This window comes from Legionella sp. MW5194 (assembly GCF_016864235.1).
Classification (GTDB): Bacteria; Pseudomonadota; Gammaproteobacteria; order Legionellales; family Legionellaceae; genus Legionella_C.
In genome coordinates, this window is record NZ_CP045732.1 from 807,402 (window position 1) to 921,207 (window position 113,806).

Genomic DNA, 113,806 nt, shown 5'->3' on the forward strand with positions numbered 1-113,806 from the left:
TGTCATTCGTGAAATGCAGGTCTGTTTACCTTGCTCGTTGTAAATGGCAATCTGCCAAACTTGCGTCGTACGCCCCAGATGCACTGGTGAGGCGACAGCCGTGACCAGCCCTTCTTTGACGGAGCGAAGGTGGTTGGCGTTGATTTCCAGTCCTACACAATAAAAGCGCTTGATATCAATCACGGCATTGGCTGCAGTACTGGCTACGGTCTCTGCCAACACCACATTGGCGCCGCCATGGAGAATGCCGATGGGTTGCCGCGTACGATCATCAACGGGCATGGAGGCGGTCAGGTAATCCTCGCCAATTTCAATAAACTGAATGCCCAGTAACTCAGACAGGGTGTTGCTTCCGCGGCGATTCAAATCGTCAATACCAAACTCGCTGTACCAGATGGCCATTTTCATCTCCACTTCTTTGTAAAATAAGCATAAACTCTAATACTACGCAAACCAGTAAGAAATTCCTATGACTAATCCATCGTGTATGCGCTGTTTTGTTGCAGGCAAAGTGCAGGGAGTATGGTATCGGGCTTCCGCCAAAGAGGAGGCATTCAGACTGGGCATTACCGGTTGGGCACGTAATCTCAAGGATGGGCGTGTAGAAATTTTTGCCTGTGGGGAGGTGGATAAACTCAATCTGTTTTATGCGTGGATAAAAAAAGGTCCGCGTTTAGCCCGTGTGGAAGAGCATAGTCGAGAAGATCTTCCCTGGCAGGATTATCAAGGATTTGATTCGTTTTAAGGTGATTGCTCATGAAACAATTTACACGTACTTTTCTGTTGGCTTTGGTCTGGTTTTCCCTGTTGGTGGTTCCTTATGCCATTACCTTCTATGTTTGTTACAGCGGTCTTTGTGGTGGGCCAGGCGTTGCGTCACATTATGTCTCCATCGTCGGCTACTACATTTGGCTTTACCCTTTGATTGTTTTCGCCAGCCTGTTTTATGCCCGTAGACTGAATAAGGCATCACGTCCCGACCAATCAATGATGGCGCTGCTGATTCCGTTTGTCTGCTTACTGCCGCTCCTGTATGTGATTTATCATACGGGCAGCCAATTTGCTAACTACAACAAGTTGCAGGCCAATATGTATAATATTCAACCTGATGATTTTGTTTGTGCCCCGGAACAATTTGTCAGGCACCCCAAAAGCAATCCTTACCTGGATGACATTTTTTATTTTTTTGAAGGCAAACGCGGTAATTACGGGGTGTCATGGAGCATTTATTCCTATCCCACACGCGACGCACTGGCTGCGGCATTAAAAGAAAAAGGGATTGATTTGGCACAGTGCAAAAATCCCAAAGGGCAGGGGGTATAAGCCCCCTTAGACTCTATGTGCTTTTTAGCGAGTGTGGAAAAATCACTCGAAATCCCGGCTCAAGAATTTGTCCGAGGGGATTTTGGGATATCTCACTGTCAAACACACGTTGGCGCAGCCAAAGTAATTGCTGAAAACTGGCAGCAGCGCCCGATTCGGTTCGCAACAACTGCCGCACCGATTGGCGATATTGACCAATAATTGTTTGCCATTCCTTGCTGTTTGTCTTTGTGAGAAAACGAGCGAGTTGCCTGCCTGCGGTCAGGTGTTCAGACCGATTTAAATTCTCAATAAATTCATCCTGCCAACCCGGCTTATTCTCTAACGGTAGACGGGTTAAGAGTTCACAGCGCGTTTGGGAAAACACAGGATGCTGATAGTCAATCATCAGGACCGCCTGAACGAAGTGCTTATCAATGATTTTATTCCGAAGCAGCTGGCGAATCGCCTGCTGATCATTATAGCCTTTAACCGGTGTAAGCCAGGGATGATCGGCATCCTGCAAGGACGTTTCGGGAAAGCGCATATTCCATTGATTCAATAAAGAGGCATACACAGGAGTGGCTAATGATGACTTCATCTGACCGAGCAGTGGATTGAGCCAGAATGCTGAAGGGATAGAAACCCGGGAATTTTTAACACTGGATTCCAGATTAATTTCAGTGGTGCAGAAGAGGGGGCGAAGCTGTTCCTGTAAACTTAAGCGATTGATAAACGATCGCATTTTAACGGATTGACGAAGTTTCTCCATGCCTTGTTTGACATCATTTGCCAACAAAGGGGCTGCACTGACTTGAGACAGTAGCAAGGCGGTTTCCTCATCAAGCCGATTGGGTGCGAAGTCCAAAGGCCGTGCGCTTGTCCACCAATCATTGTGGGGCGCTTTCATTTCCTTAAGAATTGGGCCGCCTGAATTGTGACAGGCCGAGCAACGCATACGCTGGCCGAAATGGGCTTCATCCGGGGGATTGTGGCGATATAAAAAGCGGTTGTCGCGATAAGCATCTTTCGAATTTTCCCCGATAAAACCAGCGGGTTTGACTGCCATCAATCCCCCGTAATTCATAAAAATTATACAGCGCTTTGTCGTTATCCCAGGCAATCACTTCAATCACTAATTTGCCCGCTTCCGCCTGTTGATCAAGATGAATGAGGCCTTCTTTCTGATCAGTGAAATAGCCAATAAAGAAATCACCGTGTGCGACTGACTTACCGTCCCGCATCGCACCGTAAATGGAGGTAAAGAAGCTGAAGCTTCCTTGTGAAGGATTGTTGCGGCCCCGGTTGGCAACCAGACTTATTTGCTGATTTAAGCCATTGTCACGCAACAGGGCAGTGAAGGCGGTAATCGTTTCAGGGCAAGAGACGCTGGATGAAACCAGTGCAAATAAAGGATCCTGCTGGATGGGCAGGGTACCCTTCTTGAAGTAAATCGGGCAGTGGGCGTGGCTAAGGGAGGCAATACACAGCAAGGGGAGTAAGTATTTTTTCATCTTTTTCAACGCCAGATAATAATGGACGTAATGTATTGATTATTCAGTGGTTAGTAAAGGGGAGCATTTTTTATTTTGGTCTTAAAAAAACGCATCCCAGGCTGTCTTGTTTCTACTGGAAGGGCCCATTTGAGCTATAATTACATGAGAGTAGTCGCTTTGCTGTACGATGATGGTTAAAGGACTGATTGAACAAGGGGCTATTTCTTTTTCTGTAAAAATTCAAGCTATAAATTACGCAGAAAACCATCGCATCCTTGACGACGAGGTGCCGCATGCTGTCCACCTTTTTTTAACCCGCCTTACTCGATTTGAACCCCTGACCAGCGAGGAATTGAATGGTTTTTTTGCTGAACTGGCGGCCATTGAAAAACCTGATTCGGCCATGCACGATCTCGTTATTGGGCTGGTTAAAGCCATGGCCGTGAATTATTACCTGTCCATTGAACCCGCCATGATGGCGTTGATTCAGCGAATAGAAATGACAATACAGCAGGGCTTGCCTCTACCGGTTATGAACGAGGATGAATGGCAGCGTTACATCCCTCTGTTAAATTATCTGCTGCTAACCCGGGAGCCTCGTCTGCAACTGGTTAACACCACCCCGACCATGGATTTTCCCGGACAAACGCCCTACGCTAATCAGATCATTCAGTATGATCTGGTTTTTGCCTTCAATGCATTGGCGTTATGCCATGTTTTTTCAAGCCATGTCTCCTACCTGGATTGGGATTTAACGAAGCCGATTCTGCCGCCAGGGTTTAAAAAAACCACCAAAAGCATGACCAATGCCAGCGAGTACTTTCCCTATAAAAAAATGTTCAAAATGCACGAAGGCCGCGTGGGCGATACCTTCTTTTATGCAACCAATGGCAAGAAGATCCTCTGTACCCGGCTTCAATGCCGACGCCATTTCAAACCCGATCAAGGAAACAATCTGTCGTCTCACTCGTAATTGGACAAAGCATCTTGCAAACGTAAATGATAATCATTATCATTTAATTTTATTCTTATCCATGCCATGAAAAAACCTGCCTTGGGTGGCTTGTTTATCCTCTCCAGTTCAGTTGCCGCCTTGCCTCATCCTTTTGAAAATGAGCGATTCTCCTACCAGGGGCATGTGTTTTTTAACGTCAGTGATTCCGCGATGGCAGGAGAACGTTATTTACTCAATCAACAATTATCCAATGTAAAGCTTGAGTCCGATTGGGCTTTCCGGGAAAAAAGCCAGATCAAAGGCTTGTTGATTTACAACACCTTGCCCACACCAGTCACGCCAGAATTGTATTTTGAGCAACTTTACCTGGGTTTGCACGAGCCTGCCATGGCTTGGTTTTACGTCGATGCCGGCAGAAAATGGCTTCCTTTCGGCAATTATAAAAATGATCTGATTTATAAACCCTTGACGAAGGCCATGGGCCAGACGAATGAAGATACGTTAGTCATGGCTTTTGATAACCGCGTCTATGGCAGCGTGTCCCTGTTTTCTCCTCATTCACGGGTGCGTTCTTCAACACTTGATTATTATTACAATCTCAATACGGGTTGGCACAATGAGTATTACGATGTGGGTTTCAGTTATCTCTATTCATTCGCTGAGAGCCAACTGTTTCAATACAATAAGGGATTTGGAGGGTACCTGTTTTCCACTATCAATAGCCATGTGCCGGGAGGAGCGGCTTATGTGAACTGGCATTATCGTGGCTATTCAACCTACCTGACTTTCGTTTCGGCTTTGCGGCGCTTTGATAGCAATGAACTGGCCTACCAGAACCAAGGGGCTGCACCCAAGGCCTTGAGCGTGCAAAGTGGGTATGCGTTCCAGGTAAGGACTGTTCCAGTCAAAGCCAGTGTTTTTTATGATCAATCCTTTCAGGCGCTGGCTCTGCAATTGCCCGAAAAACGAGCTGGCGTTGGTCTGGCTTTGTTTCCAAAGCCTTACCTCACCCTGCAGTTGCAATATTTTAAAGACCTCAATTACAAACAGTCAGTCATGGCTTCAGGCCTTGAACGGCAGGTCAAAGGTTACCGTGGCAATCGCGATACCTTTGCCTTACAGGCTATTGTGAATTTTTAAATGAGGGGCGCAGGGATCCCCCGCCTGCGCGGGGGAGATGAAGCGGATGCCAGATGAACCGGATAGCGACCTTATACGCGGCATTGAGTGGTCATGACACCCACTTGTGCAAAGGCCGTTTTAAAGGTTTTCAAATCCAGTTTCAAATCGTTAGCGGCATACAAAACACCGCAAGCCCCGTTTTTGAAATCGGTTGTTGGTGTCCAGTAACGGGTGTTGGCAACGACCATGGCATGGTAGGCTTTTTTGATGCCAATTTTCTGGGATAACAGATAAAATGCTTTGTTAAACACGCCGCTGGCCGTGTGAACAATGAAACTTTGCTGATCCTGCGGATCCGAGATGCGTGATTTGGCAAAAGCCACCAGTTCAGGATAACTGATTGCGCAATAGCTGCCACTGCTGCGGGCGATCGTCTTATCAAGACAATCTGCCGAACTGCCATCTGAAGAGGGATAATCCATAAAACGCAGCGCTTTGCCAAACGAATCCTTCACGATGGTCTCACCAATACCCCAGGTCACTGCCGTGGGATTTAAATTGGTCTTGCTGAAGAGCAAGGGATTTTTTTCTAACAGGTAAGCGCGGGTCGCCTGACCGCCCATATCCGATAAGGATTCATTGAGCGCTCCGGGTTGATCATGGTATTCAAGGCCTGCGTGTTGCTCGGTAAAGCCATGCGTAACCTCATGTCCTGCGACATCAAGCGAAACCAGGGGATAAAAATCGGTGCCATCGCCAAATGACATGGTCTGACCATCCCAGAAGGCATTGTCATACCCGTCACCGAAATGAACGCGCATCACGAGAGGTATCGCCTTGCCTTTGGTGTTTTGCAACGCATTGACTCCGTACCAGTCTTTGTACATGTCAATGATGGTGTGACCGAAATAATAAGCGTCATCCGTTGGCGAATAGGCGCCGTTCACGGTTTCTTCGATGTTGGCATTGCAGGGATATTGATGGGGGGTCATGATTTTGTCGTCCCAATCCCACTTGGAATTTAAATTAACCAGTCGCACTTTCGAATCATCCATGATGCATGTGTCGCCGCGCTGAGTCACTTCCAATGCCGGCAGGCCGTCTTTACCGTACCAGTACTCATGAACTTTCTCATTTCCTCCAGGGCCGCTATCACCGTAGGTTTTGACATCGTTCCATTGACTCAAAACCGCGCCGGATTGCGCGTCAATGATGAAGGTTGGCTGCGCTGGTTTGCTGCCCTCGACAGTCTTAAAGGCAACCAGATAGACCAGACGGGGCGTATTGGGTTCTTCCATACGGATTTGTAATTCACTGCGAACAGAGCGGAGTTCACTGGTATGAGTGGTTTGATAGTCTTTTTCCGCGACAGCAATGGCTTGATGGGCACTGAGTGCGGGTTGCGTGTTTAAGTCTAATTCGTTGATCAACTGGCCGTTCACTTCGCCCTCGGCAGTGGCCGCCAGTGCGGCGGTGGTTGATTTGGCAACCATAACCTGGGCGCCAATCACCGGGATTCCTTTGTAGAGCTGTTGAAAACGGGTAATGGTTTTGTTGTTTTCCCGTGTTTGACTGATCTGTTGCAAGGCATTTTCTTGCGGTGCAGTCTTTTTAGCTGCGGCGAGATGGGCTTGAGGCTGGATGAGGGAAAAGGAGTTTAAACTGGAAAGCGGGGCCTGATAAAGGTCTACGGCGTTACTCGCCATTAACACAGGAGAGGCAGTGCCAAGCGACAAAACGGCTATTTTTTTTAACATATCTAAATCCAAATCAATAGTTAACGTGGTCATCATGGCATAAGGATGACCATGATGCAATAATGTTTGTCAGTCTACTCAGTGGAATGATGTTTGCTGCCGGAAGACAAAAGTTTGTTGGTGTAAGCAATGGCTAAAGCGGAGACCAGCAGGGTAAGATGAATGAGAACCTGCCACATGACCTTGTCGTTGGCCATCCTTGAGGGATCGATGAATGTACGCAATAAATGAATGGATGAAATGCCGATTAACGCCAGGGCCAGTTTAATTTTCATAGCCCCTGCATCAAGGTGATCCAGCCATTCCGGCTGATCGGGATGAGCATCCAGATCAAGACGTGAGATGAAGGTTTCATAACCGCCCATGACCACCATAATGAGCAAGTTAGCAATCATGACCACGTCAATCAGGCTTAATACGCCGAGCATGATTTGATTGTCATCCACCCCATTTAAATGGCTGATAAGATGGTAAAGCTCAGCAATAAAACGGTAGACATACGTGGCTAAAATAACAATCAGGCCGAGATACAGGGGGGCCTGAAGCCAGCGGCTCATAAAAATAAAGCGGCCCACGGCTTTTTTCAATGTGTTCATAAGGACAATACCCAGAGTAACTGATAAGGTCGTTATAGTACTGCCTTTAAACGGGGATTGACCAGTTTTTTAGTTAAAAATTAGAGCAGATACCGAATAACTGCTATCTTTTTATAAACAGGCCGTGAAGTGATGATCATGCACCAGATTACCCTGACCTATGATGAATCCATGGTTCGTAAAGCCATTTTCCGCTTTTGGAAAAGAACGGTGGGTCTGGTCTACCCGATTGCACTGGTCATCATGACTCTGGTTTTTTTTATTCTGCTTTATCAGGGCAACCGTTCCTGGTGGATCGGGGCGTTGGGGGCGGTGTTGCTTCTCAGTTTTTTAATGATTTTAACGCTCTACCTGGTGCATTTTCGTAATGCCTGGCATAAATTCAGGGAAATGGGCTCGCCTGTGGCGTCGTTTATTGCGGCAGAAAACAGCGCAACCATTTCTTCCAGCGCCGGCACCAGCACCTTCCCCTGGTCAGCCATTAAGGAAGTGTGGCGCTATGATGACCTGTGGTTGTTCTTTTTTTCAAAGAGTCAATTCATAACCTTTCCAAGCGCGCAGGTGAGCGAAGACGTACAGGCCTACATTCTTCATCACATTCAACAGGCGGGAGGCCGCATTGATTAAGCGCGGGGGAGGTGCCTGGCAATATCCCGGGTCAACCGGGTCAAGTTATTGTTCATGCTGATGACCATGGTGTTGGGGTTTACCATCGGCAGTTTTTCCGTGTAGGCTACCTTGTATTTCTTAAAGGGTTCGTCACCTTTATAAATGACATATTCCGCCTGTAAAATGCTTTGCCCTTGAGCGGTCACTTTGTATTGCGAAATATCGACCTGCAACTGATAGTTGGGTTTGAATTTAATATCCCAGGGCGCCAGTTCAACGAGAGCGCCAGATAAAAAAGTGGACAGATTGGATTTAATGACGCGTTTCACATTGCCCCGGACTTCTTCTGCCCATTGCGAATCTTCCTGTAATTCGCTGAGGTTGGGTGTGTAATAAAGGCTTAACTGCGGTTTATCGAGGTAATCCGGTACGCTGACCCGTTCAATGCCCAGCCTGACATGAATGTATTGATTGCTTTGATTCACCGGTGCTGCAACCGGATTCAGCACATAATAAGATGGGTCTTTACTGCGTGAACAGGCGGTAAGAATCAGACTTGCACTGATCAGTAGTCCGATAGCGCGCTTCATGATTTACCCCGCAGCAGAGATTCAGGGTGACGGGAAAGGTAATCGCTTAAGTTGCGGACAGAATAAGCGGCCTTGGCTACTTCCCTCATGCTTTCATTAAAGTAGACAAAGGTACCTGGCATGCGTTCGGAGATGGCGATGGCTAATTTATCAATACTGGCCGCCATGTCTTTAATGGCGACAATGGTGTCTTTGAATTCTTTGGAGCGAATTAAATTACTGATGTCCCGTAAGGTTTTCCGTGCAGCGCGCAGGGTATCATTGGCGGTCATGTCGTCTTCGTTGGACGTTTCGGTTGGGAACATGGAATAGCCGTGGAAGGTTCGAATCAACGGGGTTGTTCTCTGTTTGTTTTCCGAAGGCACCAATTCGATGCTGGCTGTGCCGGTGAGTATATTGGGTGCGGTGATTGTCGCCACGATGCCGTTATCAATCAGAATTTGAATGGGGTTGTCTTTCTGGACGAAGGACTTTTCGACAAAAAACTCAACATAGACTGGAATGGCCACATTGGATTTTGATTTATTCGCAGTCAATTCGATGCGTTTGACTTCACCGATTTTAACGCCGCGGTACGTGATGGGGGAGGTGACATTCAAGCCATTTAAGGATCCTTTAAAAAACATGGTATAGGTCTCAACTTTACCATGCATGTATTCTTTGTACATAAAAACCAGACTCAGCGCGGCAAGTACGATCGCGCCAAAAATAAATACACCAATTCCTATGTAGATGCGTTCCTGACGTTCCCTGGGCATTCTATTCCTTTTCGGTGGCTATGAGAGATACAATTTTAATATGACGCTTACAATAATTAACCAAAACAACCCGCGTGTAATGATGCGTGACACCGCTTTCCTCGTCGGTAATATTCGATTGGCCACATCATAATAATAATAACCTGCTGTGAAACTGGCAATGGTCGCATAGAGGATAGTCTTACAAAGAGAGTTCAATAAATCAGCCAGAGTAATGACATCGCCTAAACGGATTAAATACTCATTGATATCGGCCTTAAGGTAATAATAGAAAGTTAAATAAATGCTGGTTAAAAATCCTAACGAGACATAGGTGTACAGTAGCAGAGCCGTGACATTGAATCCGGCGACAAGAGGAATGATGTTTTCAAGCAACACTTTTTGCGGATCTTCATGAAGGCTTGGATGATAAAAATCAATGAGGTTCAAACCGCACTGAGTACAAAGAACGAAGCCAATGGTTAACGGCGCGAAATCATGAATGACGGTATTCTGGGCAATCAGCATGCCTTGATGCTGAAGGTTATACGAGGCCAGCATGTAATGAATGCTGACGGCCAGAGAGGTGCCCATCAACATACTGACGAAAAGCAGGGGGATTACCACCCAGGTTCCGGCGCGTAAGGTGGCAATAAAGGATTCGCGCCAGGCAATGGCGTTCCAGTTACACAGCAGGCTATAAAAAAAATGACCAAAAAACACAAAGAAGAAAACAGTGGATTGCAGTAAAGCGCCTGCTTTTTCGCCCGTGCGTTGAAATAGAATCAATGCCATAGAAACCCTTGATTATCCTTAATCCGCCAACTAACACACCCATAGTACACGTGAGTACCTGATTATTCAAAGGAACATGCAAACCCCTTTCCCGGCAAGAGCGGGGACAGAAAAAGTCATCGCGTGGGGTCACAAACGGTTTACTTAGCGATAGGAGTCTATGGTCAACGGGAGCGGCAATTTTTCTGGTTCCGATTCCTCCTCCGCGGGCTTAAAAAAGCCATTGTCCTTGACTGCGGTCAGGGTGAACAGGAATTTACTTCGGGTGGGAGCGCAGTTTACACCGAGTGTTCCCCTGGTCTGTATTTCTTTTGGTGAAACAAGTTCAATGTCGCGGTTATGAAGAGCGTCGCAGACGGTGGTTTTTTTTTCCACAATGGTAGTGAGGCATTTTTTTTGGTATTTACAGTAATCATCAGCCTTTATTGATTGATAATAATGATAGCCTAAATAGAGGCTGATGAAACCTGCCAGGCCAATGCCAATGAGAAAACCCGCTGGTCCAATGGTCAAGCCCGCGACGGCGGCCGCTTCAAACGCGGTTAAAACCGCATTGACTCCGAGAAAATAAGTACCAAACAAGGTCGTGCAGATCAACGCAGTGGTATTTACTGCGTCGCGGATAAGCAGGGCACGGTTTTTGTTGATGTACTCGGGGATGCGTTGTGTCTTCATGGCCAGGCCGTTTCTTTCAAGCAGGAGATCGGCTGTTTTGTTTTTTAGCGCATAGAGGCAGCAATATTTTTTATTTTTAAGTTCGTCTCGATGCAACTCTTTGTAATTGGCATAAATAAACAGCCCACCCATTAAGAGAGAGAGCAAGGCCATAATGCTCGTACTGATCAACAGGGAAATAACCCCCAGGGTGACGACGCCTACCACGCTCCATAACAAGATCAGTGGATAGCTTGAGGCATCGGTCAGTGGGAGGGATATGGCCTGCAACAGTTTATTCTTACGGCGCATTTTCGGGGCGATTCTGTGCCCGTAGGCAATCAGGGCATCGACGGTTTCCTCATCCAGAAACTCGTATAGATCATTTAACCTGTTTGAGTTTAACAGTTGCCGCAACTCGCTGTTATTTAATTGATTTAATTCCGACATGGTTATCAATTAACCATCAAGGTCATGTAAGAGGCGTTGCCATTATTCAGCATTTGACAGGTCATTTCAATAGAATGAGGGCGGGAACCACGCGTGGCACGGTTCCCTTCTGACTTATTGAAGCGCGGGGGTTGCACTGAAAGCGGTTTCTTCGTCTGCCTCCTCTTCCTCTGCACTGACATAACTGCGGCCCATGATTTCGCAGGCGCGTACTTTATCTTTTTCTTGAAGATAAGCCGCAATGGCTTCAACCGGATTTTTATAGCCCTCGTCATCCTGGGAGTCATTCGCCATTAAGGTGTTTATGGATTCCATAGGGCATTCGCTTTCAATTTTCCAATTGTCCACCATGGCCATGTAGAGGCTATTTAGCAGGACTTCGCCCTGCCTGATTTGGCCAAGCAAGGTGACCTCATACTGATTTCTGGGAATAGAGAACAGATGACGCATATACCCTTTCCAGCCAGGAAGCTCGGTCAGCGCTTCTTTGTGGGCTGGATTGGAAAATGCCTGATAGCTTGAGCGGATAAGCGCAATGAGCGCCTGGCGGTAAGATTCATAAGAAGCCGGTAATTCGGCATTAATGAATAACCACTCCAGACGTTGAAGACGTTTACAAAGCGTTCTGATTCGAGGCAAATGTTCCTCAGGCAATGTCACCCGCCGTAAAGTATCTGCCGAGAGGGCTTCGATTTCCTGAGGGGGCAGGGTCCAGCGTAATTTCACTGCGGGATCGGCACCATCACGAAAATGAACGGTTGTTCCATCCGACTTCACATGGGTTTTCAAGGGCCCTTCGCTGTGAAGTGCAAGGGGTTCCATGACACCGCTGTAGCGGGGGACTGCAGGGTGTTTGCCATTTTCCGTCAGTCGGGCAATCTGGCTGGCAGTCAGTACGCCTTCCAGCAAGCGTATTGCCTGAGATTTGCAGGTATGGGACTGGCTTAACGAAGGTCCTGACCAGGTCAGCGAGGGATTAATTTCAAAGGGTTTTAAACGCGGCTCGCGGCCCTCATTGCTGGCGCGGATTTTTTCAGTTTCATAAATTAAGGCGGACCATTGTTCATAGGCATAGACTCGCTTTTTATCGGCGGCCTTTAATTTAAAAAATTGAGCCGTTTCTTCAATGGTGTCTTCCTGCTCCTGGATCATTTTTTTGCATTTTCCCTGCAAGGCATGAAACTGTTCCATCGTCAATTCAAAGGAAACGCCGTGCATGCCGGAACCAAAATCCATAAACCGGGTTTCTTCTGAACGAAGCATGCCGTGATTGCCATTGAGATCGACATCAAACCCCACAAGCAGTTTCAGTTTAGCTGTCCAGGTATTGCGCGTGGTTGTGGGGACGCCGTAAAATCCGTAAGTATTGACCACCTCTATAGGCGCCTGATTGCCTTCCAGCTCATCCCACTGAGACAGAATAAAGGCGCTATGCCATAAAGGATTGCTGGTTTCTGTATCGAAGGCACAGTAAGTCACTAAATATTTCATGCATCATCCTTAATTAGTTGTGGAGCCCGATCGTATACGGAGCTTAATCGATGACTTTAAACCGCAAGTTACCCCCCCATCGATTACAATATCATTGAACCTTATTTTTTGACAATGTTGGTTATTTGATCAGAGTTGGCAGTTAGTTTCCCTATCAGGGGCAAAAGGTAAAGCAGCAAGGGAATTTCAAGGTAGGCATGAAAAAGGGCAGCGATGCCGTAGACTGTTCTGGTGACTGAAAAGGCGTAGAAGAAAAAGGCGCTGAATAATACAAAAACGGCCAGTACCGGTAAATGAACAGGCAAGGTCATGCCCACCTGGTTTGGAAGCACCCGCAGCACAAAGTAATAATGAATCATTTGCAGATAAACGGCTGCTGCAAACCAGGCGATGGTCAGGGTGCTGTAAGACGCATTGAGGATGTAATGGGACAAGAACTGGTGAATCTCCCGATGGGAAAACACAGGCGCATCGACAGTCAGATAAAGGGCTAAGAGAAAAACAGCGCAAGGATTGACAATAAAAAGAACCCAGGCTCGCGATGACGCTTTTTGCACTGACAGAAAGCCCCAGGGCGTCAGGTTATGTAAAAAGGCGAGAATAACCAAAAGCAGGGCTGCATTGAAAATCAGCAGGCTTGTGAACACAGCCAGAACGAGGCTGGTCAGCCAGTTGGTGCTGTAATAAAGGCACAGAAATAAAAGAGAGAATAAACAAAGAAGTTCTAAAAGCGTCATCGCGGGAAGAGGGTGTATCAGATGAAAGGTTTTCACAATAACCAGGAAAGAGAGTATGCTTAGCACGAGAATCATAAAAGATGCCGGTAACTGCGTGGCGATGTGTTTGCGAATATAAACCAGTTCGTAATAGACGTGAGGCGCCCCCAGTAAACTCAGGGAAAGCAAGTAGGAGCTAAAGGGAAAAATGGATGCTGACAGCATAAACATGACCACCACACTGCTCGTGACCATACTGTGTGAGTTGGCGGCTTTCTTACTGATTATCAAACGCTTGGTCCCCCAAAAAGAATTCTGGCTATGGATGGCTTTTATTATAGGATTAAACTGCGTCACCAATCCATTGGCCCAGATCGCCTTTCACCATCTGGAGCAGGCAACGCATGCACCGAACTTAAGCTGGGTTGTTACCGAAGCGGTTGTCATTCTGGTCGAAGCCCTGCTGATTCGCATTGCCATGTTAAAGCCGCTGAAATCGGGCCTCGGTTATTCCCTAATCTTAAACGGCAGTTCAATTATTATCGGAGAACTATTGTGTTGGTTAAAATTATTGCCGGCCTGTGCCTGATAGTGGTTTCTGTCACGGCAGCCTATGCTGATCTCATCGAACCATCCATTAATGTGAATTTCGTGGAAGGGTATTTTGGTGGCTTCGGAAAACTATCGCTGTCGGCGGTTGTTTTCGGTATTGCAGTGATTGTATTGGTTGCCGGCTACATGCGTAAAAAAAGGTAATCACAACCAGCGATGTCACCCCCTCCCCCTCATTCCCCGTTCTGATTTTTTCCAGGCGTTGTGGTGGCGGAAAAGAGCCGGTTTTTTGCCCATTTCACCGTTTGCTGTGGCGTCTCGTCAGCTCAAAAGGTGACAGACTGCCAAGGCGTCCACTGGCTTTCGCAGGTGGCAGCTTCAGCGTTGTCGGTTTGTTGAAATCGAATAAAGGCTTGTCGCCTGGCGGTATCAAAAACCACGCTGTAGTATGTCGCACTGGGATCACGGAGATAGTGAGGATCAGTGCCGCAGTAATGCACCGTCGCACCCGGAACGGTCTGCAGGGTATTGAGTTCTTTTTCCATGATGCCCTTGAGTGTCGCGGCGGAACTGTTCTGTCGCGCCCGGGCCAACTCGGTTAGATGAAGGTAACGCTCAGCTGAAAAACTGGGTGTCTGCTGGCCATGGTCATGACCCAGGTACAGCGGCCAATTCAACAATCGAAACGTGTTAGCGGCCACCAGGAAGTCCCTATTATTGTCCAGTTCCGGTTCAACAGTCTCTGCCTGACTGGGTATGCGTGAACGGATTTTAAACACATCTTCCGGGAATTGATCGAGGGGATAATGTCCCTGGACTTCATTATATGGCGAGGCTTCGAAGGACAGCAGATCATTTTCCTTTGGCCCGGCAATATTCACCAGATAGCCAAAGTCTGGTGCCGTGTGACGAACCCAGTTTGACAGTTGATCAAACTGGGTAGTTTTGAACATTTGAATCAGCATCTGACCAAAATAAGAGCGTCTTTGAAACACCTTGTACTCATTACCAACACTGGCCCCGGCGTTAATGGCCATGAAATAACCCTGGTCATTCATAAATGTGGCGGCGGAAATCAGACCCGGTTGCCCAATGCTCATGACGCGATGCGGGTAACGCGCTTTGTTCGGGTGTTCAAAAAGAATGACCTGAGGGTAGCGGGTGGTCATGGCCAGATAGTCCCTGGGGTAATCAAAATTACGCCCTGCCATGACAGTACCGTCTTTTAAACCCAGAAATGAGCAGGACTCAACAGAGGGACCGTGCTTTAATTCTTTCGCGAAGAGAGTCAGTAGAATGCTCTGATCAAGGAAAATAAAATCATCCATGGTCAGGCCATGGGTTTTGGCAAAATCGCTGTTGGCCTCGCCTTCTATAAATTCATAAAGTTCAGGCGGGTAACGAAGTCTGGCTTGTTTAAGCCACTTTTTTACCAGGCGTTCGAATTTCCGTTTTTTAACCGGATCATCGGGGTAAAGACTCTGAATGGATAAGGCTTTTTGCGCAATCAGTTTGTCTGCCGTTTTTTCGGCATACTGTATGCCCATGTCATAAAACGAACCATGAAGTTCAAGGCGCTGCAAAGTCGTATGGGCATACAGGTTCAGACAGGCGATTAGGCAAAGCCAGGTTGTTAAAATCCTTTTCATTGGTTTCATCCAAAAGACAATGGCGGCATTATAGCGAAACGGCGCAACGCCCGGGAGAGGTATAATCTACTTCTATAATTAAAGAAAAAGCAACAGGGATAGTCTTAATGAAACGGATTGTGATTTGCTGTGACGGAACCTGGAATTTGCCTGATGCCATGTTTAATGGACTGCCATTGAAAACCAACGTTACAAAACTCGCTGAAGCTGTCCTGTATGATTACAAAGGCCTTCAGCAGATGATGTTCTATGACACGGGTATCGGCACGCATGGCAACGCGTTCATCCGAATTTACGATGGCCTGACCGGCTATCGCTTATCGGAAAACATGCTGAAGGCCTATCGTTTTCTGGTGCAGAATTATGACGACGGCGACGAATTGTTTTTATTCGGTTTCAGCCGCGGGGCGTTCACGGTACGGACCTTGGCCGGCATGATCCGCAACTGCGGCATTTTACGGCGTAATCAGATTGATAAAATTGATCAGGGCTTTAAGCTTTACAGTGCCCGTACCTTGGCGTCTCATCCGCGTCTGGTGGAGTCGACCCTGTTTCGCCGCTCCTATGCGGTGAGGGATCGAACGCCGATTAAATTCATCGGGGTCTGGGACACGGTGGGTGCACTGGGCAATCCCTTATTTCTTAATGGTATTTTAGCGCCTCGCTACCGTTTTCACGACTATAAATTAAGCAGCATGGTTGATCATGCCTACCATGCGGTGGCTATTAATGAGCTACGGCGGCATTTTCAGCCGGCATTGTGGGAAAAAGATAAAAACGATACCCGCCAAACCATGGAACAGGTGTGGTTTGTGGGTGTCCATTCGGATGTTGGCGGCGGTTATGGCGCAACCGGTCTATCGGATATTGCGCTGCAATGGATGGCGGACAAGGCAAGGCATGCGGGTCTCGGGCTGTCTGAACTCCCCATCAAGCCTGATTTTATGCAGCCCTGCGCCAACTCGCGTACCGGCCTGTATCGGCTTATCCCGGCTTATTCGCGGCCAATCGACCAGCCGACGGCAGAAGGAAAGGAAACCTGTGAAATGCTGCATCCGTCCGTTTTGCAACGCTACAAGTCTGATCCGAACTATCGGCCGGCCAATTTACTGGACTACCTGCAAAAAAACACGCAATTGTTAAATTAATATTGTTTTATCCCCTTTACAAAAATATCATTGAATTTCATCAGTAAAGAAGGAAGGGATGATGGACAGGGTAAAGGGATTTGCAGGTCCGCTGCTGGCCGGTCTCAGTTTATTTTTATTGTTGCCGCTGACTCATGCTAATCCGTTGGATTATTACGTCCAGCGTGCCCGAACACCGTCATTGCCTTTGGCTGGGAAAAAAATTCATGAAGGCCGTTTCCAGCAATGGATTGATCACCATCAGCATGACCTCGGGACATTTGCACAACGTTATTATGTGGATGAACATTTCGCGGCCGGAAAAGACGCCCCCGTTTTTTTCTACATTTGCGGTGAGGGGGCGTGTGAAAAACGCCATTTACAGGGAGCTATCTGGCATTTTGCTCAACAGTTTCATGCCCGGCTGGTGGCTTTGGAACACCGTTATTACGGCGAAAGCCATCCGTTTGCTACGTTGTCCGCAGCAAACCTGCGGTATTTGTCCACCGATGCCGCGCTGGATGATTTGGCCAATTTCCAGCAACAATTGAGCAAAGAGCGGCACTGGACAGGACGCTGGATCGCGTTTGGCGGTTCCTATCCCGGGTCGCTGGCGGCCTATTATCGTTTAAAATACCCGGAGCTGGCAGCAGGTGCTTTGGCGTCCTCAGCACCGGTGATGGCTAAAAGTGATTTCATTGACTACGATGCCCACGTGACGGAGGTTGCCGGTTCTGATTGCGCAGGCAGAATGCGGGAGGCGGTGCGTGACATTGAAGCGTCCTTCACAGACCCGACGCGTCTGCAGGAAATTAAGCAGCTTTTTAGCGCCGAAGCGATTCACGAGAATGTCGATTTTATCTATGTGGTCGCCGATTTGGGTGCCATGGCGGTGCAATACGGCATGCGCGATTATTTCTGTGAACAGTTGGCCTCGCCTGAAAAAACGGTTTTAGAGAACTACGCGGCATTTGCCCAGGCCATTTTTAACCAGTATGGCATCACCGCCGTGGAACTCAGCGCCCAGGGCGCGATCAGTGAGAACCCTGCTGACTATAATAAAGGATTCGGACTGCGTGCCTGGCTTTATCAATCCTGCACTGAGTATGGTTACTGGCAGAACGCTCACCCCAATCCGGACAAGTCGACTCGATCCAGACTGATTAATGACGAATACCATCAAAGGCTCTGTCAACGGCTGTTTGGTCTGACGCAGCCGGCCAACACGGAGCGGATGAACACCGCCTATTATTTTCCCTTGATCGAAAGCGGCATTGACAACATTCATTTCACCAATGGCGAACAGGATCCCTGGTCCCTGTTGTCTTTAGCCGATCGCAATAACAATACCGGCAATCCCGGGTTGGCTTACAGTATGATTGCTGGCGCGTCGCATTGTGACGATTTGGCCGCGCCAAGTGCGGACGATTCAGATTCGCTGATTCAGACGCGTGAACGGACAGCGTTATTGCTGCAAGACTGGCTGACGTCTTGAATTCAGGACGAACAGGAAGCTTATACGCTATTACGGATGGGCTGAGCGCAGTGGCTCAGGACACTGATTACATGGAGAGAATAAATGGCAAAGGTACTTTGTGTTTTGTATGATGATCCGGTCACCGGCTACCCTGAGCATTATGCCCGTGAGGGTATTCCGCGCATCAGCCATTACCCCGGGGGCCAATCCTTGCCTAATCCTGAGCGAATTGATTTTAAACCAGGGGAATTGCTGGGCAGTGTCTCAGGCGAGTTGGGTTTGCGCGCTTTTCTTGAAAGTCAGGGCCATACTCTGGTGGTGACGTCAGATAAAGACGGCCCCCATTCCCGTTTTGAGCAGGAATTGCCGGAGGCCGACATCGTCATTTCCCAACCGTTCTGGCCGGCTTATCTGACGTCAGAGCGTTTGGCCAAAGCCAGGAAATTGAAGTTAGCAATAACAGCGGGTATTGGGTCCGATCATGTGGATTTGAATGCGGCCATGGCCCATGGCATCACGGTGGCTGAAGTCACCTACTCCAACAGCATCAGCGTGGCGGAACATGTGGTGATGATGATCCTGGCTTTAGTTCGCTACTATATCCCCTCCTACCAGCAGGTGATAGACGGGGGATGGAATATTGCTGACTGTGTGACACGTTCTTATGATCTCGAAGGCATGGCGGTGGGTTCATTAGGTGCCGGCCGTATTGGTCTTGCGGCCATGCGCCGTTTAAAGCCATTTGACGTGATACTGCATTATACCGATTATCACCGGTTGCCTAAGTCGGTGGAACAAGAATTGGGCCTCGTTTATCACCCCAATGTGCAATCCATGCTGCCACACTGTGACGTGGTGACAATCAATGTGCCCCTGCATGCGGAAACAGAGCATCTGTTTGACGATAAACTGCTGGCTCACATGAAAAAAGGAGCGTACCTGATTAACACGGCACGAGGTAAAATTTGTGATCGGGATGCCATTGTTCGCGCCTGCAAATCAGGACAGCTAGCTGGCTATGCGGGTGATGTCTGGTTCCCTCAGCCTGCACCGCATAACCATCCCTGGCGTTTCATGCCTCATCATGGGATGACTCCCCATATTTCCGGGACATCCCTGTCTGCTCAGGCAAGGTATGCGGCAGGCACCCGTGAAATTCTGGAGTGCTGGTTGGCAGGCCGTCCGATCCGTAACGAATACCTGGTGGTGAATCAGGGACGTCTGGCCGGGGTGGGCGCTCATTCCTACACGGCAGGTAACGTGTCTGTGGGTGTGGAATAAAGAGTTTGGCGTTATCCCTGACTCACAAGGTCAGGGAGGCCGCTGCATTAAATGGTTTCCCGCTTGTCGTCACACGACGGAAGTCAGCTATACTATGGAATTGATTAAAAGGTCTTGCTTAAAGCCGATTGTGGCTTTATCGACCCAATGAATTCAGATTGCTTATGGTGTGGGAAAAATTAACCCGGGATTTTTATAATCGCGACACGGTGGAGGTGGCTCAATCCCTGCTGGGCCACTACCTCATTCACCGGGTGGGGGATGAAGAACGTGTTGGCAAAATCGTCGAGGTAGAGGCTTACCTCGGTCAACGGGATTTGGCGGCGCATTCCTCACGTGGCATCACGCCGCGCACGCGTGTGATGTTTGGTCCCCCGGGCTATGCCTATGTTTACCTCATCTATGGCATGTACCATTGCGTCAATGTGGTGACTGAACCTGAAGGGCAGGGCACGGCGGTGCTGCTGCGGGCGCTTGAACCCATTCACAACATTGCCGGCCGTACTCAGGGTCCTGGCCTGCTTTGCCGGGCCATGGGAATCGACAGGCAGTTGAATGCCCATGACTTGTTGAGTGACACTTTCTTTGTCGCTAAAAATCCTGCAGTTGAACCCTTCTCCGTGATTAAGACTCCCCGCATTGGTGTGGATTATGCGAAAGAATGGGCAAAAGAGGAACTGCGTTTTTACATTAAAGACAACCCTTTCGTTTCCCGGCGTAAATAACGCTGACAAACTGCAATACCTTGGTTATGCTAGTGATTTAGTGATTAGTCAGGACAGCCATGGAATCAGGTTATCTGTTGGTATTGGGGTTTTGCACCTGGACGTTGATTTTATTGTTCAGTATTGGTTTATTGCGCGTTAGTCTCACCGTAAGCGGTCAACGCCGCGCCAACGCGTTTTCTCCGTTTGGTGATGATGTGTCGCCTTTTGCCAATCGCTTATGCCGCGCCCATGCCAACTGTTACGAAAACCTTCCTGTGGTTATAGGCGTGGTCTTTGTAGCCGCCTTGACCCAGCAATTGCCTGTTATTAATCCTCTGGTACTCACTTTTTTGACCTTAAGGGTATTGCAGTCCATTGTTCATGTCCTGTCGACCCGGGTTCTGGCGGTGCTGGTGCGTTTTGTATTTTTTGCTGGGCAGGTGCTCATTCTTTTCTACTGGATTATCCGCTTGTTCAGCCAGTCGATAGGCAGTGTTTAATACGGGTTTCCACACATGAAATGCCTGCTTTTCTGAGTTGACGGCGTAGTAAATACGGCTAAAATGGGCCTTCTAATAAGGAGATACCCATGCCGTTAGCCACGCTCGATATCCATTGTCTCGTCAGGGAAAAAACAAAGATTGCCATTGATCAATGCGGTTATGAGCAATTGCGAAACCTTTGTATTGAGGTCAGGCCGTTAGAGTCAGTCATTCAGGCGGTAGCCGGCTTGCTTTCCACTGACTGTGAGAAAGACAAGAAAGAAAGTAAGGAATCGCTCACGCAGGCTTTCTTCAAACAACAGGAGGAAGAAGACAAGAAAGAGGATCTTAACGATAAACGCGAGGCTGAGAACGACAGGCAATTGGCGGAATCCCTCTCCCAAACGCTCAACCGCTTAAACAAACAAATCAGCCAGGAACAAAGCCGTCTTGATGCCCTTGTTTTACGTCATCAGGGACTAAGCAAGCAACTGCTTGAACTGAACCGGCAGATAAGTCAACTGGAAAGCGTTCAGCACAGCCATGGTCATTCGGTGGGTGCGCATCATCATGGCCATGCCGCGACCACCCATCACCACGAACACACGCCGCTTGTTCATCATCATGGTCATGCTGTGGTGAGCCATCACCCTTCCGAGGACTTGCAGGCGTTGATTTCACGACGTAGTCATCTTGAAGGACAATGCCGTAATGCGGAGCTTGACGTTTTCAACGCGAAAACCACTCTCAGTCAATTAAAAGCAGCCTATGATAAAAACAGTACTGAATTCGACACGATTCCTCGACGGGAAAAGCAGAGGCAACAACGCAGTTTTGAGCGGGAAACCCGGACAAAAGCACGCAATGAAGGCACAATGAATCAGTTATCTGAAAAAAAACGCAAGGAACTGGAAAAAGACATTCTCTTCTGCGATAAAAAACTGGAGCAAAAGAAAGAGGACCTTTTAAAAACAGCCAACGCGATCAGTTATCGCTGTTTGATTGATGTCTTGCTTCATGACACAGACTTAAGCCGGCTCGATGGGCAGCAAAAATTTTTACTGCACATTGCCGAGACGATGAGTGCCTACCTGCAGGAAAAGGAAAAAGAAAGGCAGGAGAGGATGAATCTTGAGCAAGCTGAGTCGCTTCATAATAGCCTGTGGCAGGCATTGGCAAATGCCAGAAACCGCGTGCAGAATCTGTTGCAATCCAATCCGCAATTGATGCGGCGAAATGAGCAATTGGCGGCAGAGAATGAGGACTTACGGGCTCAGATTGCACGGCGGGAACCGGTGCGTCGCCGCGCCCTTGTTGCCTCCCTGTTTGCTTTCTTTGCTGCGGTTCTTGGCATTGGCATTCCTTCCGCCTTGCCATTGACGATGTTACCTCTCGCTGCGGGCTTAGGCCCTCTGCTGTTTATACCGGGCGGAGCAGCCGCGCTGGTCTTGGTGGGTTTGCTCGTGACGGTCCTGGTTTATACGTTAATGAATAAGGCAAGCCAGAGGCAACTTGAAGAAAAAGCCAGCGAAATGAGGCAAAACACCCAAACCTGGCAGGATCAGGCAGAGGAAATCAGTGGCCTTAAGGACAAAAAAATTCCTCAACTGGAAGAGGAGGTTAACCGGAGCTATTTAAGCGTGAATCAAATCAAAGGCAAGATAAGTTCTCATGCTGAAACAGCGGCTTTTTATCATAACAAAGCGTCCCAAATACAAGCCACAAACCTGGCGTTTGCTGCCAATTCAGAGCAGTTTTTCTCCCTCCCCGTGCAGGGTCCATACGCCCCTTCAGCACCGCCGGTTGATTCGTTGGGTATGGACTTTAAAAACTGATTTTGGCTATTGCCGGCTGCATGGCAATAGCTGGCGATTAATACCCAAAGGTGGATGTGCTGGAGTAGGTTGGATTCTCGTCCATGTCGCTCACTTCAGGGACAGGATTCTGCGTTTGGTCGGCTTTCCCGTTCTGTATTTCAGGGTCAGCGCTTGACTTGGAAGCCGATTTTTCTTTGGATCCCAGGTATTGGGTGCTGGATCTTACTTTTCCGTCATAGCCTGTTTTTCTCAAGCCCGACATCTGTTCGTTGGCATCTCGTTCCTCTGGCGTTTCAGCGCGGGAGGACATTAAGCCAACGGTCATAAGATCAATGGCGTCAGGGGAAATCAGGTGGATTGCGGCTAAGAATTTCGCCACATACAATAACGGATTGAAACCGCGGGTTTCTGCATCACTGGTGACGGCGGTGCCAGTGGCCATTTCCACGTTATCGTGCTTGGTGCGGGTACTGCCATAATTTTTAAAAAACGCCAGTTTGGCCTCAGGCGAATCATTATAACCCAGCAATACCCCGGTGTCGGCGAACTGCCGGCGCAACGCGGCACGTTGTTCATCAATTTCACCGGCACGATCTGCGGCACTCATGCAACCGCCCATCAAGGCGCCGATGCTTTCTGCCAGCAGCCCTTCATAATTGGCTTTGGCAATTTCTTTTCTGTCGGCTAAATGCTTGATGTAGGAAGGGGCATTAAGCGGAAAGGCGAGAATAGTAAAGACTGTTGAAAGTGTCCATAAGACAAATCGTGTAGTCCAATTGATCACGTGACCAATCACCGGAACGGTGTCGCGAACGTCGCGGGTAAAATTGGAAATCACGCGGCGCATGGAGCCAAACCAGGTTTCATGCACGGTGCATTTTAATTCGACAGCAGCTTGCAGGCTTAGATTAAGGGTTTCACGATCAAGCTCACTGAGGTCGCCGGGAAGAGGGTTGTCCCGCAGGGTCGCGCTCAGTTGTCTGACTGCCGCCTTCACTTTTTCGCCCCGGGGTTTATGAAGGGTAATCAGGGAATGGTCACGTGATTTTAAGAAATCGATGATGGTGCTTAAGTTAGGGTCATTTAATTGCGTGTTGCACTTTTCAAAGAGCTCGACGGCATTGTTAATCAATTGCCGGGCGTCATTCACATCCTTGTTGCGAATACGGGCCCGCGAATGCCACATGTTCACGCAGTTGTTGGTTTCCAAAAGATTCACCTTGACCACCCGGTATTGATCATACCCGTAGGTAGCAAGCAATTTTCCTCGCTGACCGGATGAGCCCTCGTACACCTCAATGCCGTTGTCTGTCTGCTTGAGTAATGATTTGTTCAGGATCACAACCCGATGGGGTTTTTCTCTCTCACAAAGAACCAGGCTTTTCGACAACATGGTACGAACCGCTTCATTGGCTTCCTGTTTCGCATCGATGACGCTGCCGTCAAAACCGCTGACGGCTTTGGTTTGATCCGGGGATAATGTGACTTCATCGCCAATTAAGGTCTGATGAAGAATGGTTAAAGGGATGGGACGATTGCCAGCATCCTGGAATAAACACCCCCAGCTGCTCATGAACGCCGTGATTTCCTGCGCCAGGCGAGCTCTGCTGAAAAGCTGCAGGTGATTGAAATCGGTCAGTTTCTGGCGCTCGATGGGATTTTTTATTTCAAGAGGATCGGTAATGGCCATGCGCACATGATGTCCCATGTGCACCAGGCGATTGGTGTCATCGACAATAAAGTCGGTGCAATCAAAGGCATTGGCCGGATTGGGGGTAAAACGCGTCATGGGCGTGGAAGACAGGGAAGCAAGTTGTTCCTTGTTGGCCTGCAGGAATTTTTGAAACCAGCTGCCAGCCATGTTGTTCTGGTTCAAACCCAGTTTTTCGGCAAAATCGTGAAGCCACGTCCGATTGTTTGTTTGCCATAAATCCAGGCGGCTGTCGCCTCCCGTTAAGCGAAACTCCGAGGGACCAAAGGTCATCGGCTCGGCATAGCGCAACATGGTATGAGACGAACCGGGCGCTTTTCTTTCTATGCTGCAGTGTGCAATACAAAGATCCCGCTTCCAGACAAAGTCTCGCACGAGGCCAATGGCTTTTTCAGCATGGCTGCGTTCCTCAACCACATTGTATTCCACAAGCAGCGAAGCCAGGGCGGCATTAAACCGCTTTAATTCTTTCATCGCAGCGGCAATCTGTTTTTTACCTTTTAAATCAGCCTCATAATTGGCCATGTTATTTTTGAATTGGAAAAGCAGCTTCATCAGATGGGCTATTGCCTCTTGATTGGGATGCTCGGTCAATGATTGCAGGGCGCCTTGGCTGTCTCGAAGCTTAAGCGGAAAAGCATGTTTTAGTATTTCAATCACTGCATTGGCCGAATCAATGCCCCGGGCAAAAACATCAAACACACCACTGTTAAAATTCTTTTGGCGGGAGGGATCGAAAACACGGATGGTTTTTTTGCCAAATGCCGAGTCTTCATCAAACTTGATTTTAACGGATTTAGTATCCAGATGCGCATTACGTGCATGGATGAGATGGCTCTGAAGTGTAGCTAATGCCTCAAGGTGTTTTGCCGTGTCATTGGAGGAGGGGGGCGAGAAGGGGTGGACGCTGGGTGCCATCAAATTTATCCAGCGAAGCTGCGCTATTTGTATTTTGTTTTCAAATTGAATACCGGCTATGGCTTGCTGTAACTCAAGAGCCTGCTGTTCAGTTAATGGCATTGCCTGTGTTCCAAATTCGCTCACACTATGTATATAAAATACCATAGTTTGCTTGGCTTAATATTAACAGATTATTAAGAAAGCGGTGTTCTGCGTCTTGGGCCCCATTGTTCTGCATCAAAAAACCGCTATGATAGGATTTTCACAAGGAGATTCACCTCATGGAAAGCCTGGTTCGACGTTTAATCTGGGTATTGATTTTATTTGCTTTTTTTGGCGAACTGACAGTGCGGGCTTCTTCTCCTCCCATCGCGTATACCGACACAGGGAAAGGGCCGACTCTGGTTTTTATTCATGCATTTCCAACGGACAAACGCTTATGGATTCCGCAACAATCCTTAGCCAGTCAGTTTCGCGTTATTACCCTTGATTTGTGGGGGTTTGGCCAGTCCCAATCCGTCAATGGCGAAGCCGTCAGTATGAGTGACTATGCCGAGGAGGTGGCTTTGCTTCTTCAGCACCTGCGGATTAAAAAAGCCATCCTTGCCGGCGAATCGATGGGTGGGTATGTGGCCTTGGCTTTTTTGAAAAAATACCCGCTCAAGACAGCCGGTTTAATTTTATCGGACACGCAGGCCATTGCAGACACAATACCCATGCAGGAAAAGAGAGAACAGGCTGCTCAGGACATCCTGCAGCATGGAAACAAGGCTTTTATTGAGGGATTTTTGCCTAAGGCATTGTCAGCCCACGCCGCGACGGCGTTGCGAACCTGGCTCCACAATGTTTTGTCGGCGCAGTCCCCCGCGGCCATGGCCTCGGCGTTAAGAGGCATGGCCATGCGAGAGGATGCCACCTCGCTTTTGGCGGTAACGGACTTACCGGTTCTTTTCATAACCGGTGCGGAGGATGCCTTGATTTCACCGGAGCAAAGCCGGGCCATGCAGGCCATCACCAAACAGAGCCGGCTTGTAGTTATTGAAGAAGCTGGTCATTTGGCGAATCTTGAAAAGCCCGAGGAGTGGAATCAGGCGGTGATCGATTTTTTCAACCCCCCCACTGGCGAGGAAGGCAATAAAAGATGAATTCCAGAAGGCTTTGGTGTAACCTAAGCCCGAGAAAACAGGAGAAGGCAGGATGAGGTAGATGACGGCGTATACCGTGTATATGCTTCGCTGTGTAAATGGCAGCCTTTATACGGGCTACACGACTAATCTGGAGCGTCGCTACCAGGCGCATCTGGCAGGAAAATGCAAGTATACCCGCAGTTTTAAACCAGTCGAAATTGCTGCTCATTGGCAGGTCTTTGACAAGTCTGCCGCCTTAAAGCTTGAGCGATTTATTAAGACGCTGTCGCGCCGGGAAAAGGAAGCCTTGTTGACGTTGCCCAGTCTTTGTCCATTCATGACTAATGCCCCGGATAAACGGGAGGTTGAGGAAAGCTGATGAATCAAAAAGTGTTTGTAAACCGCATTTTGAATATGAAGAAAATCAAGTACATTGGTCTGGATATGGACCATACCTTGCTCCGCTACAACACCAAAAAGCTTGAAACGCTGGTTTACACATTGGTTGTGGAAAAATTAATCAGCCACAACAATTATCCTGCCGCTATCCGCACGTTTCAGTTTAATTTCGATGACGCCATTCGGGGTCTGGTGATTGACAGCAAAAATGGCAACCTGCTTAAACTGAGCCGGTATGCGGCCATTCGCCAGAGTTATCATGGCACCCGTCCCATCAGCTATGCGGAGCAGCAGGACATTTACCGCAGTATCTATGTGGATTTAAGCGATGCCAATTACAAAGCGATTGATACGTCCTTCTCGATTGCTTTTGCTGTGTTGTACAGCCAATTGGTTGATTACAAGGATGAATACCCCAGTCAATTGCCCAGTTATCATGACATTGCCATGGACGTGCTGAAATACGTCGACATGGCGCACGCCGACGGCAGCCTTAAAAAAGTGATCAGTGAGAACCTTGACGACTATGTCATCAAGGACAAGGAGGTGGTGGAAGGACTTCAATGGTACATTCGCCATGGGAAGAAGGTTTTTGTACTGACCAATTCCGATTATTTTTACACCAAACTAATGCTCGATTATGCCATTAATCCCTTTCTTGACGAGGGAAAAGACTGGACCAGTTTGTTTGAGTTTGTGATTACGCTGGCGAATAAACCCCGGTTTTTTTATGACAATCTGCGCTTTTTACACATTAATGCGAAAGACGGCAGCATGACCAATTTGAATGGGCCGATTGTCCCAGGCATTTATCAAGGCGGCTGTGCCAATAAATTCACGCATGATCTTAACTTGAAGGGCGATGAAATTCTCTACATCGGTGACCATATCTATGGGGATATTGTCCGTTTGAAAAAGGATTGTAACTGGCGTACGGCGTTGGTAGTCGAAGAATTGGGCGATGAAATTGAGGCTCAGGCGAAAGCCTTGCCGACCACGCTCAAAATCGGTGAAGCCATGAATGTTAAAAAAACGCTGGAGCAGCAGTATGTGGAACTCTGTACCCAACGCATCGATGAGCACTCCAAAGCGTTTGATGAAGACATTAATGAGTTACAGAAAAAATTAAACGCCATCGATGCGGAGCTGGCGAAACTTCTGCAGGAGCAGCATCAGTATTACAATCCGAAATGGGATCGGGTTTTCCGAGCCGGTGCTGAGGAAAGTTATTTTGCCTATCAGGTGGATCGTTTTGCCTGTATTTACATGGCGAAGTTGTCTGATTTGCTGGCGCATTCACCCATCACCTATTTCCGCGCCAATCGCAGACCTCTGGCACATGACATTGATTTTATCGCGGCAACCCCCACGGCCGATAAATACCCCCCGCGTTAGCGCAGAATTACCTGCTGTAATTCCTTAACGTGGACTTATCACCCTCTCCCGCATGGAGAGGGTGGCAAAGAGTAAGACGAAATGATGCCCATGGCTTTTTCGGAAGCTCAAAGCATGCGCTGCAGTCCTCAAAATAATTATTTTTTGATAATCAGTGGTATTTAATTCTTCCTTAATCTGTCTCTGTTATTTTAAATACCTAAAGGGTGTTGAGGGTATTTGTCATGGCGGGTTACACGGATTTAGGTAATGAGGCTACGGAACTGATATTAGGGAAAAAATTCTCTGATACACACGTTGCCGAGGGCAATGACCTGAATCAATCATTCCAGTATTGCATAGAAACAGTAGATAAAGACAACAAGCTTCTCGTTATTTTGACCCCTATTCAACACGATCTAGGCGGTGTACTGGCGGGCTTCCGAAAGCGTATTCCCGAGCTTCAAACCGGACAGCCACGTTTTCATATTCTCGCCGGTGTCGTCGGCAACGGCGTCACGGAACGCCACATTGCCAGCATGTATGTGCCGCCGCATGGGGATATTCATTTTTTTGATCCTAAGGCAAGTGATCGGGAAAAATTTTTCTCGGATAAACTCACTGATCGAAAGTTTAGCTGGCGCCGGCTAATCCCCGCTCTATGGAATGCCTTGTCGCCAAGACCCACATCCTCCTTCACCCTCTCTGATGGGGAAAACGAAAACAGGCCGGCAGTTCATTTTGCCTTGGGCACCCAGTCATTTTTTGACGGGGTTTCCTGCGGTTATCATCATGCGGCGCAACTGCTGGTGTTAAAAGACCTCATCATGCACAAAAAACCTGTGACGGTGGAGGCCTTACTGGACCAACTCCGCAATCCCGTCCATGAAAGCAGTGAGGCGCTGCAGAAAACCCTTTATGAATCAATGGCCACGAACCGCTTTTGGGCGTTCATGAAAAAAGCCTGGCTTGACACATACCTGCCGGATAAAATCGAAGAGGAGCGTCCAGCCCTGCATTTTGGGCATTATTTTATGGGTTGGCCTTCCAAAGAGGGCACTTTGCGCCAAGTAGGGTACTTCCTCACGCTGGGTTTTATTTTTAATCCCTTAATCAACGTGATCAAGTTGCCGGAATTAGTGGCCAATGGCGTATCGGAGTCCTTCAGTTTTCTTAAAAACAGCCTGATAGCCTGGGCTCCAACCCATCCAGCGACGCAATTTTTTCGTAGCGGTCTGTTATTAACCATCATTGCCCTGCAGGGACTGTTTAAAGGCTTGTATTTTGCGATTCGCACAGTGACATCCCCTATCACCAGTTTTAAAGAGGCCTGGCGTGTTCATCCCGCGCTGGGGATTTTAAGCGCTGTTGTTTCATTGAGCGCTTATGCGGCCCTGGTGTATTTTGCCGCGCCTGTTGTGGTGCCGATGCTCATGGCCGCTGCCCCTGCGGCGGCTCCGGTTTTTAATGCACTGGCTTATCCTTTGGTGCAGTTATTCGGTTTGATGGGGGTGTCGCTGGCGACAGGCACGGCGGCTGCAGGGACATTAACGCTGGGTGCTGCCCTTGTTCAGGCGGGTCAATTAGTACTGAATACACTGATTGATGCCGTTGAAACAATCCTCCCCAAAAAAGAAGCAATCGAGAAACCCGTCGAGGATTCACCACTTCCGAAGACCAGCAATGTCAATGACGCGTTAAAGAAAAGAGGAATTACAATTAAAGGAGACCCGCAACAATCAGAAGAAGAAGACGATTTTGAGATTTTAAATCCCTCAAAGCCTGTCGACGGCAATCACGTGTTTCGGTCTGAAAACCCCGTGGATGGGGATGACTTTAGCAATCCGTCCCCGTGCTCCGGCATCGTCTTTTAATCCGCTTGAGATAAGCCGATAAGGATTTTAACCACTGCAGTGTTCTCTGATAGCCCTTGCTTCGGTCAACCAAAGGCTTTAATCGCAGCAATTCATATTCGCGATAATACTGGCTGAGCTTGATCCTTAAGGCGGGAAACTGCTGCCCCAAGGTTCGCAATTGATCATTTAAGGTCGCGGGTGGGGCGACATCAACGCCCAGGGCTTTAAGGTGTTTTTTTAGTCTTGCGTATTCACGCGCCATGGGATCGCGGTAACGGTACTGCTGCCATTGATAAATAAGGCTGCCGATCAATAAAAAAGCGAGGAGAGCTGCGATAGACACCCTGAGTAGAGTTTGTCCATCCCAGTGATTAAGACCAAGCTCCTTTAAAAAGGCACGCTGATTATCGTAATTATAAAAAAGCAGCCACCGCTCCCAGAAAAATTGCAGGGATTCGAGAAACAGCCCAGTCTGCGCAAGCCAGGGGAGCGATCCTTCCTGAGACCATTGCGAGGCGATTGCTTTTCCCTGCTTGTCACGGATGGCCCGATCAATCCGTTCAGGGGCAATGTAGAGTGTCGGATCCAGGCGCCGCCATCCCTTCCCTTCCTGCCAGTATTCAATCCAGGCGTGGGCATCATTCTGCCGTACAGTCAGGTAGTGGGACATGGGATTCCATTGTCCGCCGTGATAACCCACCACCACTCGAGACGGGATCCCCACCGAGCGCAGGATAAAAGCGACCGAGCTGGCGTAATATTCACAATACCCCCGGCGCTGCTCAAACCAGAAATAATCCATCTGATGAAAGCGCCTGGGATTGTTAACCGACAGGCTGTACCAGAACGGTTCATTATGAATGTAATGTTTCAGTTCATTAACGAACGCCTCTGTATCACCCTGTACAGCCTCGAATTGTTGTTTGGCAAAAGCGCGTAATCGCGGGTTGTTGGCGGGCGGTAAATAAGTATTTAATTGCCTGTCTCTGGGAGAAATGGGCAAATAAAAGGGTCTTTTCTCAACGACGGCGTAGGCAAACCGCTGATAGACCTCGCGATCACCCGGCTGCACGAGTCCAACTCCCGGGGCATACAGGAGGTTGGGGTTGGCGGCATAAGGGTAGTCCTGGTAAAAAAGCCATTTTTTCTGATGCGGCTCAAGAAGGATCTGGTAGTCTGCGGTTTGTCCCTGCGGGATTTTTTCAAGGGGAGGAAAATAGGTGCTGTCGCGTTGCAGGGCAGTCCATCGCCAGCCATCGTAGTGACTGAGCACAATGCCACGCCAGTAGAGTGTTGGCAAAAAAGTTGGCTTAAATGTTACCCGCATGACTATCGAATCATCATTGAAAAGCTCATTCATTTTGTCCAGGGTGAGTTCTTCATTAAACCCCAATTGTCCCCGTGACAGGGAGGGCACCTGCCAGAGGGGATTGGTTAATCGTGGAAAAAGATAAAACATCACCAGTGTAATCGGGATCGCTAGCAGCATGTGCCTGACAATCAGTTTGCCGCCTGAGACCCAGGGTGTTTCAGGCGCAACGAGTTTTATCATCAACAACAGATTGGCAAACACAGCAAGGAGAAGGTAAATAAAAATCCATAATTCCTGGTAAACGATGAGGTTTGTCAGGATTAAATAGAAGTTACACAGAATGATGACGCGCAAATCACGCAGGTTTTGCAGTTCCAGACTCTTTAAGGCCACAAAAAGCAGTAAGAAGCCAATAAAAAATTGCCCTGACCACACGGTACCGTATTGCCAGAATAACAAGGCAAGGCATAGCGCAATTAAACCGAGTCTTATTCCGCCTGACGGCAATGGTGCAGGGTAATAGCTTACCAGCAGGCGGTAGCCGATTGCGCTTACGATCATCAGCGACAGCAATACCGGCATGTTCATTCCATGCGGTAAATAGCAGAACATCATCACCAGCAGGGCCAGACGCAGAGTGGGTGTGTACGTGGTTAACTTCATCAGTACGCTGCCAATTGGCGTAAACAGTGTTTTAAATGATTGGCACCCTGAGAATAGGCGGTGCGAATCCCCTTTAATTCAAGTCCATACGCCAACCCCTGTTGCTCAGCCTCAATCAGCCAGTAACTGACATGCTGTAATTTCTGTTCAATGTCCATGGCCGGCAGGTCATCGAGTTTAAACAACCAAAAGCGGCCTTCGGGATTGCTCATCGTTTTAAGATACCAACCCTGACCTCGCGCGGCAATTTTCCAGGCGATGCGATTAACCTGAACCCAGGGATTACTCACTGGCCTCAGGTTTTCCAGATCTTCAATGCCTGCCTGGCTTATTTTATTACTGCCTTCCTCGCTTGAGGCGGCTTGCGGCCAGAAGCCGGGTGACACGGGCTCGGGGTAAACAAAATAGGTTTTGTCAAAAAAAACATAGCCCCAGGTTCGAAAGAGACCAAAGGGAAAAACACTGTGGAATTGGATAGGTGGCAGTGTAAAACAACCGCGTCGTTCGCCTGGCAGATAAAGCGTTAATTCCTTTCCCTCTCCGGGGAGGCAATCGATGGTTTGGTGTGCTTCATGAGGTATGCCGCAGTGCAAACTGAAGCGTTGTCCATGAGCGCTTTTAATAAAGAGCCGCACAACCACGGGTGAGCCTCTGGGTACATCGACAATCTCCGTGCTGGTAATGGTCAAGCCTTTCAGGTTGGCATGGGTGGCCCAGGCACTGATCATGCCGATAATCGCTAAAAAAAACGTAAATAAAAAAATGGCGCTGATTTGGTAATTGATGGCACAAAGAAACAAGGTCAACAACACTGCCCCGTAGGCCCAGCCAAAACCGGAAGGCAGAATGTAGAGGTTAGCATTTTCCAATCGTTGTGGCTCACCCGGGGCATTGCGCCGCTTTGCCCATTGAAACCAATACTGTTTAATGCGATCGGTCATAAGCGTGTTCAAAGCGGAACCTCAACGTGATTAAGTAACATTTCGGCTGGTGAATGCTGAATGTGGGCTTGCTTAATCACCAGGCGGTGATTAACCACTGCCGGCATCACCGCCTGCACATCGTCCAGGCGGACAAAATCGCGTTCCTCGGTTCGGGCATAGGCTTTAGCCGCCCGTACAAGCGCCATGCCTGCTCGCGGACTTAAACCATGATTAAACCAGCCCTGATGGCGGCTGGCGGCCAGAATGGTCTGAATGTAGTCCAACACGGTGTCGGCGACGTGCACTTGAAGGCTTTGTTGTTGCCAGGTCAAAAGCTGTGCAACGGTACTGACTGGCGGCTGCTCAAGAATTTTACCATTTTCCGGTAGTTTCAGCAGTTGCCGTTCTGCTTCCGGGGGAGGGTAGCCAATGCTTAAGCACATCAGGAAACGATCCAGCTGTGATTCCGGTAGAAAGTAGGTGCCGGTTTGATGGGATGGATTTTGGGTGGCAATGACAAAAAAAGGTTCCGGCAGGGGCTGTGTGCCGTTTTCTGTGGTCACCTGGCGTTCTTCCATGGCCTCAAGCAGGGCGCTCTGGGTTCGTGGCGTTGCACGATTCACTTCATCGGCAAGAATGAGTTGTGAAAAAATCGGGCCGGCATGGAAACGAAACTGCTGTGTCGATGCATCAAAAATGGACACACCAATTAAATCACTGGGCAACAGGTCGCTGGTAAACTGAATGCGGCGGTATTGCATGCCGGTAAAATGAGCCAGGGCATGACTGAATGTGGTTTTGCCCATGCCCGGTATGTCTTCAAGAAGCAAATGCCCATTGGCAAGCAGGCAACTTATCCCCAGCCGAATCACTTCTTCTTTCCCGTAAAGGGCTTGGCTAAGTGCTTGTTCTAATTCTTTTATCATAGAGAAAATGATCCTGATTTCGTTACTATTAGTATAGAAAGACTTACTGGGCTTTACAGCCTGAGGTTGCGTAAAAAGTTTCAAAACGCGGTTGGCCTGTGTCTATACTAATAAGAATAAAGGGGTTTATTACCGGCAAGTCGACAGGACGTTATGGAGAGAAGAACAGCATTTAATCCTCTGGCATGCGTGCAGAAGGTCAGTCTATCGTGGCAAGAAATATTCTGAGAGCGCAGGTCAAGTTGCTTTATGATCAAATCCCCGTGGCCTTATTCGGAGAATGCCTGGCGGTTACCTCCATTTGTGTTGCGTTATGGACTGTCTTTGATCAACGGGTGTTGATCGGGTGGCTGCTTTACATGTTCATTGCCTCGGCTGCTTGGCGAGGTTACATTGTCTGGCGTTATCGGCATCATTATGAAGCGCGGAGCCAGAAAGCCTGGCTTACCCTGTTTGTTATTGGAGTATTGATTTCAAGCCTTGGCTGGGGATTTGCAGCCGGTGTCTTCATTCCGGTTGACAGTGTATTTCAACAGAATTTCGTGGTGATCGTGCTGTTAGGCATCACCGCCTCGGCCAGTTCGTATTATTCCCCCATTCGTTCCGTGTACATCGCTTTCCTGTTACCGGCTGTTTTACCCTATGCGTTTTGGCTTTTTGCCCAGGGCGGGGATAATATTCTTCTCGGCTATTGCGTGTTTCTTTATGTTTTTGTCATGCTGGGGTCCTCCCACTACTTGAATTCACTGGTGGTGTCCTCGCTGGAACTGCGTTTAACCAACATTGATTTGGGTTTTAATAACCAGCTTTTGGAAAAAAAGGTGGCGGAGCGCACCAATGCACTGGAAAAATCCTCTGATATCCTGCGTGCCAGCCTTGAATCAAGTGAATTTGGCGTGCTGGTGGTCGATAATCATGGCCATATTGAGTATTTTAACCAGACTTTTCTGGACATGTGGGAAATCCCTCAGGATGTTATCACGGGTTACACTTACCAGGATATCAGCCAGCATATTTTATCCAAACTGGAAAATCCGGACTCCTATGCCCGGAAAATGCAGCATTTTCATGAGCAGTCAGCGCATGAGTGGATCGATGAGCTGACCTGCAAGGACGGTAAATTTTTTGAGCTCTATGTCAAACCTCATGGTGCGGACAGAGGCAAGGCTGGGCATATCTGGCAGTATCGTGACATCAGTGAGCGAAAACAGATGGAGCATCAGCTGGCCTATCAGGCTAATCATGACCTCCTCACCAGTCTCCCGAACCGCACGTTGCTCTATGATCGCATCGAGCAGGGAATCGTTTACGCGCAACGTTTTCAAAATCATTTAACGCTGTTATTCCTTGACGTGGATAATTTTAAAATCATCAATGATTCATTGGGCCATAATGCCGGCGATCAATTGTTGCAGGAGGTCGCTGCCCGTTTAAAGGAGTGTGTACGTAAAAGCGATACGGTATCCCGTTTTGGTGGTGACGAATTTGTTATCCTGTTCATGAACAGCCGCAGGGAAGACATCACTGTGCTTGCTGATCATATTCTTAATAAAGTGACGCAGCCGATTAAACTCAGCGGCCATGACCTTGTTGTCACCACCAGCATCGGCATCAGCACTTACCCTCATCACGGCAAAGATGCCACGACTCTGCTGAAAAACGCGGACATGGCCATGTACTTTGCCAAGCGTCAGGGGAGAAATAATTATCAGCTGTACGATGAAGAAATCAATTACCAATCGCAAAAGAAACTCGAAATTCAAAGCCAGATTCGAAAGGCAATAAAAAACAAAGAATTTTTTATGTTGTATCAACCGATTATCCATATTGAAACGGGTGAAATCTGTGGCGTGGAGGCATTGATGCGCTGGCAACACCCCGATTTGGGTCTCCTGTTACCCAATGACTTTATTCTTGCCGCCGAAGAATGCGGACTCATTGTTCCCTTGGGAGAATGGGGAATCAGGACGGCCTGCCTGCAGAATGCTGCCTGGCAAAAAATGGGGCTGCCGCCAATCCGCATCGCCGTGAACGTGTCCTGCGTGCAGGTCAAGCGCGAGGGATTTATCGATACGCTGGAGGATATTCTTAAACAATCAAGAATGGACCCCGGTTATCTCGAAATCGAATTGACCGAGAGCACACTCATGGACAACACCAAGAAAATCATTTCCCTGTTACTGAAACTGGATTCCATCGGTATTGATTTTGTCATTGATGATTTTGGTACCGGGTATTCCAGCTTGAATTACCTGAAAAAATTCCCGGTAAACAAGCTTAAAATTGATCAGTGCTTTGTCCGTGATTGCACCCATGACAGCAATGATGCGTCCATCGTCGAGGCGATTATTGCCATGGGGCATGGGTTGAAGTTGAAAGTGATTGCCGAAGGGGTCGAAAACAGGGAACAATTGCAACTGCTTAAAGATCTCGGCTGTGATCAGGGGCAGGGCTATTATTTTGCCGAACCCCTGAGTGCCGATGATTTTGCCGACCTGCTTCGCCAGAATACCCTGCGCGCGATTGCCTCGCGCTAGAGGTTAATAGGGCTTACGGTAAGGGACATACACCGGTTCCCAGATGTGAGCGCGAATGCATTTTTCAATGTCAGCCTCGGTTTTATAATCAGCCCATTCACTTTTAACGGCTTCTTTAGCCACCGCCAGAGCCACCCGGTAGGACACTTCCCGCACGTCGTCAAGTGGGGGCAGCAGATTGGCATTTGGGTTTTGCAGGGCTGGCGAGCAGCTGGCTAAGGCTTTGGCGGCGGCCATGAACATTTTATCCGTGACCCGTCTTGCCTGAACGGCAATCAAACCAAGCCCCATGCCCGGGAAAATATAGACATTGTTGGTCTGATCAATACGGAAATCCTGACCGCGACGTTTGATTACGCCAAAAGGACTGCCTGTACCAATGACAGCGCGATCATCAGTCCATTGGATTAAATCCTGAGGAACCGCTTCACTGCGTGAAATCGGGTTGGAGAGTGGCATGATAATCGGACGTTCCACGTGGGCGGCCATTTCCCGAACCAATTCTTCAGTAAAGAGATTGGGCTGGCCGGAAACCCCCAACAGGGCATTGGGATGCAAGTTGCGAATGACGTCCTTTAAGCTGATTTCCGCATTGTTTTCGCATTGCCAGCCTGAAATGGCGGCGCGGGGTTTTAATAGTTGCTGTTGGAAGGGAAGGAGGCCGGTCATGCCCTCGAGCAGCAACCCGTTTCGATCAATCATGTAAATCTGCGACCGCGCCTGCGCTTCCGAAATGCCGTCTTCGATCATGGCATGCACAATCAGTTCGGCAATGCCGCAACCGGCCGATCCGGCGCCGACAATGACAATGCGTTGCTCGCTTAAGCGGATACCGGTCACCTGAACGGCGGCAAACAAGGTGCCTGTGGCGACAGCGGCTGTCCCCTGAATGTCGTCATTGAAGGTGCACAGCTGATCGCGATAGGTATTGAGCAAACGGGTCGCGTTTTGCAGGGCAAAATCCTCCCATTGCAGAAGAATATGGGGAAAACGTTTTTTAAGCGCCTGAACAAAACCATCAACAAAGTCATCGTATTCCTGATCACGAACCCGTTCATGCCGCCAGCCCATGTACAGGGGGTCCTTCAGCAAATCGCTATTATTTGTTCCGGTATCCAGTAACACTGGCAGGGTGGATGCGGGATGAATGCCTGCGCAGGCACAATACAGAGCCAGCTTGCCAATGGGAATGCCCATTCCGCCTGCGCCCTGATCCCCAAGTCCCAGGATGCGTTCGCCATCAGAGACCACGATGGCTTTAACATTATCAAAGCGGGGATTAGCAAGAATCATGTCGATTTTATCGCGGTAGGGGTAGGAAATGAACAAGCCGCGCGGGCGACGATAGATATGACTGAATCGCTGACAGGCGGAGCCCACCACCGGCGTGTAGACAATGGGCATGATTTCAGTGATGTGTTCACAAAGTAAACTATAAAACAGTGTTTCGTTCGAGTCCTGGAGATCGCGCATGTAGATGTATTTTTCCAATTCGCTGCTTTTGCTTTTAAAGGCTTCATAGGAGCGAGCACGCTGCTGGGCGAGGTTGCTTTCCTCAGGAGGCAACAGACCGAATAATTTAAAATCCACCCGTTCCTGGTTGCTGAAACCGGAGCCCTTATTCAGGATGGGGTTGGTAATCAGGGCGAAGTCCGTTGTTTTAACTTCGTAATAAATTTGCCCGTTGTCATCGGTTAATTGTTTATAATCCATCGAATTCTCCCTGAATAATGGCTTACCTTAAGTCTAGAGTTAAATGTTACTTTTTGTTTAATTTTTCAGTGATTTCTTCCACACTGGCCGGTGACCCAAAATACGCGCCCTGACCGTAGCGGCAGCCGACGCTGAGTAATTTATCAACAGTCACTTCGTCGGGAATGCCACAGGCCATGACACTCAATTCAAGAGCCGCGGCCATCTGAATGATGGTATGAACGATGCGCGTTTTCTTTTCATCCTGGACCATTTTTACCACAAAGGAGCGATCAATTTTGACTTCGCGTATGGGGAAATTGGTCAGGTAGACAAAGGAGGTGTAGCCAGTGGAAAAGTCCTTAATGGCAATTTGAATGCCCAGTTGCGTCAGCGGCATCAACGTGTGCAACGCACGGGCCTGATCACTCAGGCATGCTTTTTCGGTCAGGGCCAATTTCAGGTATTTTCCGTCAAGCTGGTGGGCAGTCAGCAAATCCTTAATCGTCGTCACCAGTTCCGGGTCGCCAATGTCCATGATCGACAAATCGACTTCGCCGTAGAGAGTATGGCCCTCTTTGTGCCAGAGAGACAATTGCTTGATTAATGTTTTTAACGAGAAAAAAGTGACTTTTTTGGCATAGCGGGTGTCGTTCATTAACTGGAAGAGCTTTTCTTCATTTAAAATTTCCCAATCAGCCAAATCCAGTTTGACTGAGCCTTCGACGCCGACTAGTTTTCCCGTGGCCAGTTCATAATGAGGCTGGAGCTGGATGACAGCCTGTTCAGCATCCATGATTTGTTCAAATTCATCCAGCATTTCCCGATTGATGGTGGTTCTTTCCTGAATGTCTTTGTGGTAAATCGCATAAGGCTTGCCCTCTTTTTTAGCAAAATAAATGCTGTCCGTGGCATGCATCATCAGCGTTTCAGCCTTGGTGCCATGGGTAGGGTAAAGGGCGGCGCCAATGGTGGTCATGATGTTCATGTTAATGCCTTCAATCATGAAGTTGACGGAGGTGTATTGCTGAATTCGATGCAGCAGTTCATCGATGTCCTGATGGGGGCTTAAACGCGGCAGGAGAATGGCAAATTCATCATTCCTTAACCGGGCGATCACATTCATGCCCATGTAGGCTTCGAGCATAAAAGGTTCAATCAGCAGGCTTTTTAACTTTTCGGCAAACTGTTTAAGAAAGCTGTTGGAATGAAACGTACCAAAACTGTAGCTAATCTCTTTGAAATCACTGATGCTTAAGACAAAAACGGCTGCCCTGCTTTCCTGATTTTCCTGTTCAATTTGAGTGATGGCCTGTTTGATTCTTTCCACAAACAGCTTGTAGTTTGGCAGGTTGGTCAGGCTGTCGTGGGTGCTTTCGTACTTGAGCTTGATTTCAAGATCGTCTTTTTTACTGGTTAATTCGCGGGTTTTATCACGAAGGATGGTTTCAGCCTTGTGCACAAGGCCATAGCAGAAGGATTGCCCCCAGTAAGCAAACATAAAGGGAGTGAGATCAAGGGCCCAAATGGCGGGATTGGTGGTCTGGGCTAAGACAATGCTCTCGAGGGAGATGTTGCCTGTGATTTGATACGCGACAATCAATGTCGCGATTAAAATACTTCCCAGCGAAATCAGCAAGCCAAGCAGCGAATACCGGTTCACATGGCTTTTCAAAACTTCCGAGTTAAGAATGGACATGGTGGAGTCACTCTTCTTTTTCTTGATAACCTTGTTTCGACAGGATTTAAAAAACCTTTAAGTTGGATTTGCCTAAACTTCATGCGTGGGCAAATCCATGGAATTTACAGGTTCACGGAAGGGGTAGTGTCGGAGCGATGTGCTGCGGCATTGAGCATAATAAGATGATGCTCCAGTTTTTTTGTCCATTTTTTCAGGCTTTGACAGGTTTCAATTTTTTTCACCCTGAAAAAGTCAGGTTCAAGTCCCTGGTCCTGCAATTGCTTTTTTAACTCCTCATCAATGCCAGCCAGTAAACAGCGTTTGACGCTGCTTGCGCAATTATTGACAATGAACGAGTACTTTTGATCTTTTTCCTCTGCCATAGCCTGCATGATTTTCTTTTCATCAAGACCAATGGTGACTGAATCTGCGGCAGGTAAATAAAGGGTCATGTCCGGGTGGCGGCCGACAGTAACGTTTGAGTCGGCGGTTACGAATGTGTTTTCGCGCAGCCTGAGGTCAATGTATTGGGCGCGCAGGATTTTTATCTCTTCCTCATCGCGGCCGTTGAGGCGCAGGGTAGCGCCGTCAAGCTGGTCTTTCCACGCCTGCTCTTCCTGCCGACGTTGCAGCAATTGCTCATCAAGACGTTGGTTATCGCGATGGTAATGTTTCTCCTGCTTTTTCTGAGTACGCAGCAGCCCCTCTTCTTTATGAACAAGCCGTTGCTGTTGCTTGGTCAGTTTGTTGATTTCCTTGGTTAATGCCAGAAATTGCGCATTGGATTGGTCATCCCGCTGTTCAAGCCTGGACAGATAACGATGGACGGTTTTTTTCCTGTTTAACTGCGTCTGTGTCTTCTGTTGCGTTTTTCTGTTTTTCTGCAATTCATACTGAAGTTGCTGCATTTTCTGTGTGTGACCAAGATCCAGGGTCTCCTTTTGCTGAAGGAGGTTTTTTTGTTGCGCCTGATTCTCTTCCAGTTTGACCTTGCTGAGTGTGAACGTGGCATGCAGTTCGGCAAATTCGGCCAGTTCCCCCTTTAGTTTCTGCTGTTGCAGACTGATCGCATTGTCTTTTCGGTATTGTAATGATGTATGTTTGATAGTGACGGGTTGAGTCGCGGTTTCTTCAAGGAGCATGTCCTCAGCATGGGTTTTAAATTCCGGTTTAATTCCTTTAACGCGGGGTTTGCTGTCGGTTAGTTTGAAAAACAGGTGTGCCGCTTCTTTTAATAATTTGGGGCGATCTTCAGGCCAGAAGCTTAAGGTAAAGCTATTACAGCGCACCCATTGAGGTTTATGGGAGGCATGGCCCTCTTTTTTTTCATCCACTGGCACAGCAATGGTTTTTAAGGTGGCTTTGCCTTTAAGGGGCTCCAGAGCCGTTTGAGAATAAGCAAAATGGGTTGAGTTCTCAGTGATGTCAAGCAGAAGGTTGACATGCCCGATGTGTTCATTGTTATCCTCGGAAGCCAGTAAAGGCCCAAAATAGCCGTGGGTGACTCGCTTTTTAAATAATTGGGTGGTCGAAAGCCAGATATTGACAGTAATCATAAATACAACTCGTTACAAAACCGCTTTTATTGTAGCAGTTTTAGATTAAGACAATGTTAAATTCTGCCTGTCAGGCCGGCTCTTTTATCCAACGCGGGCTCGCAGAGGATTGATAATGCATGAACCGGTTCAGTAAATCCAGCGGCGACTGACCAACAAGAATCCCTTGATGACAGCGGCTGTTAAAAAACCCTTCAGCGACGGCATGGTCCATGAACTGAAGAAGCAAATCATAATAACCGGCGGTATTCAATAAGCCACAGGGTTTTTGGTGATGGCCGAGCTGTGCTGAAACGACCATTTCAAAAAATTCATCCAGTGAACCGGCGCCGCCGGGCAGCATCAGAAAACCCTCGGCCAGACGGGCGATTAATTGTTTCCTTTCGGCCATGGAATGGACGATATGAAGTTCGGTTAAGCGCTCATGGGCAATGTCGACTTCCACCAGGGATTGGGGAATGACGCCGATGACTTTTCCTCCCTGGTTCAGAAGGCGGTTAGCCAGAATGCCCATGAGACCAACGGTTGCACCCCCATAAACCAGGGTAATGTTTTTATCTGACAGAGCATCCGCCAGGACCTCCGCCTGTTCGGCATACACGGCGGAGTGACCCAGGCTTGCGCCGCAAAAAACAGCCAGCGTCTTCATTGTGCAAAAATTCCTGTTAACCGGGATGGAGCTGGAAGGATACACTGTTTGTCAGAAAGTCAACAGCAGGGCAAAGCAAAGTAAAATAAAACATTTGATTTTATGGGAAAAAATCATTATCGTATCCCTTCGTTTTAGCTTGCAGGCCAGGTCCTCAACGTGTTGAAAACGCCGGATTTTTTTGATTTTTCTCAATTGTCCAGGGATGAAGCGGCTTGCCGGCTTCAGGAGTTCAACCTGCGGCTTACCGTCGATGAAGCCTTAACCATCCAGAATGAATTATTAAAACGTCCTCCGACCTACGCTGAATGCGTTCTCTGGTCCATTCAGGGCTCTGAACATTGTTCCTATAAAAGCAGCAGAAAACACCTTAAACACTTCATGACTGACGCGCCGCATGTGATTCTTGGACCCAAGGAAGATGCGGGTATCGTGGCTGTAGCCGCCGACCATGAAGGGCGGCGTTACGGCATTGCCATGAGCCATGAGTCACACAATCACCCATCGCAACTGGTGCCTTATGAAGGCGCGGCGACCGGGGTGGGTGGCAATGTTCGCGATGTGTGCTGTATGGGGGCCGAAGTGATTGCGGTCGCTGATAGTCTGCGATTTGGCCAACGTCATCGCCCTAAAACCCGTTGGCTGGAACAAGGAGTCGTTCGCGGCATTGCAGGCTATGCCAACCCCCTGGGTATCCCTAATCTGGCAGGCGATGTCGACTACGATGAAGGGTATAATGAAAATTGTCTGGTAACCGTCGTCACCCTGGGCGTTGTCCGCGAAGATCAGGTGATCCATTCCTGCGCACCGCCCAATGCGGACGACTATCATTTTGTTCTGGTCGGTAAACCGACGGACAACAGCGGTTTTGGCGGCGCAGCGTTTGCCTCATCCAATCTGGACAGCGAACGGGAAGAAGAAAACAAGGGCGCAGTTCAGGAACCGAATGCCTTCCTGCAGCGTCACCTGTTGAAAGCCAATGAGGCGTTTTTTACCTGGTTGCGTGAGCAAAACCTGATTAATCGGGTAGGGTTTAAGGATTTGGGCGCCGGCGGCATTGCCTGTGCCAGCGTGGAACTGGCCGAAGCCGGCGGTTATGGCGCTGAAATTGATTTGGAAACAGTGCCCACCAGCATGGCCAACCTCCCGCCTGCGGTTGTCCTGTGTTCCGAAACCCAGGAACGCTTCATGTGGGTCGTGCCCCAAAGCCTTGTCTCCGATTTGCTGAGTCATTACAACGAACGCTTTGCCCTGCCGGAAATTTGTGATGGCGCCAGGGCCACCGTCATCGGCCGTTTGCGTCAGGATGATCGCTACGTGGTGCGTTATCAGGGCAAGAGCCTGGTCGATGCGCGCGCAAAAGACATTACGCAGGGAATTTTATACGATAGACCCTACGTCAGCCGGCTGAGTCATTTCTCGGAGGTGAACCGGCCTCCCAGCCAGCATTTAACCGAGGACCTGCTCCGTTTGCTCGCTCATGAAACCATTGCTTCAAGAGCCCCCATTTATGAAATGTATGATAAACAGGTGCAGGGGCGCACGATTCTGGAGCGTGGCTGCGCCGATGCAGGGGTAATGGCCCCTTTTAACGAAGACAAATACCCGCAAGAAATTCAAAAAACCGCCATTGCCCTGGCGGTAGGACAAAATCCCAGGTTTAATAAAATCAGCGCCTATTGGGGTGCTGTCAATGCCGTCACTGAGGCGGTGCGTAAGGTGGTTGCGACGGGTGCCTGGCCCTGCGCGCTCACGGATTGCCTGTGTTTTGGCAATCCAGAAAAACCGGAGCAGATGGGTGAGCTTGTGGAGGCGGTCAAAGGGATCGCGGATGCGGCGGGCGCCGTGAAAATGCTTGATACGGGAGCGGGTTTGCCCATTATCTCAGGCAACGTATCGCTTTATAACGACTCTTCTGCCGGCGCTATTCCTCCAAGCCCCATGATCAGTTGTTTAGGCCGTATGCCCGATTACACCCGGGCAGTCACCTTCGATTTAAAACAACAAGGCTCGGTACTGTACCTCATCGGCGAGCGGCGCCAACAGGGCGGCGGCAGCGTCTATGATGCCCTCCATTCCTGTGCCGCCACGGATATTCCTCAGCCTAATCTTGCTGTTTTTCAGGCCGAATTACGGGCTGTGTATGACGCGATTCAACGTCAGTTCGTTCTTGCCGCCCATGCCATCACGCGCGGCGGTCTTGCGGTGGCTGTCGCCGAAATGGCGTTTAAAAACAACGTCGGCGTCGATATTACCCCGCCTGCCGCTACCGCATTAGTCCCCTGGTTATTCGCGGAAGAGGGCGGCTTTATCCTGGAAGTACCGCCGCAGCACACCCGTGCAATTGAACAATTATTCAAAGAAAGCGCTGTTCCCTGTGTCGCTATCGGCGAGACAACGGCTTCCGCTACCCTGACAGTGCATTCAGCCATTCATTTACCCCTGGCCCTGGCTCGCGAGGCCTGGGAAAACGGTTTACGTGAAGGAGATTGTTGTGACAAGCATTGATTACAAGGCGGCCGGGGTGGATGTCGAAGCCGGTAACCGGGCTGTGCGAAGCATTAAAGCGGCCGTGGAGAGCACCTTCTCACCGCACGTATTAACCGGAATTGGTCATTTTGCGTCGATGTTTGATTTAAAACCCTTACTGGAGGAATATGAGCATCCAGTCATGGTGCAAAGCATTGACGGTGTCGGCACGAAAATGATGGTGGCGAAACGGATGCAAAAGTTTGATACCATCGGCATGGATTTAGTCAGCGCCACCACCAACGACATCATAGTCCTCGGCGCCAAACCCCTGACTCTGCTGGATTACATTGCCAATGATAAACTCGATGCTGCCATTGTTGAACAAATCGTCAGCGGCATGGTCGTTGCCTGCCGGGAAAATCAGATTTCGCTGGTGGGCGGTGAAACCGCGGAAATGCCCGGTACTTACGTGTCCGGGGAGTTTGACCTGGTTGGTGTGATTACCGGCGTGGTTGACAAGCACAAGGCAATTACTGGAAAAACCATCTGTGAAGGCGACAGCGTGGTGACGTTTCCTTCCAGTGGGCTGCATACCAACGGTTACTCGCTGGCACGCAAACTGTTTTTTGGGGTCTTAGGTCTTGATGTCGACAGTTATCATCACGATTTGGGACGCACCATTGGCGAGGAATTGTTAACGCCTCATCTCAATTACACGCAACCCGTCCATCGCATTTTAGCGCAAGGCCTCACCATCAAAGGCATGGCCCACATTACTGGTGGCGGTTTATTGGAAAATATTCCACGTATCCTGCCGCCGCATTGTGGGGTGGAAATTGAAAAAAAACGCATCCCGCATTTGCCTGTTTTTGATGTCATGAAGCAGTTGAGCCGCCTGGATGATGAGCACATGTTTCGCACTTTTAACATGGGGGCTGGCCTGGTTTTAATTCTTTCGCCTCAGGACTTGAGCGCGGTCAGGGAAGTTCTGCAGAAATCTTATTCCCTGCCTGTCTATGAAATTGGCAAGGTTGTTCGCGGCCCGCAACAGGTGACCTTACTATGATACGGATTGGATTGCTGCTCTTTCCCGGTTCCAATTGCGAGCGTGAAACCGCGATGGCGGTAAAACGGGCAGGCATGCATCCGGTTGACGTGTTATGGAATGTACCACCCGAGACACTGCGAGCATTGGACGGTTTTATTCTGGTGGGTGGTTTTTCTTACGAAGACCGTTCCCGTGCCGGTATTATCGCAGCGCTTCAGCCCATTATGCAGGAAATCAAACAGCAAAGCCGCCTCGGTAAACCCATTCTGGGTATCTGTAACGGGGCGCAGATCCTCGTTGAGGCCGGGCTGGTACCCGGCTTGGCTGATGCCGAGGGGCAAATGGCATTGACTGAAAACCGCCGTATCCGCCAGGGCCACCTGCTCGGTACCGGTTTCTACAACGCGTGGGTCACGCTCTGCCTGAGCGAGGGACATCAAGCCAATGCCTTTACCCGTCATCTGAATGCCAGCGACAGGCTTCACCTTCCCGTTGCGCATGCCCAGGGGCGTTTTGTCATGCCGGATGGCTTATTGCAGCAACTCATTGCCCGCGGATTAAACCTGTTGCAATATTGCGATGCCGAAGGCCGGATTGTGGATCATTTCCCGGTAAACCCTAACGGCTCAGTCAACAACCTTGCTGCAGTCGGCAATGCCGCCGGTAACGTGTTGGCGATAATGCCGCACCCGGAGCGCACGGTGAATGGCGATAAACTGTTTACGTCCATGCGCGAGTACATTGAAACAGGCATTCGCCCTGCCGTCTCAGTCGATTGCCCGGCCCGCACTGCATCGGGATCTTATGAGACTTACCGTCAGGCCGCCCAGGCTCACCAATGCCTGGTGAAGTTAACCATCACAGACAATCAGGCCATGACCGTGCAAAAAACCCTGCAGGCAATGGGTATTCCGGTGCGCGTGCATCGTTATGTGCATTGGGAGTTGATTGGTCCGGACGCCGCGATGATGCAGGCCATAAAACAGGCAGGCGTGTTGTTTTGCGACCGCAAGGAACAGGAAATGCCGACCGACGCCATTCATCAGGCCAGGGCAATGTCCTATTTGGTTCGAGCCAAAGACGATGTCCACGGTCAGGACATGCGGCAAACCTTAATTGGCCAGTATGGTTTTGAGGCCGTGAAAATGGTTCATCACGGCATAGTCTGGCAGTTTGAGAGTGGTGACGCCGATGTCACCACCCTGATTGATAGAATTCTTTCCATCAACATGATAGGGAATCCATACGCTCATGAATGCTATCGCTACGACACCTCGCTATCAGGATGACATTCGCGCCCAGTGGCCGTTTCTTCTCGATAGGACCCATCTGCCCATTAATCACCGCACCCAGGGCAAAGTCCGGGATGCCTATGATTTGGGTGAGCATATTCTACTCGTTACCACCGATCGCCTGACTGCATTTGACCGGCCCCTGGCGTTGATTCCCTGCAAAGGACAGGTGTTGAACCTCACCAGTGCCTGGTGGTTTGAGCAAACAGCCAGTCTGGTTCCCAATCATGTGATTGCTGTGCCGGATCCCAATGTGGTGGTCGCAAAAAAATGCCAGGTTTTTCCCATTGAATTTGTGGTACGAGGCTACATTACCGGAACAACGGACACGTCCTTATGGACCCAGTATCAACAAGGCGTACGCCAGTATTGCGGCATTACCTTCCCTGAAGGCCTGAAAAAAAATCAAGCCCTGGAGCGGCCGGTACTTACCCCGACAACCAAGGAAAAAATTCATGATCGTCCCATTTCACCGGACGAGATCATTGCAGAACACTGGATGACGGAAGAACACTGGGTAAAAGCCAGTGCGCTGGCACTGACGTTGTATCAACGCGGTGTGGAATTGGCGGCCCAGCATGGATTGATTCTAGTGGATACCAAATACGAGTTTGGGGTAGACGACGCAGGCAATGTGCTGGTTGTCGATGAAATCCATACTCCCGATTCCAGCCGTTACTGGCTGGCCTCGTCTTATCAGGAGCGCCTGGCGGCAAGCCTTGAGCCGGAGAACATCGATAAGGAATTTTTAAGGTTGTGGTTTGCCAAACACTGCGATCCCTATCACGACAAGGACTTGCCGCAGGCTCCACAGGCGTTGGTTGAACAGTTATCCGAACGCTATATTCAATTGTATGAAATGATTACCGGAAAACCGTTTGACTTTCCAACCCACCACGAACCGGTCGAGCAGCGCATTTTAAGAAATATTGCCCCTTACTTACGATAGGCGAACGTCATGTGCGGAATAGTAGGGATTTACAGCGTGGAACCCGTTGCCTCCGAGCTATTGGATAGCCTCGTGCATTTGCAGCATCGCGGTCAGGATGCGGCCGGTATTCTGACCAGTGACCAGCGTTTTTATGTCAAACAGGGCCTGGGGCTGGTAAGAGAAATCTTCACAGCGGAGAACGTTCAGTCCCTGCACGGAACCATAGGCATTGCTCACTCCCGCTACCCTACTGCGGGAGGATACAGCGAAGCCGATATTCAACCCCTGTGGATCGGCAGCCCGCGCGGCATTGCCTTGGCCCATAATGGCAACCTGTCCAATTACCAGGAGTTAGCCGATGAAATCCGGCTGAATCAATACCGCCATCTCAATTCCTCACTCGATTCGGAAGTGCTGTTATTAATGCTGGCAGATCAATTGGCCAAGGGGGCTTTTGGTTATGAAAACGATGAAGCCTTTTTCGAATTGCTCTGCGAGGCCGTAGCCCACCTTTTTGATCGGGTGCAAGGCGCCTACTCCATTGTCAGCGTCATCATCGGCAAAGGGCTGGTTGCTTTCCGCGATCCGTACGGCATAAGGCCCCTGGTTATGGGAAGCCGCGACAATCAATCTGGCCATCAGGACATCATGTTTGCTTCCGAAACCACGCCGTTTTATGCGCTGGGGTTTAAGGATGAGGGCGATATCGACGCTGGGGAGGTGGCTTTCGTCAGTTTAAGCGGCAAGGTCTACCGTCGGGTTATTCGCCGCAAAGACTTTCGCCCCTGTGTCTTTGAATACGTCTACTTTGCCCGTCCGGATGCGACGCTGAATCATGTCAGTGTGTATCGGGCGCGTTTGCGCATGGGGCAGAATTTAAGTCGACAATGGCAAAAAAAATACCCCAATATTATTCCCGATGTCGTGATTCCGGTGCCGTTTACCGCCAACACCTCCGCCATGGCGTTTGCGCATGAACTGGGTGTGCGTTATTCCGAAGGGCTTTATAAAAATCCGTTTATTGGTCGCACCTTTATTATGCCTAATCAAAAGGCAAGAAAACAGAGCATTGGTTACAAATTGACACCACAGCGTACTGAAATTGAAAACAAATCGGTGTTGATTGTTGATGACAGCCTTGTGCGTGGAACCACGTCGCGCGAGATTGTCAAAATGGTCAGGGCGCTTGGGGCAAAGAACATTTATTTTGTCTCCACATCGCCCGCCTTGAAAAACCCTTGCTTTAGCGGCATTGATATCCCTTCGCGGGGTGAATTGATCGCGGCCAACATGAGTGAAGCGGAGATAGCCTGTTTTATTGGCGTTGATATCCTGATGTACCAGACTCAGGAGGATTTAATCGAGGCGGTGACTCGCCGTGGCCAGCATCGCATCAAAAAGCCCTGCATGGCGTGTATGGATGGTGATTATTTTTGCTCATCCATCACGACGGCCAAAATGCAGCAATTGGAACAGCAACGGCAACAATTACGTCTTGAACTAAAAGAAGAGGAATTGACCAGGTGAATATTCTTGTTATTGGCTCAGGGGCTCGGGAACAGGCGTTGGTTCATGCCTTGCACCGCTCACCGCAAACCCCCTCGCTGTTCTGTTATGGGCCATCATTCAATCCGGGTATTGGCTGTCTGACAAGCCAGTATGCCTGCGGGGACATCACCCATTGTGAGGCGGTCGTGACCCAGGCACTGGCATGGGGCATTGACTTGGCCCTTATTGGCCCGGAAGCGCCGCTTGAAAAGGGTTTGGCGGATGCCTTGTGGCTGGCGGGTATTGCAGTCATTGGCCCTCGCAAAGCGGCTGCCCGAATTGAGACCAGTAAGCAGTTTGCCCGCCATTTAATGAAAAAACACGCCATCGCGGGGCTACCGGCTTACAGTCAGTTTGATTCCATGCAGGGTATTGAAGACTATTTAAAGCGTCTGGGTGAGGGGCAGTATGTCATTAAAGCCGACGGCCTGATGGGAGGCAAGGGGGTTAAAGTGGCAGGAGAACACCTGCACTCGCTGACTGAAGCCCTGAGTTATTGCCAAAGCCTTCTGGCTGAAGGTCAATCCTTGATTATCGAAGAAAAGTTAATCGGTGAAGAGTTCTCGTTCATGGCCTTTGCGGATGGCAAAACCCTGGTGCCGATGCCACTGGTCCAGGACCACAAGCGGGCTTATGAAGGGGATATAGGGCCCAATACCGGCGGTATGGGCAGTTATTCGGCCGCGGATCATGGCCTGCCTTTCCTGTCAACGGCTGACATTGAAGCGGCCTGGGCTATCAATCAGTCGGTTTATCATGCCTTGCAGCTTGAATTGCCACAGCCCTACATCGGCTTTTGGTATGGCAGTTTTATGGCGACAGCCCGGGGGGTGTCTGTCATTGAGTTTAATGCGCGGCTGGGTGATCCGGAATCCCTGAATGTCCTCTCCCTGCTTGAAAGCGACCTGGTGGACCATTGCATCGCCATGGTGCAGGGCGAACTGAATGCCGCCGACGTGCGTTTCGCCCCGTATGCGACCGTGTGCAAATACACCGTCCCTCAGGGTTATCCAGATGCCCCCCTTAAACAATTTCCAATTGATTGCAGTCTGATTCAGGATCCGTCTCATTTTTATCTGGCGGCGGTTCATCAGCAGGGTGAGCAATTGGTGGCAACAGGGTCAAGAACCGCGGCCTATGTCGGAATTGGTGCGACATTGGCTGAGGCGGAAAAAAAAGCCGAAGCGGAGATTGCCCGTGTTGCGGGTCCCCTGTATCACCGGCGCGACATCGGCACCTCCGAGCGGGTTGAAGCCCGCAGGGCTCACATGAACCGGTTGCGCCAGCCATGATCCGGCTTGGCATTCTGGGCTCCACCCGGGGAACCAATCTATTGGCATTGCAGGAAGCGATAGCCGGCAAAAAACTGGCTGCCCGCATTGAATTGGTCGTTAGTAATAAAGCCGAGGCTTTAATTCTTGAAAAAGCCAGGCATTCGGCTATCCCTGCTTTTTTTGTTGATCCCACCGGCTTAACCCGTCCAGATTATGATCAGCAACTGAACCAGGTGTTTCGCCGTTTTGATGTGGAATTGATTGTTCTTATTGGCTATATGCGCATTTTATCAGCCCCCTTTGTTCAAACCTGGCGGCAGCAGATCATCAATGTTCATCCTTCCTTATTGCCTGCTTTTTCAGGATTAATGGATTTGGATGTTCACCGCGCGGTATTGGGGGCGGGAGAGACACAAAGCGGTTGTACCGTGCATTACGTTACCGAGGACGTGGATGCCGGTCCGATTTTAATTCAAAAAACCTGTCCGGTTTATGCTGACGACACGCCAGACAGGTTGCGAAGCCGTGTGCAGCAGTTGGAAGGGCACGCGTTAGTGGCAGCTATTGCGCGCATTGCAGCCAATGCCTCCCGGAAAACAATTATTAATTAATCAGGAAAGGAATATGTCAAAAATTCTTGTGTCACTGCTTATGGGTTCAAACTCCGATTGGACCATTATGGAAGAGTGCAGTTTAATACTGAAAAAATTTCAGATCCCGCATGAAGCCCGTGCCTTGTCGGCGCATCGCACCCCGGAGGCGCTGAGTGAGTATATGCAGTCCGCCGAAGCGCGAGGGGTTGAGGTGTTTATCGCCGCCGCAGGGGGAGCTGCGCATTTACCCGGTGTGGTGGCATCTAAAACCCTGCTGCCGGTATTGGGGGTACCCATGCCGTCATCAACGTTTGGCAATGGACTGGATGCCTTATTGTCCATCGTGCAAATGCCGGCAGGTATTCCTGTGGGTACATTGGCCGTAGGCAAGCCAGGGGCTGCCAATGCAGCAATCCTGGCTGCCATGATCCTTGCCAATAAATACCCGCAATACCGTCAGGCCGTCAGTGAACATCGCCAGGCGCAGGCTAAGAAAGTATTGGAATGCGCTGAACTGGCAGACTGTCCGGCCTGATGAAAATAGCCCGCCGCTGTGGGCTGGCTGTTATTCATCCACACGGGTTAATGGCGGTAAACCCGGACGATCCGGTCGTGTCGGTTCTGGCCTTGTGAGGATGGGCGGCTTGCGGCGGCGCTCCTGCTGTCCGCCGCTGACCTGTTTTAAATGCTCTTTACTTAACTGGCCCTTTTTGGTCTTGTGTTTGCTCATCATTAACCTCTCTTATTCACTGGAACCTTGACGGTGCCTGATTCTTGCTTCATCCACATACCGGGGTCTTGATCGATCCCGTCTCTCATGGGATCCGCCCGAGACTTGACCTAATTCATCGGGATTGATGGATTTATCGGGCTTGCCTGTGGGTTTTTGCGGTTGACGTTTCATTTCATCCCCTCGCTGGAAAGACTGTTTAAGTATAGAATATTTGTACTGGATTTGATCAATCGATGAGTTGACGCGTGGCCATTTGACGAAAAAGACCGTCTTCAGCCATTAATTGGGAATAAGAACCGCATTGAACCACCTGGCCCTGGTCCATCACCAGAATAAGGTCTGCTTTCTCGATGGTGGTCAGACGATGCGCAATCACCACGCGGGTGATGTTGAGTTGTGCAAGGCTTTGAATAACAATGGCCTGGGTGACGTTATCCAGCGCGCTGGTGGCTTCATCGAAAAACAGCAATCGTGGCTTTTTGGCCAGTGCGCGGGCAATCAATACCCGTTGCCGCTGCCCCCCTGACAATGTGCCGCCGCGTTCGGAAATGACGGTGTGCATACCCATCGGCATTTTTTCGATGTCGGCAGCAAGGCCGGCCATGCCGGCCGCGTCCCAGGCTTCATCGAGACTGAGGAGGGCTGAGCCCGCAATGTTTTCAAACAGGGTGCCCGAAAGGAGCGTGCTGTTTTGCAGGACGACGCCGCATTGTTCGCGCACGCGTTGCACGTTGAACTGCTTGATGTCATGGTCATCGAAAAAAAGATTGCCCTGATCGGGTTTTTCAAATCCCAGGAGAAGGCGAAGCAGGGTCGATTTGCCTGAGCCGGAAGGACCGGTAATTGCCACGTATTGCCCAGGATGAATAGTGAACGACACATTTTTAATCACCGGTTGTTCTTTGGTATAGGAAAAGCGCAGATGGTCGACTTCAATCTTTCCCTTCAGTACTCCAGGATCCCGTTTGCCAGCATGGGTTTCAGGAAGGGCCTCAAGAATGGGGGCTGCCCGTTTCAGCAAAGGGATGCTGTTAATCAGCGTACCGGCGATGTCGGTTAGGCCAAGCATGCCGGCGGTGAATTGTCCAAGGGTGGCATTAAACGCCAGAAACAGTCCGAGACTCAATGTGTCGGTACGGTGCAGAAACTGGGTGAACACCACGACGGACAGGAGGGTTAAAAAGAAGCTGTTGAGACTGGCCAGCAACGCACTGGCATGGTTAGCGCGGTAGGCGGCCTGTTTGATTTGACTGTTTTTAATGGCCCACTGGGAAAAGGCGGTTTTTTCCCGTCCCGAGCTTTGAATTTTACCAATGCCGCCAAGTAACTGCACTACCATGCCTGACAAGTCGCCCTGCAGGGTTTCCTGCTCCTTGTAATGCCGTAATTGCCTGAGACTGATAAGCAGGGTATAGGCACAAACGGCAAGAATAATGAGCATTGCTGTCACGGCGAGGCTTAGGTCATAATAAAATAATAAAATCAGGCTGAACAAAGAAAAAATGCCGCTGAGCAGGGAGTTGACCACTACGCCGGCTAACAGCGTGCGGATGTGGCTGATTGCCATGGCCCGCTGCGTCAGATCCCCGGTGGTGAATTGTTTGAAAAAAGTCACCGGCAGGCGGATTAGACGATCCCAGATGGCCACTTCAAGGTTTAGGTTTAAGCGACTGCTTAATCGCAGAACGGTAATGGTGCGTACCAATTCAAATAGACCAGCGGAAAAGGCGGCAACCAGGAGTGCCAGAATAATTTGCTGCAATTGGCTGATGTCGCCGGCGGGGACGACCTGTTCGAATAGAATCCCGGTAAACCACGGGGTGACCAGACTGAGCAGTGCTGCCAGAGAGCCCACACTCAACAGGCGAATCAGGTCGCGCTGGCCGCCCCGGAAGGCAAAGGGGATCAACTCTTTTATTTTCAACGGCTTTTGCGGCAAGGGACAATACATTTGCCAGGCCTCTCTGGAAAAAACAGCCGCGTCCTTTGGGGTGAGTTTTTTACTGATTCCCTGAACCGGATCAATCAACAACAGGCCCCGGGTCAGGGTAGGCAGGGCCAGGTAATAGGCTTTGTCTTCAGGCTTTTGCAGCAGCAGTGGATGGGTGGCGCCGCGCCACCAGGCGCTGTTTAATTGCACGGGACGAATGGCCATGCCGGTTTTCAGGTTGATTTCCTGAATCTCATCGACGTGAACATGCTCAGGAAGTGCCAGTTGATAGAAGGCGGCTGTTCGTTGTACACAATAGGTCAGGGTATCTTGCCACCCGGTTTGGGCAATAGCCTGCTTGCTTCCAAGCGTGGAAATCATCGACAGATACGCCCGTTTTAATCGGTTGTTTTCTATTTTTTTCCTTTGGCGGGCGCGCTCCTCTTCCTGCTCCCCTACCCATTCACTGGCTTGAACCAGGGCAGGGAAAATCGATTTAAAGAATTCCTTGCCGGCAGCCACCCGTTGCGACGTGCCGCTGTGGGTATCGATGAGTGGGCTTACTTTGTCATCGAAAGGGGTGTTGTTAAGGTAGTTGACAAAATGCTGCTGCCAGGCTTTAAGAGAGGCCTGCTGCTCGTCTTTATTCAGCGAGGTGTCCGTCATAACCTGCAACGCCGTGTCTGTACCGCAGGAAGCAAGGAGCTGCCAGCCGGTTTCAGGTGAGTGCCCCTTAAGCCCAAGAAGCACATCGCCGGGTTGGCAATGGCCGACAAGATACCGTCGATAAGGGCCTTCGCCTGGTACAAGAAACAGATCAACATGGCCTTGCAGCAGCAGGTAGTGTCTGTCGCTTTGCAGGAGATTCCATTCGTGCGGGGGAGCATGGTCTGTCATTATCAAGCCTCGTTCGCCAATAGCTGGCAATAAGCGCCTTTGAGCGCCAGTAATTGGTCATGGGTGCCTCGTTCAACCGCCTGGCCCTGCTCAAGAACAATGATTTCATCGGCATCCCGTATGGTGCTTAACCGGTGCGAAATAATCAGCAGGGTGCATCCCATACGACGTAAGGTGGTATCAATGGCCTTTTCCATCTGCGCATCCAGAGCAGAAGTGGCTTCATCCAGAATTAAAATGCTGGGTCTCTGCAGCATGGCGCGGGCGATTTCAAGGCGCTGGCGCTGGCCGCCGCTGAAATTGGAACCGCCTTCATTGATGAGGCTTTCATAGCCCATCTCCCGTTCACCGGCAATCATGTCATGCATGAAGACGGCTTTGCAGGCATTAAGGATGTCTTCATCGTCAACGGTGGGATCCCACAAGGTTAAGTTATCTTTTAAGGTCGCATGAAACAGGTTAATGTCCTGATCGACACTGGCGATGGAGCGAGCGCGGACGGCATTCGGGATTTGGCGCAATTCCCTGCCATCAATCAGGATGCGTCCTGTCCAGGGATCATAAAAACCCAACAGTAATTTACCAATGGTGGATTTGCCGCTGCCTGAACTGCCAACCAGGGCCAGGCGGCGGCCGGGCTTAATTTCCAGGGAAAAATGACGCAGCAGCGGCTCAGCAAGCGGGCTGTAGCCGAAGGTGACGTTTTCAAAGACCACATGGCCAGTTAATTTGGTTTCGGGAATGCTGTCCTGTTCAGTCACAGGGTCGTAACGCTGGGCCAGGGGATGAGAGGTGATGTCTTCCAGATGAAATAAATCGGCTGCAATATCCTGAAGGGTGCCGGCGAGCATCACCAGCATTTTGACCGGCTGGATAAAGCTGCGGTATAAAATCTGAAAAGCGACGACAGTCCCGATGCTCAGTTGCCCTTCAATGGCTAACCAGGCCCCAAAGCAGAGAATGCCGGCATTGGTCAGCAAATCGAGCGCCATGGGAAGTGCGGCAAAACAATCCCGTGTCCAGCTCAGTTGTTGTTCGGCAGTTAAATAATTGGCATGCATGCCAGCAAATTTTTTAAAAAAATCCTGTTCAGCGCCGGATGCTTTGTAGGTTTCTATCATTTGCAGACCGCTGATGGCGGTGCTCATCAGTTTATTCTGCGCCTTGGTTTGCCGCTGGCTTTCACTGCTTCGCTTCTGTGCAATCAGCAGCAGGGCGATGACATTGATCGCGGTGGCGAGTAACACCAGCAGGGTCAGCGGCACACTGAGCAAAAAGAGGATAACCAGGTAAATCAACGCCAGAAGAAGGCTCACCATGTTGGTGCCGAATTGCTGCGAGACCAATGATGCCACCGAATCGCTGGATTGCAGGCGATTAAGAATGTCGCCAAGGTAGCGTTGATTGAAGAAAGACATGGGCAGGCGAAGTAAATGCCAGAAAAACGACGCGCCATTGACAAGGGCCATTTTCACTTCGAGTCGGCTTAACATGGTTCGCTGGTACCAGGTGAGCAGGGCGCTGAAAAGGCCGGCAATCAGTAAGCCCAGTAAAACGGGTCTTTGCCAGTGATTCAGTTGCTGAATGAGGACATCATCAATAAAAATTTTGTTGAGCCCGGCGATGGCAATGCCTGGGATGGCAAGACTTAAGGTTGCAAGAATAATAAAACCGACGGCTTCTTTGGAGTGACGCAGGCGGGTTATCAGATTGGTGAAAATTTTAGGTTTATGCCCGGCCTTGACGAATTGCGGGCCTGGGGTTAGTTCAAGCAGCACGCCCGTAAATGCCTCATCAAATTCTTCAAGGCTTACCTTTCGTCTTCCATGGGCGGGATCGTTAATGTAAACGTGGTGCCTGCCGATTCCCTCAAGTACTACAAAATGATTGAATTCCCAATGAATAATGGCAGGGAGGCGGCATTCATGAATGTCAGCCGGTTCAAGGCTGTAGGCTTCAACCTCCATGCCATGCCGGACGGCCGCACGGTAAATGTTGTCAGCACGGCTGCCATCCCGGGATACGCCGCAATCCATGCGCAGAACATCCAGCGGAATCCAGCGATCATAGTATGCCAGAACAATGGCCAAGGCGACTGCTCCGCATTCGACGGCTTCCATCTGCAGAATGGTCGGTGTCTTTGGTCTTTTTTTAAACGCCTTTCCCATGTCCATGCCCGTTAATCTATCCCCAGAAATGCTTTAATGGCTGGAATGACCAGTGTAATCGGCGGCTGGGATTTGATAATGATGTCAGCCGTGCACAGGGTGCCATTGGTAATGACCATGTTGGGGCCTTTGGATGTTGTCCATTGATAATGGCTTGGCGTATCGGCTTTCATCAGGCGAACACGCACGTACAATTGCGGTCCGCTTTGACTGAAATCCTCCACCAGTTTCTCATTGGCCAGGACCGCCATCATGCTGCTTTGACTGCTGGGAAAGCCAGCCACGTCCTCCACCACGCCGACAATGCTGCCGTACTCCTGCTTTTTAACGGTACTGGGTACCACCTGGGCTGGCATGCCCCGCAGGACGACTTTACCCAGGCCGGCCGGCACGTAAATGACCGCATCCACGGTTTCGGCATAGGGTTCGATGTCCATGATTTTACTCCCGGGCTGCACAATTTCCCCGGGTTTGCCGATGATATTGATAACCTCGCCATCAACGGGGCTTACAATGATGCTGTGGACTTTTAATTTTTTTATTAAAAAAGCAACATCCTGTTCTGCCTGTCGCAGGCGATTTGTCAATTCAATCAGCCGTTGTTGATTGGCTTCTACACGGCGTTTAAATTCAATGATGTTGTCAGCGATTTTTTTGCTGATCTCGTCGCGCAGCTGCAGCTCCTTAAAATAATTGCTTTTCAGTTCGGCGAGTTCCTGACGTGAAATCACTTTATCCACCAACTTTTCCCGCTCTTCCAGGGCTGTTTTTAGAAATTGCAGATGAAGATTGGCGTTTTCCAAATCTTTTGCCCAGTTTTTCCGCAACGTTTCATTGTTCTGTTGCTCCAGTTTAAAATCCTTGGCAATGAAACGCTGTAAATCATCGACCTGTTTCCGCAGCGACACGACAGTTTGCTGCCTGTTTTCGATGTCCAGCAGCAGGAGCGGCAATTTCAGGGTTGCCAATCGCTGCCCCGTTTTCACCACATCGCCCACCTGGACCTCCACGGTTAATAAACGTCCGGAATCTTCAGCAATGGCATCGTAAATTTTCTGACCGCCGCTGATGAGGATGCCGTTTCCGGAAACCCGCGTATCAATGCTGCCAAACACCGACCATGCGGCAATCATGCCCAGCAGCAAAACCAGCGTGGCGAGAATAAGCCAGTTTAAGGGAGGGACAATACGAAAGAGCGTATCCAGTTTTTCCGGATTGTTTAAGCGGTTTAAACTTTTTTCACGAAACAGTTTATCCATTGCTGTCCTGAATCATGGCCCTCTGTTTCAGTATATCCCGGATAGACAATGATTTCGAATCAAGCACGCCGGACTTTGGCTGATGTGTTAGTTTTTACTGGGCGCGGTGGCTGGGTAGGGATTGGTGCCGGGTTTGAAGTCGATGAGGTTGGCGCCGCCAGATATGTCGCGTAAATTGTGGTGAAGAATTTTTTTATTTTCTTTGCGGATGTGCTTGCCGGGTTTGTGTGATTTTCGAGACATAGTGAACTCCTGCTCATACCAGTTCATCCCAAATTATAGCCCAGAATTGCCGGCTGTCCTTTACAGCCGCGGGTTGCCGCGGTAGACTTGAATAATGAATCACAATTCAAGAGAGGGTTTATGTCACACGGTGGCGCACGGGTGGGAGCAGGGCGGCCGCGGGGGAAGGGGAAGTTTGGCGAGGCGACCAAATCGGTGCGTATTCCGGTGTCTCGGGTTAGCGAGGTCATGCGTTTTCTGAATAAAGGTGAGGCAGCCGTCCGTATCCCACTGTATTCCAGTTCGGTTAAAGCCGGTTTTCCTTCACCTGCCGATGATTTCATCGAGCAATACCTCGATTTGAATGAGCACCTGATTAAGCATCCTGCGGCTACTTTTTTTGTCAGGGCGTCGGGTGAGTCCATGATCAATGCCGGCATTCATTCCGGCGACATGCTGGTGGTTGACCGCAGCGTCGAGGCGGTGCATGGGCACGTGGTGATTGCGGCAGTCAATGGCGAACTGACGGTCAAGCGCTTATCACGCGTGCAGGGCAAAACCCGCCTGCTGGCGGAAAATCCCGAATTTGCGGCCATCGATTTAACCCACGATCAGGATGTTGTCATTTGGGGGGTGGTCACCCATGTCATTCATGCGGTGCTGTGATGTATGCGCTGGTGGACTGTAATAATTTTTACGCGTCCTGCGAGCGGGTCTTTAAACCGCATCTCATTGACAAACCGATAGTCATTCTGTCGAACAATGACGGCTGTGTGATTGCCCGATCCAACGAGGCTAAAGCCTTGGGTATTCCCATGGGAGCGCCGTTTTTTAAAATTCGGGGCTTGTGCCGGCAGCAGGGCGTTCATGTATTTTCATCCAATTTTAGCCTCTATGGCGACATGTCGCGGCGGGTGATGTCGATTATCGAGGAAAGCTGGCAGGACGTGGCGGTTTATTCCATTGATGAAGCCTTCCTGGATTTAAAAACCTTGCCTCTGGAAGACCAGGAGCCTTTCTGCCGAGCCCTGCAGAAAAAGATCCTGCAATACACCGGCATCCCGGTGTCCATTGGCCTTGCTCAAACCAAAACGCTGGCTAAATTGGCCAATTATGTCGCTAAACGCCGCCTGCATGTCCCGTTTTTTAACTGGGTTGGCCAAAACCACTGGCTTTCGCAGATTGAGATCGGTGAGGTCTGGGGCATCGGCAGAAAATGGCATAAGGTCCTGATGCAGCAGGGCATTTATTGGGCCAGTGATTTGGCTGCCTTGCCGCTGCAGACACTGAAAACCCGCTTTAATGTGGTGTTGCAGCGTACAGCCCTTGAGTTGCGTGGCATTCCCTGCATTGGTTTTGAAGAAAGCGAGGAGCGCAAAAGCATTCTATCCTCGCGGTCATTTGGCAGCTTGCAACGTGAACAGGGCATTTTAGCCCAGGCGCTGAGTGCCCATTGTGCCCGTGCCTATGAAAAATTACGCCAGCAGCATTCTGTCGCCGGCTATCTCGGTATTTTTATCCGCACCAATCCTTTTCGGGCTGATTTGCCGCAGTATGCACCGTCCCTGGGTGTGTGTTTACCTCAGCCTACGGATGACTTGCGGGAATTAACGCGATGGGCCAAGTGGTGTTTAAACCGGATTTACCGTTCGGGTTTTCAATACAATAAAGTCGGCGTCTATCTGGGTGATTTGCAACCTCAGACTGTGCGGCAACCGGATCTGTTTGATTCGACGACCCCCTGTCAACAGCAGCAGACCAGACGGTTTCTGGCGGTTTATGATGCGATTAATCAAAAATACGGCGGTCACATGATTCGTCTTGGCGCGCAAGGGCATACCAAACCCTGGGCCATGCGCTCCGCCATGCGCTCTCCCTGCTACACTACACGATGGTCCGATTTGCTTGTTGTCAAATAGCGGTTGACGTCGCTTAAGGCAACGCGTAAAAATCATAGTTCACTTCAAATGCAGGGAAAAGAGATGCTGAAATCCATGGTTACAATGCTGTTAGTCACAATGGTCCAGAGCGCTTATGCAGTGGCTGAACCCGTTAAACTGGATGGCCGCTATGAATGTGGAGGCAAGGAAATCGATACCCATGCCGATTTTAAATGCAACATGTCCATTGAAAAAACCGGGGAAACTTACCGCATCAAATCGCTGTGTGATGATGGCTCCTCTTACCTGGGCACGGGCATTTATTTTCCAAAAAAACAGCAGCTGACTTTCGTCTTTATCAACCCTAAAAACGCGGCGGAAACCGGGGTCGTGGCAGCGGAAGTCAAACAGGATGGCTCCATGGCGTCTACCTGGACTTACCTGAATAAAACCAGCATTGAACAGGGCTATTGCTTACGCGCCAAAACCTATGCGAAGCAATAAACGCTTAAGGGTTATTTGGTATTGACAGTAACGATTGCTCTATTGCATCGAATCCGTCACACTAGGAAAATCATTAATTAATTAGGTTAGGGATGATCATGATTAGCCGGAAAGTTGTTTTTTCATCGCTGTTGGTTTTCACCATGGCGCCGATGGTTACCCCCCATGCAAACGTTGAAGCCAGCGCGCCAAAAACTAACCAGTACTGGTTTCCGAAGGCGCTGGATCTCAGCCCGCTTCGCCAGCATGATGCCCTGGAAAATCCAATGGGCCCTGATTTTGATTATGCCAAAGCGTTTAATACTCTGGACCTCAATGCTGTCAAAAGCGATCTCACCGCGTTGATGACTCAATCTCAGGATTGGTGGCCTGCTGATTTTGGCCATTATGGTCCTCTGTTTATTCGAATGGCCTGGCATAGTGCAGGAACTTATCGTATTTTTGACGGTCGTGGGGGCGGAGACGGTGGAATGCAGCGTTTTGCCCCATTAAACAGCTGGCCGGATAACGTCAACCTTGATAAGGCGCGACGTCTGCTTTGGCCGATTAAGAAAAAATATGGGAATAATATTTCATGGTCTGATTTAATGATTCTGGCAGGCAATGTCGCATTGGAATCAATGGGATTTAAAACGCTGGGCTTTGCCGGGGGGCGTGTCGATGCCTGGGAGCCGGAATTGGTGAATTGGGGCTCTGAAAGTGAATGGTTGGCCAGTCATCGGGAGACAAAAGACAAGGTATTGGATAAACCTTTCGCCGCCACTCAAATGGGACTCATCTACGTTAATCCTGAGGGTCCGCAGGGGAATCCCGATCCTCTGGCTGCTGCCAGAGATATTCGTGAAACCTTTGCCCGCATGGCCATGAACGATGAAGAAACGGTGGCTTTGATTGCCGGTGGACACAGTTTTGGTAAAGCCCATGGTGCGGCTTCCGGAAAGTATTTAGGCCCTTCACCCGAAAATGCAGCCATTGAAGAACAAGGCTTTGGTTGGAAAAACAGTTATGGTATAGGAAAAGGAAAGGACACCATAACCAGTGGTCTTGAGGGTGCCTGGACGGTTTCCCCGGTACAGTTTACCCACAATTACCTGGACAACCTGTTTCGCTTCAACTGGGTACAAACCAGGAGTCCAGCGGGAGCCATTCAATGGATGCCCGAAGATAAAAGTGCCTCATCCTTGGTACCTGATGCTTCGGATGCAGCCAAAAGACATCCGCCGATGATGTTTACAACGGATTTGGCGCTTAAATTTGATCCTGCCTACAGCAAAATTGCCAAGCGTTTCAGGGATAATCCCAAAGAGTTCGAAATGACGTTTGCCAAAGCCTGGTTTAAATTAACCCATCGGGATATGGGGCCGCGTTCCCGCTATTTAGGATCGATGGTGCCTAAAGAAGTGATGATATGGCAGGATCCAATCCCGGCTGTTGATTATCCTCTGGTCGATGCGAAAGACATCGAGACGCTGAAAACGAAAATTATCAACTCGCAATTAACCGGGCCTCAGCTGGTCAGAACAGCCTGGGCATCTGCTTCAGTATTCCGCAAAACAGACAGGCGTGGAGGTGCTAACGGCGCCCGGATTCGCCTCGAGCCGCAGAAAAACTGGCCTGTGAATAATCCCCTGGAGTTGGCTGGTGTGTTGAGTACGCTTGAAAAAATAAGGGATGAATTTAATCAGGGACAAGCCAATGGCAAAAAAATCTCACTGGCTGATCTCATCGTGTTGGGAGGAGGCGTAGCCATTGAGCAGGCGGCAAAAAAAGGGGGGGTTGATATTGTTGTCCCTTTTACTCCCGGTCGTAACGACGCGCTACAGGAGCAGACCGATGTGGACTCGTTCGCGGTCTTAAGACCCACAGCTGATGGCTTTCGAAACTACTTTGAAAAAGAGAATGTGAAATCCCCTCCGGAAATGCTAGTTGAAAAAGCGAGCCTGCTTGATCTCACCGTTCCTGAAATGACTGTACTGATCGGCGGGATGCGTGTGCTGGGCGCCAATGCGGCTAATGGCAATGACGGTGTGTTCACGACGAAACCAGGTACCTTGAGCAATGATTATTTTGTCAACCTGTTGGACATGTCGACTGAATGGAAAAAATCTTCATCAGTGGAAGGCGAGTACGAGGGATACGACAGGTCTACAGGGAAATTAAAATGGAAAGCCACTTCTGTTGACCTCATTTTTGGATCCAATTCCGAATTGAGGGCAGTGGCCGAAGTCTATGGCAGTAATGATGCTCAGGAACAATTTATTCAGGATTTTGTTAAAGCCTGGGTGAAGGTGATGAATCTCGATCGATTCGATCGCGCGAATGATGGTGTCAGCGGCAAACAAACATCCTAGTCATCAAGGCCTGGAAATGGCTGCGGGGAGCGTTTCGGTAATCATTTCCAGGCACGGCAAAGCAGCAGGAAACGCACCTCATCCTCTGTTTTTATGGTATGATGGTCACATAATCAATCATGGGGCGTAAAGACCATGGGTGTAGAGCTTCTGTCGCGAATTCAATTTGGATTTAGCATCGGGTTTCATATTCTGTTTCCTACATTGAACCTGGGGTTGGCGGTATTCCTGATTATCATGGAAGGCCTGTGGCTTAAGACAGGAAACAGCGACTACCTTAAAATTTGTAAGTTATGGACTAAAATTTTTGCCCTCACCTTTGGTATGGGCGTTGTTTCAGGGATTGTGCTCGCCTATCAGATAGGCACCAATTTTGGTCCGTTTATCAGTGAATTTGGCAATGTTCTCGGTGCACTGTTTGCCTACGAGACACTGACTGCTTTTTTCCTCGAGGCTGGTTTTTTAGGCATTATGTTGTTTGGCTGGCAACGGGTTCCACCCTGGCTGCATTTTACCGCGACCATCCTGGTCGCTCTGGGAACAACCGTTTCTGCTTTTTGGATTTTATCGGCCAATTCCTGGATGCAGACGCCCAGCGGCTATCAGCTCATGGATGGCAAATACATCGTTGCCAGCTGGTGGGCTGTTGTGTTTAACCCCTCCTTTATTCCTCGCTTCATTCACATGCTGCTGGCTTCTTACGTGACGACCTCGTTTGTGATTATTGCCGTATCCGCTTATTACCTCTTAAACGATAAAGCCGTTGCGCTTGCGAAAAAATGCCTTTCGTTCGCATTGTGGTCAGCTTTAATCCTCGTCCCCCTGCAAATTGCTGTGGGTGATTTGGTTGGATTAACGATCCACGAGCATCAACCCATTAAAACCGCCGCGATGGAGGGGCTTTGGACGACTCAAAAGGGTGCCCCGCTGGTGGTCTTTGCCTTGCCGTCGCAGGAAAAGCAACAAAATGATTATGCCGTCACCATTCCCAAGTTGGCGAGCTTCATCAATACGCATGATTGGGATGGGCAAATGACCGGTCTTGACACCGTCCCTCGACAGGACCAACCACGGGTTGCCGCCGTGTTTTTTTCCTTCCGCATCATGGTGGGCATTGGCCTGCTCATGCTGTTTACGGCGTTGGTAGGCCTCTATTTGCGTGTAAGGAAAACGCTTTACACCAGTCGATGGTTTCATTATCTGAGTTTAGGTTTAGCCCCTTTGGGTTTTGTAGCCAGCGTTGCGGGTTGGTTAACAGCTGAACTAGGCCGTCAGCCCTGGGTGGTTTATGGGCTATTGCGTACCTCTGAGGCCGTATCGGCAATTGGATTGGAAGAGGTGATCATTTCGTTTGTTTTATTAGTCCTGGCTTATGGCATTGTTTTCGGTTTTTATCTGTATTATCTCCTGAAATTAATAGGCCGCGGCCCCGAGGAGGCTGAACAGGATAAACCCGAACACCATGCCTTCCAGTACATGACTGATTTATCACGGGAGGATAACTAATGTTGCCATTAATCTTTGCCTTCCTGCTTGCTTTTATTGTGATCATGTACGTTATTCTGGACGGATTTGATTTGGGAGTCGGCATTTTATTTCCCTTTACTGCCAATGAAAGCGAGCGGGATCAGATGATGAATTCCATTGCGCCTGTCTGGGACGGCAATGAAACCTGGCTGGTTTTTGGCGGGGCCATTCTTTATGGCGGTTTCCCGCAGGTGTATGGCCTGTTGCTTCCCATTTTGTACATGCCTCTGATGCTGATGCTGATTGCCCTTATCTTTCGTGGGGTCAGTTTCGAGTTTCGTTTTAAAGCAGAGCAGTCAAAGCCGTTATGGAATTGGTTGTTTTCGATCAGTTCTTTGGCTGCGGCCTTTTTTCAAGGGGTGGTGCTCGGTTGCTTTGTCCAGGGCTTTCCCATCAATGAAGCGCAAATGACGATTAATGATGCGGATTGGCTGACTCCCTTCAGTTTGTTAACGGGGGTTGCCTTGGTGAGCGGCTACGGGCTTTTGGGCGCCACGTGGATGATTATCAAAAGCAGCGGTTCCCTGCAAAAAAACATGACCCATTATGCCAAGGGCCTGTTGATTATCGTCAGCCTCTTCTTATTGTTTGTCAGCATCTGGACGCCGCTTCACAACACTGAGATTTTTAATCGCTGGTATAGCTTCCCCAATGTCATTTTATTAAGCCCCTTACCCTTAATAACCCTTGTTGCCATTGTCCTGGCCTGGAAAAATTTAGCCGCAGGCCATGAAAGAAACCCCTTCCTGTACAGTATTGTTATCTTTTTCTGCGCTTACGCCGGCATTGCCTTAAGCGTCTACCCTTACTTAATCCCCCATCAGGTCACCCTCTGGGAAGCCGCAGCCCCCGATTCCACTTTGCGTTTTATTCTGGTTGGAGTCTGTATCATGCTGCCAGTACTTCTGGCTTATACGTTGTATGCCTATCATTTGTTCCGAGGCAAATCTCAGGACAACTACCATTGAGGCGCGGATTGTATTCGGGCATGGTAAACCCAAAGAGAAAGCGGTAAAGCCATGGCCCAAAAACAACCCAGGATGATGTAAAACCAGGGATGAAGAGGCAAGGCCGCGCCGATTTTTACTCCGAGCCAATAAGCAATGGGCACGCCGGTCAGGGCGAGGAAGCCGACTGTTTTGTAATAGGTGAACAGCGTTTCATAGGTCACAATCAGGTAAAAGGCAAAGCTTAACCAAAGGGCGATAATCCAGGGCGCGGCCACGTAAGGCGCCCAAGGATTGGCTTTGTAGACAATGAGGCCTGCCCATAGCCACACGCTGTCGACAACAGCGCCCAACACACCAAAACACAGCGTGAAGAGCAGCGGACGGGCGAGATTAACGCCATTCACTTTCTCCCAGAGTGCTTGTATCAACAGCAAGAATAGCGTAAGGAGCGGACCCGTCCAGGGGGCTTCCCTATGAGCAAAATAAACACAGGCTATCCAGCTCAGGTAATAAAGCGCCCCATGTAAAATGATTCCAATGGCTTTTTTTGTCACGATGATTAGTGCGACCTGGCTATTGTGTTAAGGTTCAATCTCACACATTATCATTAGATTGAAGTTGGCCTCAATCCTGTTTAAGGGGAAGGAAAAAAATGGCTCATTATTTGGTGATTGCAGCAAGCAGCGCGATTGGTCAGGCGGTAACCGAGGCCTTGCTCGCACAGGGAGATACGGTTTTTACTACCGCCCGTGATGAAAGCAAAATAACACCGGACGCCGTTCTTGATGCGTCTGATTTTAGTGCCGTGGAAGCCGTGTTCAGGCGGGCCGGTGACATTCAGGGGGTGGTGAATTGCAGCGGTTCATTGCTGCTTAAAGCGGCTCATGTGACCACTCAGGAGCAATACCAGTCCGTGATGAATGCGTCATTGACCACGGCCTTTGCGACCGTGCGGGCGGCCGGCTTGACCATGAAACAGGGCGGCTCGGTGGTGCTGATTTCCTCTGCTGCGGCCACCGTCGGCTTGGCAAACCATGAAGCCATTGCGGCGGCGAAATCCGCATTGATTGGTCTGGCGCGCTCGGCCGCAGCCACGTATGCCAATGCCAATCTTCGCTTCAATGTTGTGGCTCCCGGCCTGGTTGCCTCGCCTCTAACGGCAGGTTTATTAAACAATGAGCTTGCATTGAACGCTTCAAAAGCCATGCACCCCCTGGGAAGAGTAGGGCATCCGGATGACATTGCCCGAGCCATTCTTTTTTTAATGGATCCACAGAATAACTGGATAACAGGCCAGGTTCTCGGCGTCGACGGCGGATTAAGTGCTGTGCGTGCGAAAATGAAAATGTAAGCCGGAGTCTGCATGTCGACTTTATGTTTTGTTTTAGGGGATCAATTAACGCATTCACTGCACGCCCTGCAAGGCCTTGATAAGCAGCACGATGTTGTTTTTCTCTGTGAAGTGATGGAGGAAGCCACTTACGTCAGGCATCATCCCCAAAAAATCGCGTTTCTGTTTTCAGCCATGCGTCATTTTGCTCACGAATTGAAGGCGGATGGCTACAGAGTACGTTATGTCCAATTGGATGATCCGGCAAATACGGGAACCTTTGACGACGAGTTAAAAAGGGCTGTCGCTGAGGAAAAGGTGACGCGCCTCGTTTTAACCCGTCCAGGTGAATGGCGTGTCTGGCAAAAATTTTCCTCATGGAAAAAAGAATTGCCTCTGCCAGTCCAGGTGTTCAAGGATAACCGCTTTCTATGCTCAATTCAGGACTTTAAATCCTGGGCTCAGGAAAGAAAACAATTACGAATGGAGTATTTTTATCGCGACATGCGAAAAAGGTATCACCTCTTAATGGCGACGGATAATCAGCCTGAAGGCGGGCGATGGAACTATGATGCTGACAATCGCAAGCCTTTAAAACAGCCGCCTGATCTCCCTCAACGGTTAATTCACGTAAACGATGACATAACCCTTTCTGTTTTAAATTTGGTCAAAAATCGCTTTCAAGATCATTTCGGTACACTCAAGGCCTTTAACATGGCGGTTACCCGAGCACAGGCTTTAGACGAAGCGTGTTATTTCATTGACCACTACCTGCCTGCTTTTGGTCCTTATCAGGACGCCATGATGACGGGCGAGGCAACGCTTTATCACTCCAAATTATCGGGCTATCTCAATGCCGGGCTGCTATTGCCTCTTGAACTGTGCCAGTGGGTTGAGAAGGCCTACCTTAATAAAAGAGTGGCTTTAAATACGGCGGAAGGCTATATTCGGCAGGTATTGGGTTGGCGAGAATTTGTGCGTGGGGTTTATTGGTTATGTATGCCGAATTACGCAAAACTCAATTACCTTGAGGCCAAAAGGCCGTTGCCGTCCTTTTACTGGGGAGGACCGACCCGCATGCATTGCCTCAGTGAAGTCGTATCTCACACGCGTGAATACGCTTATTCGCATCATATCCAGCGGCTAATGGTGACTGGCAATTTCGCCTTGCTGGCTGGGCTTAACCCCGAGGACGTCTGCGCCTGGTATCTGGCCGTTTATGCCGATGCGTATGAATGGGTGGAGTTACCTAATACGCTGGGTATGGCTCTGTTTGCTGATGGCGGTATAATGGCCAGTAAACCGTATGCAGCCAGCGGCAAGTACATCCAGCGAATGAGCAATTTTTGTCAATCCTGTGCGTACGATCCCAATGAGACGCTAGGGCAGACCGCCTGTCCGTTCAATTCGCTTTACTGGAACTTCCTCCATACTCATCGTCAAAAATTACAAAAAAACCCACGCCTTCATTATGCTTACCTGAATTGGGAAAAACTGACTAACGAGAAACAGACAGCTATTCTTTCCCAGGCTGAACAGTATCTGAGGCAACTGGCCGATGATGCCTTATAAGAACAGGAGAAGGCCCTCTGTGCAGCAGAGGGCCTTTTCACCGCTACAGCCTGCGGGTGTGTTACGCTTGCTCATAGGCAGCAAGGGCTGCTTCAATGGCGGGGCGCTTGCCTAAGGAATGATACCAGTTGGCGAGATGGGGAAACTGCTTGTCATCGAGGGGTGTTTTGTAAAAGACTTCATAACAATAAATCCAGGGCCAGATCGCCATGTCAGCAATGGTGTAGTCGTGACCGGCGATGAAATCCTGTTGCATGAGCTGCTTATCCATGACCGCGATAAGGCGCAACACTTCATCGCTGTAGCGTTTTTTTGCATAAGGAACCTGCTCAGGAGCATAAACGGTAAAATGTCCATATTGCCCGAACATGGGTCCTACGCTGCCCACCTGAAAATAACACCATTGCAGCACGTTAAATTTGGGCTTTAAGGCCGTGGGTAAAAATTGACCGTGCTTTTCCGCCAGGTATTCAAGGATGGCGACGCTTTCAAACAAATGAAAATCATTGTCGCTGTCATGCAGGGCGGGAATTTTGTTGTTGGGAGAAATCGCTAAAAAGTCGGGCTTGAATTGCTCCCCTTCGCGGATATTCACCGACTTTATTTGATAAGGAACTTGCAATTCCTCAAGCAGAATGGTGGGTTTAAAGCCATTGGGCGTAGCGAATGAATAAAGCGTGTACATGATTGTTCCTTGTCATCCCATGAAGCCTTAAACTATAGCGGACGGATGTCCATGTTGGAAATAGTTTCGTTCTCCTGCCAGACAAGGGGAAAGAGGGGATGGTCAAGCGCTGAGCCTGCGGTCAGCTCGTCATTGAGGCCTGGAAAATCCGGTGAGGTGGCCCAGCTTCGCGGGGCATACACCATGTCATCGCCAAGAAAGCGAAGCGAAAAAACCCGCCTTCGCGTGGCGTCTACGCCACCGGCCGCATGCAGGGTCAGCATATGGAAACACACGACATCGCCAGGCTCAACCGCCCAACCCAGAATGGGAAAATTCTCGCGTGCTGCGTCAATATCAGGCAATTCTGCGAGCGATCCTTCCGGAAACCATTTGGCCTGATTATCCATGAACGTTCGCGGCATCAGCCAGGGCCCGCGATGAGAGCCGGCGACAAATTCCAGAGTCGATGCACGGCTGACCGGGTCCGCAGGAATCCAGAAGCTGATATTCTGATGGCCGCTGACATTATAGTAGGGTTGATCCTGATGCCAGGGCGTCGGTTGACGGGTGCGAGGCTCCTTGACCAGCAGGTGATCATGATAAAGCCTGACCTGACGGCTTTTCATCAACTGAGCAGCGACTTCACCGAGAGGGGAATCAAAAATAACCTGTTGATAAAAAACATTGTGTTGCCAGGTGCAGAAATCTTCAACGAAAAAGCCGGGATCATCCGGACGGCTGGCTACTTTAGCGCGGGGACTTAAGGCAGCTAAATTGAGCTCAATGCCCTGCCGCAATCGGTGAATCTGCTGTGCATTGAGCAATTGCCGCAGGCAAACCGCCCCGTGCTGTGCAAAATCATTCGCCGCCTGCAGAAGCATGCGAGCCCGCTAAACGGAGTGAGGCTGTATCCAGCCCTGGCTGAATGCCACAATAAGGAAGATAAAAAGCGCGAGCGACAGGCCAATGCGCCAGCTTAGGGCTTTGACGGTGCGCGTTGTTTTCCCCTCATCCCGGATTAAGAAAAAAAGGCCGCTGCCCAGAGAAATCAGAATGATGAGCATGGCAAGGATGATAACAACTTTAGTCATGGAACAATCCTTAAAAAACTTTCAATTAAAATACCACAATTTGAACATCGGGGGGTATACTCTCACTCTGATTAACAGCGTGACAAGAGTAACCCGCTTCTATTTAATTATGACTCATTTATTCTCTGGTAATTATCAATTCGCACCCAAATGGGGCATGACCCTGCTGGCGGTGATTGTGGCCGCATCGCTTGCAGGCCTTGGCTATTGGCAAATTGCCCGGGCCCATGAAAAAGAGCACACGCTTGAACTTGAAGCCCAACGTGCCCAAAAACCGGTCGTTGACTGGCAGCCTGATAGCCCGCCTCCTGCTCAGTATCAGCGTATTCGCGTACAGGGCAGGTTTCTCCCCACCGTGTTTTTACTGGATAATCAATTTTATGATCACGCGTTTGGCTACCACGTTTTCAATCCCTTATTGCTTGAAAATGGCCAGCTTGTTTTAGTTGACAGAGGATGGGTTAAAGGCAGCCTTCATCGTAACCAGTTACCCGAAGTGACAACACCGCGACAGCGTTCAGTCATTGCCGGCCGTGTTTATTATCCGTCGACTAAGCAGTGGGTATTGGGTGATGCTATTGAGCAGAAAAAAGACAAATATTATGTTATCGAAAAAATTGATGCAAAGTTAGTCAGCCAAGTTTTGCATAAATCAGTCTATCCGTTTATCATTCGCCTCAATAAAAATGCTGCGAACGGGTACGTTCGTGAATGGCCGGTCGTGACCCTGTCTCCGCAACGTCATTATGGCTATGCGGTACAATGGTTTGCCATGGCCCTCGCGGTATTGGTAATTTATATCGTACTGAATCTTAAGAAAACCCATGAAAAAAACTAAAAATCAGAAACTGGCTTTAATTCTACTCGCGCTGATGTTTGCAGCGCCTGCGCCCATTGCTTACCTGTTTTTTAAACATCCCCAGTGGTTGGGCGCCCAAACCAACAAAGGGGAACTGCTTAAACCTGCCGTGTCGCTCAGTGCCATCAATAACAAGGAAAAGTGGCACCTGCTGCTCTGGCATCCGGGCCATTGTGACTCAGAGTGCAGCCAGCAGATCGAGAAGCTTGCTCGCGTGCGCCTTGCCCTGGGACGACGGCTTTATGAAGTCGAGCAATGGCTGGTTATCAATGACAACGACCCGGCCTTGCCCGCGCCGCTGCTGAATACCCTGCACGAGCAGGATATTCATGTCCTGCGTCTTAATCACGCCCAGCGTCAAGTGATTGAGCGCTTGACTGGCGAAGACCGGGTATTCATCGCGGATCCTAATAATTACCTGATTCTGTCTTATGAGTTAACAGCCAAATCAGAAGACATATTCCACGATTTAAAACAATTACTGACCACTGTTGAAAAAAAGAGTAGTTAGCATGCAGACAAAAACCAGCCGTTATGCCGCCGTCCTGGCGGTTGCCTTAGCCTTGTTTGTGGTCATGCTTGGGGCCTACACGCGTTTGACGGATGCGGGACTGGGTTGTCCCGACTGGCCCGGATGTTATGGGCATCTCGTCCTGCCGAGCGCTAAACCCGCATTGACCGCCGCCCAGCAATCGTATCCCGATAGCCCCATTGAGTCGCGCAAGGCCTGGACAGAGATGGCGCATCGCTACGCGGCGGGGACTCTGGCTTTAGTCATTGTTTTTTTAGGATGCCGCGCGATGGTATTCCGTTTAAAAGAGAAAGCAACACCCTGGGTGTTGCCAGCGATCCTAATCGGGCTGGTTATTTTTCAGGCCGCACTCGGTATGTGGACGGTGACGATGAAACTCTTGCCGGTGGTGGTGATGGCCCACCTCCTTGGCGGGATCGTTATTTTTTCCTGCTTAAGCTGCCTTTGCCTCCAATCCTTTAACACCGCATCCCCCGCACTGCCTCAATGGCGCTTTGCTGCGGGTCTCGGCTTGATTATTGTATTGATTCAAATTGCTCTCGGCGGTTGGGTTAGCTCCAATTATGCCGGTATTGCCTGCATCGGTTTCCCGCAATGCAATGGCCAATGGATCCCTGCGCTGCATTTTACCCAGGGCTTTAATCTGTTTTCCCCGGTTGGGGCAAATTATCAGGGCGGCGTTCTTGATAACGAGGTGCGGGTGACCATTCAAACCATCCATCGCCTCTGGGCATTGGTAACTGCGGTTTATGTGATTGGCCTGAGTGCAATGATGCTGGCCAGGGTTTCTTATAAAACGCTGCGGCTACTGGCCATTGCCGCGCTGGTGCTGGTCGCCGCCCAGTTCACTTTGGGCGTACTGAATGTCCTTTATCTTCTGCCGCTTGGTGTGGCTGTGTTACACAATGGGGTTGCTGCTTTGTTAATGGCAACAGTCTTCATGATGTTTTATCTGACAATGAGGGAACAACGCGATGCAGGCTAAGCATGAACTGGCAACACCGGTAGACTGGCGCGACTACCTTGAACTGTGCAAGCCGCGTGTCGTCGCCTTGATGTTGCTGACAGTCGTGGTTGGCATGTACCTGGCCGCACCCGGGTGGATTCCACTGTCGACGGTGCTGGTGTCTTTGGCAGGCATCGGGCTTTGTGCCGGCAGTGCGGCAGCCATTAATCACCTGGTGGATAAACGCATTGACGCCATTATGGCACGGACTAAAAAAAGACCGGTTGCCCACGGCCGTGTGTCGGTTGCTCAAGCCATTTATTTTGCTGCTGTGTTAGGCATCAGCGGGCTTGTTTTATTGTGGTTATGGGTCAACACGCTGACGGCGGTGTTAACCTTTATTACCCTCATTGGTTATGCGGGTATTTATACCGGTTATTTAAAGCGGGCAACACCGCAGAACATTGTCATCGGCGGTTTAGCTGGTGCAGCGCCGCCGTTACTGGGATGGACGGCGGTGACTAACCAGCTTGATCCTCAGGCCTTGTTGCTGGTTTTGATCATTTTCACCTGGACTCCTCCGCATTTTTGGGCCCTGGCGATTTACCGCTTTGAAGAATATCAACACGCGGAAATTCCCATGTTACCGGTAACGCATGGCATTGCGTTTACCAAATTAAACGTGCTGTTGTATACCATTTTATTGCTGGTTGTCAGTATTCTTCCGTTTGCAGTGGGCATGAGCGGATTTTTATATCTGGCAGCGGCATTGGCGCTGGGAGTTCGTTTTCTTCAGTGGTCGCTTCGTCTCTATCGAACCGACCAGGGCGTGATTGCCATGCGCACGTTCCGTTTTTCAATTGTATATTTAATGCTTTTGTTTTGTTTTTTATTGATTGACCATTATCTCTAGGGGGAAACATGACGGCTCAGAAAAATCGAATTAATCTGACAGTGATTTTATTACTGGCTTTGGTTGCACTGGTAACCGGTTTTTTTGTTTCACAGCATTTACATAAAGGCAAAAAAATCGATGTCGCTCAATTTCATGGAACTCTGCTTGAAACGCCGCGCGGCGTAAATGAATTTTCCTTAATCGGCATCGATAATCAACCCTTTAATAATCAAAGCCTCAAAGGTCAGTGGACCCTGGTTTTCTTTGGCTTTACGAGCTGTGGTTATCTTTGCCCGACCACCATGGCGGAACTGGCAAAAATGTACCGGTCTCTGGAGGAAAAAGGGGTTAAACCCTTGCCGCGAGTGGTTATGATTTCAATTGATGCCGAGCGCGATGATCTGCAAAAGCTGGCGGGATACGTGAAATCCTTCGATCCGCATTTCTACGGTGCGCGGGGAGAGGGCAAGGCGATTAAAAAAATGACACGGGAAATGGGCATTGCCTATGCCAAAGTGGCCATGCCGACGAGCCAGGATGCGCAAAATTACGATGTACAGCACAGCGGTACTGTCATGTTGTTCAATCCTGAGGGGGAATTGAGCGCTTTCTTTACGACACCGCATCAGGCATTGACACTGGCCAAAGACTATCAGTTGTTGGTCGGTTAATGGTTGGTACAGGACCAATGGATGTGCCCGGGATAGGCCAAGCATAAAGGTAAGTTTTGAGCTAGGCTCTGCTTATAGAATAAAAAAATCAGATTCGGGAACAGCGCGTTATGAAAATTGCAATATTGGCCACTAACCCCCAATTGTATTCCCATCAGCGGCTTAAGGCGGCTGGTGAGGAGGCGGGTCATGAGGTGAGTATTATTAATCCACTCTATTGCTACATGAATGTGGCTGCGTCCTGTCCCAAAGTTCATTATCGCGGCGGCGAGCCGTTGCCGCGCTATGATGCTGTCATTCCCCGCATTGGCGCTTCCATCACCTATTACGGGACAGCAGTGTTACGTCACATGGAAACCATGGGCATGTACACGGTTAATGAATCGATTGCCATTTCCCGTTCACGGGACAAGTTCCGCTCCCTGCAATTGTTGGCGCGCAAGGGGATCCCCATGCCGCTCACCAGTTTTGCCCAATCCCCCGACGACACTGAAGATTTAATTCGCATGGTAGGCGGTGCGCCGCTGGTGATCAAATTACTGGAAGGCACCCAGGGTAAAGGGGTAATTCTCGCCGACAGCCATCAATCCGCGGTCAGCATCATCAATGCCTTTAAAGAAATGTCAGCCAATATCCTGGTTCAGGAATTCATTGAAGAGTCACGGGGTACTGATATTCGCTGTTTTGTGATTGGCGATAAAGTGGTAGCGGCCATCAAGCGCCAGGCCAAGGAAGGGGAATTTCGTGCCAACGTGCATCAGGGCGGTAAAGCCCTTAAAGTCAAATTGTCGCCCCAGGAACGCGCCATCGCCGTGGCTGCAGCGAAAACCATGGGTTTGAAGGTGGCGGGCGTGGATTTGATTCGTTCAAACCATGGTCCCTTAGTGCTTGAAATCAATTCATCGCCTGGGTTGGAAGGCATTGAAAAGGCCACGCATGTCAATATTGCTGCCAAAGTGATTCAGTACATTGAGAAAAATGCCAAGCCGATAAGCGCCAATCATCGTTTTCACGGGTAATGCTGCAATAACAAGGTCAAGGAACACTTTCCTGAATACCCTTTCTGCCTGGTAGACGTAAAGCGAAAAAAAATAAGCCCAGCTTTCTTTTGTTAATTTTCTCTTAAGAAATGTTGTTTAAAATGAATCACATGTTGTTTTGAGACGATTGAAACAACCCAATCTCCTGATGTAATCAAGTGAATTGTTGCAGGGCATGGCTTTGCAACAAGGCTTGATTGAAGCGCAGAAAACCCGGAGGGTTACCATTAAGCCATTAACTGGCTTTCGTTTTTTTTTGTTTCTGCTCACTTTTTCCAATGAGCCAGTCCGGATTAACTTCCAGCTCTTCAGCCAATAGTTTCAGTAGCGCGTCATCGGGGACTGTAATGCCATTGAGCATGGCCTCGGCTTTAAATTTTGGTATTTTAATCAGCTTGGAAAACACCTCAATGCGTTCGTCGCTGCGCAGAGGGACACCGATGGCATCAAGCTCCCGATTAAGACGTTCAGCAAATTGTTTGTTAGGCATGGTTTTCCGTCAAAAGTTTTCACTAACTACTTCTATAGCATAAAAAAATTGGATTTTGCAATCTTCTTGGCGGTAAGCTATAAGCTTAAGTAAGAATACCCTCAATTCAAAGCAAGCGAATTGAAAAAAAAAGGGAGAGTGCCGTGGGATCATTGATTACTCTGGGGTTATTGGCAATTTTTGCCATTGCATTTGTTCTAGCGGGTGTAAAAGTGGTCCCGCAGTCCGAAGAATGGACTGTTGAGCGTTTCGGACGTTACACCCAAACACTCCTGCCAGGCTTGGGTTTAATCATTCCTTTTATTGACAGGGTCACTTATAAAGTGAACATGAGAGAACGGGTGCTGGATATCCCGCCTCAGGAAGTCATTTCGTCTGACAACGCCATGGTAACCATCGATGCCGTGTGTTTTTTCCAGGTGGTTGATCCCGCCAAATCAGCCTACCAGGTTGATAATCTTGAACATGCCATCCGTAACCTGACCATGACCAATATCCGTACGGTATTGGGTTCGCTTGAATTGGACGGTATGCTGAGTCAACGCGATGAAATTAATAATCGCCTGATGCATGTGGTTGATGCCGCCACCAATCCCTGGGGCGTGAAAGTGACCCGCATTGAAATCAGAGACATTCGTCCGCCGCAGAACCTGATTGATGCCATGGCTAACCAGATGAAAGCAGAAAGGGAAAAACGGGCTGCGATTTTAGCCGCGGAAGGGGACAGACAGGCTGAAATTCTGCGTGCGGAAGGGGATAAGCAAGGTCAGATTTTAAGGGCAGAAGCCGATAAGCAGGCGGCATTCCTCGCGGCAGAGGCCAGAGAAAGAACAGCCCAGGCGGATGCCAATGCCACCAAAATGGTTTCTGTGGCCATTGCTGAAGGAGATATTAATGCGATTAATTACTTTATCGCTGAAAAATACGTTGATGCCTTAAAAACAATCGGTAATGCGCAAAACAGTAAAATGGTTTTCCTGCCGGTGGAAGCCACTGGTGTCATTGGTGCCTTGGGCGGTATGACTGAAATGCTTAAGAATATCAATCCGAGGAATGCGAACAAAGTTCAATTGTAAGGTCTCTTCATGGCATGGTTATTATATTGGCATTGGTTGGCACTGGCCCTGTTGCTTATCATTGCAGAAACACTTGGCGCCGCGGGTTTTCTCATTGCATTGGGAATGGCGGCGGCTATTACGGGTGTTCTCACCTGGTTACTGCTGATAAGCTGGCAGTGGCAATTGATCTGGTTTTCAATCTTCAGCATTTTCTTAGCCTATGCCTGGTGGCGCTTTCTTAAACATCGGACGGCTGTAACACCGCCTTCTCTGATTAATCGTCCCTTTGAGTCGATGGTGGGACGAACAGTGACCCTGGTGGAAGCCATTGAAAATGGCCGCGGTAAAATCCGCATCAACGATGCCCACTGGTTTGTAACCGGGCCGGAGTTGCCTGCCGGAACCCGCGTTAAAGTGGTTGGCATCGAGGACGGAACCCTGCTAATAGTCGAGCCGCTTACACCGTAAGCGGTTCTTCCTGTTGTAATTGACTAATGTCGACCAAGCTTTCCACCCATTGCGGCATGTCATTTAAACAGGGAATGACTGTCAGTTTTTCACCCCCAAGTTTCATCCATTGCAATTGAGCGCGCAGGCCGATTTCTTCCAGCGTTTCCAGGCAATCGGCGACAAAGGATGGGCAGGCAACGGCAAGTCGCTTGATTCCCTGTGAAGCTAACTCCGCCAGTACCTCATCGGTATAAGGTTTGATCCAGGGTGTTTTACCTAATCTGGATTGAAAAGCAACCTGGTAGTAGCCGGCAGGCAAACCCAGGCGCGTCGCGAGCAATTGGCCAGTGGCGAAGCATTGGGCCCGATAGCAGGCCTGACTAGCCACTGCGGGCGGAGGGCAGCTGCCAGCACAAACCGTTTCGCAACCACTGGTTTTCAGATGACGTTCCGGAATCCCATGAAAACTTAACAGTAAATAATCATGCTCATCCAGGTAAGGTTTAATCCGCTGGGCCTGGGCTGCAAGAAAGCGGGGATGATTATAAAAATCCCGAATAATGGTTAACGAAGGTTGGACCGGTTTTGTGGCTAGTAAGGTCAATACCTTCTCAATGGATGAGCCGGTTGCTGCTGACGAGTATTGAGGATACAAGGGCAACAGGGTGATATGGCTACAATGCTTAAGCTGGTCAAGAGCCTGCTCAATGGAGGGATTGCCATAACGCATGCCCAGAGCGACCTGACATCGATCACCCAGAATGGATTGCAATTTCGCGGCTAAATTTCGACTGTGGGTTATCAACGGGGAACCTTCCTCTTTCCAGATGGACTGATAGGCATGCGCCGATCGACGCGGTCTGAATGGAAGAATAAGCCCATAGAGGAGGGGATAGCGAATGAGTGCCGGTAAGTCAATCACACGTCGATCGGCTAAAAATTCGCGCAAATAGCGACGCACGGAACGCGTGTCAGGTGCATCGGGCGTGCCGAGATTAATTAACAGGAGACCTTGCTTCATCATGTTCAAATCCAGCATTAAAAAGGCAATGATACATGATGTTCTGTAACACAGCAGCAAAAAGCTACTGTGTCACTGCATGGAATGGCTTAAGCTGAAGTGGTTTCAGACAATGCCACTACATTGGAAGCATGCAAGCCTCGATCGCCTTTTTCTACATCGTAACTTACGTGTTGCCCTGGAATCAGTGTTTTATAGCCTGTACCATGAATGGCAGAGAAGTGAACAAAAATGTCTTCACCACCCCCCTCTGGCATGATAAAACCCCATCCCTTGGCATTGTTAAACCATTTGACTTCGCCTGTAGCCATGACTCCTCCTTTTGCTAAAGCTTATCAATCGTCGACTGGATTATCCTCCAGCTGATCAATTGCATTCGTCCCTAAATGACAATTGTAAACACCATAAAAAGCATGGGTTGTGTCCCTTTTTCAAGAGATACAATCCACCATAACGCAAAAGTAGCACCGGGAACAATAGTTTTTTTAAAAAAAACCATTTTTTTGTTGACATTGTTAAACATTGGAAACAAAAGGGTTTCGGGTGAGTACCTGGCCATTTAAACCCGCCTGCAGGTTGTTTGTATGGGAACCGAAGTCATGCGTTCAATATGGGGCTTATCCTGCTGAAAACCAATTCCCCATAAGGAGACAACCGCGTCAAACCCTTGAGTGTACCGTGCGTCGGCCGCAAGGGGGGGCTTGCTGCGTGCCAAGATTAAATAGTCATTACTGAACCAGGAAAAAACTGCCAGATCGCGCCGCTGACCTGGCGACAATGGGAAAGGCAATTGATGCGCAGAAAATAAAACGGCAGGCGAGGCGGATATTAATGTCTTGCTTCCCCAGAGCGGAATGCTGGCGGTGGCAATAAAAAGACAGGGCGGCTCCTTGGCAATAATCCGCCAACGGGTGGAGCTTGCCAGTTCGGGCATGGCGCGCAAGCGGGTTAAATTCAGATGGTGCGCTGTCGCATAATCCTGCACAAAATGAATGGCTCGCTGATGCTGCACGCTGTTAAAAACCAAAAACAGGGCCGCTGCAGCAAGGCCAATTCGGACCGCCTGCGGCTGCTGATGAATGACTGACCAGGCAGTGCCTAATACCAGAGGCACTGTAAACCAGGGATCAATGATGGACACAATATCCCAACTGATGCGCTGGAGGCTAAAGGGCCACAGGAGCACAGTGCCATAACTGGTGCAGGCATCCAATAGACCATGCGTCGCATAAGCCACCAGCGATACGGCTATAACCAGTCGCCAATGGTTACGGTAATAGGAAAACAGCATCAGCAGAAGAATACTTAATAAAGCACCTGCCGGAATGAAAGCCAGTGAATGGGTAAAATGGCGATGCCAGAGTTCGATGCGCAACGGATCGCTTCTTGAACCGAATAAAATATCGAGATCGGCTGTCATGCCGGCCAAAGCCCCGACCTGCCATGGGATATGTCGGCTGTACCTGCCAAAAAACGTCTGGGCGCAGGCCGCGCCGAGGGCGCCTTGAGTGATGGGATCCATGGCTGGTTATTCCAAAGAGTTATCCTTTATCATACACCCAGTTAAGTGCTGTGAAACAGTAGGGCTTTCCTTCGGACGTAATTTTGTTACACTGCGCTTTTACTCTGTTTTCGATACCATGTCTTTTAGTGTTGACCCCCGACTTGAACAGTCGTCACTCTTTCTTGGCGACGCGCCCTTATCACGAGTGTACCTTAAAAACGAAGCCACTTTCCCCTGGCTAATTCTTGTGCCTCGTCTGCCCGGACTTAGCGAGCTTCATCAACTGACGCCTGAGGACAGTCAGCAATTGATGTGCGAGATCAGTAAAACCTCCGAATTGATCAGCCGGTATTTTAATGCGGACAAGATCAATGTCGGTGCCTTGGGTAACATTGTTCAACAATTACACATCCATGTCATTGCCCGTTACAAAGACGATCCCTTGTGGCCTCACAGTGTGTGGCAACCTGCTGTGGGTGAGCGGTCAATTCCGTATGACGAAGTGAAAGCAGAGGAGTTAATCACGGCTTTGCGCGAAGTGTTTGTCTGCTTGATAAAGTAAGCAGAATCACTCCAACGAAAACGCCAAGTATTGTCCAATGGAAATTCAATACGTTCATTTATTTAGTATATACTTAACTTAAGACCACACCATTGGAGGGCGGCCATGGCAATAGACACCTCACTGGCCAATCACATTCTGGTTGCGATGCCCTCTTTGACCGACCCTAATTTTCAACGTACCGTCGTTTATGTTTGCGAACACCATGTGCAAGGGACGGTGGGTTTAATCATTAATCGCCCGATGCAATACCCGTTAAGCCTTGTGTTTGAGCAAATGCAAATCGAACCGGCGAGAAAAGAAAGAAGCATGCAACCCCTGCTTTATGGCGGCCCTGTGCAACCGGAACGTGGTTTCGTCATTCATCGCCCGATTGGTGGATGGCGTTCCAGCTTATCCTTGCGTGATGATGTCACAGTGACCACGTCAAGCGACATCATTCGCGCCATTGCTGCTGAAACGGGTCCTAAAGATGCCTTGATTACTTTAGGTTACACCGGTTGGGGAGAAAACCAACTTGAAGAAGAAGTCATGAATAATGTCTGGCTGGTTTGTCCCTACAAATCCGAACTGCTTTATGATGTCCCCTTTTCTGAACGCTGGGAATACGCAGGCTTGCTGATTGGTGTTAAAATGAGTCAATTGTCTTCTGATGCAGGGCATGCTTAATCTGCTGCTCTTTTTCCTCATGGAGTGTTTGTATGCCAGACGGTGTATATCTGGGCTTTGATTTTGGTTACAAACGCATTGGGGTGGCGGTAGGGCAAACCGTCACGTTGAGCGCCAGACCCTTGCCGACCCTGGCTGCCAGACAGGGCATTCCTGATTGGCAGCTTGTGACCCGGCTGATTGAGCAATGGCAACCGCAAGCCCTGATTGTCGGGCTGCCAACCTGCATTGACGGCACAGAACAATACACCACACCCCTTGCCCGCCATTTTGCCAAACAATTAAAAAAACGCTTTTCGCTGCCCGTGCATCTGGTGGATGAACGGCTTACCACCGTGGAGGCTCGTTCCCAGTTGTTTGCCGAAGGGGGATATCGTAAACTTAAAAATTCTCAGATCGACAGCACCGCTGCCTGTATCATTCTTGAGCAGTGGCTGCAATACCCACATTAACGAGTTCAGCATGAATCATTTTCTAGATATAAATCAGCTTTCAACAGCAGATGTCGAGGCCTTATTGCAACGTGCCTTCCATTTTAAAAAACACGGGCAATTTCCTGACTATTCTTCGCATGCGCTGGCTAATCTTTTTTATGAAAACAGTACCCGTACCCGCATCAGCTTTGAACTGGCCGCCAAGCGCCTGGGTGTGACCGTCGTTAATCTGGACCTGGAGAGCTCCTCAGTCAGTAAGGGGGAGTCTATTGAAGACACGATTAAAACCCTGGCTGCCATGGACATTACTCTTTTTGTCATCCGGCACACGCAGGAGGGTCTGCAGGAAACGCTGGCGCAGCAGTTACAGGAAAGCCCTGTGCACATCATCAATGCGGGCGATGGCAAACACGCCCATCCGACACAGGCCATGCTCGATTGGATGACCATTGCTGAAAAAAAGAAAGACCTTAAGCAATTAAAAATTGCAGTAATAGGAAATCTGCGTCATTCACGCGTGGCGAATTCATTGCAGTCACTCTGCAAACTCATGGGCGTCGGCGAATTAATGCTGGTTGCTCCCGAGATCTGGCAACCGGAAGAAGTGCATTACGGACGTCTGACTGAGAGCTTGCGAGAAGGAATCAGCGAGGCGGATGTGGTGATGTGCCTTCGCGTACAACGCGAGCGTCTAGGTAAAAAGGAGCACATGGATCTTTCGACTTACCATCACTTCTTTACCTTGACTCAAGAGCGTTTGGCTCTGGCCAAACCGGATGCTATTGTCATGCATCCTGGACCGATTAATCGCGGCGTGGAAATTGAAAGCGACGTCGCTGACGGGCCGCAATCCGTGATTCTTGAACAGGTGCATAATGGGGTATTTATGCGCATGGCCATCATCGAATCGCTGATTCAAAAGCAGATCGGATTAAAAGCCGCGAATTAACGAAGCCGTTAAAAACACGCCAATGATAAAAACAATGACTGCGAGCAGTGCATCGAAAAAGAAGGTAGGGATATAATTCCCCGTTGTGATCTGCTTTTTGAGTTTGTGGTAACGAATAAAAGCGACGGGGCAAATCAAGGCCCCAAGCGCGACAAGCAGAATGCCGACCATCGCAGAGTAACTTTGTAGGCTGGGGGACACATTGTTCATCAGCGGCAGATGGGCTTTATGAAAAAAACTGGCTGCCTGCCGCAGAAACAGGGAGAATTTTTCCACCACAAAGCCAAAGGCCATGATGCCGATACTGGTTCTTATCCAGGCCAGAAACGTCCGTTCATTGGCAAGATGATCGCGGACTGTGGCGGTTTCAATGTTGGCTTTGCTATTCATCATCGAGTCCTGTCAGGGCCAGGCCTTTTCTGAAGCCTGGTATCTATTGATTGCATGGCTTTCCATTCTAGGAATTTACTGCGGCATCTGCAAACACTGTTTAAACGACAGGGCTTGTTGCAGGGCGGGCCGTTTAACCTGTTCTTCACCGTTCATGTCGGCAATGGTACGGGCTACCTTCAAAAAGCGATGGTAAGCGCGGGCAGACAGTTGCAGTGTGTCCAGTACCTGTGACAGGAACACCTTTTCTTCCCTGCCAAGATAACAAACCTGTTCACAGGTTTTGCTGTCAAGCCGGGCATTGAGCTTGCCCTGCCGACTGATTTGCACGGCGCGTGACTCTTGCACCTGAAGCCGAATGCGCTGACTTTCGCCTTCCCGGGTGGGGCTCGCCTTGAGTAATTCCTGTTGTGACAATGCCTGCACATTCACCTGCATGTCAATGCGATCGAGAAGCGGAGCGGACAATTTCCCGAGGTAGCGTTTAATTCGTTCCGGGGTACACAGGCAATTGGCCCTGGGATTGCCCCATTGGCCACAGGGGCAGGGATTCATGGCGGCAATGAACTGGAACTCGGCCGGAAAATCAGTCTGCATGGCGGCACGTGAAATGGAAATAAGGCCTGATTCAAGGGGTTGGCGCAGGGTCTCCAACACCTGTTTAGGGAACTCAGGCAACTCATCAAGAAAAAGGATGCCGTGGTGTGCTAATGAAATTTCCCCGGGTTTGGGCGGACTGCCTCCGCCCACCAGCGCGACGGGTGAGGCTGTATGATGAGGGGAGCGGAAAGGAGGAATGCGCCAGTGTTCATAGGGTGGCACTTTGCCGCGAAGCGAATGGATCGCAGCGCATTCTAAAGCCTGCGTTTCGCTCAATTCTGGAAGCAGGGTGGTGAAGCGTTTCGCCAGCATGGTTTTACCGCTGCCCGGTGGACCGCTTAATAAAAGACTATGCCCGCCGCAGGCTGCGATGGCCATGGCCTGTTTGGCGTGGTACTGCCCTTTAACATCTGACCAATCCAATCCCGGCTCAACGGCAGGAAGGGGAGGCAGAGCCGGCATCGCATTAAGCGGTGTCTGGTGAAGAAGATAATCACACACCTGCCGCAGGTTGCCCGCACTGAATACCTGATCGTAGGCGGTAAGCGCGGCTTCACGTGCATTTGCTTCGGCAATGATCAAGCGCCGCTGCTCGCGGCGGGCAGCCATCACGCTGGGAATAATGGGTGTATGGCCGCGTAATTCACCGCTTAACGCCAACTCACTGATAAACTCATGGGAGGTCAATCCTTCCGAGGGAATTTGCCCGGATGCAGCCAGGATGCCCAAGGCAATGGGTAAATCAAAGCCGCTGCCGGTTTTGGGTAAATCAGCCGGCGCAAGATTGACGGTGATTTTACGGCAGGGAAATTCGAATTGACTGTTAATGATGGCGCTGCGAACGCGATCCTTGCTTTCCTTCACGGCAGTTTCAGCAAGACCGACGATGGTAAATTGCGGCAGACCATTGGATAAATGCACTTCGACATGTACCGCCCTGGCATGAATGCCCTGTGCGCTACGGGTATAGGTTAACGCGAGATTCATTGATTTCCTTATTGATTGGACTTAAATGTCAGCGGGTGTACAGGGTCCTTCCAATGCCCTGTACAGCGAGCCGGTTAGTGCGTTTGATTTTTAGCCATCATGGCCTCCACTTGCTCGTTTAATGCATCAAGTTTTTCGCGGGTTCTGGCCAATACTTTGGTTTGAATATCAAATTCTTCACGCGTAACCAGATCCATACGGGCAAAAGCAGCCTGTAAAACATCCTTGAATTTTTGTTGAATCTCCTTTTCAAAATTCTGTAGACTGACAGGCAAGGTAGAAAAAAGTTTTTGGGCTAAATCATCGAATTGTTTTGGATCAAACATGCTAATCTCCCGGCGAGGATCGTTCATTGGGTGCCAGTCTAACAAAAATTAGACCTTGCAGTCATGTATTTATTAATGAGTTAAGTAGGGGACGTTGCCATGAAAATGCTAACCGCGATTATTAAACCATTCAAACTGGATGATGTGCATGAAGCGTTGATGGAAATTGGAGTACCGGGCATCACCATTTCTGAAACGCGGGGTTTTGGGCGTCAGAAAGGACATACCGAATTGTATCGCGGAGCGGAGTATGTGGTGGATTTTCTGCCAAAAATTAAAATTGAACTGGCTCTGCCGGACAACATGGTCGAACCGGCCATTGACGCCATCTGCAAAGCCGCTTACACCGGCAAAATTGGCGATGGTAAAATTTTTGTGTACAACCTGGAGCAGGTCGTGCGTGTACGCACCGGTGAGGTCGGTGAAGACGCAATCGGTTAATCCCGAAGCGTCCTGTTTATAAAATCCCATTCACCCTGGCTGACTGGCAGGACCGATAAACGGTTTCCTTTTCTGAGCAGGGGCATGTTTGAAAGTTCGGGGTATTGCTTTAAGGTATCGAGCGCGATCAGATGCTTGAATTTTTCTTTAAAGCGGATATCGACCATAAACCAGCGGGGATTCTCGGGTGTGCTTTTATCATCCGGGTGCTCGCTTAAGGGATCAAACGCGGTGTGATCGGGATATGCTGTGCGAGTCACTTCGGCAATGCCGGCAATGCCGGGTGGATTGCAGTTGGAGTGGTAGAAAAAGACCTGATCGCCAAGCTGCATCTGATCGCGCATGAAATTGCGCGCCTGGTAATTGCGTACGCCATCCCAATGCGTGGTTTGGTTGGGGGCGCTTTGCAAGTCATCAATACTGAAACAGGACGGTTCCGATTTCATCAGCCAATAGTTAGGCATTAGACACTCCAGTAAACGTGTTTGGGGGTAATGGTAGCATGCAGACGAATATCCCATTCCTGGGGAAAAAGGGACGCTTGTCGCTGAAATTCATAGGCTACGCCAAGCAGCAGAGGCGAGGTGATGTTGGCTAAGGTCCTGTCATAATACCCGGCCCCCATGCCAATGCGTGTTCCCAACAGGTCAAAGGCGACAAGCGGCAGAAAAATGATATCCAGTTCATGGGGTGGAATGGCTTCACTGCGTGCAACATCGGGCTCCCTAATTCCAAATCGATTGGTTACAAAAGAAGTCGCTGGCGTAGCAGGTAAAAAAGCCAGGGTTTTGTCTTCATTTAAACTGGGGAAATAGCAATATTTTCCCTGCATTGGCGCGGAACGCCAGATGGCACTTAAATCAATCTCTCCCTGCGCAGCCTGGTAAAGGGCGATGCGCCGGGCCTTCCGATAGTGTTCAAGTGTTTTGATGCGTTCACATACCTTAATGGAGGCGCGTTGCTGATAATCGAGCGAGAGCCTGCCGCGCAAACCGCGCAAAGCTAGCCTTAATGCATTTTTTAACGGATCAGCCATAACCACTGCTTATTTGTTTCATTTTTTTATTATTGCCCAGATAAGGCAATGACTCAACATTTGTCATGAAAAGCGGTGAGGGCATGAACGTGAAAAATTTTTGCAAATACTCTAGGAAAATTTAAAAAAATAAGTTATACAGCTGGAAAATTTTGTTGGGTTCTTTATTCAAAATTTTTAGCTGAGGTTAACTATGACTGAATTATTTGAAGGCGAAGAAGAAGACATCATCGAAGAGGAGTCCTTTGTCAATGACGGGGATGACATCGACATTGATGTCGAGGCGTTAGCGGCTGTGGATGGCACGCTGGATGCCCGTCGTCGGCTGGAAAATATGCTGGAAGAAAAACGTCTGCGTGAAGAGCTTGACGATTTTCTTGATTACTGAACATGCCGCCCCTTTCGCCTGATTCTGCGGTATTAAGTCCGTTTACAAGGGACGACAGGATTTATCTCGGTGAAGGGCTTTTTGAAACCCTGCGAGTGCAGGATGGAACGCCCTGTTACCCTGACTTGCATTGGCAGCGTTTGCATGATTCCGCCGCCCGTCTCCACATTGCCCTTGAATTGCCTTATGCCCACTGGCTGCAACGCCTTCAGCAATGCCTGCTTGAAGCCAAAGAGCCGGTGAATGGCGTGAAGGCCTTATTAAGCGGCGGACGGGCAGCCAGAGGGCTTTTAACGACAGGCACTGAGCCTCAATTAGTACTGACAGCGTTCCATTATTCACCGGCTACCACCCCGCTCACGCTGGTATCCTCCCGTTGGCAGCGGGATCGCAACAACCCCGTGTATGGCCTGAAATCAATTAATTACCTTGAAGCCATTATGGCCCGCCGTCAGGCGGTAGAGCGTGGAGCTGATGATGTGCTTTTTTATAATACGGAAGGCGAGGCGACTGAAACCACGGTTGCCAACCTGTTTATGATTAGCGGCAATTGCCTTTATACTCCGCCCTTATCCTGCGGTTTGCTGGCGGGGATTATCCGCCAGCGGCTATTGACTCAAGCGGGTGACTGGGGGGTAATCTGTCAGGAATTGCCATTAACGCAACACCAATTGTATAGCGCCGAGGCGCTTTTTGTCTGTAATGCGCTTCAGGGCGTTCAAGCCGTTCAACGGTTGGATAATGCCGCTTACGACAGCCATCATCCGTTGCTTCTTTTTTTAAAAGAAAAACTGAAGGACGATGCACTCGTTTAAATCGGCCTTGGTTTCCTGTCATTAGCAGGGAACCCAAACTGCTATGTCCGGTGATATAGACGGTACTGCCATTGCCAATCCGTTCAAGCACGGGTTTTTCATGCGCGCGAGCCTTACTGTCATTATGCATTTTGACGACAGGTAATCCCGTAATGGCATGAAGTGCCAGGGCTGTACCGCCTTCCTGAGGGAAGGCCTCTTTTCGTTGTAGAGTCTGGCTACTGATAATCAGGCTTTGCTGGGGATAAAAAATAATCTCTTTTGTGTCCAGACCGTATTCGTTTGCGCCGAGGTTTTTTAGAAAAATGAGCTGTTCATTTTTGTTGACCGAGGGTGCGCAGGGATAGGAAATGAGTAGGGGCTTGTCACTGCCCTCAATGGCATAGCGGTTAACGCCGATACGGGCAGGTTTTCCTTCATGGATTCTTTGGATTAATTGCACCTTTTTCCACGCGCAGCTGCAAAGCAGCCGGCGACAAAATCAGGGTGACTTCCTGAGGTGATTATCGCACTCCCATCACCTTCATCGCCAAGACCCAATACCGTCTCTTTCAAATGGATTTTTTCCGCATATTCAATCCCCTTTTCATAGTCAGTTAAACTCATTGATCTTGCTGTAGGCGCGTGTGCATTGTTGGTATCAAAACAGATCGCTTCAAAATCAAAAAAGGAGAACATATCAATCAGCCTCTGGTTGCATGAAGAAAGGGGTAGCGAAGTAGTCTTAAAATTAGTGAGAAACATTTTGAAAAAATTAATCGAGAGGCGTTCGATCAATTCGTTGATTACGCCGCTTATACCCCATTAGCTCTCAAGCAAGCGATTTTTATGCCACCCCATTTGAAACGCGATAGGAAATTTTGTGCTATGCTTTCTTATACAATTTTAATTTTTTCAATAAAATTTGTGCTACATTATTTTTGACAATAACAAAACAAGGAAGAAAAAAATGAACGGAAACAATCAAGATTTTACCCAAAGAAATAATTCAAGAGATCACGAAGAAACGCCAATCCAAAGAGCTGCGAAAGATCTCCTTGATGACGGGAAAAAATTAGCAAATGAAGTGTATGAACAAGGGATGAATAAAGTCAACGAAGCCGGCACCAATGTGAAACAATACACTGATGATTTGCTGGTCAGAGTCAAAGAAAATCCTTTGGCTTCCATCCTGATTGCAGGGGGTATCGGTTTCTTACTGTCTTCATTTTTGAAAAAATAAATGAAACTGTTAACCGAACTGGAAGGCTTTATTACCGGCAAAATTAGCCTGGTGAAAACGCTGGTTTCGCTGATCAGGCTTGAAGCCCGATTAGCGGGACAAAGCGTCTATCCTCTCCTGGTAAACGCCTGCCTGTTGCTGACCTTGCTAATTACAAGCTGGGCAACAGTCGCGGTATTAATCGGGTACGGGCTTTTATTGGTGTCAGGAAGTTTGATTGTCACGCTGCTGCTGATCCTTTTTATTCATCTCGCCTTATTGGCTTTGTCAGCCGGACGATTGAAAACCAACCTGCACCGCATGAGTTTTGCCAAAACCAGGCATTATCTGAATGCGCCCAAGGATAAACCCAATGCACGAATCCCGCAAAAAACTGATTGAACAGATTGCCCATCAAGAGGCTCTCCTTTATCGCTGTTATGACAAGGTACTTGCCCATAAGCAATACCTGAGTTTGGTGATTGAGCGTCAGGAGAGTCTGCTGGTTTTGCTGGTCATCCCCTTACTCTGGGGATGGCGGCAAGGTCGAGTACATCAGGGGTTTCGTCACTTGTTGCGTCTGACCATGTCCACTCTTCTGGTACGCTCTGCCGCTTTGTTCAGAAGAAAACTGGTGCAGGCTGCCAGACGAAGCCTGGTTTACACTCCGACTGATGTTGGCAAACCGTAACAAACCAGTTAATCTGAATGCTTGTCAATTCGCTAATTAAAAGGATTCGATGATGCGACTGATTAACAACATTGGTTTTATTCTTCTGGCTGTTTATTTAATTATCGTGGCCATCATTGCGATTGTGCCCGGCGTGATGATTCCGTCGTTTATTGTGGGTGTTATCGCTCTGGCCGCAGCGATTTTTATATTAATCGGCCGGTAGGGGGTTACCACAGCCTCACGCCGCTCTGGTGGTTATTCCCCTGGCATCGACAATGGGTTGCTGCCGGGTTGTACTTTACCCGCGTGTTGTGAACGCCACGTGAGTTTAATCACCAGACCTGCTCCCAGGCAGGCGATCAGAGAAAACAATGGCCAGACATAGCTGTAAACGGAGTGAGCATTGATCAGCGCATCCATTCCCGCATGACCGCAATAGGTATAAATGACTTCACCCGGTGCAAGGAATAGGAGAGTCGTTAGCAAATAATGGCTGAAGCGGATTCGGGTCATCCCCAGGCCATAATTCACCAGATTGAAAGGAACAAGGGGAACCAGCCGCAGCACCGCAACAAACTGCCAGCCCCGTTTTTCAACCCCTTGAATCAGCCTGTTATGGCGAATTCCCTTTTTATGAGTAAACCAGTCATTCGCCAGATAACGGCTGATGCAGAAAGCACAACCGGCGCCTAAGGTTGCGCCGGTAAGATTTAAAAAGGTACCCATCACAGGACCAAACAGGGCGCCTCCAGCTAAAGTTAGCACCATGGTGGGTAAAAAAAGAAGGGTGGCCAGGCAATAGATCAGAAGAAAAAATAAAGGCCCAAGCCATCCGAGACCCTTAATCTGGTTCAGCAAAAACGGAGCGTGCTGTTGGAAACTGCAGGCGCTAGCAACAAATACCACCAGGATAAAAACGATGAATACGCTTCTCATTAACCAGCATAGCGAGGCAACATGCTGCACACTTTATTACAGTCGGGCCATTTGAGCAAGGTGTTAAATTCTCTTCTTGCTTGGATCCTGCAGGTAATCAGCAGGTAAGTGGGAAATTTTAGCCGAATGCGCAAAAAATTGCGGCGAGGGACTGGCCAACAGTTTTGGGGAAGGCTTTAAGTCCCGGGGGCAGTCATGGATTAGTTTTCCTATCTGTTGATGCCATTCCTGGTATTGATTGTCTGTCAAGTAAACCTGAAGGTCGACAAGAACAGCATTGGCCTCGCGTAAGGCGTCTAAATCGTGTGGATTGATTTTCTCAAGCGCCACGACAAAGGCATTAACCGCGGTCAGCGAATCACGATATTCCTGTTGGAACTGGTTACTGCTTCCGGCCAAAGAAGCATTTAATTTGTATTGCCTCACTTTTTCCATAGTCCATTCTTCATCTCCCGGTTCAAAAGCGCCCAAGGTGCTTTTTTCCCATTGGCACAATGCTTTCTGCCTTAACTGGATTTGCTTCTCCAGGGCGGCCTCAAGGTTATCAGTCAGGTAATTTTTGAATTGGGCGATGAACGAGTGTGCCTTGTCGAACGTGTCAGGGCGACTTTTCGGATGGTCAATTAACTGGATGAGACGATTTAAAAGGATAGCAGAGGCCTCATTTTCTTCTTTAGCCCGATGGTTCTTTGAAGCATTCAGGAGTCTCCTAAACTGCTCCTCAATCTGTTTTTCAAGTTCAGCGGGGTGATAACAGAAGTCGGTTATTTCATGGGACGGCAGGTCCTCTGTACCATAAATAGCCACCTCCCCTAAAACATACTTTAAATCCGCCACGATAGTTGGACAAAACGGGGTAACCCGTTTCACTATCCAGCTGATGATAAAAGGGCTAGGGTTTTTGATTTGAACGTACATTTGTTTGATACGGCGTGCGTTGAGCAAGGCCATTTCCGGGCCGATGAGCGCGCCCAGGATAATCTCGACAGCATAACGTTCGGCATGTTGGAAATCATAACCGTTGATTGGGAATATAGGTATGGTAGGAGTAAACGGGTCAAGGCCTGAAAGATAAGTATTGTAAGCGGCAGGAATTATAGCGGGTTTCCCCAGTATTTTACCGATTAACCGAAAGGTTTCTGCCCCCTCGTGTCCTTTGTGCCAGGTGTGCTCCGATTTTTGATCGGCATTTTGGCAATAAGTTGCCAGTAACTGTTCCGCTCCCTGTCTGGCCAGGTGCTTTAAAAAAGGATGCTGTACCGGTTTGATGTAGTCGAGAATGTCCTCAAGCATTTGCATGTAAGATGAACCATCGCCCTTGGTTACCGAAAACCTGCTATTCAGTTCACGGTTCTGTTTGGTGTTGGTTCCCAGCAGTGGTTCAATTTGTTCCTGGAGGTAGCGTTTTTTGTTGCTATAAACAGTTAATAACAAGTTAATGGGTGACTCGCTGCGGGTTTCAGACCACAATTTAAATAACTCTCCAAAAAAATCAATCGGCTGTTTTCCTTTGCCTAAGAGTAAATGCGCCGATGAATTTTTGGTACTCAACGAGGTGGGAAGCGAGGGGATAGCGCTTGATAAAATTAACAGGAGTTGAATGGTATACACTGGCGTGGCGCTGTGTTTTACAAACAAGTCCATGACTGTTTTTGCCCAGAGATGCTGCTCAATGAATTCATACGAATTCGGCATCTCTTTCGGATCGCTTTGGTAGAGGCTGTAGAAATAACTCAAGGTGTTTAAAGGTTGATGCTGATAGAGTTTTTCAAGCAGATGATAGTAAACCAAGGGGTCCACGCTGGTTTTAATTAAATCCAGACGCTTAAAGAGAGGGGCTAATTCTTTTTGGTCGTTGGTTTCCGAGATGGCGTCCAATTGGTGATCAAGAGCCAGCAGGGCTGCACGGGGATTATGCAGCAGAGCCTGTTCAAACTCAGACTCGGTCATGAAAATTTTGTCTTTAGGTAAGTCTTCTTTTTTGGGCAAGTCCTTTTCCTTGGGCAAGTCCTCTTCTTTGGCCGGATTTTTTAAAGCATCGGCCTTCACGGCAGAAGAGGTATGCATTAGAGTCTTTTCGCCGACTTGACGCGTAATTGCCTGCTCTGTCGGTGATTGGTCAGAAAAGGAAGTCTCAAGCGTCGCATAAGTCTCCGTATGAGGCGTGGTGTCTGCCCTGTAGGACAGGGTTTGCTCCATCCTGAGTTGGTCTGTCTGTACGCCCGCTGGGGAGAGAAGGTCACGCTCATCCAGAATATTAAATTGTTCGAGCAAGGGTGCTTCCAGTAAGGCTTGTCTTAATGCTGAGCCCTTAAAAAAACGCCAACCAGCCGGCAAAAAATAAGTCAACCAGTCCAGTGCCCATTGAAAGTGAGGTTCCCAGGTGAATCCCTGCTGGTGATTGTCACTTAATAACTCCGCCCGTTTCTTTACAAAAGTATGGTATTTTTCCTCAACTTTGTCCTGATCACCGAGCGTGGCCAGACTAATTAATTGATTCTTTATCTCTATTCGACGGGTAGGGACGTTGGCAATTTTTTGCTTCCATAGCCTTAGAAGCTCTTTTTTTTGGATGAGGTTCATTGTGCGTCAGAAATGTTCAATTCGATTTAATTATAATAACCCAAATCGCGATCGGCCATTGTAAAGTTATTGTAAGGCTTTGCATCATTTGCTTAAGTGTCCTGCTTACTGCCGGGCGCGCATTGCAATTTTTTTTAAAAAACAGTTGGAAAATTAATAAAACCTTAATATTGTAGAGTTAGTCTATTTGTATGAATTACCGCAGGAGCTGTGCATGATGAATAGCACGCAAACGATGTTAAGCCGTATGAGCCGTACTGAAGTGAATCAAAAAGCAGTATCGCCTGAATCGGATTCTTCTGCTAAAACCCAGGCAGAAGTCCAATCCCCTGGTCTGGCTGATTTCATGAATTGCCTCACGAAGAAGGACAATTACGATCTGACTCCTTTTTCCTGATTGCCGTCTCTCTTGAATTATCAATCCTGAGCGATATACTTGATATATCCCGGATAATAATGAGGTTCTTATGGCAGGCGGTTTTTCTCCTACTTCTCATTGGCGTGATTCAGCGAGAAGTGCCCGCTTTTTTATCGTCGATGCCCGAGCCGCTTTTCCTATTTTTCTTTTTCTTATGCATATTCGCGTCTGGACAGCTGTTTTGGTGTTGGTATCCGCTGTTTTTTTTGGTGTGATTGAGCATTATGGCTTCACCGTCCCCGTTTTTTTACGCTGGCTCAGGAGTTTTGCGGCTGGCCGGGTTAAATCCTCACAACCCTGGTGGCGATAAATGGAAACTGATATCCGTAAAAGCATGGCTTTGATTGCCGCCGGCATGAATGCCAAATTTTATTTAAATGATCGTTTTGTCAGCTTCGAAGAAGTTTTTTCTGACACCGGCTTGTTGCCTGCCATTGCCCGTCGGGCCGATCAGCTTTGTTCGTTGTGTTTAGGCTATGGCTTGGGGGCGACATTTGATGAGGCGGAAAATGCCTTGCTTGGCATTCGCGTCACATTTGACGAAGTGACACCCAATGCTCTAAGGTTACTGTGTATGACGGATGTCGTGAATGAACTCATTCAGGGCGGTCCAAGCCGCGATTACACGCCTTTGGACGAGTTAATGTATGACTAGGACGCAGACGTTATAAAAAAACATTAAAAAAAGCAGCGTTGTTAAGATTACCTTAAGGGCAAATCTGTTAATCTGTAAGCATCAAGTTTTAGGAGTGACAACATGGCAAACGAAAATAATAGTCGCGCTTCCACTTTAGGGCTGTTTTCTACTCCTAAGCCGCAGGCATCAACCCATAAAATGCTAAGCCCTGCAGAAATAGCCGGGTACTGTCACGAGGGTTTGAATGATGCGGAAAAAATGAAAGGCCCGATAGAAAAAATCATCGCCATGCGCCCCAATACCAGTAATGTCGAGGCGTTAAGACGGGTTGACATGATGAGCGGCGCCTTCCTCACGGCCGCCAACAACCTTAAAACCCTTGAAAGCCAGGAGCATCTGGTGCACAAGGAAGAAGAAACCAGTTCTTCAGGCCTGGGCTACACTCGCTGATTCCGATCTTTAATACAGCATTCACTCACTAATCGCAGTGAATGCTGTTATACTTTGCAATACTCTTCCAAATAAGAAAAAGCACTTTGCTAACCTTGCCGTATGAGAGACGATGACGTTCAGAAACAAATAGATATTCTTATAAAGACCCTCAATGAAGCGATTGATAATGGTCCATGGGAGGATTCTAATTTTTTACGGGTCGTCGGTAAAAATTTACGGGAAATCCGTGATAATTTCATTCGGCAGGTGGGATTAAATCCTGAAGAGAAATTAAAGTCAGCCGTCAATGCCCTGCAGCGCAACCTGCACAATGACCAACAATTGGTTTTCGTCAGTCTCTACTCCAGTGAAGGCCAGAATTTGCAGTCCTGGGAACGAATTATCGCCAATCTGCAGCGCCAGATTATTTCGCGTCCTATTTATGCTGACGAAGCAGACATCGTTAATCTCATCAAATCGAAAGAGAAAAAAATCAACGAAGCCTATCTGGCGATTTTTATCAACCAAAGTGATTTGCTGCTTCTGCCGCCTGATAAAACCCCGTTGGATAAACTGGGACGGCCGTTGATTACACTTAAGGACAAAGCGATTAATCTCGACAATATCGTCCGCTTTGTTCATTTTTCTGGCGTCTATACTTATCTAAAAGGGCGGCTTGTTAAAAATCCTGCAACAGAATCAGACAGATAGTCGCACCCGACTTAAAGTATGTATATACTTGGACTAGGTAATTTTTATTTCTGACTTCAATGGCTCAGCAAGCACAGCAACAAGGCGGCAGCGGCGATAATTCAATGGCTCCGGTCTGGATTATGATCCTGCTTTTTGTTACTGCCTACATTATTTGGGCGACGGGGCATCAGTACATTGTTGCTTTTGTGTTCAAATTAAACATCTGGCAGGCGAAGCTGGTTTCTTTTTTTATTACCGACAAGACCCTGCAGGATAACGTTTACCTAATGCAGACACTCGATCCGGCATCCGTTGACTGGAATCGCTTTCTTGAATTGACCGGCAGCGTCGGTGATTACATCCGTTATCCCGTGGTGGTGATTCTGGTGCTTCTCGCTATTTTTCTTTATCAATCCAACATCACCTTAAAATTTCGCCGTGCGCATGATATGAAATCCTTGCGGGCGCAGGAGCAGCATAACTGGCCGGCCATCATGCCGGTGGTGAAGGAGGATTTGGTTTCGCAGGATTTGAATAAAGGGCCTTGGGCGATGGCGCTGACACCCATGGAATTTTCCCGCAAATACCAGTTATTAAAAAAAGACGACGCCATATTGGATAATCCAGTACCGGGTCAGGAAATGACCGCGGGTATCCGGCGCGGCGATGCCAAACGGGTTTTTACCCTGCAGTTGGGGCCCTATTTTGACGGCTTTGATCGTTGTCCCCAGCATGCCATGGCCTTAGCCGCTGTCTTCATGGCCCGCATGAATCGGGACAGGGGGGCGGGCGCTGCCATTCTTGAGGGCATTGATAAAGGCTGTTCGGAAGGCAAGATTGACTTTTCCATTGCCAAACCGGTGATTAAAAAATACCTGAATACAGAGCTGGTACAGGAAGTGTTGGCCAAGCATGCCTACTTGTTGACGGTTATGGCTTCCTTATTGCAGGAAGCCCGCGAAGACGGGGTGGTGCCCAGTTCGGAATTTTTATGGCTGAAGCCCATTGATCGACGATTATGGTATATGCTTAATTGTGTAGGCCGACAAACTCCTTTTGCCGAAGTCGCAGGTCCATTTGCCCATTGGCGCGCGGAACAAGCGATGGGAAGACGTTCACTGGTCCCGATGATAGATGAAGCGATCAAAGCGCTCGAAGTAGCCGTGAAAGAAGTCAAACTGTCGCCGAAAGAATTGCAGGAATTAAAACCATGATGCGCGGTATTGATACACGACATGAAATAGATCCTTCGCAGCTGCTTCGGGATACGCGAACCATGGGGCAGCGGATAGCGGATTTTTTTGCTGATCCCAGCAACATCTCCATCGTGCTGATTTCCCTGGCCGCCGTCGGCTATTACCTTTCTCAGGCCGCAAGCCTCATTCTGATTTTAGGCGGCATCAGTTTCCTCTACAGCTATACCCGCAAACAGATGCTGCCTTTCCGTCTGCCCCGAATCGCGCGGGTCAAAGATTACAATGATTTAAAACCCGGCATCAAAACACCCAATATTGCCCGCGGCATTGCCTTTTTTGGTAATGACCGCAAAACCAATGAAGAATTGTGGTTTGCCAACGAAGATCTGCGTACTCATGCCCTGATTTTCGGATCGACCGGTAGCGGTAAAACGGAGGCTCTGGTCTCCTTGGCCTTTAACGCCCTGGTACAGGCCAGCGGTTTTATTTATGTCGATGGTAAAGGGGATAACTCACTTTATGCCAAGGTATTCTCCATGGTTCGCAGTATGGGACGTGAAGACGATTTATTATTAATCAATTTCATGACCGGTGCGCGTGACATCGTGGGGCCACAGGAAAAGCGTCTTTCCAATACCCTTAATCCATTTTGCCAGGGGTCATCCAGCATGTTGACCCAATTGGTGGTGAGCCTTATGGGTTCCTCGGGACAATCATCCGATGGGGATATGTGGAAAGGCCGTGCCATCAGTTTCGTGGAAGCCCTGATGAAACTGCTGGTGTACATGCGTGATGAGGGCGCTATTCTGCTCGACGCCAATACTATCCGTAACTATTTTGACTTAACCCGTCTTGAAGCGATTGTCATCGACAAGGTTTTTCCCCGTGACGAACAGGAAAGCGTTAACATTGAATCCGTACCCAAGCTGGTTACGGATCCGCTGCGTAACTACCTGTTCAACCTCCCGGGTTACAACAAGGAAAAAAAGGGCAAACAGGTTTCTCAGGTTCTGGAGCAGCACGGTTTTATTACCATGCAGTTAGTTCGGGTGTTTTCTTCACTGGCTGATACTTACGGTCATATTATCAGAACAAACCTTGCGGAAGTGGATTTCAAGGATGTGGTTTTAAACCGCCGTATTCTGGTGGTACTGTTGCCGGCACTTGAAAAATCGCCGGATGAATTGGCTAACCTGGGTAAAGTGATTGTCTCTTCCCTTAAAGCCATGATGGCTGCCGGTTTGGGTGAGGAAGTGGAAGGGGATTACCGGGATGTCATCGAACGAAAACCAACCAACTCCCCGACACCTTACATGTGCATCCTTGATGAGTACGGTTATTATGCGGTGCAGGGGTTTGCTGTGGTGCCAGCCCAAGCGCGTTCATTAGGTTTCTCCGCCATTTTTGCCGGTCAGGATTTGCCAGCCTTCCAGAAAGCCTCGAAAGAAGAGGCAGCTTCCATCGGTGCAAACACCAACATCAAGATCTGCATGAAGCTTGAAGATCCGACCGAAACCTGGGACTTCTTTACCAAGACGGCGGGTGAAGCTTACGTCACCAAGGTGGATTCCTTCCAGACGAAGGATACCAGCTTCTCCAACAGTTACATGGATACCAAAAGTTCATCCTATGAGAAACGTGCCCGTATTGATTTGCTGGATCTAAAGGAGCAAACTGAGGGCGAGGCCCACATCTTTTTCAAATCCAAAATTGTACGTGCCCGGATGTTTTATGCCAATCCCAAACCGGTCAAACAATTAAAACTGAATCAATTCCTGAAGGTGGAACCACCGCCGGATGATTACCTGGCTAAACTGCAAAAACAATTGTCCAGCTTCCAGCGAGTGCTGGACAGTGGTGATTTGAGTATTAAAAAAGACGTGGAAAATGAAGAGATTTCACTCATTACCAAAGCCTTGCGTGAATCCAACGTTGTCGAACCCATTGAACGCGGCGTCAGTGCCCTGCTGGCATTCCACGGCTACAATGAACCGGAACCGGTGGAAGAACTTATTGAAGAAGAAGAGGATGGGGTTCTTACCATTTTCAGCAAATTGCGCCGCGGCGTGAATGCTTTACCGCTCCTGGTCAAGGATGTCGAGCAATTTTCTCAGCCCTTGTTGCCCATCAATGAAACGCGGAATTACCTGTCGATTATTGAGCGGGTAAGCGGGGCGAAGGACAAATATTCAGGCACTGTCGCCAATGAATTAATTAAAGACTTCCAGATGGCAACAAGTTATCCCCCCGCCGAACGCGATGAAGTTTCAGCTCAGATTCTTGCGGAAATGACCCTATCGCTTGCGGATAAAATCGTCAGCGAACGCGAAAAGGCAAACAATACGGAGTCTGCAGACTAAGTGCAGCACGGCCTGCAGCGCCGCATTATTATTAAATGGTACCCATGTCGATCTAAATTTAACCACAAATCCCGTCCCTGCCCTGTTTTTTCAGGAAGTGCTTGTAACGCAATGATTTGTATGTTTTTATTTGATAAGACTCAATCAATCCATACAAGAAAGAGGGCTATAGTGAGATTTTGGCGTGTGACCTCAAAAGCCTTTTTAACCGGGCAGGCCGTATTGTTTGGTGTGCTGCTGTTATCGAGCTGCCAGCGCGGCGGAAATTACCAGCCCCTGGAGGAAGACGTCTACCGTCTTCCCAAAAAAGTAGCGGGAACATCCGATTATGCCGTGATAATGATGCAGAAGAATTTCAATAAACGCGGCGTTAAAGTCATTACTATCGGCTCCGATTATTTAGTCAGCATCCCTTCCGCTGCGCTCTTTGCTGATCAATCGCCCCGTATCCGCTGGGAATCCTACGCCTTGTTAAATCAAGTGGTGTTGTTTTTGAAACAATTCAGAAAAGTCGGCGTGAACGTAACCAGCTACAGCAGTCAATACGTGTCTTCACGACGTGAACAGGCGCTAACACTGGCAAGGGCCAGAGTGGTGGCGAATTACCTCTGGTCTCAGGGTATCGACAGTCGTTTTATATTTACGGAAGGGGCGGGGAGCGACAAACCGGTGGTCTCATTTTATCAGGGAGGAGACAAATCACCCAACTCCAGAATTGAAATTACATTCAGAGATGCAATTGTATAGAGGATAAGATGCCACAAGATGCGTTAATGGCCGTTCATGTTCGCAATGAATATTACCGTAAAGGCCACCGAAAGGTCATGGGTATTCTTTTGGTTTCGTTGGGGATTAATCTTCTGCTGGCATTCCTGTTAATCTGGATTGTCAACAACCCGCCAGCCCCACGCTACTTCCCAACCAGTTTAAACGGGCGAGTCATGCCTCTTTTTCCTTTAAATCAACCTAATCAGTCCGATGACGCGATGCTTGCCTGGGCAGGGCAGGCGGCTGTGGCGGCTTTCAGTTACAATTTCGTCAATTACCGCGAAGAATTACAGGCTTCTTCCGGATTTTTTACCGCCGATGGCTGGCGTTTGTTTTTACAGGCATTGGAAGAGTCGAATAACCTGGATGCCGTGCAGGCTAAAAAACTGATTGTTTCCGCCGCTGCGATAAGTCCGCCAACGATTTTGCGTAAAGGACTTGTAAATGATCGGTTTACCTGGCGGGTGCAGATTCCTATTCTGGTAACCTATCAAAGCGTGACTGAATATACACAACAAGCCAATATGGTGAGCATGCTGGTTACTCGCGTATCCACATTGAACTCTCCGCGAGGCATTGGTATATCCCAATTCGTGGTTAGTCCTTTAAGCAGTTAAAGAAAATAGGCGGGAATATCGGATTTCGCTTTACAGCGAGCAGGGGTGAATGATAAATGTATAGTTGCATTCCTTCGGGAAAATGAGCCATCATGTTGCTGAAAAATAAGTAAATCAATAAGTCATGGTTTAATGGGGAAAAAATGAGTCGAGAGACTTGGCTGTCAATAAAAAATTCCAAATCGTTCTACGTCTCAAGTTACAGGCGTGCCTGTACTATGGTTATTGGTTCCCTGGTAGTCAATCTGGCTTTGATTAGCGGGATTTACTACGCCTATTTTACTCAGCCCGAGCGAGAATACTATGCTTCAAACGGGGTAACACCGCCTGTCAAGTTGTCACCGCGGGATACTCCCAATGATTCATCGGTCGCATTATTGCCGCCGGATCCTGTTAACGCACCGCCCGTTAAAGTGATACCGGAATAAGACGAGGAAGATATGGCTCAACAAGAGTTAAAAGAAGTCCGCTTTCAGGAGAAGTTTGCGCGAGATGGCCAACAGAAATTGATGTTTGCCCTGCTGGTCGCTGTGGGTGTCATTTTTATTATTGGTTCCATGCTGGCTTACATTATTACGCACCCGCCTGAGCCTCAATATTTTGCAACCAGTATTAACGGCCGTATCACCCCGCTCACTGCCTTAAATGAACCGAACCAATCGGATTCCGCGGTTTTACAATGGGCAAACCAGGCAGCCATTGCGGCATTTACCTACAACTTTGTTAATTACAGGGATGAACTGGAATCGACCTCGGGCTTTTTTACAACCGATGGCTGGCAGCAGTTTCTTCAGGCCCTGCAGGATTCCAACATCCTTGATCAGGTCAAGGCAAAAAAACTGATCGTTTCCGCCGTAGCGACCCGGGCCCCCATTATTTTGCAAAAAGGGGTTTTAAGCGGCCGCTTCTCATGGCGCGTGCAAATGCCGATTTTGGTTACTTATCAGAGTGCGAGCGAATTTTTTCAGCAAAACAATGTAGTCACTATGCTCATTACGCGCATTTCAACGCTTGATTCGCCTCGTGGAATTGGTATTGCACAATTTGTTGTAGGACAAGCCAGCGGTGGAGTCACTTGATGGAAAAAACAAACGTTTTACTTCAGTGGGTCGGTCTATCCGGTCTTTTGGTAGTTAATGCCCTGACCGTTACCCCCTATGCTGCCGATCAGACTGATTCGGCTCAACAGGCTTTGCAACAATTGCGATTACTGCAACAACGCTTGTCACAGACAGATCAAGGCAATCAGGCGGGTCTGCCGGAAGGCGGACAACCTGTTCAAGGTGGGCAGGCAGTCAATCGACCGCCGACAACCACAACGGCTTCCGCTGCGGCTAATCAGGGCCAGACGCGGCCACAGCAAAACAATCCACAGGATCCAACCATCACCGCCAATGACAAAGAGTTAATCGATGCCAAGGCGTTTGAAGGGGTTACTCGTCAGCTCTTTCCGCTAACCCCTGAGCAGATTGTGCGTTTGAAGCAGATTTACGAAGCCTCGGAATTTGCGGAAGCCTCTCCGGCGGGAACCCCGCCCAAGCCGACGGCCACGTCCCAATTTGTGAATTTGTCCCCGGGTTCAACCCCGCCCGTGATTCGTTTGTCGCAGGGTTTTGTGTCATCCCTGGTTTTTTTGGATTCCACGGGGGCTCCCTGGCCTATCAGCGCTTATGACTTAGGCGATCCCACGGCCTTTAATATTCAATGGGACAAAACCAGCAACACCCTGATGATTCAGGCACAAAAACTCTATAACTATGGTAATTTGGCTGTTCGCTTAAAAGGACTCAATACCCCAGTCATGCTGACATTAATCCCGGGGCAGAAAGCCGTGGACTATCGTGTGGATTTACGCGTTCAGGGCTATGGCCCCAATGCCAATAATACGCCGATTGAGGAAGGCATACCGCCAAGCGCCAATGATGTCCTGCTGCATGTGCTGGATGGCGTTCCCCCTCAGGGCAGTCAGCGGTTAACCGTCAGCGGCGGGGATGCCAGAGCCTGGCTTTTAGGCGATAAAATGTTTGTGCGTACCAATTTGACTATTTTATCCCCCGGGTGGATCAGCAGCATGACCAGCGCCGATGGCATGCATGCCTACGAGATGCAGAAATCGCCTGTATTATTAGTGTCCTGGCATGGGAAAGTCATGCAACTCAAGGTAGAAGGGTTATAGCAATGGCAGGAAAAAAAGAAAATCTGAAAGCGCTGTTCACCAACACCCGATCCAGGGTCATTATTATATTCACTTCCCTGCTTTTGGTGATTGCCGTCGTCATTGGCCTGGTTAAATTCACCTCGTCAACCGATGTCGGGCCTCTGGGAACCTCCACAGTGACCAGTGCACCCGGAAACATTAAATCCATTCCGGGCGCGCTGGATCCCACAGCACAATACGCCAAGCTACAGCAGATACAGAACGTCACCCAGGCTGAAACTGCGCTTAAAAGTGGCGGAAGTGCAATTCCTACCATCATCCGCACTCAGGAGCTGGGGGAGGGAGTGCAATCTGTCGGTCCGCAGCAGGGCGAAGGCAGTGTCGGATTTTCTACCTTAGCCCGCGAGGAAGAGGGTGGGCCACAACAAAGCCTGTGGCTGCAGGATCTGAAAAGCAGCAACTGCAGCAAGGCCACCGTTCAGCAAGTGGTTAGCCAGGGCGCGGCCATGACTGATCTGAAGCGAGCCTGTACCTGTGCTCAGTTAAAAGACAATGGTTATCAGATTGGCGATCTTGAACCTGTTTGTTCCTGCAAAGAATTGCGGGCGGCTGGATACAATGCCCGGCAATTAAAAGACGCCGGCTACAGTGCGGCTCGCTTGCGTGCCTGCGGATTTGATGCCTGCGAATTGCGCAACGCGGGGTTCACTGCTCAGGAAATGAAAGACGCTGGTTTCAGTGACGGTGAGTTGAAAGGCGCCGGCTTTTCCGATGATGAGATTGCCCGGGCCAGCGGTTTGCCGGAAGGAATAACCGAGGCGGACGTTCGCAATGCCGGATGTCAGGTTGCCGCTTTGCAGAAACTCAGGGCAGCCGGTGTCAGTGCCGCCGCCATTCGCCGTATCAGCGGTTGCAGCGCCGCCCAACTGAAAGCCGCGGGTTACACCGCGGCGGAATTACGCAATGCCGGCTTCAGTGCGGCGGAGTTAAAAAACGCAGGCTTTACAGCCGCCGAATTAAAAGCGGCTGGTTTCAGCGCGAGGGATTTGCTCAATGCCGGCTTTACTCCTGATGATTTGGCGAAAGCGGGTTTTACCCCGGCTCAAATCATGGCGGCTGAATCGGAGTTGCCTCCCGGTATTACACCGGATGACGTCAAAAAGGTCGGCTGCGATGTGGAAGCCTTGCGCAAGGAACGGCTGGCGGGTGTCAGCGCCAAGTTAATCAGGCAATACGCGGGCTGCAGTGCAAAAGCACTGAAGGAAGCGGGTTTTACCGACAATGATTTGGCCAATGCCGGCTTTACCCCGGCTCAAATCAGTGCGGCCAACCCATTGGATGACAATGCCATTCGTGCAGCCGGTTGTGATCCGGATAAGTTAAAAGCATTATTCAATCAGGGTGTCTCCGCCAAACGCATCAAGGAACTAAGCGGTTGCAGCGCAGCCGCATTAAAGGCAGCCGGTTATGATGCCAAAGCCCTGCTGGATGCCGGTTTTACTCCCCAGGAACTGCTGGCTGCCGGATTTACACCGCAGGAAATTAAACAGGCGGCTGCCACTTCCGATGCGGCGATCCGTGCTGCGGGTTGCGATCCCGCAAAACTGCGTCAACTGTTTGAAGCGGGTGTTTCTGCCAAGCGCATTCGCGAATTAAACGGTTGCAGCGCTGCGGCTCTCAAGGCGGCGGGTTTCGATGCCAAAGCGTTGTCAGACGCTGGTTTTACTCCTCAGGAATTGCTGGCCGCCGGATTTACTCCCCAGCAACTGGCGGCGGCAGGCATTGATCCCTCCGCAATCATTGCCGCAGGGCGCACTGCCGATTGCAGCGTTGCCTCCCTGCAGGCTGCACGCGCGGCCGGAGTCTCTGCCGCGACCATTAAGCAAACACTGGGATGCAGTGCTGCCGCGATGAAGGCAGCGGGCTATACTGCGGCTGAGCTTCGTGCAGCCGGATTTACGGCCGCAGAACTTAAAAACGCCGGTTTTACAGCGGCTGAACTGAAAGCGGCGGGTTTCTCTGCGAAAGAATTACGCGCAGCCGGTTTTACCGCGCAACAATTAAAAGATGCCGGTTTCAGCGCCAGTCAATTGCGCGACGCTGGGTTCAGTGCTGCGGAATTAAAAAATGCAGGCTTTACTGCCGCTCAGTTGAAGGCGGCTGGATACAGTGCCAGGGAGCTTAAAGACGCCGGTTTCAGTCCCGAAGAATTAATGAAGGCCGGCTTTTCTGCCAAGGAATTGAAAGACGCCGGTTTTACCGCAGCGCAATTACGACGGGCCGGTTTTAGCAATGACCAATTGAAAGACGCGGGCTTTACTGCGTCTGAGTTGGGAACAGGCTCGGATACCGGGGCGCAACTTCCGGGGCTGGATGGAATAACACAGCCGGGGCTGCCGTCCACCATGGTCGGCTTGCCAGCAGGACAAGGCCGTCCCCAAACAGCTGCCTCGGTGGAAGCCGCCAATGCGCAACAGCTTCAGGCCATACTCAAGAAGCAAAACGAGCAATTAGCCGATCAACGCTACCAGCAGCAGATTCAGCAACGTACCTCGGAAATGCTGTCTGTCGCTAACCAATCGTTACAAACCTGGCAAAAAATCGGGGTGCAGGTTTATACTGGCGGCGAAGAAGAAGACAAAAAAGACGCGGCACAAGCGGGTTTGGCCGGTTTTGGCCCGAATCAGGCAGGGGCTTCCGCCATTCCGCAGGCCACCACTGCAACAGGTCCCGCGCCAAAAGCATTAATCAAGACGGGTGATATTCTGTTTGCAGTACTCGATACCTCGATTAACAGCGATGAGCCCGGGCCGATTCTTGCAACCATTGTGTCGGGGCGCTTCAAAGGGGCGAAGCTTATTGGCAGTTTTAACCTCCCCAGCAATTCGGACAAGATGGTTATCAGTTTTAATACCATGTCCGTTCCTGGCGCGGCAAAAACTACCTCCATCAGTGCCTTTGCCATTGACCCCAATACCGCACGAACGGCTTTATCAAGCCGCACCAATCACCATTACCTGATGCGTTATGGCTCCTTGTTTGCCTCCTCTTTCCTCGAGGGCTTCGGAAATGCCTTCCAATCGGCCAATACAACCGTAACCATTGGCGGTACCGGAGGCGGTGATAACATTACCATTCAGAATGGCGTAGGGCGTTCAGCGCTGGAGAATGCGGTCATTGGTCTGGCAACGCTGGGTAAGCAATGGGGACAGGTCGCACAGCAGCAATTTAACCGCCCAACTACGGTTGAGGTATTTTCTGGAACAGGGGTGGGTATATTATTTACTCAGGATTTAACCTCCCTTTAACGTGAAGAGAAGGTAAGAAATGGTTGATAATAATCAAAACAACGATGAATATCAGTTTGCTGATTTGGATGTCGTCAATCCGGATGGCGGTGATGATGATTTAGAAGCCATGCGTGCGGAAGGCGAACAACGGGCTCCTAAAAAGGACGTCCGAAAAAACGCATTGATTGTGATTGCTTTGATTGTGGTGGCCATGATTATTTACAAATTCATGGGAGCCATGTTCTCCAAAAAGCCCGAGCCTGTGACGCCGCCGCAAACGGTGACCGCGCCAGTGACACCAACGCCTGTCACACCGGTGGTTACCCAACCCACGCCGTCCACTCTGACGCCTGTTCCCACTCAGTCCCAACCGACGACGGTGGTGTCTGATGAGGTCAAGCAGAAATTGTCCGCGCTTGAATTGGCACAACAGGGTGTGCGTTCGGAAATCACGACCATCAATAATCAGTTAAATGGCCTTACCAGCAATGTGACCGATTTAAGTAATAAAATTGCGGCCTTAAGTCAATCGGTCAGTTTACTGGCGGCCAAAGTTGAGCAACAATCTCAACAAATTGCGGTATTAACGGTTCGGGCCAAACCGAAACCTGTTCCGCACATGGTGCGAAAAGTAACCCCTCGACCAGTCTATTATATTCAGGCTGTGATTCCCGGCCGGGCTTGGTTAATTGCCACAAATGGGTCTACACTTACGGTAAGAGAGGGTTCTGTTATAGCAGGGTATGGAACTGTAAAGCTGATTGATGCGACCCAGGGACGAGTGGTTATGAGTACTGGTCAGATCATTCGATTTAGCCAGCAAGACAGTTGAGACGAATATGGCTAACCAATCAATTACGAACTGGATTACAAGTCAGGCCGATATTCTAAACAATATCGCCTCCAACCTTGCTCCTGTTCAGAGACTATTAACCGGCGCGGCCTATCTGATAGGCTTGTCCTTTGCCTTTAAGGCCATATATAGTTTAAAGGTGTATGGTGAAGCCAGAACGATGATGTCTTCCAATACCAGTGTCAAGGAGCCTGTGGTTTATTTTATTGTCGCAGCGGTGTTCATTTATTTCCCGACTGCCATGGACGTGATGCTCATGACTACGTTTGGAAATACCAACATTCTGGCCTATGCCAATGCCAGCGCCAATCAAAGTACCAATGCTCTTTTTGGCAGCGGCAGTCCTGTCGCCTGGGCTTTGAGGATCATCATTCAGACCATTGGCCTGGCAGCCTTTATACGAGGCTGGGTGCTTATTGCCCGTTCGGCTTCGCAGGGACAACCGCCTGGCGGTACGGGCAAAGGATTAATGCATGTGTTTGGCGGGATTCTTGCAATTAATATTGTGGGAACGGTGAATGTCATTAATGCAACAATTTATGGTTCATAATTTTAAATGTGTTTAACAGGAGAGATAAAAGTGAATACCCCAGCGAAAAGAAACAGTTACACTCATTACGCTGTGATGGCGACCGTGTTTTTGTGCCTAGGCATAGCAGGGAATGCCATGGCAGCGGACCAGTCTATTGGCAACATGGCTTCGACCATTTATGGTTCATTCGGGCAATTGGCGAAATTAATCACGGCGGGTTCTTACCTGGCGGGTTTGGGTTTTTCGGTGGGTGCCATCATGAAGTTCAAACAGCATAAAGATAATCCAACCCAAATCCCAATCGGTACGCCGATTGCGCTGGTGTTTATCGCCGCGGCGCTTCTCTTCCTGCCCACAATTCTGGGTGTGGCTGGCGTGACCATGTTCGGTGGTTCCGGTGGTACAACAGCCGGTCCTACAGGTACTGTGTTCACCAGCAGTGGCGGCTAATCATAATCAACAGTAACATCGCGGTTAAATCAGGAAGCCCAGTGCTTCCTGATTTACAATGAAAGCAAACAGGCAAGATTGATGGTTATGAATCAGGAACAAAGCAAGCTTAAATTAGTAGCGAGTGCTGGAGCCTGGCGCTTGTATTCCGCCAGAAAAGCGGATGAGCGTTTTCGTGCGTTTGAATTAAAGGTTTTTCAGCGCGATCGCTATACCTGTCAATTTTGTGGATTTCAGGCAAGGCTGTTCCAGGAAGTGGTTAATCTGGATAATGATTACACCAACAACCGCTTATCTAACCTGGTGACCGCCTGTTGTTTTTGTGCTCAATGTTTCTTTATTGAATCCGTGGGTGTGGGCGGTTATGGCGGCGGTACTCTGATTTATCTGCCGGAATTGTCGCAGACGGAACTGAACAGTTTATGTCATGTGCTTTTCTGTGCGATTACCAATGATACCGGTTACAAGGCCAGTGCTCAGAATATCTATCGCAGTTTTAAATTCAGGTCCCAGATTGTTGAAGAGAAATTTGGGGAAGGAACCAGTGATCCGGCCATCTTCGGCCAGCTGATCATTGACTCCGGCGCTACGGCGCCAGAGACATTGGATAAACTGTTTAATAATATTCGGCTCCTGCCGTCAAGGGCTAAGTTTCGCAAGCAGATTGAACGCTGGGCTGCCAGTGCACTTGAAGAGATCACGGAGTCGAGCTGATGTTCATAGTCAATAGTAACAATGACTGGTAAAGAATAGGGAATAACCATGGGGAATTGGGCTGAATCATTTTTTGAAGGTATAGATACCTTTTTTGCCTGGTTAAGTACCTCGCTAAAACAAACCACGGAGTCTTATTGCGAACTCGAAACCGCGGACAGTCCCACGGTATTGGTTAATCATGACGGGTCGCTGATTTCCTTAATCAAAGTGGAAGGGGTGACAGCACTTGCAGGTGCTGAAGAATTCGACCAGCTGGTGGAGGGCTTATCGAATGCATTTCAGGGCGCCATGAGCCGTCCTGGCCATGCTTTTCAGGTGTATTTCAGCCATGACAAGCAGAACATCCGCAAAGTGATTGAAGACATTTATGCGCCAGCGGAAGCGACGGCCAAGCGGCTGGAGTTGACACTGGACGATTTATTCATCGAGCGTGTGGATTACCTTTCGCAGTATTGTGCGGAAGAGCGGCTTTACTTTGTGTTATTTACCAGGCCTTTTAACCTTGCGCAGGATCAATTGAAAGCGGCCAATAAAGCCAAACTGAAAATGCTGCGGGACATGAAGGCCCCTTCTTTTAAAAATACCCAGACAGTGTATGCCGCTATCCCTGAATTAAGGGATACGCATGATGCCTATGTGCGTTCGGTTTTAAATGATCTGGATGCCTTGAACATTTATGCCCGTCTGGTTGAAGTGCATGATGCGGTGCAGGCTATCCGCATGACCGCCGATCCGGATTTTACAGCGGATGACTGGCGGGCTACCTTACCGGGCGATAAAATTCTTCCCCGCGAGATTAATCGTTTTGAAGGCGATGTGTCCGATTTGCTTTGGCCTTCGCTGGCTAAACAGGTCATACCCCGCGATGCGGAAAACCTTGATCTGCGCACGGTAAAGGTGGGTACAAAAATCTATTCTTCGGTGTTTATTGATCTTTTTCCCAAGGATGTGCGTCCTTTCCTGACCCTGTTTGCACGCATACTACCGTCGCATATACCCTGGCGTATTTCATTCCTCGTTGAAAGCGAGGGCTTAAATACCATTAAATTAAAAGGCATGTTGTCAGCCATCCTTTCCTTTACATCCGCCCAAAACCGTCTCATCAGCGACTCGGTGAATCTATTAAAATACCTGCAATTGAATACCGACGACGCCATTGTGCGTTTGCGCGTGGTGGCCACCACCTGGGCACCGGAAGGCAATGTTCCCTTATTACGCCGGCGCAGTTCGGAATTGGTCAAGGCCATACAGGGGTGGGGATCCACCGATGTCTCGGAAATTTGCGGCGATCCATTTGCCGGCTTTGTATCCAGCATGTTGGCTGTGACGACACGGAGCGCAGCGGTGCCTTCCGTTGCGCCTTTGTCGGATGTGATTACCATGCTCCCCATCACCCGCCCCGCGTCCCCCTGGGAGACCGGTGCGTTATTATTTCGTACACCCGATGGTAAACCCTGGCCGTTTCAACCCGGTTCGACGCAGCAGACAACCTGGATTGATTTGGTGTACGCACGCCCTGGTTCGGGTAAATCCGTGTTATCCAACGCATTAAACTTAGCCCTTTGCCTGCAGGGAGGTTTAACGCGCCTGCCCCGCATAGCCATCATTGATATCGGCCCGTCAAGCAGCGGGTTAATTTCCCTGCTTAAAGAGGCCTTGCCTGCTGCCAAGCGCCATCTTGTCGCCTATTACCGTTTGCGCATGACGCCGGAATATTCCATTAACCCCTTTGACACCCAGTTAGGCTGCCGCTACCCCACCGCGACAGAGCGCTCCTTTTTAGTGAATTTCCTCACCTTGTTAACCACACCGCTCGGGGCGAATAAACCCTATGACGGGATGCCCGATCTGGCCGGTATGGTGGTTGACGAGTTGTATAAAAGCCTGGCTGATGAATTCAATCCGACGCCGTATGCGCCTGGTGTTGAAGAATTTATTGACAGTATTTTAGAGGAAATTGGCTTCGTCAGGGATTCGAAGTCCACCTGGTGGGAAGTGACTGATGCCTTGTATTCCGCCGGGTTTGTCCATGAAGCCATGCTCGCACAACGTTATGCCATGCCACTGCTCGCGGATGCAGCGTCTATCTGCCGTACGCCGTCGATTGAGGACTTGTATGAAAAGGTCGTGGCTCCCACCGGCGAGTCGCTGATCAGCGCGTTTTCGCGCATGATATCCGGTGCGGTTCGCGAATACTCCATTTTATCCCGGGTCACCAGTTTTGATATCGGCGATGCCCGTGTGGTGTCGCTTGACCTTGATGAAGTGGCTAAAAGCGGGGGTGATGCAGCCGATCGGCAAACGTCGGTCATGTACATGCTGGCACGCTATGTCCTCGCTCGCCATTATTATTTAACCGAAGAAAGCATGAACAACGTGCCGGATCAGTACCGGGAATACCATAAGACGCGTGTACTTGAAATCCGGGAAGATCCCAAACGCATTGTCTATGACGAATTCCATCGCACATCCAAGTCCGCTGCGGTGCGCGATCAGGTCATCATTGACATGCGGGAAGGCCGAAAATGGAAGGTACAGATTGCCCTGCTCTCTCAATCCGTTGACGACTTTGATTCCGTGATGATTGAATTCAGTACTGCCATTTACATTATGGATGCCGGTCCTTCCCAGGCCGTGGAAAAAACCACCCAGATTTTCGGTCTCTCAGAGACGGCAAAAACCGCTTTGCGCACCCGCGTCCATGGGCCGCGTCAGGGCGGGGCGACGTTCCTTGTGCAATACGCCACCAAGAGCGGGGTGAATATCCAATTGCTGACACTGACCCTGGGTCCTGTTGAGTTGTGGGCCTTCAGTACCACAGCGGAAGATGCCTCGGTTCGTAATCAACTCTACCGCCACTTGGGTCCTGCGGAAGCGCGCCGATTATTGGCTGCCTTGTTTCCTAATGGTTCCGTAGCTAAAATTATCGAGGAACGATTGGCCGCCATGAAGGCAGAAGTCGGTTTGATTGAGGACGATGTCAAGGACAGTGTCATTGAACAATTGGTCAGTGATATCCTCAATGCATACACCAAAGATCCTAACGTGAAAATGCTGCCCAAAAATTAAAGATTTGGGCAGGGCAACGCAGACTATCGGGGTTAAAATGGATTTCAGCCAATTACACCTGGACACCCCCAGAATGAAATTAGTTCCCATTAGCGAAGATCATGCAAGCGACATTGCCGAGCATTTTACCGCTGAGATTACCCGTTACATGTGGCCTTCCGCACCCAAGACCCGGCAGGAGATTGTGGACCATGTGCAATTAAAGCAACTGGCGATGCGCAAAAGCAAAGAAATTGCCTTGATTCTTATCCGTAAAGATCGCAGCGAATTCTTAGGCTATGCCAGCCTTCATGAGATTCAATCCCGTTCACCGGAGTTGGGCATTTGGCTTAAAAAAAGCGCTCAGGGGCATTACTATGGCTATGAGGCGTTGTCGGCTCTGATCGAGTGGACGGCGGCTAATCTTCACTACGATTACCTGAAATACCCCGTGGATAAAAGCAATTACCCCAGCCGAAAACTCATTGAAAAATTGGGAGGTACGCCGCAGGATGAGTATGTGAAATGCAGCGAGTCGGGGCGTGTCCTGCATGAATTGGAGTACCGCATTTACCGCGCGCCGCTTGCAAGCGAGTTGCAATGAGTTTGATGTAACCATCCAATGGAGCACCGCATGCCTGCACGGGCAGGGCATGCTGAAATTCAGGACTTCATGAATGGCTTGGCAGGGTATTATGCAGTACTCACACACCGCAAGGCTATCAGAACTTTCAGACTGCCCTATCATTTGCCGTATACACAGGGATATCAGGCTATCTCTTCATTTAAATTAAAGCCGGTTAAAATGCCAGGACTAAAGGGATTGATCTGATTTTCTGTTTTGAGCTGGTATCGCCCTGAATTGCCATTAATTTCAAACAGGATCTGCAGGCTTGCGCTGTCATTGCTGTCCACCAGCACATTGACTTTCTGGAGGATTTTAAAGAAAGCCCAAGGGCCTTTCTCTTCAAGCTCAAAATGGTTGCCTTCAATGGAGTAAATGGCCAGTTTGGCATCCGATTGAGGCCAGCTGAAAAAGGTGTAAGAGTCGCTCGTCTGGCTGTCGGTGAGTTTGGTTTCACCGATGGATAACTGTATATTGGCCACCACGGGATCCAGATTGATTTTTTGCAGAGTGAAGTCGATTTTGCTGGTTTTGGCATGCTCAGGGAAAAACATGTTACTGATGACATTGGCGCGTATTAATTCATTAATCAAATCGGTGGAAATCGGCATGACGTAACCGTTTAATTCTTTGGATTGCCATTGTGGCTTGGAAGTATCCAGGAAGGGTTTTAAATAATGATTTACGAAGGAATTCAAGGTGCCTTCCGGTGCAAAAAAGCGATCAAACTCCATCAGCGACACTTCACTGTCAGGGTTATTGGCATCCAGCGGGTAACGGTTGGCGATGGCGGATTGATAGTCCGTAAAAACTAACCGCTGCCATTGGTGATTCAAATAGGTACGGCTTTCAGTAATAAAAATAAACCAGGTGTCATCGGCAATTTGCTTCGCCCAACTGGACACAGGCTCTGGAAGCTGACGGGCGCGATTGTACAGCGCGCTTAAGGGATCGGATAAGGATTCGCCGCTGAAGCGTGAGCGCGTCAGTTCAAAAACGGTGCGTCCCTGATCATTGACCAGCGCCAGCGTAGTAATGAACTTTTCCAGTTCGCTGATGTTTAAACTCAACTCATGGGTGGCGGAATTGCTCATTAAGTTAAGGGAGGTAAACTGGCTCGCCACCTGCTGATTGAAAACAGAGGCGCTTTGATCGGGCGACGGGCTGGTCTGCTCCTGAATCAGCTCAACGAGACTCTCAATGGCATTGGTCTTCGTCAGCGTCTGAGTCAGCAGACGTGCCTGCTGATAACCCTGGTAATGCTGAGGGTGCGTGCGGCGAATGAAATTCTGCCACCAGGTCGCGTATTCAAAACAATAAGCCTGTTCGAGTTGCGAAGGCAGGTTTTGCAAATCCTGCCGGGCCAAAATCCAATTCTCGTCCTGAAGTTGTGCGCTGATTGCTGGCAGCTTTGCCATGACCTCGTTAAAGCCTTTTTTGGTGTAATAAACGGGCAATTCCTTGTTGGTCAGATCAAACCCCGGTATATCGATGGTTTTTTTGTCTTTGGGGAAACTGTCCTTCGCCAACGAGTAATACAGGTAAGCCGCAGGCAGGGCGTTGAGGTAATTGCGAACATCACTGACCAGTTGACGGTTAATGGCGATGGGTTGCAGCGGCTGCTTCAATGCTTTTTTAAGAAGCAGAATCTCCTTGTCATTCATTGCCACGGCATGGCTTGCTTCATGAGTGGTTCTGAACCAGTCAACCACCGCCGTTTCCGAAAAATGCTCCGGCTCAGCCAGCATCAGGTAAATTTTTAAAGCCTGGTAGCGCGCCAATTGGCTTTGGGACGGATTGGCAATGATCGCTTCGAGGCTGGCTATCATGTCCGGTAAGAAATTGTGGTGCAGTCTGTTCTTTGCATTGGAATGCAGCTGGCTTTTAAGTTGTTCAATGATGGTCAGCGACAACAAATTAACAGGAATGGAGTCTATTTTAGTCTCCGCCAGCGACAGATGATACAGTGCCGATGTTTTGCCATTGGGCTGACCTATCAGCGTTTCATACGCCAGTAATTCTTTACTGGCTTCATCAAGCAGTCTGGATGTCGTCCAGTGTTGATAAGACACGCCGCAGAGCGCCAGGCCGACAACCCCTGCCGCAATGCCTGCAAACAGTTTATGCCTGCCGCTCATGCCCGGCACATGACTTTTTGTGTGTTCCTGCAGGGCCTTGATGGCTCCCTCGATAAAATAGGGTCGGTAGTTGCTGGATTGTTGAAACCGGTCCTGCACAGTTAACGCATATTCATGCTGGATCTTGCGGTTCAAACGATCGATGGTTAAACCGCCCTGTTGGGCACTGGTAAAATACAGTCCCTGCAGACGAAAGAGTTGATGGTTCAACTGTTGAATCAGGGCCTGCACAGGCACCCGCAGACACGCTAATTGCAAGGGAAATTCACGGATTAATGTGCGTTTGGCGCTGGAACGTGCCGGGTGCAGTTTATTAATAATTTGCTGCCCCAGGACTTCAATCATCTGGTCAAACTGGGATTGATATTTTTCGATGAACTTGTTGCGAGTCCCCGTGTTTTCCAGTGAAAATCCCAGGGGTTTGGCGAGTTCGCTGGGGTGCTCAGACTGGAAAAATTCACAAAACCCGGCCAGTGTATCCAGTTGCGTGAACAGAAGGGCCATGTCCGTG

The 113,806-nt window shown here is 49.3% G+C and carries 115 protein-coding genes (2 of these 115 only partly in view); 72 read left to right on the plus strand and 43 right to left on the minus strand.

Translation table 11 applies throughout. The features are described from left to right. On the minus strand, positions 1-408 hold the 5' portion of the coding sequence (locus tag GH742_RS03810; RefSeq protein WP_239005268.1) for a hotdog fold thioesterase. It extends 21 nt beyond the left edge of the window; only the first 408 of its 429 coding nucleotides appear in the window; it begins with the start codon at positions 406-408; its stop codon lies beyond the left edge, outside the window. 61 nt (positions 409-469) lie between these two features. Between GH742_RS03810 and GH742_RS03815 the strand changes: the two genes are divergently transcribed. Together GH742_RS03815 and GH742_RS03820 are read left to right on the plus strand one after the other, a co-directional pair. Then, entirely contained in the window at positions 470-745 is a 276-nt protein-coding gene (locus GH742_RS03815; RefSeq protein WP_203456168.1) for an acylphosphatase, read from the plus strand. 11 nt (positions 746-756) lie between these two features. Continuing rightward, positions 757-1,323, plus strand: a complete 567-nt coding sequence (locus tag GH742_RS03820) for a hypothetical protein (RefSeq protein ID WP_203456169.1) — start codon at positions 757-759, stop codon at positions 1,321-1,323. A 13-nt stretch (positions 1,324-1,336) separates the two neighbouring features. Here the strand turns inward: GH742_RS03820 and GH742_RS03825 are convergent, their stop codons facing one another. Together GH742_RS03825 and GH742_RS15585 are read right to left on the minus strand one after the other, a co-directional pair. Then, positions 1,337-2,371: a hypothetical protein gene (locus GH742_RS03825; RefSeq protein ID WP_239005269.1), complete on the minus strand. Its 1,035-nt coding sequence runs from the start codon at positions 2,369-2,371 to the stop codon at positions 1,337-1,339. Continuing rightward, complete coding sequence (locus GH742_RS15585) at positions 2,280-2,816, minus strand: hypothetical protein (protein WP_239005270.1); 537 nt, start codon at positions 2,814-2,816, stop codon at positions 2,280-2,282. The genes GH742_RS03825 and GH742_RS15585 overlap by 92 nt, the downstream gene beginning before the upstream one ends. A 169-nt stretch (positions 2,817-2,985) precedes the next feature. On the opposite strand from GH742_RS15585, the gene GH742_RS03830 reads away from it, so the two are divergent. Both GH742_RS03830 and GH742_RS03835 read left to right on the plus strand, forming a co-directional pair. Further along, on the plus strand, positions 2,986-3,771 hold the full coding sequence (locus GH742_RS03830; RefSeq protein ID WP_203456170.1) for a hypothetical protein: 786 nt from the start codon (positions 2,986-2,988) through the stop codon (positions 3,769-3,771). A gap of 66 nt (positions 3,772-3,837) precedes the next feature. Beyond that, entirely contained in the window at positions 3,838-4,893 is a 1,056-nt protein-coding gene (locus GH742_RS03835; protein ID WP_203456171.1) for an LbtU family siderophore porin, read from the plus strand. A 71-nt stretch (positions 4,894-4,964) separates the two neighbouring features. Here the strand turns inward: GH742_RS03835 and GH742_RS03840 are convergent, their stop codons facing one another. Next, entirely contained in the window at positions 4,965-6,632 is a 1,668-nt protein-coding gene (locus GH742_RS03840) for a M4 family metallopeptidase (RefSeq protein ID WP_203456172.1), read from the minus strand. 74 nt (positions 6,633-6,706) lie between these two features. Next, the gene (locus tag GH742_RS03845; protein WP_203456173.1) at positions 6,707-7,228 is read right to left on the minus strand and encodes a TIGR00645 family protein; all 522 of its coding nucleotides are present in this window, start codon (positions 7,226-7,228) and stop codon (positions 6,707-6,709) included. Between the two features lie 138 nt (positions 7,229-7,366). Between GH742_RS03845 and GH742_RS03850 the strand changes: the two genes are divergently transcribed. After that, positions 7,367-7,855, plus strand: a complete 489-nt coding sequence (locus GH742_RS03850; protein WP_203456174.1) for a YcxB family protein — start codon at positions 7,367-7,369, stop codon at positions 7,853-7,855. Here GH742_RS03850 and GH742_RS03855 read toward each other — a convergent pair. The 6 genes from GH742_RS03855 to GH742_RS03880 form a co-directional block, all read right to left on the minus strand. Next, positions 7,852-8,427: a membrane integrity-associated transporter subunit PqiC gene (locus tag GH742_RS03855; protein ID WP_203456175.1), complete on the minus strand. Its 576-nt coding sequence runs from the start codon at positions 8,425-8,427 to the stop codon at positions 7,852-7,854. The two genes, GH742_RS03850 and GH742_RS03855, sit on opposite strands and share 4 nt — an antisense overlap. Beyond that, positions 8,424-9,185, minus strand: coding sequence for an MlaD family protein (locus GH742_RS03860; protein ID WP_203456176.1), 762 nt, complete (start codon positions 9,183-9,185; stop codon positions 8,424-8,426). The genes GH742_RS03855 and GH742_RS03860 overlap by 4 nt, the downstream gene beginning before the upstream one ends. A gap of 18 nt (positions 9,186-9,203) precedes the next feature. Beyond that, entirely contained in the window at positions 9,204-9,959 is a 756-nt protein-coding gene (locus GH742_RS03865) for an ABC transporter permease (RefSeq protein WP_203456177.1), read from the minus strand. A 144-nt stretch (positions 9,960-10,103) separates the two neighbouring features. Then, positions 10,104-11,063 (minus strand): hypothetical protein, encoded by a 960-nt coding sequence (locus GH742_RS03870; RefSeq protein ID WP_203456178.1) that lies wholly within the window; start codon positions 11,061-11,063, stop codon positions 10,104-10,106. 114 nt (positions 11,064-11,177) lie between these two features. Beyond that, the gene (locus GH742_RS03875) at positions 11,178-12,554 is read right to left on the minus strand and encodes a hypothetical protein (RefSeq protein WP_203456179.1); all 1,377 of its coding nucleotides are present in this window, start codon (positions 12,552-12,554) and stop codon (positions 11,178-11,180) included. A gap of 101 nt (positions 12,555-12,655) precedes the next feature. Further along, positions 12,656-13,525: a hypothetical protein gene (locus GH742_RS03880; protein ID WP_203456180.1), complete on the minus strand. Its 870-nt coding sequence runs from the start codon at positions 13,523-13,525 to the stop codon at positions 12,656-12,658. Here GH742_RS03880 and GH742_RS03885 point away from each other — a divergent pair. After that, positions 13,500-13,859, plus strand: coding sequence for a hypothetical protein (locus tag GH742_RS03885; RefSeq protein WP_203456181.1), 360 nt, complete (start codon positions 13,500-13,502; stop codon positions 13,857-13,859). The genes GH742_RS03880 and GH742_RS03885 overlap by 26 nt on opposite strands. Continuing rightward, positions 13,826-14,026: a hypothetical protein gene (locus GH742_RS03890; RefSeq protein WP_203456182.1), complete on the plus strand. Its 201-nt coding sequence runs from the start codon at positions 13,826-13,828 to the stop codon at positions 14,024-14,026. The genes GH742_RS03885 and GH742_RS03890 overlap by 34 nt, the downstream gene beginning before the upstream one ends. Before the next feature lie 122 nt (positions 14,027-14,148). On the opposite strand, the gene GH742_RS03895 is transcribed toward GH742_RS03890, so the two are convergent. After that, positions 14,149-15,471, minus strand: a complete 1,323-nt coding sequence (locus GH742_RS03895) for a hypothetical protein (protein WP_203456183.1) — start codon at positions 15,469-15,471, stop codon at positions 14,149-14,151. 107 nt (positions 15,472-15,578) lie between these two features. On the opposite strand from GH742_RS03895, the gene GH742_RS03900 reads away from it, so the two are divergent. The 6 genes from GH742_RS03900 (at position 15,579) to GH742_RS03925 (ending at position 22,380) form a co-directional block, all read left to right on the plus strand. Then, positions 15,579-16,619, plus strand: a complete 1,041-nt coding sequence (locus tag GH742_RS03900; RefSeq protein WP_203456184.1) for a DUF2235 domain-containing protein — start codon at positions 15,579-15,581, stop codon at positions 16,617-16,619. Between the two features lie 58 nt (positions 16,620-16,677). Further along, the gene (locus tag GH742_RS03905) at positions 16,678-18,093 is read left to right on the plus strand and encodes a S28 family serine protease (protein WP_239005271.1); all 1,416 of its coding nucleotides are present in this window, start codon (positions 16,678-16,680) and stop codon (positions 18,091-18,093) included. An 84-nt stretch (positions 18,094-18,177) separates the two neighbouring features. Then, on the plus strand, positions 18,178-19,356 hold the full coding sequence (locus GH742_RS03910; RefSeq protein ID WP_203456185.1) for an NAD-dependent formate dehydrogenase: 1,179 nt from the start codon (positions 18,178-18,180) through the stop codon (positions 19,354-19,356). Between the two features lie 164 nt (positions 19,357-19,520). After that, positions 19,521-20,081 carry a DNA-3-methyladenine glycosylase gene (locus GH742_RS03915; RefSeq protein ID WP_203456186.1) on the plus strand — a complete coding sequence of 187 codons (561 nt, stop codon included), beginning with the start codon at positions 19,521-19,523 and terminating at the stop codon, positions 20,079-20,081. A 59-nt stretch (positions 20,082-20,140) separates the two neighbouring features. Continuing rightward, a complete protein-coding gene (locus GH742_RS03920; protein ID WP_203456187.1) occupies positions 20,141-20,563 on the plus strand; it encodes an MAPEG family protein in 423 nt (140 codons plus the stop codon). An 89-nt stretch (positions 20,564-20,652) separates the two neighbouring features. Next, a complete protein-coding gene (locus GH742_RS03925; RefSeq protein WP_203456188.1) occupies positions 20,653-22,380 on the plus strand; it encodes a hypothetical protein in 1,728 nt (575 codons plus the stop codon). Positions 22,381-22,417: 37 nt separating this feature from the next. Here the strand turns inward: GH742_RS03925 and GH742_RS03930 are convergent, their stop codons facing one another. Continuing rightward, positions 22,418-25,093 carry a hypothetical protein gene (locus tag GH742_RS03930; RefSeq protein WP_203456189.1) on the minus strand — a complete coding sequence of 892 codons (2,676 nt, stop codon included), beginning with the start codon at positions 25,091-25,093 and terminating at the stop codon, positions 22,418-22,420. A gap of 161 nt (positions 25,094-25,254) precedes the next feature. Between GH742_RS03930 and GH742_RS03935 the strand changes: the two genes are divergently transcribed. From GH742_RS03935 to GH742_RS03950, 4 genes are all read left to right on the plus strand, one after another. Further along, a complete protein-coding gene (locus GH742_RS03935; RefSeq protein WP_239005272.1) occupies positions 25,255-26,118 on the plus strand; it encodes an alpha/beta fold hydrolase in 864 nt (287 codons plus the stop codon). A gap of 61 nt (positions 26,119-26,179) precedes the next feature. After that, on the plus strand, positions 26,180-26,479 hold the full coding sequence (locus tag GH742_RS03940; protein WP_203456190.1) for a GIY-YIG nuclease family protein: 300 nt from the start codon (positions 26,180-26,182) through the stop codon (positions 26,477-26,479). Beyond that, a complete protein-coding gene (locus GH742_RS03945) occupies positions 26,479-27,894 on the plus strand; it encodes an HAD-IG family 5'-nucleotidase (protein ID WP_203456191.1) in 1,416 nt (471 codons plus the stop codon). The genes GH742_RS03940 and GH742_RS03945 overlap by 1 nt, the downstream gene beginning before the upstream one ends. Before the next feature lie 224 nt (positions 27,895-28,118). Then, on the plus strand, positions 28,119-29,747 hold the full coding sequence (locus GH742_RS03950; RefSeq protein ID WP_203456192.1) for a hypothetical protein: 1,629 nt from the start codon (positions 28,119-28,121) through the stop codon (positions 29,745-29,747). On the opposite strand, the gene GH742_RS03955 is transcribed toward GH742_RS03950, so the two are convergent. From GH742_RS03955 to GH742_RS03965, 3 genes are read right to left on the minus strand one after another with little or no spacing between them, the layout of a single operon-like run. Next, on the minus strand, positions 29,710-31,704 hold the full coding sequence (locus tag GH742_RS03955) for a DUF3488 and transglutaminase-like domain-containing protein (protein WP_203456193.1): 1,995 nt from the start codon (positions 31,702-31,704) through the stop codon (positions 29,710-29,712). The two genes, GH742_RS03950 and GH742_RS03955, sit on opposite strands and share 38 nt — an antisense overlap. After that, positions 31,704-32,645 (minus strand): hypothetical protein, encoded by a 942-nt coding sequence (locus GH742_RS03960; RefSeq protein ID WP_203456194.1) that lies wholly within the window; start codon positions 32,643-32,645, stop codon positions 31,704-31,706. Before GH742_RS03960 ends, GH742_RS03955 begins: the two co-directional genes overlap by 1 nt. 8 nt (positions 32,646-32,653) lie before the next feature. Continuing rightward, complete coding sequence (locus tag GH742_RS03965) at positions 32,654-33,553, minus strand: MoxR family ATPase (protein WP_203456195.1); 900 nt, start codon at positions 33,551-33,553, stop codon at positions 32,654-32,656. Between the two features lie 209 nt (positions 33,554-33,762). Between GH742_RS03965 and GH742_RS03970 the strand changes: the two genes are divergently transcribed. Beyond that, positions 33,763-36,090 carry a bifunctional diguanylate cyclase/phosphodiesterase gene (locus tag GH742_RS03970; RefSeq protein ID WP_239005273.1) on the plus strand — a complete coding sequence of 776 codons (2,328 nt, stop codon included), beginning with the start codon at positions 33,763-33,765 and terminating at the stop codon, positions 36,088-36,090. Between the two features lie 3 nt (positions 36,091-36,093). Here the strand turns inward: GH742_RS03970 and GH742_RS03975 are convergent, their stop codons facing one another. The 4 genes from GH742_RS03975 to GH742_RS03990 form a co-directional block, all read right to left on the minus strand. Beyond that, on the minus strand, positions 36,094-37,803 hold the full coding sequence (locus GH742_RS03975; RefSeq protein ID WP_203456197.1) for an NAD-dependent malic enzyme: 1,710 nt from the start codon (positions 37,801-37,803) through the stop codon (positions 36,094-36,096). A gap of 46 nt (positions 37,804-37,849) precedes the next feature. Next, positions 37,850-39,481 carry a bifunctional diguanylate cyclase/phosphodiesterase gene (locus GH742_RS03980; protein WP_203456198.1) on the minus strand — a complete coding sequence of 544 codons (1,632 nt, stop codon included), beginning with the start codon at positions 39,479-39,481 and terminating at the stop codon, positions 37,850-37,852. Positions 39,482-39,585: 104 nt separating this feature from the next. After that, the gene (locus GH742_RS03985; protein ID WP_203456199.1) at positions 39,586-41,019 is read right to left on the minus strand and encodes a hypothetical protein; all 1,434 of its coding nucleotides are present in this window, start codon (positions 41,017-41,019) and stop codon (positions 39,586-39,588) included. Positions 41,020-41,089: 70 nt separating this feature from the next. Continuing rightward, a complete protein-coding gene (locus tag GH742_RS03990) occupies positions 41,090-41,668 on the minus strand; it encodes a TIGR00730 family Rossman fold protein (protein ID WP_203456200.1) in 579 nt (192 codons plus the stop codon). Between the two features lie 159 nt (positions 41,669-41,827). On the opposite strand from GH742_RS03990, the gene purL reads away from it, so the two are divergent. Genes purL through purE form a run of 8 tightly spaced genes read left to right on the plus strand, consistent with a single transcriptional unit; the run spans position 41,828 to position 51,361 of the window. Continuing rightward, the gene (gene purL / locus GH742_RS03995; RefSeq protein WP_203456201.1) at positions 41,828-44,176 is read left to right on the plus strand and encodes a phosphoribosylformylglycinamidine synthase subunit PurL; all 2,349 of its coding nucleotides are present in this window, start codon (positions 41,828-41,830) and stop codon (positions 44,174-44,176) included. Continuing rightward, complete coding sequence (purM, locus tag GH742_RS04000) at positions 44,163-45,206, plus strand: phosphoribosylformylglycinamidine cyclo-ligase (protein ID WP_203456202.1); 1,044 nt, start codon at positions 44,163-44,165, stop codon at positions 45,204-45,206. Before purL ends, purM begins: the two co-directional genes overlap by 14 nt. Continuing rightward, positions 45,203-46,477, plus strand: a complete 1,275-nt coding sequence (gene purQ / locus GH742_RS04005) for a phosphoribosylformylglycinamidine synthase I (RefSeq protein ID WP_203456203.1) — start codon at positions 45,203-45,205, stop codon at positions 46,475-46,477. Before purM ends, purQ begins: the two co-directional genes overlap by 4 nt. Then, complete coding sequence (locus tag GH742_RS04010) at positions 46,440-47,429, plus strand: phosphoribosylaminoimidazolesuccinocarboxamide synthase (RefSeq protein WP_203456204.1); 990 nt, start codon at positions 46,440-46,442, stop codon at positions 47,427-47,429. The genes purQ and GH742_RS04010 overlap by 38 nt, the downstream gene beginning before the upstream one ends. Before the next feature lie 9 nt (positions 47,430-47,438). Beyond that, entirely contained in the window at positions 47,439-48,938 is a 1,500-nt protein-coding gene (purF, locus tag GH742_RS04015; RefSeq protein WP_203456205.1) for an amidophosphoribosyltransferase, read from the plus strand. Continuing rightward, entirely contained in the window at positions 48,935-50,251 is a 1,317-nt protein-coding gene (gene purD / locus GH742_RS04020; protein ID WP_203456206.1) for a phosphoribosylamine--glycine ligase, read from the plus strand. Before purF ends, purD begins: the two co-directional genes overlap by 4 nt. Further along, positions 50,248-50,844 carry a phosphoribosylglycinamide formyltransferase gene (purN, locus tag GH742_RS04025; RefSeq protein ID WP_203456207.1) on the plus strand — a complete coding sequence of 199 codons (597 nt, stop codon included), beginning with the start codon at positions 50,248-50,250 and terminating at the stop codon, positions 50,842-50,844. The genes purD and purN overlap by 4 nt, the downstream gene beginning before the upstream one ends. Positions 50,845-50,857: 13 nt before the next feature. Beyond that, complete coding sequence (gene purE, locus GH742_RS04030) at positions 50,858-51,361, plus strand: 5-(carboxyamino)imidazole ribonucleotide mutase (protein WP_203456208.1); 504 nt, start codon at positions 50,858-50,860, stop codon at positions 51,359-51,361. Between the two features lie 30 nt (positions 51,362-51,391). Here the strand turns inward: purE and GH742_RS04035 are convergent, their stop codons facing one another. The 6 genes from GH742_RS04035 to GH742_RS04060 all read right to left on the minus strand — a co-directional run bounded on the left by GH742_RS04035 (position 51,392) and on the right by GH742_RS04060 (position 58,056). Then, positions 51,392-51,559 (minus strand): hypothetical protein, encoded by a 168-nt coding sequence (locus tag GH742_RS04035; protein WP_203456209.1) that lies wholly within the window; start codon positions 51,557-51,559, stop codon positions 51,392-51,394. Between the two features lie 9 nt (positions 51,560-51,568). Next, the gene (locus GH742_RS04040) at positions 51,569-51,730 is read right to left on the minus strand and encodes a hypothetical protein (protein WP_203456210.1); all 162 of its coding nucleotides are present in this window, start codon (positions 51,728-51,730) and stop codon (positions 51,569-51,571) included. A 55-nt stretch (positions 51,731-51,785) separates the two neighbouring features. Then, on the minus strand, positions 51,786-54,386 hold the full coding sequence (locus tag GH742_RS04045) for an NHLP bacteriocin export ABC transporter permease/ATPase subunit (protein WP_203456211.1): 2,601 nt from the start codon (positions 54,384-54,386) through the stop codon (positions 51,786-51,788). 2 nt (positions 54,387-54,388) lie between these two features. Further along, positions 54,389-56,560, minus strand: a complete 2,172-nt coding sequence (locus tag GH742_RS04050) for an NHLP family bacteriocin export ABC transporter peptidase/permease/ATPase subunit (RefSeq protein WP_203456212.1) — start codon at positions 56,558-56,560, stop codon at positions 54,389-54,391. 5 nt (positions 56,561-56,565) lie between these two features. Further along, positions 56,566-57,813 (minus strand): NHLP bacteriocin system secretion protein, encoded by a 1,248-nt coding sequence (locus tag GH742_RS04055; RefSeq protein WP_203456213.1) that lies wholly within the window; start codon positions 57,811-57,813, stop codon positions 56,566-56,568. Between the two features lie 87 nt (positions 57,814-57,900). Then, positions 57,901-58,056, minus strand: a complete 156-nt coding sequence (locus tag GH742_RS04060) for a hypothetical protein (protein WP_160160677.1) — start codon at positions 58,054-58,056, stop codon at positions 57,901-57,903. A gap of 120 nt (positions 58,057-58,176) precedes the next feature. Between GH742_RS04060 and GH742_RS04065 the strand changes: the two genes are divergently transcribed. From GH742_RS04065 to cydB, 6 genes are all read left to right on the plus strand, one after another. Further along, positions 58,177-58,701, plus strand: a complete 525-nt coding sequence (locus GH742_RS04065) for a LexA family transcriptional regulator (RefSeq protein ID WP_203456214.1) — start codon at positions 58,177-58,179, stop codon at positions 58,699-58,701. Further along, the gene (locus GH742_RS04070) at positions 58,701-59,954 is read left to right on the plus strand and encodes a Y-family DNA polymerase (RefSeq protein WP_203456215.1); all 1,254 of its coding nucleotides are present in this window, start codon (positions 58,701-58,703) and stop codon (positions 59,952-59,954) included. Before GH742_RS04065 ends, GH742_RS04070 begins: the two co-directional genes overlap by 1 nt. A 63-nt stretch (positions 59,955-60,017) precedes the next feature. Further along, positions 60,018-60,419 carry a hypothetical protein gene (locus GH742_RS04075; protein ID WP_203456216.1) on the plus strand — a complete coding sequence of 134 codons (402 nt, stop codon included), beginning with the start codon at positions 60,018-60,020 and terminating at the stop codon, positions 60,417-60,419. 143 nt (positions 60,420-60,562) lie between these two features. Next, positions 60,563-62,770: a catalase/peroxidase HPI gene (gene katG / locus GH742_RS04080; RefSeq protein ID WP_203456840.1), complete on the plus strand. Its 2,208-nt coding sequence runs from the start codon at positions 60,563-60,565 to the stop codon at positions 62,768-62,770. Positions 62,771-62,905: 135 nt separating this feature from the next. Next, positions 62,906-64,276: a cytochrome ubiquinol oxidase subunit I gene (locus GH742_RS04085; protein ID WP_203456217.1), complete on the plus strand. Its 1,371-nt coding sequence runs from the start codon at positions 62,906-62,908 to the stop codon at positions 64,274-64,276. Further along, positions 64,276-65,265, plus strand: a complete 990-nt coding sequence (cydB, locus tag GH742_RS04090; RefSeq protein ID WP_203456218.1) for a cytochrome d ubiquinol oxidase subunit II — start codon at positions 64,276-64,278, stop codon at positions 65,263-65,265. The genes GH742_RS04085 and cydB overlap by 1 nt, the downstream gene beginning before the upstream one ends. On the opposite strand, the gene GH742_RS04095 is transcribed toward cydB, so the two are convergent. Next, positions 65,256-65,801, minus strand: a complete 546-nt coding sequence (locus tag GH742_RS04095) for a DUF2878 domain-containing protein (RefSeq protein WP_203456219.1) — start codon at positions 65,799-65,801, stop codon at positions 65,256-65,258. The two genes, cydB and GH742_RS04095, sit on opposite strands and share 10 nt — an antisense overlap. Before the next feature lie 98 nt (positions 65,802-65,899). On the opposite strand from GH742_RS04095, the gene GH742_RS04100 reads away from it, so the two are divergent. Both GH742_RS04100 and GH742_RS04105 read left to right on the plus strand, forming a co-directional pair. Continuing rightward, positions 65,900-66,598 carry an SDR family NAD(P)-dependent oxidoreductase gene (locus GH742_RS04100; protein WP_203456220.1) on the plus strand — a complete coding sequence of 233 codons (699 nt, stop codon included), beginning with the start codon at positions 65,900-65,902 and terminating at the stop codon, positions 66,596-66,598. A 12-nt stretch (positions 66,599-66,610) separates the two neighbouring features. Further along, entirely contained in the window at positions 66,611-68,149 is a 1,539-nt protein-coding gene (locus tag GH742_RS04105) for a cryptochrome/photolyase family protein (RefSeq protein WP_203456221.1), read from the plus strand. Positions 68,150-68,210: 61 nt separating this feature from the next. Here the strand turns inward: GH742_RS04105 and GH742_RS04110 are convergent, their stop codons facing one another. Genes GH742_RS04110 through GH742_RS04120 form a run of 3 tightly spaced genes read right to left on the minus strand, consistent with a single transcriptional unit; the run spans position 68,211 to position 69,907 of the window. Next, complete coding sequence (locus GH742_RS04110; protein WP_203456222.1) at positions 68,211-68,834, minus strand: glutathione S-transferase N-terminal domain-containing protein; 624 nt, start codon at positions 68,832-68,834, stop codon at positions 68,211-68,213. Positions 68,835-68,866: 32 nt separating this feature from the next. Beyond that, positions 68,867-69,697: a phytanoyl-CoA dioxygenase family protein gene (locus tag GH742_RS04115; RefSeq protein WP_203456223.1), complete on the minus strand. Its 831-nt coding sequence runs from the start codon at positions 69,695-69,697 to the stop codon at positions 68,867-68,869. Positions 69,698-69,706: 9 nt separating this feature from the next. Then, positions 69,707-69,907, minus strand: coding sequence for a twin transmembrane helix small protein (locus GH742_RS04120; protein WP_058531960.1), 201 nt, complete (start codon positions 69,905-69,907; stop codon positions 69,707-69,709). Here GH742_RS04120 and GH742_RS04125 point away from each other — a divergent pair. The 6 genes from GH742_RS04125 to rimK all read left to right on the plus strand — a co-directional run bounded on the left by GH742_RS04125 (position 69,906) and on the right by rimK (position 74,829). Continuing rightward, entirely contained in the window at positions 69,906-70,745 is an 840-nt protein-coding gene (locus tag GH742_RS04125; RefSeq protein WP_239005274.1) for an SURF1 family protein, read from the plus strand. The genes GH742_RS04120 and GH742_RS04125 overlap by 2 nt on opposite strands. Further along, positions 70,732-71,277 carry a hypothetical protein gene (locus tag GH742_RS04130; RefSeq protein ID WP_203456224.1) on the plus strand — a complete coding sequence of 182 codons (546 nt, stop codon included), beginning with the start codon at positions 70,732-70,734 and terminating at the stop codon, positions 71,275-71,277. The genes GH742_RS04125 and GH742_RS04130 overlap by 14 nt, the downstream gene beginning before the upstream one ends. A gap of 1 nt (position 71,278) precedes the next feature. Further along, a complete protein-coding gene (locus GH742_RS04135; RefSeq protein WP_203456225.1) occupies positions 71,279-72,283 on the plus strand; it encodes a heme A synthase in 1,005 nt (334 codons plus the stop codon). Next, the gene (gene cyoE / locus GH742_RS04140) at positions 72,273-73,157 is read left to right on the plus strand and encodes a heme o synthase (protein ID WP_203456226.1); all 885 of its coding nucleotides are present in this window, start codon (positions 72,273-72,275) and stop codon (positions 73,155-73,157) included. The genes GH742_RS04135 and cyoE overlap by 11 nt, the downstream gene beginning before the upstream one ends. Before the next feature lie 8 nt (positions 73,158-73,165). Continuing rightward, positions 73,166-73,810: an SCO family protein gene (locus tag GH742_RS04145; RefSeq protein ID WP_203456227.1), complete on the plus strand. Its 645-nt coding sequence runs from the start codon at positions 73,166-73,168 to the stop codon at positions 73,808-73,810. 110 nt (positions 73,811-73,920) lie between these two features. Further along, positions 73,921-74,829, plus strand: coding sequence for a 30S ribosomal protein S6--L-glutamate ligase (gene rimK / locus GH742_RS04150; RefSeq protein ID WP_108292401.1), 909 nt, complete (start codon positions 73,921-73,923; stop codon positions 74,827-74,829). Positions 74,830-75,085: 256 nt separating this feature from the next. Here the strand turns inward: rimK and GH742_RS04155 are convergent, their stop codons facing one another. Then, entirely contained in the window at positions 75,086-75,340 is a 255-nt protein-coding gene (locus tag GH742_RS04155) for a hypothetical protein (RefSeq protein ID WP_203456228.1), read from the minus strand. Between the two features lie 143 nt (positions 75,341-75,483). On the opposite strand from GH742_RS04155, the gene GH742_RS04160 reads away from it, so the two are divergent. Continuing rightward, entirely contained in the window at positions 75,484-76,416 is a 933-nt protein-coding gene (locus tag GH742_RS04160; RefSeq protein WP_108292397.1) for an SPFH domain-containing protein, read from the plus strand. A 9-nt stretch (positions 76,417-76,425) separates the two neighbouring features. Beyond that, positions 76,426-76,866: an NfeD family protein gene (locus GH742_RS04165; protein WP_203456229.1), complete on the plus strand. Its 441-nt coding sequence runs from the start codon at positions 76,426-76,428 to the stop codon at positions 76,864-76,866. On the opposite strand, the gene hemH is transcribed toward GH742_RS04165, so the two are convergent. The 3 genes from hemH to GH742_RS04180 all read right to left on the minus strand — a co-directional run bounded on the left by hemH (position 76,856) and on the right by GH742_RS04180 (position 79,391). Continuing rightward, a complete protein-coding gene (gene hemH, locus GH742_RS04170; protein WP_203456843.1) occupies positions 76,856-77,869 on the minus strand; it encodes a ferrochelatase in 1,014 nt (337 codons plus the stop codon). The two genes, GH742_RS04165 and hemH, sit on opposite strands and share 11 nt — an antisense overlap. An 89-nt stretch (positions 77,870-77,958) precedes the next feature. Continuing rightward, positions 77,959-78,180 (minus strand): cold-shock protein, encoded by a 222-nt coding sequence (locus GH742_RS04175; RefSeq protein WP_203456230.1) that lies wholly within the window; start codon positions 78,178-78,180, stop codon positions 77,959-77,961. A 248-nt stretch (positions 78,181-78,428) separates the two neighbouring features. Beyond that, positions 78,429-79,391 carry a metal-dependent hydrolase gene (locus GH742_RS04180; RefSeq protein WP_203456231.1) on the minus strand — a complete coding sequence of 321 codons (963 nt, stop codon included), beginning with the start codon at positions 79,389-79,391 and terminating at the stop codon, positions 78,429-78,431. A 118-nt stretch (positions 79,392-79,509) separates the two neighbouring features. Between GH742_RS04180 and GH742_RS04185 the strand changes: the two genes are divergently transcribed. From GH742_RS04185 to GH742_RS04200, 4 genes are all read left to right on the plus strand, one after another. Continuing rightward, positions 79,510-79,935 carry an HIT domain-containing protein gene (locus GH742_RS04185; RefSeq protein ID WP_203456232.1) on the plus strand — a complete coding sequence of 142 codons (426 nt, stop codon included), beginning with the start codon at positions 79,510-79,512 and terminating at the stop codon, positions 79,933-79,935. A 105-nt stretch (positions 79,936-80,040) separates the two neighbouring features. Continuing rightward, positions 80,041-80,604, plus strand: a complete 564-nt coding sequence (locus GH742_RS04190) for a YqgE/AlgH family protein (RefSeq protein ID WP_203456233.1) — start codon at positions 80,041-80,043, stop codon at positions 80,602-80,604. A gap of 32 nt (positions 80,605-80,636) precedes the next feature. Then, on the plus strand, positions 80,637-81,056 hold the full coding sequence (ruvX, locus tag GH742_RS04195; RefSeq protein WP_203456234.1) for a Holliday junction resolvase RuvX: 420 nt from the start codon (positions 80,637-80,639) through the stop codon (positions 81,054-81,056). A 10-nt stretch (positions 81,057-81,066) separates the two neighbouring features. Then, complete coding sequence (locus GH742_RS04200; RefSeq protein ID WP_203456235.1) at positions 81,067-81,987, plus strand: aspartate carbamoyltransferase catalytic subunit; 921 nt, start codon at positions 81,067-81,069, stop codon at positions 81,985-81,987. Here the strand turns inward: GH742_RS04200 and GH742_RS04205 are convergent. The 3 genes from GH742_RS04205 to GH742_RS04215 form a co-directional block, all read right to left on the minus strand. Continuing rightward, entirely contained in the window at positions 81,970-82,380 is a 411-nt protein-coding gene (locus GH742_RS04205) for a YidH family protein (protein WP_203456236.1), read from the minus strand. The two genes, GH742_RS04200 and GH742_RS04205, sit on opposite strands and share 18 nt — an antisense overlap. A 72-nt stretch (positions 82,381-82,452) precedes the next feature. After that, positions 82,453-83,964 (minus strand): YifB family Mg chelatase-like AAA ATPase, encoded by a 1,512-nt coding sequence (locus GH742_RS04210; protein WP_203456237.1) that lies wholly within the window; start codon positions 83,962-83,964, stop codon positions 82,453-82,455. 74 nt (positions 83,965-84,038) lie between these two features. Next, entirely contained in the window at positions 84,039-84,290 is a 252-nt protein-coding gene (locus GH742_RS04215) for an accessory factor UbiK family protein (RefSeq protein WP_203456238.1), read from the minus strand. Between the two features lie 99 nt (positions 84,291-84,389). Between GH742_RS04215 and GH742_RS04220 the strand changes: the two genes are divergently transcribed. Further along, on the plus strand, positions 84,390-84,731 hold the full coding sequence (locus GH742_RS04220) for a P-II family nitrogen regulator (protein WP_058525665.1): 342 nt from the start codon (positions 84,390-84,392) through the stop codon (positions 84,729-84,731). On the opposite strand, the gene GH742_RS04225 is transcribed toward GH742_RS04220, so the two are convergent. Together GH742_RS04225 and GH742_RS04230 are read right to left on the minus strand one after the other, a co-directional pair. Next, positions 84,728-85,195 carry an EVE domain-containing protein gene (locus GH742_RS04225; RefSeq protein ID WP_203456239.1) on the minus strand — a complete coding sequence of 156 codons (468 nt, stop codon included), beginning with the start codon at positions 85,193-85,195 and terminating at the stop codon, positions 84,728-84,730. The genes GH742_RS04220 and GH742_RS04225 overlap by 4 nt on opposite strands. Next, a complete protein-coding gene (locus GH742_RS04230) occupies positions 85,195-85,767 on the minus strand; it encodes a 5-formyltetrahydrofolate cyclo-ligase (RefSeq protein WP_203456240.1) in 573 nt (190 codons plus the stop codon). Before GH742_RS04230 ends, GH742_RS04225 begins: the two co-directional genes overlap by 1 nt. Before the next feature lie 193 nt (positions 85,768-85,960). Between GH742_RS04230 and GH742_RS04235 the strand changes: the two genes are divergently transcribed. Both GH742_RS04235 and GH742_RS04240 read left to right on the plus strand, forming a co-directional pair. Beyond that, positions 85,961-86,155: a PA3496 family putative envelope integrity protein gene (locus GH742_RS04235; protein ID WP_108292377.1), complete on the plus strand. Its 195-nt coding sequence runs from the start codon at positions 85,961-85,963 to the stop codon at positions 86,153-86,155. A 2-nt stretch (positions 86,156-86,157) separates the two neighbouring features. Next, positions 86,158-86,970 (plus strand): aminotransferase class IV, encoded by an 813-nt coding sequence (locus GH742_RS04240; RefSeq protein WP_203456241.1) that lies wholly within the window; start codon positions 86,158-86,160, stop codon positions 86,968-86,970. Between the two features lie 432 nt (positions 86,971-87,402). On the opposite strand, the gene GH742_RS04245 is transcribed toward GH742_RS04240, so the two are convergent. Then, positions 87,403-87,648, minus strand: coding sequence for a hypothetical protein (locus GH742_RS04245; protein WP_203456242.1), 246 nt, complete (start codon positions 87,646-87,648; stop codon positions 87,403-87,405). 271 nt (positions 87,649-87,919) lie between these two features. Here GH742_RS04245 and GH742_RS04250 point away from each other — a divergent pair, with 271 nt between their 5' ends. Genes GH742_RS04250 through GH742_RS04265 form a run of 4 tightly spaced genes read left to right on the plus strand, consistent with a single transcriptional unit; the run spans position 87,920 to position 89,067 of the window. Beyond that, the gene (locus GH742_RS04250) at positions 87,920-88,192 is read left to right on the plus strand and encodes a hypothetical protein (RefSeq protein WP_239005275.1); all 273 of its coding nucleotides are present in this window, start codon (positions 87,920-87,922) and stop codon (positions 88,190-88,192) included. Then, the gene (locus GH742_RS04255; RefSeq protein ID WP_203456243.1) at positions 88,193-88,573 is read left to right on the plus strand and encodes a hypothetical protein; all 381 of its coding nucleotides are present in this window, start codon (positions 88,193-88,195) and stop codon (positions 88,571-88,573) included. Further along, positions 88,545-88,862 (plus strand): hypothetical protein, encoded by a 318-nt coding sequence (locus GH742_RS04260; RefSeq protein ID WP_203456244.1) that lies wholly within the window; start codon positions 88,545-88,547, stop codon positions 88,860-88,862. The genes GH742_RS04255 and GH742_RS04260 overlap by 29 nt, the downstream gene beginning before the upstream one ends. A 49-nt stretch (positions 88,863-88,911) precedes the next feature. Beyond that, on the plus strand, positions 88,912-89,067 hold the full coding sequence (locus tag GH742_RS04265) for a hypothetical protein (RefSeq protein ID WP_156413042.1): 156 nt from the start codon (positions 88,912-88,914) through the stop codon (positions 89,065-89,067). Between the two features lie 32 nt (positions 89,068-89,099). On the opposite strand, the gene GH742_RS04270 is transcribed toward GH742_RS04265, so the two are convergent. Both GH742_RS04270 and GH742_RS04275 read right to left on the minus strand, forming a co-directional pair. After that, entirely contained in the window at positions 89,100-89,780 is a 681-nt protein-coding gene (locus GH742_RS04270; protein WP_203456245.1) for a TVP38/TMEM64 family protein, read from the minus strand. A gap of 63 nt (positions 89,781-89,843) precedes the next feature. Next, positions 89,844-92,363 carry a hypothetical protein gene (locus GH742_RS04275; RefSeq protein WP_203456246.1) on the minus strand — a complete coding sequence of 840 codons (2,520 nt, stop codon included), beginning with the start codon at positions 92,361-92,363 and terminating at the stop codon, positions 89,844-89,846. 214 nt (positions 92,364-92,577) lie between these two features. Between GH742_RS04275 and GH742_RS04280 the strand changes: the two genes are divergently transcribed. From GH742_RS04280 to GH742_RS04370, 19 genes are all read left to right on the plus strand, one after another. Next, a complete protein-coding gene (locus GH742_RS04280) occupies positions 92,578-92,760 on the plus strand; it encodes a hypothetical protein (protein WP_203456247.1) in 183 nt (60 codons plus the stop codon). Between the two features lie 70 nt (positions 92,761-92,830). Further along, the gene (gene icmT, locus GH742_RS04285; protein WP_203456248.1) at positions 92,831-93,091 is read left to right on the plus strand and encodes an IcmT/TraK family protein; all 261 of its coding nucleotides are present in this window, start codon (positions 92,831-92,833) and stop codon (positions 93,089-93,091) included. After that, positions 93,092-93,436, plus strand: coding sequence for a type IV secretion IcmS family protein (locus GH742_RS04290; protein WP_058531990.1), 345 nt, complete (start codon positions 93,092-93,094; stop codon positions 93,434-93,436). 102 nt (positions 93,437-93,538) lie between these two features. Then, entirely contained in the window at positions 93,539-93,868 is a 330-nt protein-coding gene (locus GH742_RS04295; protein ID WP_203456249.1) for a hypothetical protein, read from the plus strand. A gap of 102 nt (positions 93,869-93,970) precedes the next feature. Continuing rightward, complete coding sequence (gene icmQ / locus GH742_RS04300) at positions 93,971-94,561, plus strand: Dot/Icm secretion system protein IcmQ (RefSeq protein ID WP_203456250.1); 591 nt, start codon at positions 93,971-93,973, stop codon at positions 94,559-94,561. 59 nt (positions 94,562-94,620) lie between these two features. After that, complete coding sequence (gene icmP, locus GH742_RS04305) at positions 94,621-95,757, plus strand: type IVB secretion system coupling complex protein DotM/IcmP (protein WP_203456251.1); 1,137 nt, start codon at positions 94,621-94,623, stop codon at positions 95,755-95,757. Further along, positions 95,754-98,099 carry a TraM recognition domain-containing protein gene (locus GH742_RS04310; protein ID WP_203456252.1) on the plus strand — a complete coding sequence of 782 codons (2,346 nt, stop codon included), beginning with the start codon at positions 95,754-95,756 and terminating at the stop codon, positions 98,097-98,099. The genes icmP and GH742_RS04310 overlap by 4 nt, the downstream gene beginning before the upstream one ends. Before the next feature lie 186 nt (positions 98,100-98,285). Further along, positions 98,286-98,846 carry a type IVB secretion system protein IcmN/DotK gene (gene icmN / locus GH742_RS04315; protein WP_239005276.1) on the plus strand — a complete coding sequence of 187 codons (561 nt, stop codon included), beginning with the start codon at positions 98,286-98,288 and terminating at the stop codon, positions 98,844-98,846. A gap of 8 nt (positions 98,847-98,854) precedes the next feature. Beyond that, positions 98,855-99,484, plus strand: coding sequence for a type IVB secretion system apparatus protein IcmL/DotI (locus GH742_RS04320; RefSeq protein WP_203456254.1), 630 nt, complete (start codon positions 98,855-98,857; stop codon positions 99,482-99,484). Between the two features lie 143 nt (positions 99,485-99,627). Next, entirely contained in the window at positions 99,628-99,912 is a 285-nt protein-coding gene (icmM, locus tag GH742_RS04325; protein ID WP_203456255.1) for a type IVB secretion system protein IcmM/DotJ, read from the plus strand. A gap of 12 nt (positions 99,913-99,924) precedes the next feature. Beyond that, positions 99,925-100,563: a type IVB secretion system apparatus protein IcmL/DotI gene (locus GH742_RS04330; protein ID WP_203456256.1), complete on the plus strand. Its 639-nt coding sequence runs from the start codon at positions 99,925-99,927 to the stop codon at positions 100,561-100,563. Continuing rightward, positions 100,563-101,660: a DotH/IcmK family type IV secretion protein gene (locus GH742_RS04335; RefSeq protein WP_203456257.1), complete on the plus strand. Its 1,098-nt coding sequence runs from the start codon at positions 100,563-100,565 to the stop codon at positions 101,658-101,660. The genes GH742_RS04330 and GH742_RS04335 overlap by 1 nt, the downstream gene beginning before the upstream one ends. Before the next feature lie 2 nt (positions 101,661-101,662). Beyond that, positions 101,663-104,950 carry a type IVB secretion system protein DotG/IcmE gene (gene dotG / locus GH742_RS04340; protein ID WP_203456258.1) on the plus strand — a complete coding sequence of 1,096 codons (3,288 nt, stop codon included), beginning with the start codon at positions 101,663-101,665 and terminating at the stop codon, positions 104,948-104,950. A 19-nt stretch (positions 104,951-104,969) separates the two neighbouring features. Beyond that, positions 104,970-105,764 carry a type IVB secretion system protein IcmG/DotF gene (icmG, locus tag GH742_RS04345; protein ID WP_203456259.1) on the plus strand — a complete coding sequence of 265 codons (795 nt, stop codon included), beginning with the start codon at positions 104,970-104,972 and terminating at the stop codon, positions 105,762-105,764. Between the two features lie 7 nt (positions 105,765-105,771). Next, positions 105,772-106,335 (plus strand): hypothetical protein, encoded by a 564-nt coding sequence (locus GH742_RS04350; RefSeq protein ID WP_058532001.1) that lies wholly within the window; start codon positions 105,772-105,774, stop codon positions 106,333-106,335. A 75-nt stretch (positions 106,336-106,410) separates the two neighbouring features. Continuing rightward, positions 106,411-106,767: a type IV secretion protein IcmD gene (locus GH742_RS04355; RefSeq protein ID WP_203456845.1), complete on the plus strand. Its 357-nt coding sequence runs from the start codon at positions 106,411-106,413 to the stop codon at positions 106,765-106,767. Positions 106,768-106,848: 81 nt separating this feature from the next. Then, a complete protein-coding gene (gene icmJ / locus GH742_RS04360) occupies positions 106,849-107,481 on the plus strand; it encodes a type IVB secretion system protein IcmJDotN (RefSeq protein ID WP_203456260.1) in 633 nt (210 codons plus the stop codon). Between the two features lie 48 nt (positions 107,482-107,529). Further along, the gene (locus GH742_RS04365; RefSeq protein WP_203456261.1) at positions 107,530-110,553 is read left to right on the plus strand and encodes a type IV secretion protein IcmB; all 3,024 of its coding nucleotides are present in this window, start codon (positions 107,530-107,532) and stop codon (positions 110,551-110,553) included. A gap of 73 nt (positions 110,554-110,626) precedes the next feature. Beyond that, positions 110,627-111,136, plus strand: a complete 510-nt coding sequence (locus tag GH742_RS04370; protein ID WP_203456262.1) for a GNAT family N-acetyltransferase — start codon at positions 110,627-110,629, stop codon at positions 111,134-111,136. Between the two features lie 164 nt (positions 111,137-111,300). Here GH742_RS04370 and icmF read toward each other — a convergent pair whose 3' ends face one another. Beyond that, on the minus strand, positions 111,301-113,806 hold the 3' portion of the coding sequence (gene icmF / locus GH742_RS04375) for a type IVB secretion system protein IcmF (RefSeq protein WP_203456263.1). Its footprint extends 422 nt past the window's final position; the window shows 2,506 of its 2,928 coding nt (coding positions 423-2,928); its start codon lies beyond the right edge, outside the window; the stop codon is at positions 111,301-111,303.

Excerpts from the sequence above, each read along its gene's own strand:
- GH742_RS03815 (WP_203456168.1), top strand. The coding sequence starts at position 470 with ATGACTAATCCATCGTGTATGCGCTGTTTTGTTGCAGGCAAAGTGCAG.
- GH742_RS03820 (WP_203456169.1), top strand. The coding sequence starts at position 757 with ATGAAACAATTTACACGTACTTTTCTGTTGGCTTTGGTCTGGTTTTCC.
- GH742_RS03825 (WP_239005269.1), bottom strand. The coding sequence starts at position 2,371 with ATGGCAGTCAAACCCGCTGGTTTTATCGGGGAAAATTCGAAAGATGCT.
- GH742_RS15585 (WP_239005270.1), bottom strand. The coding sequence starts at position 2,816 with ATGAAAAAATACTTACTCCCCTTGCTGTGTATTGCCTCCCTTAGCCAC.
- GH742_RS03830 (WP_203456170.1), top strand. The coding sequence starts at position 2,986 with ATGATGGTTAAAGGACTGATTGAACAAGGGGCTATTTCTTTTTCTGTA.
- GH742_RS03835 (WP_203456171.1), top strand. The coding sequence starts at position 3,838 with ATGAAAAAACCTGCCTTGGGTGGCTTGTTTATCCTCTCCAGTTCAGTT.
- GH742_RS03840 (WP_203456172.1), bottom strand. The coding sequence starts at position 6,632 with ATGTTAAAAAAAATAGCCGTTTTGTCGCTTGGCACTGCCTCTCCTGTG.
- GH742_RS03845 (WP_203456173.1), bottom strand. The coding sequence starts at position 7,228 with ATGAACACATTGAAAAAAGCCGTGGGCCGCTTTATTTTTATGAGCCGC.
- GH742_RS03850 (WP_203456174.1), top strand. The coding sequence starts at position 7,367 with ATGCACCAGATTACCCTGACCTATGATGAATCCATGGTTCGTAAAGCC.
- GH742_RS03855 (WP_203456175.1), bottom strand. The coding sequence starts at position 8,427 with ATGAAGCGCGCTATCGGACTACTGATCAGTGCAAGTCTGATTCTTACC.
- GH742_RS03860 (WP_203456176.1), bottom strand. The coding sequence starts at position 9,185 with ATGCCCAGGGAACGTCAGGAACGCATCTACATAGGAATTGGTGTATTT.
- GH742_RS03865 (WP_203456177.1), bottom strand. The coding sequence starts at position 9,959 with ATGGCATTGATTCTATTTCAACGCACGGGCGAAAAAGCAGGCGCTTTA.
- GH742_RS03870 (WP_203456178.1), bottom strand. The coding sequence starts at position 11,063 with ATGTCGGAATTAAATCAATTAAATAACAGCGAGTTGCGGCAACTGTTA.
- GH742_RS03875 (WP_203456179.1), bottom strand. The coding sequence starts at position 12,554 with ATGAAATATTTAGTGACTTACTGTGCCTTCGATACAGAAACCAGCAAT.
- GH742_RS03885 (WP_203456181.1), top strand. The coding sequence starts at position 13,500 with ATGACCACCACACTGCTCGTGACCATACTGTGTGAGTTGGCGGCTTTC.
- GH742_RS03880 (WP_203456180.1), bottom strand. The coding sequence starts at position 13,525 with ATGGTCACGAGCAGTGTGGTGGTCATGTTTATGCTGTCAGCATCCATT.
- GH742_RS03895 (WP_203456183.1), bottom strand. The coding sequence starts at position 15,471 with ATGAAAAGGATTTTAACAACCTGGCTTTGCCTAATCGCCTGTCTGAAC.
- GH742_RS03900 (WP_203456184.1), top strand. The coding sequence starts at position 15,579 with ATGAAACGGATTGTGATTTGCTGTGACGGAACCTGGAATTTGCCTGAT.
- GH742_RS03905 (WP_239005271.1), top strand. The coding sequence starts at position 16,678 with ATGATGGACAGGGTAAAGGGATTTGCAGGTCCGCTGCTGGCCGGTCTC.
- GH742_RS03910 (WP_203456185.1), top strand. The coding sequence starts at position 18,178 with ATGGCAAAGGTACTTTGTGTTTTGTATGATGATCCGGTCACCGGCTAC.
- GH742_RS03915 (WP_203456186.1), top strand. The coding sequence starts at position 19,521 with ATGGTGTGGGAAAAATTAACCCGGGATTTTTATAATCGCGACACGGTG.
- GH742_RS03920 (WP_203456187.1), top strand. The coding sequence starts at position 20,141 with ATGGAATCAGGTTATCTGTTGGTATTGGGGTTTTGCACCTGGACGTTG.
- GH742_RS03925 (WP_203456188.1), top strand. The coding sequence starts at position 20,653 with ATGCCGTTAGCCACGCTCGATATCCATTGTCTCGTCAGGGAAAAAACA.
- GH742_RS03930 (WP_203456189.1), bottom strand. The coding sequence starts at position 25,093 with ATGCCATTAACTGAACAGCAGGCTCTTGAGTTACAGCAAGCCATAGCC.
- GH742_RS03935 (WP_239005272.1), top strand. The coding sequence starts at position 25,255 with ATGGAAAGCCTGGTTCGACGTTTAATCTGGGTATTGATTTTATTTGCT.
- GH742_RS03940 (WP_203456190.1), top strand. The coding sequence starts at position 26,180 with ATGACGGCGTATACCGTGTATATGCTTCGCTGTGTAAATGGCAGCCTT.
- GH742_RS03945 (WP_203456191.1), top strand. The coding sequence starts at position 26,479 with ATGAATCAAAAAGTGTTTGTAAACCGCATTTTGAATATGAAGAAAATC.
- GH742_RS03950 (WP_203456192.1), top strand. The coding sequence starts at position 28,119 with ATGGCGGGTTACACGGATTTAGGTAATGAGGCTACGGAACTGATATTA.
- GH742_RS03955 (WP_203456193.1), bottom strand. The coding sequence starts at position 31,704 with ATGAAGTTAACCACGTACACACCCACTCTGCGTCTGGCCCTGCTGGTG.
- GH742_RS03960 (WP_203456194.1), bottom strand. The coding sequence starts at position 32,645 with ATGACCGATCGCATTAAACAGTATTGGTTTCAATGGGCAAAGCGGCGC.
- GH742_RS03965 (WP_203456195.1), bottom strand. The coding sequence starts at position 33,553 with ATGATAAAAGAATTAGAACAAGCACTTAGCCAAGCCCTTTACGGGAAA.
- GH742_RS03975 (WP_203456197.1), bottom strand. The coding sequence starts at position 37,803 with ATGGATTATAAACAATTAACCGATGACAACGGGCAAATTTATTACGAA.
- GH742_RS03980 (WP_203456198.1), bottom strand. The coding sequence starts at position 39,481 with ATGTCCATTCTTAACTCGGAAGTTTTGAAAAGCCATGTGAACCGGTAT.
- GH742_RS03985 (WP_203456199.1), bottom strand. The coding sequence starts at position 41,019 with ATGATTACTGTCAATATCTGGCTTTCGACCACCCAATTATTTAAAAAG.
- GH742_RS03990 (WP_203456200.1), bottom strand. The coding sequence starts at position 41,668 with ATGAAGACGCTGGCTGTTTTTTGCGGCGCAAGCCTGGGTCACTCCGCC.
- purQ (WP_203456203.1), top strand. The coding sequence starts at position 45,203 with ATGATACGGATTGGATTGCTGCTCTTTCCCGGTTCCAATTGCGAGCGT.
- GH742_RS04010 (WP_203456204.1), top strand. The coding sequence starts at position 46,440 with ATGAATGCTATCGCTACGACACCTCGCTATCAGGATGACATTCGCGCC.
- purF (WP_203456205.1), top strand. The coding sequence starts at position 47,439 with ATGTGCGGAATAGTAGGGATTTACAGCGTGGAACCCGTTGCCTCCGAG.
- purN (WP_203456207.1), top strand. The coding sequence starts at position 50,248 with ATGATCCGGCTTGGCATTCTGGGCTCCACCCGGGGAACCAATCTATTG.
- purE (WP_203456208.1), top strand. The coding sequence starts at position 50,858 with ATGTCAAAAATTCTTGTGTCACTGCTTATGGGTTCAAACTCCGATTGG.
- GH742_RS04035 (WP_203456209.1), bottom strand. The coding sequence starts at position 51,559 with ATGATGAGCAAACACAAGACCAAAAAGGGCCAGTTAAGTAAAGAGCAT.
- GH742_RS04040 (WP_203456210.1), bottom strand. The coding sequence starts at position 51,730 with ATGAAACGTCAACCGCAAAAACCCACAGGCAAGCCCGATAAATCCATC.
- GH742_RS04045 (WP_203456211.1), bottom strand. The coding sequence starts at position 54,386 with ATGACAGACCATGCTCCCCCGCACGAATGGAATCTCCTGCAAAGCGAC.
- GH742_RS04050 (WP_203456212.1), bottom strand. The coding sequence starts at position 56,560 with ATGGACATGGGAAAGGCGTTTAAAAAAAGACCAAAGACACCGACCATT.
- GH742_RS04055 (WP_203456213.1), bottom strand. The coding sequence starts at position 57,813 with ATGGATAAACTGTTTCGTGAAAAAAGTTTAAACCGCTTAAACAATCCG.
- GH742_RS04060 (WP_160160677.1), bottom strand. The coding sequence starts at position 58,056 with ATGTCTCGAAAATCACACAAACCCGGCAAGCACATCCGCAAAGAAAAT.
- GH742_RS04065 (WP_203456214.1), top strand. The coding sequence starts at position 58,177 with ATGTCACACGGTGGCGCACGGGTGGGAGCAGGGCGGCCGCGGGGGAAG.
- GH742_RS04070 (WP_203456215.1), top strand. The coding sequence starts at position 58,701 with ATGTATGCGCTGGTGGACTGTAATAATTTTTACGCGTCCTGCGAGCGG.
- GH742_RS04075 (WP_203456216.1), top strand. The coding sequence starts at position 60,018 with ATGCTGAAATCCATGGTTACAATGCTGTTAGTCACAATGGTCCAGAGC.
- katG (WP_203456840.1), top strand. The coding sequence starts at position 60,563 with ATGGCGCCGATGGTTACCCCCCATGCAAACGTTGAAGCCAGCGCGCCA.
- GH742_RS04085 (WP_203456217.1), top strand. The coding sequence starts at position 62,906 with ATGGGTGTAGAGCTTCTGTCGCGAATTCAATTTGGATTTAGCATCGGG.
- cydB (WP_203456218.1), top strand. The coding sequence starts at position 64,276 with ATGTTGCCATTAATCTTTGCCTTCCTGCTTGCTTTTATTGTGATCATG.
- GH742_RS04100 (WP_203456220.1), top strand. The coding sequence starts at position 65,900 with ATGGCTCATTATTTGGTGATTGCAGCAAGCAGCGCGATTGGTCAGGCG.
- GH742_RS04105 (WP_203456221.1), top strand. The coding sequence starts at position 66,611 with ATGTCGACTTTATGTTTTGTTTTAGGGGATCAATTAACGCATTCACTG.
- GH742_RS04110 (WP_203456222.1), bottom strand. The coding sequence starts at position 68,834 with ATGTACACGCTTTATTCATTCGCTACGCCCAATGGCTTTAAACCCACC.
- GH742_RS04115 (WP_203456223.1), bottom strand. The coding sequence starts at position 69,697 with ATGCTTCTGCAGGCGGCGAATGATTTTGCACAGCACGGGGCGGTTTGC.
- GH742_RS04125 (WP_239005274.1), top strand. The coding sequence starts at position 69,906 with ATGGAACAATCCTTAAAAAACTTTCAATTAAAATACCACAATTTGAAC.
- GH742_RS04120 (WP_058531960.1), bottom strand. The coding sequence starts at position 69,907 with ATGACTAAAGTTGTTATCATCCTTGCCATGCTCATCATTCTGATTTCT.
- GH742_RS04130 (WP_203456224.1), top strand. The coding sequence starts at position 70,732 with ATGAAAAAAACTAAAAATCAGAAACTGGCTTTAATTCTACTCGCGCTG.
- GH742_RS04135 (WP_203456225.1), top strand. The coding sequence starts at position 71,279 with ATGCAGACAAAAACCAGCCGTTATGCCGCCGTCCTGGCGGTTGCCTTA.
- cyoE (WP_203456226.1), top strand. The coding sequence starts at position 72,273 with ATGCAGGCTAAGCATGAACTGGCAACACCGGTAGACTGGCGCGACTAC.
- GH742_RS04145 (WP_203456227.1), top strand. The coding sequence starts at position 73,166 with ATGACGGCTCAGAAAAATCGAATTAATCTGACAGTGATTTTATTACTG.
- rimK (WP_108292401.1), top strand. The coding sequence starts at position 73,921 with ATGAAAATTGCAATATTGGCCACTAACCCCCAATTGTATTCCCATCAG.
- GH742_RS04155 (WP_203456228.1), bottom strand. The coding sequence starts at position 75,340 with ATGCCTAACAAACAATTTGCTGAACGTCTTAATCGGGAGCTTGATGCC.
- GH742_RS04165 (WP_203456229.1), top strand. The coding sequence starts at position 76,426 with ATGGCATGGTTATTATATTGGCATTGGTTGGCACTGGCCCTGTTGCTT.
- hemH (WP_203456843.1), bottom strand. The coding sequence starts at position 77,869 with ATGAAGCAAGGTCTCCTGTTAATTAATCTCGGCACGCCCGATGCACCT.
- GH742_RS04175 (WP_203456230.1), bottom strand. The coding sequence starts at position 78,180 with ATGGCTACAGGCGAAGTCAAATGGTTTAACAATGCCAAGGGATGGGGT.
- GH742_RS04180 (WP_203456231.1), bottom strand. The coding sequence starts at position 79,391 with ATGGATCCCATCACTCAAGGCGCCCTCGGCGCGGCCTGCGCCCAGACG.
- GH742_RS04185 (WP_203456232.1), top strand. The coding sequence starts at position 79,510 with ATGTCTTTTAGTGTTGACCCCCGACTTGAACAGTCGTCACTCTTTCTT.
- GH742_RS04190 (WP_203456233.1), top strand. The coding sequence starts at position 80,041 with ATGGCAATAGACACCTCACTGGCCAATCACATTCTGGTTGCGATGCCC.
- ruvX (WP_203456234.1), top strand. The coding sequence starts at position 80,637 with ATGCCAGACGGTGTATATCTGGGCTTTGATTTTGGTTACAAACGCATT.
- GH742_RS04200 (WP_203456235.1), top strand. The coding sequence starts at position 81,067 with ATGAATCATTTTCTAGATATAAATCAGCTTTCAACAGCAGATGTCGAG.
- GH742_RS04205 (WP_203456236.1), bottom strand. The coding sequence starts at position 82,380 with ATGATGAATAGCAAAGCCAACATTGAAACCGCCACAGTCCGCGATCAT.
- GH742_RS04210 (WP_203456237.1), bottom strand. The coding sequence starts at position 83,964 with ATGAATCTCGCGTTAACCTATACCCGTAGCGCACAGGGCATTCATGCC.
- GH742_RS04215 (WP_203456238.1), bottom strand. The coding sequence starts at position 84,290 with ATGTTTGATCCAAAACAATTCGATGATTTAGCCCAAAAACTTTTTTCT.
- GH742_RS04220 (WP_058525665.1), top strand. The coding sequence starts at position 84,390 with ATGAAAATGCTAACCGCGATTATTAAACCATTCAAACTGGATGATGTG.
- GH742_RS04225 (WP_203456239.1), bottom strand. The coding sequence starts at position 85,195 with ATGCCTAACTATTGGCTGATGAAATCGGAACCGTCCTGTTTCAGTATT.
- GH742_RS04230 (WP_203456240.1), bottom strand. The coding sequence starts at position 85,767 with ATGGCTGATCCGTTAAAAAATGCATTAAGGCTAGCTTTGCGCGGTTTG.
- GH742_RS04235 (WP_108292377.1), top strand. The coding sequence starts at position 85,961 with ATGACTGAATTATTTGAAGGCGAAGAAGAAGACATCATCGAAGAGGAG.
- GH742_RS04240 (WP_203456241.1), top strand. The coding sequence starts at position 86,158 with ATGCCGCCCCTTTCGCCTGATTCTGCGGTATTAAGTCCGTTTACAAGG.
- GH742_RS04245 (WP_203456242.1), bottom strand. The coding sequence starts at position 87,648 with ATGTTCTCCTTTTTTGATTTTGAAGCGATCTGTTTTGATACCAACAAT.
- GH742_RS04250 (WP_239005275.1), top strand. The coding sequence starts at position 87,920 with ATGAACGGAAACAATCAAGATTTTACCCAAAGAAATAATTCAAGAGAT.
- GH742_RS04255 (WP_203456243.1), top strand. The coding sequence starts at position 88,193 with ATGAAACTGTTAACCGAACTGGAAGGCTTTATTACCGGCAAAATTAGC.
- GH742_RS04260 (WP_203456244.1), top strand. The coding sequence starts at position 88,545 with ATGCACGAATCCCGCAAAAAACTGATTGAACAGATTGCCCATCAAGAG.
- GH742_RS04265 (WP_156413042.1), top strand. The coding sequence starts at position 88,912 with ATGATGCGACTGATTAACAACATTGGTTTTATTCTTCTGGCTGTTTAT.
- GH742_RS04270 (WP_203456245.1), bottom strand. The coding sequence starts at position 89,780 with ATGAGAAGCGTATTCATCGTTTTTATCCTGGTGGTATTTGTTGCTAGC.
- GH742_RS04275 (WP_203456246.1), bottom strand. The coding sequence starts at position 92,363 with ATGAACCTCATCCAAAAAAAAGAGCTTCTAAGGCTATGGAAGCAAAAA.
- GH742_RS04280 (WP_203456247.1), top strand. The coding sequence starts at position 92,578 with ATGATGAATAGCACGCAAACGATGTTAAGCCGTATGAGCCGTACTGAA.
- icmT (WP_203456248.1), top strand. The coding sequence starts at position 92,831 with ATGGCAGGCGGTTTTTCTCCTACTTCTCATTGGCGTGATTCAGCGAGA.
- GH742_RS04290 (WP_058531990.1), top strand. The coding sequence starts at position 93,092 with ATGGAAACTGATATCCGTAAAAGCATGGCTTTGATTGCCGCCGGCATG.
- GH742_RS04295 (WP_203456249.1), top strand. The coding sequence starts at position 93,539 with ATGGCAAACGAAAATAATAGTCGCGCTTCCACTTTAGGGCTGTTTTCT.
- icmQ (WP_203456250.1), top strand. The coding sequence starts at position 93,971 with ATGAGAGACGATGACGTTCAGAAACAAATAGATATTCTTATAAAGACC.
- icmP (WP_203456251.1), top strand. The coding sequence starts at position 94,621 with ATGGCTCAGCAAGCACAGCAACAAGGCGGCAGCGGCGATAATTCAATG.
- GH742_RS04310 (WP_203456252.1), top strand. The coding sequence starts at position 95,754 with ATGATGCGCGGTATTGATACACGACATGAAATAGATCCTTCGCAGCTG.
- GH742_RS04320 (WP_203456254.1), top strand. The coding sequence starts at position 98,855 with ATGCCACAAGATGCGTTAATGGCCGTTCATGTTCGCAATGAATATTAC.
- icmM (WP_203456255.1), top strand. The coding sequence starts at position 99,628 with ATGAGTCGAGAGACTTGGCTGTCAATAAAAAATTCCAAATCGTTCTAC.
- GH742_RS04330 (WP_203456256.1), top strand. The coding sequence starts at position 99,925 with ATGGCTCAACAAGAGTTAAAAGAAGTCCGCTTTCAGGAGAAGTTTGCG.
- GH742_RS04335 (WP_203456257.1), top strand. The coding sequence starts at position 100,563 with ATGGAAAAAACAAACGTTTTACTTCAGTGGGTCGGTCTATCCGGTCTT.
- dotG (WP_203456258.1), top strand. The coding sequence starts at position 101,663 with ATGGCAGGAAAAAAAGAAAATCTGAAAGCGCTGTTCACCAACACCCGA.
- icmG (WP_203456259.1), top strand. The coding sequence starts at position 104,970 with ATGGTTGATAATAATCAAAACAACGATGAATATCAGTTTGCTGATTTG.
- GH742_RS04350 (WP_058532001.1), top strand. The coding sequence starts at position 105,772 with ATGGCTAACCAATCAATTACGAACTGGATTACAAGTCAGGCCGATATT.
- GH742_RS04355 (WP_203456845.1), top strand. The coding sequence starts at position 106,411 with ATGGCGACCGTGTTTTTGTGCCTAGGCATAGCAGGGAATGCCATGGCA.
- icmJ (WP_203456260.1), top strand. The coding sequence starts at position 106,849 with ATGGTTATGAATCAGGAACAAAGCAAGCTTAAATTAGTAGCGAGTGCT.
- GH742_RS04365 (WP_203456261.1), top strand. The coding sequence starts at position 107,530 with ATGGGGAATTGGGCTGAATCATTTTTTGAAGGTATAGATACCTTTTTT.
- GH742_RS04370 (WP_203456262.1), top strand. The coding sequence starts at position 110,627 with ATGAAATTAGTTCCCATTAGCGAAGATCATGCAAGCGACATTGCCGAG.